96 protein-coding genes and 1 pseudogene (2 of these 97 running past the window's edge) are annotated in these 115,343 nt (G+C 62.1%); 54 read left to right on the forward strand and 43 right to left on the reverse strand.

Annotation, left to right across the window (positions count from 1 at the left end; translation table 11 throughout):
* Both mgtA and B9Z01_RS19735 read right to left on the reverse strand, forming a co-directional pair.
* On the reverse strand, positions 1-614 hold the beginning of the coding sequence (mgtA, locus tag B9Z01_RS19730; RefSeq protein ID WP_085486067.1) for a magnesium-translocating P-type ATPase. Its footprint begins 2,140 nt before the window's first position; the window shows 614 of its 2,754 coding nt (coding positions 1-614); it begins with the start codon at positions 612-614; its stop codon lies off the left edge, out of view.
* A gap of 1,111 nt (positions 615-1,725) precedes the next feature.
* A complete protein-coding gene (locus B9Z01_RS19735; protein ID WP_085486069.1) occupies positions 1,726-2,547 on the reverse strand; it encodes an AraC family transcriptional regulator in 822 nt (273 codons plus the stop codon).
* A gap of 608 nt (positions 2,548-3,155) precedes the next feature.
* Between B9Z01_RS19735 and B9Z01_RS19740 the strand changes: the two genes are divergently transcribed.
* Together B9Z01_RS19740 and katG are read left to right on the forward strand one after the other, a co-directional pair.
* Complete coding sequence (locus B9Z01_RS19740) at positions 3,156-5,405, forward strand: TonB-dependent siderophore receptor (protein ID WP_085486071.1); 2,250 nt, start codon at positions 3,156-3,158, stop codon at positions 5,403-5,405.
* 202 nt (positions 5,406-5,607) lie between these two features.
* A complete protein-coding gene (gene katG, locus B9Z01_RS19745) occupies positions 5,608-7,773 on the forward strand; it encodes a catalase/peroxidase HPI (protein ID WP_085486073.1) in 2,166 nt (721 codons plus the stop codon).
* A 162-nt stretch (positions 7,774-7,935) separates the two neighbouring features.
* Here katG and B9Z01_RS19750 read toward each other — a convergent pair whose 3' ends face one another.
* The gene (locus B9Z01_RS19750) at positions 7,936-8,838 is read right to left on the reverse strand and encodes a LysR family transcriptional regulator (protein WP_085486075.1); all 903 of its coding nucleotides are present in this window, start codon (positions 8,836-8,838) and stop codon (positions 7,936-7,938) included.
* 229 nt (positions 8,839-9,067) lie between these two features.
* Here B9Z01_RS19750 and B9Z01_RS19755 point away from each other — a divergent pair, with 229 nt between their 5' ends.
* From B9Z01_RS19755 to B9Z01_RS19785, 7 genes are all read left to right on the forward strand, one after another.
* Entirely contained in the window at positions 9,068-10,006 is a 939-nt protein-coding gene (locus tag B9Z01_RS19755; protein ID WP_167387524.1) for an ABC transporter substrate-binding protein, read from the forward strand.
* Positions 10,007-10,136: 130 nt separating this feature from the next.
* Positions 10,137-11,039, forward strand: coding sequence for an amino acid ABC transporter permease (locus B9Z01_RS19760; RefSeq protein WP_143809009.1), 903 nt, complete (start codon positions 10,137-10,139; stop codon positions 11,037-11,039).
* Positions 11,040-11,080: 41 nt separating this feature from the next.
* Positions 11,081-11,875: an amino acid ABC transporter ATP-binding protein gene (locus tag B9Z01_RS19765; protein WP_085486520.1), complete on the forward strand. Its 795-nt coding sequence runs from the start codon at positions 11,081-11,083 to the stop codon at positions 11,873-11,875.
* Positions 11,872-13,020 carry a pyridoxal phosphate-dependent aminotransferase gene (locus tag B9Z01_RS19770; RefSeq protein WP_167387525.1) on the forward strand — a complete coding sequence of 383 codons (1,149 nt, stop codon included), beginning with the start codon at positions 11,872-11,874 and terminating at the stop codon, positions 13,018-13,020. The genes B9Z01_RS19765 and B9Z01_RS19770 overlap by 4 nt, the downstream gene beginning before the upstream one ends.
* Positions 13,021-13,171: 151 nt before the next feature.
* Complete coding sequence (locus B9Z01_RS19775) at positions 13,172-13,849, forward strand: RraA family protein (protein WP_085486083.1); 678 nt, start codon at positions 13,172-13,174, stop codon at positions 13,847-13,849.
* 211 nt (positions 13,850-14,060) lie between these two features.
* The gene (locus tag B9Z01_RS19780; RefSeq protein WP_085486085.1) at positions 14,061-15,425 is read left to right on the forward strand and encodes an MFS transporter; all 1,365 of its coding nucleotides are present in this window, start codon (positions 14,061-14,063) and stop codon (positions 15,423-15,425) included.
* A 5-nt stretch (positions 15,426-15,430) separates the two neighbouring features.
* A complete protein-coding gene (locus B9Z01_RS19785) occupies positions 15,431-15,847 on the forward strand; it encodes an SRPBCC family protein (RefSeq protein WP_085486087.1) in 417 nt (138 codons plus the stop codon).
* 96 nt (positions 15,848-15,943) lie between these two features.
* Here the strand turns inward: B9Z01_RS19785 and abaF are convergent, their stop codons facing one another.
* Both abaF and B9Z01_RS19795 read right to left on the reverse strand, forming a co-directional pair.
* Entirely contained in the window at positions 15,944-17,308 is a 1,365-nt protein-coding gene (gene abaF / locus B9Z01_RS19790) for a fosfomycin efflux MFS transporter AbaF (protein WP_275937511.1), read from the reverse strand.
* Between the two features lie 398 nt (positions 17,309-17,706).
* The gene (locus B9Z01_RS19795; RefSeq protein WP_085486089.1) at positions 17,707-18,729 is read right to left on the reverse strand and encodes an Ldh family oxidoreductase; all 1,023 of its coding nucleotides are present in this window, start codon (positions 18,727-18,729) and stop codon (positions 17,707-17,709) included.
* Positions 18,730-19,175: 446 nt separating this feature from the next.
* Here B9Z01_RS19795 and B9Z01_RS19800 point away from each other — a divergent pair, with 446 nt between their 5' ends.
* From B9Z01_RS19800 to B9Z01_RS19810, 3 genes are all read left to right on the forward strand, one after another.
* Complete coding sequence (locus B9Z01_RS19800; RefSeq protein WP_085486091.1) at positions 19,176-20,120, forward strand: dihydrodipicolinate synthase family protein; 945 nt, start codon at positions 19,176-19,178, stop codon at positions 20,118-20,120.
* A gap of 413 nt (positions 20,121-20,533) precedes the next feature.
* Complete coding sequence (locus B9Z01_RS19805) at positions 20,534-22,117, forward strand: aldehyde dehydrogenase (NADP(+)) (protein ID WP_085486093.1); 1,584 nt, start codon at positions 20,534-20,536, stop codon at positions 22,115-22,117.
* Between the two features lie 290 nt (positions 22,118-22,407).
* On the forward strand, positions 22,408-23,091 hold the full coding sequence (locus B9Z01_RS19810) for a GntR family transcriptional regulator (protein WP_085486095.1): 684 nt from the start codon (positions 22,408-22,410) through the stop codon (positions 23,089-23,091).
* A gap of 60 nt (positions 23,092-23,151) precedes the next feature.
* Here B9Z01_RS19810 and B9Z01_RS19815 read toward each other — a convergent pair whose 3' ends face one another.
* Together B9Z01_RS19815 and B9Z01_RS19820 are read right to left on the reverse strand one after the other, a co-directional pair.
* Positions 23,152-23,577: a DUF3830 family protein gene (locus B9Z01_RS19815; RefSeq protein ID WP_085486097.1), complete on the reverse strand. Its 426-nt coding sequence runs from the start codon at positions 23,575-23,577 to the stop codon at positions 23,152-23,154.
* Between the two features lie 208 nt (positions 23,578-23,785).
* Positions 23,786-24,748, reverse strand: coding sequence for a helix-turn-helix transcriptional regulator (locus B9Z01_RS19820; RefSeq protein ID WP_244196101.1), 963 nt, complete (start codon positions 24,746-24,748; stop codon positions 23,786-23,788).
* Between B9Z01_RS19820 and B9Z01_RS36315 the strand changes: the two genes are divergently transcribed.
* Both B9Z01_RS36315 and B9Z01_RS19825 read left to right on the forward strand, forming a co-directional pair.
* Positions 24,662-24,841: a hypothetical protein gene (locus B9Z01_RS36315; RefSeq protein ID WP_244196105.1), complete on the forward strand. Its 180-nt coding sequence runs from the start codon at positions 24,662-24,664 to the stop codon at positions 24,839-24,841. The two genes, B9Z01_RS19820 and B9Z01_RS36315, sit on opposite strands and share 87 nt — an antisense overlap.
* 435 nt (positions 24,842-25,276) lie before the next feature.
* Positions 25,277-27,172 (forward strand): glycoside hydrolase family 3 protein, encoded by a 1,896-nt coding sequence (locus B9Z01_RS19825; protein ID WP_244196086.1) that lies wholly within the window; start codon positions 25,277-25,279, stop codon positions 27,170-27,172.
* A gap of 82 nt (positions 27,173-27,254) precedes the next feature.
* Here B9Z01_RS19825 and exaC read toward each other — a convergent pair whose 3' ends face one another.
* The 10 genes from exaC to B9Z01_RS19875 form a co-directional block, all read right to left on the reverse strand.
* Positions 27,255-28,781: an acetaldehyde dehydrogenase ExaC gene (exaC, locus tag B9Z01_RS19830; RefSeq protein WP_085486104.1), complete on the reverse strand. Its 1,527-nt coding sequence runs from the start codon at positions 28,779-28,781 to the stop codon at positions 27,255-27,257.
* Complete coding sequence (locus B9Z01_RS19835; protein WP_085486106.1) at positions 28,778-29,590, reverse strand: lipoate--protein ligase family protein; 813 nt, start codon at positions 29,588-29,590, stop codon at positions 28,778-28,780. The genes exaC and B9Z01_RS19835 overlap by 4 nt, the downstream gene beginning before the upstream one ends.
* Before the next feature lie 48 nt (positions 29,591-29,638).
* On the reverse strand, positions 29,639-30,424 hold the full coding sequence (locus B9Z01_RS19840; protein ID WP_085486108.1) for an SDR family NAD(P)-dependent oxidoreductase: 786 nt from the start codon (positions 30,422-30,424) through the stop codon (positions 29,639-29,641).
* Between the two features lie 106 nt (positions 30,425-30,530).
* Complete coding sequence (locus tag B9Z01_RS19845; protein WP_085486110.1) at positions 30,531-31,598, reverse strand: 2,3-butanediol dehydrogenase; 1,068 nt, start codon at positions 31,596-31,598, stop codon at positions 30,531-30,533.
* Between the two features lie 163 nt (positions 31,599-31,761).
* Positions 31,762-32,874 carry an acetoin dehydrogenase dihydrolipoyllysine-residue acetyltransferase subunit gene (locus B9Z01_RS19850; protein ID WP_085486112.1) on the reverse strand — a complete coding sequence of 371 codons (1,113 nt, stop codon included), beginning with the start codon at positions 32,872-32,874 and terminating at the stop codon, positions 31,762-31,764.
* Positions 32,874-33,890 (reverse strand): alpha-ketoacid dehydrogenase subunit beta, encoded by a 1,017-nt coding sequence (locus tag B9Z01_RS19855; RefSeq protein ID WP_085486114.1) that lies wholly within the window; start codon positions 33,888-33,890, stop codon positions 32,874-32,876. Before B9Z01_RS19855 ends, B9Z01_RS19850 begins: the two co-directional genes overlap by 1 nt.
* Before the next feature lie 48 nt (positions 33,891-33,938).
* A complete protein-coding gene (locus B9Z01_RS19860) occupies positions 33,939-34,940 on the reverse strand; it encodes a thiamine pyrophosphate-dependent dehydrogenase E1 component subunit alpha (protein WP_085486116.1) in 1,002 nt (333 codons plus the stop codon).
* Between the two features lie 14 nt (positions 34,941-34,954).
* Complete coding sequence (locus B9Z01_RS19865; RefSeq protein WP_085486118.1) at positions 34,955-36,058, reverse strand: ATP-NAD kinase family protein; 1,104 nt, start codon at positions 36,056-36,058, stop codon at positions 34,955-34,957.
* Between the two features lie 247 nt (positions 36,059-36,305).
* Positions 36,306-38,300 (reverse strand): sigma-54-dependent Fis family transcriptional regulator, encoded by a 1,995-nt coding sequence (locus B9Z01_RS19870; protein WP_085486120.1) that lies wholly within the window; start codon positions 38,298-38,300, stop codon positions 36,306-36,308.
* 417 nt (positions 38,301-38,717) lie between these two features.
* Positions 38,718-39,908, reverse strand: a complete 1,191-nt coding sequence (locus tag B9Z01_RS19875) for an alpha-hydroxy acid oxidase (protein WP_085486122.1) — start codon at positions 39,906-39,908, stop codon at positions 38,718-38,720.
* Positions 39,909-39,993: 85 nt separating this feature from the next.
* Here B9Z01_RS19875 and B9Z01_RS19880 point away from each other — a divergent pair, with 85 nt between their 5' ends.
* The gene (locus B9Z01_RS19880; protein WP_085486124.1) at positions 39,994-40,809 is read left to right on the forward strand and encodes an IclR family transcriptional regulator; all 816 of its coding nucleotides are present in this window, start codon (positions 39,994-39,996) and stop codon (positions 40,807-40,809) included.
* A 15-nt stretch (positions 40,810-40,824) separates the two neighbouring features.
* Here B9Z01_RS19880 and dapA (B9Z01_RS19885) read toward each other — a convergent pair whose 3' ends face one another.
* The 6 genes from dapA (B9Z01_RS19885) to B9Z01_RS19910 form a co-directional block, all read right to left on the reverse strand.
* On the reverse strand, positions 40,825-41,730 hold the full coding sequence (gene dapA / locus B9Z01_RS19885) for a 4-hydroxy-tetrahydrodipicolinate synthase (RefSeq protein WP_085486126.1): 906 nt from the start codon (positions 41,728-41,730) through the stop codon (positions 40,825-40,827).
* 24 nt (positions 41,731-41,754) lie between these two features.
* Complete coding sequence (locus B9Z01_RS19890; RefSeq protein WP_085486524.1) at positions 41,755-43,464, reverse strand: ABC transporter permease subunit; 1,710 nt, start codon at positions 43,462-43,464, stop codon at positions 41,755-41,757.
* A 93-nt stretch (positions 43,465-43,557) separates the two neighbouring features.
* Entirely contained in the window at positions 43,558-44,655 is a 1,098-nt protein-coding gene (locus B9Z01_RS19895; protein WP_085486128.1) for an ABC transporter ATP-binding protein, read from the reverse strand.
* 32 nt (positions 44,656-44,687) lie between these two features.
* Entirely contained in the window at positions 44,688-45,788 is a 1,101-nt protein-coding gene (locus tag B9Z01_RS19900; protein ID WP_085486130.1) for an ABC transporter substrate-binding protein, read from the reverse strand.
* 93 nt (positions 45,789-45,881) lie between these two features.
* Positions 45,882-47,309 carry an FAD-binding oxidoreductase gene (locus B9Z01_RS19905; RefSeq protein WP_085486132.1) on the reverse strand — a complete coding sequence of 476 codons (1,428 nt, stop codon included), beginning with the start codon at positions 47,307-47,309 and terminating at the stop codon, positions 45,882-45,884.
* A 538-nt stretch (positions 47,310-47,847) separates the two neighbouring features.
* Entirely contained in the window at positions 47,848-50,172 is a 2,325-nt protein-coding gene (locus B9Z01_RS19910; protein WP_085486134.1) for a beta-glucosidase family protein, read from the reverse strand.
* A 395-nt stretch (positions 50,173-50,567) separates the two neighbouring features.
* Between B9Z01_RS19910 and B9Z01_RS19915 the strand changes: the two genes are divergently transcribed.
* On the forward strand, positions 50,568-51,614 hold the full coding sequence (locus B9Z01_RS19915) for an AraC family transcriptional regulator ligand-binding domain-containing protein (protein WP_167387527.1): 1,047 nt from the start codon (positions 50,568-50,570) through the stop codon (positions 51,612-51,614).
* A gap of 59 nt (positions 51,615-51,673) precedes the next feature.
* Here the strand turns inward: B9Z01_RS19915 and B9Z01_RS19920 are convergent, their stop codons facing one another.
* Positions 51,674-52,582, reverse strand: coding sequence for a LysR family transcriptional regulator (locus B9Z01_RS19920; protein ID WP_167387528.1), 909 nt, complete (start codon positions 52,580-52,582; stop codon positions 51,674-51,676).
* Positions 52,583-52,681: 99 nt separating this feature from the next.
* Here B9Z01_RS19920 and B9Z01_RS19925 point away from each other — a divergent pair, with 99 nt between their 5' ends.
* The 6 genes from B9Z01_RS19925 to B9Z01_RS19950 all read left to right on the forward strand — a co-directional run bounded on the left by B9Z01_RS19925 (position 52,682) and on the right by B9Z01_RS19950 (position 59,269).
* Positions 52,682-53,461 (forward strand): aldolase/citrate lyase family protein, encoded by a 780-nt coding sequence (locus tag B9Z01_RS19925; protein WP_085486140.1) that lies wholly within the window; start codon positions 52,682-52,684, stop codon positions 53,459-53,461.
* A gap of 36 nt (positions 53,462-53,497) precedes the next feature.
* On the forward strand, positions 53,498-54,376 hold the full coding sequence (locus B9Z01_RS19930; protein WP_167387529.1) for an amidohydrolase family protein: 879 nt from the start codon (positions 53,498-53,500) through the stop codon (positions 54,374-54,376).
* A gap of 22 nt (positions 54,377-54,398) precedes the next feature.
* On the forward strand, positions 54,399-55,532 hold the full coding sequence (locus tag B9Z01_RS19935) for a DUF5624 domain-containing protein (protein WP_085486144.1): 1,134 nt from the start codon (positions 54,399-54,401) through the stop codon (positions 55,530-55,532).
* Positions 55,533-55,617: 85 nt separating this feature from the next.
* Positions 55,618-56,925 (forward strand): MFS transporter, encoded by a 1,308-nt coding sequence (locus B9Z01_RS19940; RefSeq protein ID WP_085486146.1) that lies wholly within the window; start codon positions 55,618-55,620, stop codon positions 56,923-56,925.
* 1 nt (position 56,926) lies between these two features.
* A complete protein-coding gene (locus tag B9Z01_RS19945; protein WP_085486148.1) occupies positions 56,927-58,018 on the forward strand; it encodes a hypothetical protein in 1,092 nt (363 codons plus the stop codon).
* A 147-nt stretch (positions 58,019-58,165) separates the two neighbouring features.
* The gene (locus B9Z01_RS19950; protein WP_167387530.1) at positions 58,166-59,269 is read left to right on the forward strand and encodes a porin; all 1,104 of its coding nucleotides are present in this window, start codon (positions 58,166-58,168) and stop codon (positions 59,267-59,269) included.
* Positions 59,270-59,399: 130 nt separating this feature from the next.
* On the opposite strand, the gene B9Z01_RS19955 is transcribed toward B9Z01_RS19950, so the two are convergent.
* The gene (locus B9Z01_RS19955; RefSeq protein WP_085486152.1) at positions 59,400-60,887 is read right to left on the reverse strand and encodes a carbohydrate porin; all 1,488 of its coding nucleotides are present in this window, start codon (positions 60,885-60,887) and stop codon (positions 59,400-59,402) included.
* On the opposite strand from B9Z01_RS19955, the gene B9Z01_RS19960 reads away from it, so the two are divergent.
* On the forward strand, positions 60,871-61,092 hold the full coding sequence (locus tag B9Z01_RS19960) for a hypothetical protein (protein WP_143809000.1): 222 nt from the start codon (positions 60,871-60,873) through the stop codon (positions 61,090-61,092). The genes B9Z01_RS19955 and B9Z01_RS19960 overlap by 17 nt on opposite strands.
* A gap of 732 nt (positions 61,093-61,824) precedes the next feature.
* On the opposite strand, the gene B9Z01_RS19965 is transcribed toward B9Z01_RS19960, so the two are convergent.
* Complete coding sequence (locus B9Z01_RS19965; protein ID WP_085486157.1) at positions 61,825-62,031, reverse strand: hypothetical protein; 207 nt, start codon at positions 62,029-62,031, stop codon at positions 61,825-61,827.
* Between the two features lie 274 nt (positions 62,032-62,305).
* Between B9Z01_RS19965 and B9Z01_RS35630 the strand changes: the two genes are divergently transcribed.
* The 4 genes from B9Z01_RS35630 to B9Z01_RS19980 all read left to right on the forward strand — a co-directional run bounded on the left by B9Z01_RS35630 (position 62,306) and on the right by B9Z01_RS19980 (position 65,774).
* Positions 62,306-62,458: a hypothetical protein gene (locus tag B9Z01_RS35630; protein WP_167387531.1), complete on the forward strand. Its 153-nt coding sequence runs from the start codon at positions 62,306-62,308 to the stop codon at positions 62,456-62,458.
* Positions 62,459-62,614: 156 nt separating this feature from the next.
* Positions 62,615-64,261: an NRAMP family divalent metal transporter gene (locus B9Z01_RS19970; RefSeq protein ID WP_085486159.1), complete on the forward strand. Its 1,647-nt coding sequence runs from the start codon at positions 62,615-62,617 to the stop codon at positions 64,259-64,261.
* A 140-nt stretch (positions 64,262-64,401) separates the two neighbouring features.
* Positions 64,402-64,620 carry a hypothetical protein gene (locus B9Z01_RS19975; protein ID WP_085486161.1) on the forward strand — a complete coding sequence of 73 codons (219 nt, stop codon included), beginning with the start codon at positions 64,402-64,404 and terminating at the stop codon, positions 64,618-64,620.
* Between the two features lie 122 nt (positions 64,621-64,742).
* Positions 64,743-65,774, forward strand: coding sequence for a MerR family transcriptional regulator (locus B9Z01_RS19980; RefSeq protein WP_085486163.1), 1,032 nt, complete (start codon positions 64,743-64,745; stop codon positions 65,772-65,774).
* Between the two features lie 63 nt (positions 65,775-65,837).
* Here the strand turns inward: B9Z01_RS19980 and B9Z01_RS19985 are convergent, their stop codons facing one another.
* From B9Z01_RS19985 to dapA (B9Z01_RS20015), 7 genes are all read right to left on the reverse strand, one after another.
* Positions 65,838-66,659, reverse strand: coding sequence for an IclR family transcriptional regulator (locus tag B9Z01_RS19985; RefSeq protein WP_085486165.1), 822 nt, complete (start codon positions 66,657-66,659; stop codon positions 65,838-65,840).
* Positions 66,660-66,751: 92 nt separating this feature from the next.
* Positions 66,752-67,501, reverse strand: a complete 750-nt coding sequence (locus tag B9Z01_RS19990) for an amino acid ABC transporter ATP-binding protein (protein WP_085486167.1) — start codon at positions 67,499-67,501, stop codon at positions 66,752-66,754.
* Positions 67,498-68,196, reverse strand: coding sequence for an amino acid ABC transporter permease (locus tag B9Z01_RS19995; RefSeq protein WP_085486169.1), 699 nt, complete (start codon positions 68,194-68,196; stop codon positions 67,498-67,500). Before B9Z01_RS19995 ends, B9Z01_RS19990 begins: the two co-directional genes overlap by 4 nt.
* Before the next feature lie 2 nt (positions 68,197-68,198).
* Positions 68,199-68,894, reverse strand: coding sequence for an amino acid ABC transporter permease (locus B9Z01_RS20000; RefSeq protein WP_085486171.1), 696 nt, complete (start codon positions 68,892-68,894; stop codon positions 68,199-68,201).
* Positions 68,895-68,937: 43 nt separating this feature from the next.
* Positions 68,938-69,777: an ABC transporter substrate-binding protein gene (locus B9Z01_RS20005; protein WP_085486173.1), complete on the reverse strand. Its 840-nt coding sequence runs from the start codon at positions 69,775-69,777 to the stop codon at positions 68,938-68,940.
* A gap of 163 nt (positions 69,778-69,940) precedes the next feature.
* A complete protein-coding gene (locus tag B9Z01_RS20010) occupies positions 69,941-71,161 on the reverse strand; it encodes a pyridoxal phosphate-dependent aminotransferase (RefSeq protein ID WP_085486175.1) in 1,221 nt (406 codons plus the stop codon).
* 48 nt (positions 71,162-71,209) lie between these two features.
* Complete coding sequence (gene dapA, locus B9Z01_RS20015) at positions 71,210-72,112, reverse strand: 4-hydroxy-tetrahydrodipicolinate synthase (RefSeq protein ID WP_085486177.1); 903 nt, start codon at positions 72,110-72,112, stop codon at positions 71,210-71,212.
* Between the two features lie 477 nt (positions 72,113-72,589).
* Between dapA (B9Z01_RS20015) and B9Z01_RS20020 the strand changes: the two genes are divergently transcribed.
* Together B9Z01_RS20020 and B9Z01_RS20025 are read left to right on the forward strand one after the other, a co-directional pair.
* Positions 72,590-74,152 carry a DHA2 family efflux MFS transporter permease subunit gene (locus B9Z01_RS20020; protein ID WP_085486526.1) on the forward strand — a complete coding sequence of 521 codons (1,563 nt, stop codon included), beginning with the start codon at positions 72,590-72,592 and terminating at the stop codon, positions 74,150-74,152.
* Between the two features lie 101 nt (positions 74,153-74,253).
* Complete coding sequence (locus B9Z01_RS20025; protein ID WP_085486179.1) at positions 74,254-74,691, forward strand: MarR family winged helix-turn-helix transcriptional regulator; 438 nt, start codon at positions 74,254-74,256, stop codon at positions 74,689-74,691.
* Between the two features lie 56 nt (positions 74,692-74,747).
* Here B9Z01_RS20025 and B9Z01_RS20030 read toward each other — a convergent pair whose 3' ends face one another.
* Complete coding sequence (locus B9Z01_RS20030) at positions 74,748-75,524, reverse strand: hypothetical protein (RefSeq protein WP_085486181.1); 777 nt, start codon at positions 75,522-75,524, stop codon at positions 74,748-74,750.
* 244 nt (positions 75,525-75,768) lie between these two features.
* Here B9Z01_RS20030 and gcvA point away from each other — a divergent pair, with 244 nt between their 5' ends.
* Entirely contained in the window at positions 75,769-76,677 is a 909-nt protein-coding gene (gene gcvA / locus B9Z01_RS20035) for a transcriptional regulator GcvA (RefSeq protein ID WP_085486183.1), read from the forward strand.
* 168 nt (positions 76,678-76,845) lie between these two features.
* On the opposite strand, the gene B9Z01_RS20040 is transcribed toward gcvA, so the two are convergent.
* The gene (locus tag B9Z01_RS20040; RefSeq protein ID WP_085486185.1) at positions 76,846-77,988 is read right to left on the reverse strand and encodes a porin; all 1,143 of its coding nucleotides are present in this window, start codon (positions 77,986-77,988) and stop codon (positions 76,846-76,848) included.
* A gap of 608 nt (positions 77,989-78,596) precedes the next feature.
* On the opposite strand from B9Z01_RS20040, the gene B9Z01_RS20045 reads away from it, so the two are divergent.
* From B9Z01_RS20045 to B9Z01_RS20080, 8 genes are all read left to right on the forward strand, one after another.
* Positions 78,597-79,637 carry a LacI family DNA-binding transcriptional regulator gene (locus tag B9Z01_RS20045; protein ID WP_085486187.1) on the forward strand — a complete coding sequence of 347 codons (1,041 nt, stop codon included), beginning with the start codon at positions 78,597-78,599 and terminating at the stop codon, positions 79,635-79,637.
* Positions 79,638-79,842: 205 nt separating this feature from the next.
* Positions 79,843-81,888 carry a carbohydrate-binding protein gene (locus tag B9Z01_RS36320; RefSeq protein WP_244196087.1) on the forward strand — a complete coding sequence of 682 codons (2,046 nt, stop codon included), beginning with the start codon at positions 79,843-79,845 and terminating at the stop codon, positions 81,886-81,888.
* A gap of 14 nt (positions 81,889-81,902) precedes the next feature.
* Entirely contained in the window at positions 81,903-83,054 is a 1,152-nt protein-coding gene (locus B9Z01_RS20055; RefSeq protein ID WP_085486189.1) for an ABC transporter ATP-binding protein, read from the forward strand.
* 21 nt (positions 83,055-83,075) lie between these two features.
* Positions 83,076-84,317 carry an ABC transporter substrate-binding protein gene (locus B9Z01_RS20060; protein ID WP_085486191.1) on the forward strand — a complete coding sequence of 414 codons (1,242 nt, stop codon included), beginning with the start codon at positions 83,076-83,078 and terminating at the stop codon, positions 84,315-84,317.
* A 53-nt stretch (positions 84,318-84,370) separates the two neighbouring features.
* Positions 84,371-85,288, forward strand: coding sequence for a carbohydrate ABC transporter permease (locus B9Z01_RS20065; RefSeq protein ID WP_085486530.1), 918 nt, complete (start codon positions 84,371-84,373; stop codon positions 85,286-85,288).
* The gene (locus B9Z01_RS20070; protein ID WP_085486193.1) at positions 85,288-86,139 is read left to right on the forward strand and encodes a carbohydrate ABC transporter permease; all 852 of its coding nucleotides are present in this window, start codon (positions 85,288-85,290) and stop codon (positions 86,137-86,139) included. The genes B9Z01_RS20065 and B9Z01_RS20070 overlap by 1 nt, the downstream gene beginning before the upstream one ends.
* A 7-nt stretch (positions 86,140-86,146) precedes the next feature.
* Positions 86,147-88,306: an alpha-galactosidase gene (locus B9Z01_RS20075; protein WP_085486195.1), complete on the forward strand. Its 2,160-nt coding sequence runs from the start codon at positions 86,147-86,149 to the stop codon at positions 88,304-88,306.
* A 262-nt stretch (positions 88,307-88,568) separates the two neighbouring features.
* The gene (locus B9Z01_RS20080; RefSeq protein ID WP_085486197.1) at positions 88,569-90,242 is read left to right on the forward strand and encodes an alkaline phosphatase family protein; all 1,674 of its coding nucleotides are present in this window, start codon (positions 88,569-88,571) and stop codon (positions 90,240-90,242) included.
* 129 nt (positions 90,243-90,371) lie between these two features.
* Here the strand turns inward: B9Z01_RS20080 and B9Z01_RS20085 are convergent, their stop codons facing one another.
* The gene (locus tag B9Z01_RS20085; protein ID WP_085486199.1) at positions 90,372-93,038 is read right to left on the reverse strand and encodes a glycosyl hydrolase family 28 protein; all 2,667 of its coding nucleotides are present in this window, start codon (positions 93,036-93,038) and stop codon (positions 90,372-90,374) included.
* 733 nt (positions 93,039-93,771) lie between these two features.
* Between B9Z01_RS20085 and B9Z01_RS20090 the strand changes: the two genes are divergently transcribed.
* Entirely contained in the window at positions 93,772-94,383 is a 612-nt protein-coding gene (locus B9Z01_RS20090; RefSeq protein WP_420814701.1) for a LysE family translocator, read from the forward strand.
* Positions 94,384-94,395: 12 nt separating this feature from the next.
* Here B9Z01_RS20090 and B9Z01_RS20095 read toward each other — a convergent pair whose 3' ends face one another.
* Entirely contained in the window at positions 94,396-94,809 is a 414-nt protein-coding gene (locus tag B9Z01_RS20095; protein WP_085486204.1) for a PPC domain-containing DNA-binding protein, read from the reverse strand.
* 121 nt (positions 94,810-94,930) lie between these two features.
* Between B9Z01_RS20095 and B9Z01_RS20100 the strand changes: the two genes are divergently transcribed.
* From B9Z01_RS20100 to B9Z01_RS20125, 6 genes are all read left to right on the forward strand, one after another.
* Positions 94,931-96,214 carry a radical SAM protein gene (locus tag B9Z01_RS20100; RefSeq protein WP_143809001.1) on the forward strand — a complete coding sequence of 428 codons (1,284 nt, stop codon included), beginning with the start codon at positions 94,931-94,933 and terminating at the stop codon, positions 96,212-96,214.
* Entirely contained in the window at positions 96,211-96,738 is a 528-nt protein-coding gene (locus B9Z01_RS20105) for a phosphoribosyltransferase (RefSeq protein ID WP_085486208.1), read from the forward strand. Before B9Z01_RS20100 ends, B9Z01_RS20105 begins: the two co-directional genes overlap by 4 nt.
* Positions 96,738-97,931, forward strand: coding sequence for a glycosyltransferase family 2 protein (locus B9Z01_RS20110; protein ID WP_085486210.1), 1,194 nt, complete (start codon positions 96,738-96,740; stop codon positions 97,929-97,931). The genes B9Z01_RS20105 and B9Z01_RS20110 overlap by 1 nt, the downstream gene beginning before the upstream one ends.
* 98 nt (positions 97,932-98,029) lie before the next feature.
* Positions 98,030-99,067 (forward strand): UDP-glucuronic acid decarboxylase family protein, encoded by a 1,038-nt coding sequence (locus B9Z01_RS20115; protein WP_085486212.1) that lies wholly within the window; start codon positions 98,030-98,032, stop codon positions 99,065-99,067.
* Between the two features lie 196 nt (positions 99,068-99,263).
* Positions 99,264-99,695 (forward strand): VOC family protein, encoded by a 432-nt coding sequence (locus B9Z01_RS20120; protein WP_085486214.1) that lies wholly within the window; start codon positions 99,264-99,266, stop codon positions 99,693-99,695.
* A 164-nt stretch (positions 99,696-99,859) separates the two neighbouring features.
* Positions 99,860-101,272, forward strand: coding sequence for a DUF2252 domain-containing protein (locus B9Z01_RS20125; RefSeq protein ID WP_085486216.1), 1,413 nt, complete (start codon positions 99,860-99,862; stop codon positions 101,270-101,272).
* Between the two features lie 198 nt (positions 101,273-101,470).
* Here B9Z01_RS20125 and B9Z01_RS20130 read toward each other — a convergent pair whose 3' ends face one another.
* Entirely contained in the window at positions 101,471-102,253 is a 783-nt protein-coding gene (locus B9Z01_RS20130; protein ID WP_085486218.1) for an ABC transporter substrate-binding protein, read from the reverse strand.
* A gap of 757 nt (positions 102,254-103,010) precedes the next feature.
* Positions 103,011-103,433: pseudogene (locus B9Z01_RS36325) on the reverse strand (DUF6402 family protein); the annotation flags it as partial.
* 404 nt (positions 103,434-103,837) lie between these two features.
* Here B9Z01_RS36325 and B9Z01_RS20145 point away from each other — a divergent pair.
* From B9Z01_RS20145 to B9Z01_RS20175, 7 genes are all read left to right on the forward strand, one after another.
* On the forward strand, positions 103,838-104,341 hold the full coding sequence (locus tag B9Z01_RS20145; protein WP_244196088.1) for a Na+/H+ antiporter subunit E: 504 nt from the start codon (positions 103,838-103,840) through the stop codon (positions 104,339-104,341).
* A complete protein-coding gene (locus B9Z01_RS20150) occupies positions 104,334-104,594 on the forward strand; it encodes an MrpF/PhaF family protein (protein WP_085486227.1) in 261 nt (86 codons plus the stop codon). The genes B9Z01_RS20145 and B9Z01_RS20150 overlap by 8 nt, the downstream gene beginning before the upstream one ends.
* 3 nt (positions 104,595-104,597) lie before the next feature.
* The gene (locus B9Z01_RS20155) at positions 104,598-104,840 is read left to right on the forward strand and encodes a hydrogenase subunit MbhD domain-containing protein (RefSeq protein ID WP_085486229.1); all 243 of its coding nucleotides are present in this window, start codon (positions 104,598-104,600) and stop codon (positions 104,838-104,840) included.
* A 3-nt stretch (positions 104,841-104,843) separates the two neighbouring features.
* Positions 104,844-105,188, forward strand: a complete 345-nt coding sequence (mnhG, locus tag B9Z01_RS20160) for a monovalent cation/H(+) antiporter subunit G (RefSeq protein WP_085486230.1) — start codon at positions 104,844-104,846, stop codon at positions 105,186-105,188.
* On the forward strand, positions 105,185-105,886 hold the full coding sequence (locus B9Z01_RS20165; protein WP_085486232.1) for a Na(+)/H(+) antiporter subunit B: 702 nt from the start codon (positions 105,185-105,187) through the stop codon (positions 105,884-105,886). The genes mnhG and B9Z01_RS20165 overlap by 4 nt, the downstream gene beginning before the upstream one ends.
* Before the next feature lie 64 nt (positions 105,887-105,950).
* On the forward strand, positions 105,951-106,325 hold the full coding sequence (locus tag B9Z01_RS20170; RefSeq protein ID WP_085486234.1) for a sodium:proton antiporter: 375 nt from the start codon (positions 105,951-105,953) through the stop codon (positions 106,323-106,325).
* Entirely contained in the window at positions 106,319-109,414 is a 3,096-nt protein-coding gene (locus B9Z01_RS20175; protein WP_085486236.1) for a complex I subunit 5 family protein, read from the forward strand. Before B9Z01_RS20170 ends, B9Z01_RS20175 begins: the two co-directional genes overlap by 7 nt.
* Positions 109,415-109,462: 48 nt before the next feature.
* Here the strand turns inward: B9Z01_RS20175 and B9Z01_RS20180 are convergent, their stop codons facing one another.
* Positions 109,463-110,149: a Vgb family protein gene (locus tag B9Z01_RS20180; protein WP_085486238.1), complete on the reverse strand. Its 687-nt coding sequence runs from the start codon at positions 110,147-110,149 to the stop codon at positions 109,463-109,465.
* Between the two features lie 14 nt (positions 110,150-110,163).
* A complete protein-coding gene (locus B9Z01_RS20185) occupies positions 110,164-111,450 on the reverse strand; it encodes a helix-turn-helix domain-containing protein (protein ID WP_085486240.1) in 1,287 nt (428 codons plus the stop codon).
* A gap of 214 nt (positions 111,451-111,664) precedes the next feature.
* On the opposite strand from B9Z01_RS20185, the gene B9Z01_RS20190 reads away from it, so the two are divergent.
* Positions 111,665-112,429 (forward strand): DUF899 domain-containing protein, encoded by a 765-nt coding sequence (locus B9Z01_RS20190; protein ID WP_085486242.1) that lies wholly within the window; start codon positions 111,665-111,667, stop codon positions 112,427-112,429.
* On the forward strand, positions 112,426-113,265 hold the full coding sequence (locus B9Z01_RS20195) for a DUF2182 domain-containing protein (RefSeq protein WP_085486244.1): 840 nt from the start codon (positions 112,426-112,428) through the stop codon (positions 113,263-113,265). Before B9Z01_RS20190 ends, B9Z01_RS20195 begins: the two co-directional genes overlap by 4 nt.
* Before the next feature lie 36 nt (positions 113,266-113,301).
* Here B9Z01_RS20195 and B9Z01_RS20200 read toward each other — a convergent pair whose 3' ends face one another.
* Positions 113,302-114,498: a fumarylacetoacetate hydrolase family protein gene (locus tag B9Z01_RS20200; protein WP_085486246.1), complete on the reverse strand. Its 1,197-nt coding sequence runs from the start codon at positions 114,496-114,498 to the stop codon at positions 113,302-113,304.
* Between the two features lie 99 nt (positions 114,499-114,597).
* On the reverse strand, positions 114,598-115,343 hold the 3' portion of the coding sequence (locus tag B9Z01_RS20205) for an IlvD/Edd family dehydratase (RefSeq protein ID WP_085486248.1). Its footprint extends 1,039 nt past the window's final position; the window shows 746 of its 1,785 coding nt (coding positions 1,040-1,785); the start codon falls outside the window, past its right edge; it ends in the stop codon at positions 114,598-114,600.

Consider the following 115,343-nt stretch of genomic DNA (forward strand, 5'->3'; position numbering starts at 1 on the left):
TCGCGCGACTGGATCAGACGGATGTCCGCGGGGATCATGTCGCCCGCCTGCAGATTGACGATGTCGCCGACGACCAGATCGCGCATCGCGATTTCCTGCTTCTCCGGGTGGGCGAATTCGGTTGCCCGGCGGAGCACGGTCGCCGTCGTGCGGACCATGGACTTGAGCCGCTCTGCGGCCTTGTTTGAACGGTATTCCTGAAAGAAGCGCAGCAGGCTGCTGACGGTCACCATCGCGAGCAGGATGCTGAGTCCAGTCCAGCTGCGATCGTCCGGTGCAGCAAAGTACACGTCCGTGAAGAAGGTGATGACGGACAGACCGAGCAGCACCAGCACGAACGGGTTATTGAAGGCCAGCAGCAGTTGTACCAGCGCGTGTGGTGCCCTGTCATGGACGACCTCGTTGGGGCCAGCCCGATGCAGCCGCTCCAGCGCGTCCGCGCCGAGAAGACCGTCGAGCGAACTGTTCGTCTGCGTTAGCGTGGCGGCGACGGACTCGTTGGCTTCGCTCACAACATGCGCGAGGGACATCTGTTCGCGGCTGCCGGCGCCGGACACAAAGCCTTTCTGCTTCTTCCTGGAGGTATGCTGACTTTTTGTGGATTCGTGTTGCATTGACTGTTCCTGCTGCTATGCGCGCGGCGAACGGCCCGCGGCTTTTAAAGATCGGAGAGGTGTCGTTCTGCGAGGTCCAAGGCGGTCAGCAACAGCACGCGTTGCCGCGATACGGCGAACGCGTGCTGTCGACGCCAGGATCAGAAGGGACGTACTGCTGGCCGAAGCAGGGCCTTGACTGCCGCCCACCACCGGCGTGGCGGTTTGGCGGGAGTTTGCGGCGCGAGTGCCGGCGATGCTTCGTGATAGTGGTGCGACTCGCGGATCCGTGGCAGTTGTGATACGAGAAGGGCGAAATACATGTGGTTTCTCCGTTCGGGCCGAAGCCCGACTGATTGTTGAGGTCGCCGGGACGCCTGCGCGGCAACGCTCAAACAGTCAGCAAAGTGACGGCGAACGCGTACGGGCATCCATCAGGCAAAAAAACTTGAGCGGCGTAAAGGCCATCTGTCACTGTCGGGCATGACTTCTCCTTTCCGATGCGTTGTGCACGGGCGTGTCAGTTCATGCGCCCGCAGTGATAAACCTGCGGGCGCAAGCGAGCATGGTCCCGAGTCGGGCTCAGGGAACTGGCCGTACGGACGGACGCAATCCGGCCCGCCGAAACGGCGCTGAAATGGAGTGCACGGGAGTGGTACTGAAAACTACTGCGACGCGCACCGTCTGCCTGCGGGCAGAACGGTGGCTCAATGAAGCTAGCGGATGTTCTGCCGGTCAGGCAATCAAACTGTTCGAGGATTGACTACTACAACTGTCCAAGGCACTAGCCCCTTTTGTGAAGACGGGCGGATTTTAATCGGGCGCTGAGGACAACGTCAACCCGAAACTTGGCTGTACGGAATAAGTGCGTGCGTCGAAGACTCGAGGCGTCCGGAGATGGACTGCTAGGCAAGGGTTCGGGGTAAAGACGGCATCGCGACATGCAAAAAAATCCGACTAGTCCTGGTATTCGTGACGAGCAGGGAAACCACAAGTTCAGGAATGACTGCGAGCCGGAGCACCCGGAAATGCCGGAAGTATCCGGATCATTTTTACGACCTCGCAATATAAGTTGTACTTCGCATATCGATCTCGCTCGCCCTTCGATTCGTACCCCGGCAGAGCCGACTGATTACAGGTTATCGCGCTGCCTTAGGTAGCGCTGCGGACTGGCTCCAAGCGTCTTTCTGAACATCGAGGTGAATGCGCTCGGACTTTGATAACCGAGTTCGACAGCGACCGTCGCAACCGGCACTCCCTGGGCAAGCCGGGCGACAGCCTCCACCAGCCTCAACTGCTGCCGCCACTGACCAAAACTCAGGCCCGTCTCGTCACGGAAGAGCCGCGCCAATGTCCGCGTGCTGGCGCCGACGCGCGCACCCCAAACGTCGATCGTGTCGTTGTTCTCCGGGCATAGCAGCAACTGCTCGCACACCGCGCGCAACCGCCGGTCCTCCGGAAGCGGAAGCGTGCCGGTCAACGCGGGCAGCGCGCGCTGCAGCTCGAGCAGAAACAGAGGAAGCGCAAGCCCGGCGCGCCGCGTATCGCTGTCTCCGCTGCTCACGGCCAGCGCAACCAGCAAGGCGTCCAGCAACTGTCCCACCTGCACCACCCTGCATTGCGTCCAGGTCCTGAACTCCGGCGCAGCGGCCGCATCGACGTACGCGGTACGTGCGGTCACATCGCCGATTGCGTGAAGCTCGTGGAGCATGCCAGGCGGCATCCAGATCGCCTGGAACGGTGCGAGGGTCCATATGCCGTTCGGCGTGAGGGCCCGGGCCACACCGCGCGTCACGTAGATGAGCTGCGCTTCCTCGTGGGCATGCCACGGATCCCGGAAACCGCCCTCGACATCCCACATGCGCGCAACGACCGGGTTTTCCGCATCCGTGCGGATCGGCAGGAAGCGTTGCCGCCAGACAGGTTCCAGATTTTCAAATTTTTCCGATTTCATCGAGATTCGGCAACAAAATGGCTCGTTTGCAATAGAAGTTGTCATTACGGCGGGCGTGGGTCACATGTAAGCTTTTCACTGTTCATCCGGGCAGGAAGTCCGGAGTTAAATACGTAATAATTCTCATTCTCGCACACACCGATGCATGCCCTTTCCCCTCCGGTTGGCCGCCAATCGACACGCGCTGCCGCCATTCGCCATCCTGGTCAGGTCCGAGCCACGTTCGGGCCACGTCCTTTTTCCGGACTGGTTTCCGGGTCACGGGGAAAACGGGGCTACGCGCACGTAAGCCGGCGAGTCAACGGCATATGACGGGCGCGACCAGAAACCGGCTCGCATAGCCGGGTAGCGCCGCACGATAAATCCCCCCTGTAAACACACTCCGCCACGCGACTGCCAGGTCGGCGCCGCGCGCCCCCGGCATGCCCGCGAAACGGTGGAGTCGTTCAGAAGCGGCAGCGACCGTGAGAGACGGCCGTGGCGACGCAAGCTGCCGGGGCTGAGCGGGAATAAGCCGAAAACAAGGGAAAGCAATGGCCGCCTGGCCCGACCTTTCCGACCAAGGCCCACCCCGTGGGCGGCCACACACTATTGGAGAACAACAAAAGATGGAACGGGCAACCAGCACCCGCTTGCGCGCGATCTCGGCCGCCGTGGGCATGACGTTTTACGCGGCGGCAGGCCACGCCTGGGCGCAGACGAATCTGTCACAGGGCGCGACCCAGTCGCCGCCGTCATCAGGCAGCGATGCCGGCGGCGACACGCGCAACGGAGCAGACCAGCCGGCCGCAGGCGGCCAAACGCTACCCGCGATTTCGATTTCCGGCAATGCCGAGCGGAATGCAACCGTGGGTCTGGTCGCGCACCGCAGCGTCACCGGCACGAAGACAGACACACCCATCAACGAGATCCCGCAGACGATCAACGTCGTCACCGCCGAGCAGATCGAAATGACGCGCGCGACCGACATCAATCAGGCGCTGCGCTACGTGCCAGGCTTCTCCACCTATAGTTCGGACAATCGTTCCGATTGGTATTCCGCGCTTCGCGGATTCACACCGACGCTATTCGTCGACGGGCTTTCGGTGCCCAACACCATCAACCTCGCGAGCTGGCGCGTCGACCCCTACATGATCGACAGCCTGAGCGTGCTGCGCGGGCCGACTTCCGTCCTTTACGGGCAAGGGGATCCCGGCGCCATCGTCGACGTGCAGAGCAAGCTCGCCAACGGCGAGCGTATCCGCGAGATGGAGATGCAGATCGGCAATTTCGCGCGCAAGCAGATCGCCTTCGATATCGGCGACAAGATCGACAAGGACGGTACGCTCTCGTACCGCGTGGTCGGCGTCGCCCGCGACGGTAACGTTCAGCTCGGGCCGAACGCCGATCAACGGGTCGCGCTTTCGCCTTCCATCAAATGGCAGCCGAGTGCCGCGACGTCGTTCACGCTATACGCAACCTACCTGCAGGACTGGAGCGATACCGCCAGCAATTTTCTGCCCGCGAGCGGCACGGTCCTGCCCAATCCGAATGGTGTGATCTCGAACACGCTCTACGTTGGCGATCCGGATTTCGACCGCTATGGCAAACGCCAGGCATCGATCGGCTACCAGTTCGAGCACACGTTCGACAGTGTGTGGACGGTCCGGCAGAGTGCGCGCTTCATGCATCTTTCTACCGATGACTGGTCGGTATACGGCGGAGGTCTCGACGATGCCGACCCGACGATGGCATCGCTCACGCGCTACGCGGGCATCTTCCAGTTCAACTACAACCGCTTCGACGTCGACAACCAGGCGCAGGCAAAATTCCGCACAGGCGAGCTCGACCATACCGTGCTGGCCGGCTTCGAGTACAACCGCCAGACCACGACCGACAGCGAGCGCCTCGCCCTCGCACCGGATCTGAACCTGTTCAATCCGGTCTACACTCCCGTGACCGAAGCGATCTTCTCTTCGCCCAACGCGTATCCGCGCACCGACATCAAGAGTTCCATGGACGCCTTCGGCGTCTATCTCCAGGATCAGATCAAATGGCGCCGCTGGGTGTTCACTCTCGGCGGCCGCCAGGACTGGTCGATCACGACACAGAACGATCTGATGGGCGGCACGCGGCAGACCCAGGCCGATCACGCGTTCAGCGGACGCGTCGGTCTGACGTTTCTCGGGGATTACGGCCTGTCGCCGTACATCAGCTACTCGACGTCGTTCAATCCGCTGCTCGGCGTGAACATGGCGGACGGTGCAATTCCCGCACCCACGCGCGGACGACAGGTCGAACTGGGCCTGCGATGGCAGCCGCCCGGCAAGAACCTGATGCTGAACGCCGCGCTCTATCAGATCAACCAGACCAATGTCGCGACACCGAACCTCGCGGATCCCACGCTCAGCACCTACGTGCAGACCGGCGAGGTGCGCTCGCGGGGATTCGAATTCAGCGCCGTCGGCAAATTGACGAACAATCTGTCGATCATTGCGGCATACGTCTATCAGGACGTGAAGAACGTCGAGGCCAATGACGAAACGCTCAACAAGTGGCCCGTCGATATCCCGAGGCCCCGGCAGATGGCCTCGCTGTGGGCCGACTGGACATGGCGCACCGGCGTGCTCGCGGGACTCGGCTTTGGCGCGGGCGTACGCTATCAAAGCTCGGTCGCGGGCGCCGCGGACAATTCAATCACCGTGCCCAGCTATACACTCTACGACGCGGCGGTACATTACGATCTGCGCGACTGGCGCTTCGCGATCAACGCAACGAATATCTTCGATCGCCGCTACGTAGGCGGTTGCCAGTCGTCAGCGGTGTGCATCTACGGCAATCCGCGCACGGTCATCGCCTCGGCACGATATAACTGGTGAGGAGCAGCCCGCGCGAATAGATGCGCAATGGGTAACGGCCGGTAACGGCCTCTTTGCATTGTGCGTGGGCGATGCGCTCGAACTCGAAGTCGCACACGCCGTCAAGCTGATGCCGACTATCGGTCCCATTGACGTACTCAATTGAGACTTGTCATCAGTAACGGATATAGTCTGTCACTCCCTACACGCGAATGGAGGAAGCATGAGCACGCCAGATAAACCCACCACCGATGCTGCCCAATGTCCGTTCCACGCCAAGCCGGTCGCCGGCAGCGGTACCGTAAACCGCGACTGGTGGCCCAACGAGTTGCGCGTCGACCTGCTGAACCAGCATTCCAACCGCTCCAATCCTCTGGGCGAAAGCTTCAACTATCGCGAGGAATTCAAGAAGCTCGACTACAGCGCGTTGAAGGCCGACATGAAAGCCCTGCTGACCGACTCGCAGGAGTGGTGGCCGGCCGACTGGGGCAGCTATGCCGGCCTGTTCATCCGCATGGCCTGGCATAGCGCGGGCACCTATCGTATGGTGGACGGCCGCGGCGGTGCCGGTCGCGGCCAGCAGCGCTTCGCGCCGCTCAATTCGTGGCCGGACAACGTCAGCCTCGACAAAGCGCGCCGCCTGCTGTGGCCGATCAAGCAGAAGTACGGCCAGAAGATCTCATGGGCCGACCTGATCGTGCTGGCCGGCAACGTGGCGCTGGAGAATTCGGGCTTTCGCACCTTCGGCTTCGGCGCCGGCCGCGAGGACGTGTGGGAGCCGGATCAGGACGTGAACTGGGGCGACGAAAAGAAGTGGCTCTCCCACCGCAATCCGGAAACGCTGGCGAAAAACCCGCTGGCTGCCACCGAGATGGGCCTGATCTATGTGAACCCCGAAGGCCCGAACGCCAGCGGTGACCCGCTGTCGGCTGCACCGGCCATCCGCGCCACATTTGGCAACATGGCAATGGACGACGAGGAAATCGTCGCGTTGATCGCCGGCGGTCACACGCTCGGCAAAACCCACGGCGCCGGCCCGGCCACGAATGTGGGTGCCGACCCGGAAACCGCGCCGCTCGAAGCACAGGGGCTCGGCTGGAGCAGCAGCTACGGCAAGGGTGCGGGCGCCGATGCAATCACATCCGGCATCGAAGTGGTCTGGACGCAGACGCCGACACAGTGGAGCAACCACTTCTTCGAGAACCTGTTCAAGTACGAATGGGTGCAGACTCGCAGCCCGGCGGGCGCCATCCAGTTCGAAGCCAAGGACGCGCCGGAAATCATCCCCGACCCGTTCGACCCGTCGAAAAAACGCAAGCCGACGATGCTGGTCACCGACCTCACGCTGCGTTTCGACCCGGGGTTCGAGAAGATTTCGCGCCGTTTCCTCGCGGATCCACAAGCCTTCAGCGAAGCGTTCGCGCGTGCCTGGTTCAAGCTGACGCACCGCGACATGGGGCCGAAGTCGCGCTACCTCGGCCCGGAAGTACCGAAGGAAGACCTGCTCTGGCAAGATCCGCTGCCGGCGCCGACTCACAATCCGAGCGCCGCGGACATTTCCGGCCTGAAGGCGAAGATCGCCGAGTCCGGCCTGTCGGTCGGCGAACTGGTCTCGGTGGCGTGGGCGTCGGCCTCGACGTTCCGCGGGGGCGACAAGCGCGGCGGAGCCAACGGGGCACGGCTCGCACTCGCTCCGCAGAAGGACTGGGAAGTCAACAAGATCGCCGCTGGCGTGCTGCCGAAGCTGCAGGCCATCCAGCAAGCGTCTGGCAAGGCGTCGCTGGCCGACGTGATCGTTCTGGCGGGCGTGGTCGGTATCGAGCAGGCCGCTGCTGCGGCGGGCATCAAGGTCGACGTGCCGTTTGCACCGGGCCGGGTCGATGCCCGCCAGGACCAGACCGATGTCGAAGTGATCGACCTGCTCGAACCGCTTGCCGACGGATTCCGCAACTATCGCGACGAGCAGGGCGGCGCCACGACTGAGACACGGTTGATCGACAAGGCCCAGCAACTCACGCTGACGCCGCCGGAGCTGACCGTGCTGATCGGCGGTCTGCGCGTGCTGGGAGCCAACTTCGACCGCAGCCGCCACGGCGTGCTGACCGACCGGGTCGGCGTACTCAGCAACGACTTCTTCGTCAATCTGCTGGACATGCGCACCGAGTGGAAGCCCACCGATGCGACGGCCGAGTTGTTCGAGGGACGTGACCGCAAGAGCGGCGACGTGAAATACACCGGCACCCGCGTCGACCTGGTGTTCGGTTCCAACGCAGTACTGCGCGCTCTGGCCGAAGTCTATGCCAGCAGCGATGCCAGGCAGCGGTTCGTCGAGGACTTCGTCGCAGCATGGACGAAGGTGATGAACCTCGACCGCTTCGACCTGGCCTGATGGCGGGCTGAGTCCTTCCCCGGCGAGCGGCTCGCGCTGCTCGCCGGGGTTTCCTCTGTGGACTCTGTGGAGACGGAGTCGCACGCCCGGTCGTTGCGAACCAGGCGGCAATTTCCCGCCCTGAAGCAACGACGTCATCTTTTGCCGCTTTTCAATCTCCGTTCACACCTGCAGCACCAGCCGGGAAAAATCGCAGCATGTCTGGCACAGCCTCGCCACCTCGCCGAGGAAATCCACGTGCTGGGTAGGCAGATACATTGCGGCGTATTGGATCTTCGGCAATGTCGGCGTTGTTTTGGCCGTTCGCAGCGCGCCGTGGGCTATCAGGTGCGACAGGCATTCCTTGGGTAGAAAACTGACGCCCAACCCCGACACGGTCAGGCCGATCTGCGCCACCAGGTTGCTGCACACGACGGTTCTGGGCGTATCGATGCCATGAGCGCGGAACCATTGGCCATAGGCGATGCCCATGCCGGAATCCTTACCTTGAACGATGAGAGTCTGTTGCGCGATCTCGGCCAAGGGAAAAGCGCGTTTGGCCGGCATGACACCATCGGCGTACATCCACGCATTTCCGACCGTACCCACCGGCATGACGGAAAAGCGCGGATCGTTGAACACATCGGGCACGATGATCAAATCTATCGTGTGATCGGCGAGCCGCTCGTACAGCATGCGGCCCAATCCCACTTCCGGCTCGATCTCCAGCTGCGGAAAACGCTTGCGCAAACGGTCCACCAGGATAGGCAGCCACGTTAGCGCCGTCAGTTCGGTCACGCCGAGCCGCAGCCTGCGGAACATCGCGTCTTTTGCCCCCAGTTGCACCAGCAGGCCATCGCGCATGTTCAGCAGTTGCCGCGCTGACTGAAGGATCTCTTCGCCTTTGGGCGTCAAAACGGCGGAGCGGTGGCTGCGATCGAAGATCACGAGATCGAAGCGGCTTTCGAGTTCCTGGATGCGCTTCGAAATGGCCGATTGCGTCGTGCTGAGCCGCAAAGCGGCTGCATCGAAACTGCCAAGCTCCGCGATCCAATAGAGTGCCTCGACTTGTTTTAGCGTAATCACCGTTCACCCCCCTATGCTTTACCCGCTCGATCCGACCCAACTCGATGGCAACTCAATACATGAAAAAAAGGAATGCTATCAGAATTAAAAAATTCGCTTTTTTAGATGAATTAATACCGATACGCTTGCATGAGATATACGCCAATACGCCGACGGACAGGCACTCTCCAAAGGGAAAACCCTGAGTAATGACCTGGATGTTTCGATGTTTTTTTGAAGCGACCTCCTCTTGACTGAACAGGTAACCATGCTTAAGAAAAATGGATTCAAGGCAATTTCCGCGATCTCGCTCGCTTGTGCCGCTTTTCTGGGTTTGATCGGCTCGGCGCATGCCGAAAATAACGCCGACGGATTCGTGATCAATTCGAAAATCTCGAAGGCGGCGCTCAACCCGGCGGCGGTGGCTGCGCTGCCGAGCGACATCAAGGAAAAAGGGGTTCTGACCATAGGCGGCGAAACCACCCTGCCTCCTTACCTTTATCGCGAGGATGGCGGCATCACCGGCATCGAAGCGGATTTCATGCAGGCGCTGGGCCAGGCGCTCGGCGTGCGTATCAAGGTCATCAATACCGATTTCGGGTCCATGGTGATAGGCCTTACCTCCGGCCGCCTGGACGTGGCGATGTCCGACTTCTCCGACACGCCCGAGCGCGAAAAGCAAGTGACCTTTGTCGACTACACGAAGACCGGCCAGCAGTTGATCGTGGCCAAGGGCAATCCCAGGAACATCCATTCCGTGGCGGATCTCTGCGGCACCACCGCGGGCGGACCTGTCGGCAGCCTCTCGCTCGCCATTGCCCAGCGGCAGTCTGATTCGTGCACCAAGGCCGGCAAACCGGCAGTGACCGTTCAGGGCTATCCGTCGGCCAGCGCTTCGGACCTCGCCCTGCGGACCGGACGCATCGACGCGATGGGTATCGACTACGCAATCGCGGCCAATATCGTCAAGGCTTCGGCCGGCAAGGCCGAACTGACCGGCGATCTTTTCGAATCCGGATTCCATGGCGCGGCTGTCGGCACCAAAAACGCGCAGCTCGCCAAGGCCTTGCAACTCGCGTTCGAGGGCATTTCAAAGCAAGGGATCGATAAGCAGATTCTCGATTTCTACGGCGTGCCTCAAATGCGAATCGACAACCCGGTGATCAATGCCATGCAAGGCAAAAATTAAGACCCGGTATTTGAATCATCGCTACGGTGTGGGCGCATCCGCACCGTAGCGCCAGGCAACGCTAAAAAAGAGCAGTCCGATGAAAGCAATGGCGGTGGCGCCAGACACTCTGGACGCGAGGGACCCTTCCGTGGAAAAGAATGACGAGCGCACTCATCAACTGCGCATTGTTCGTAGCAAGCATCCGGTCCAGATAGCGATTGGCGCCGTGGTCCTGATATTTCTGCTCTCGTTCATATTCCGCATCGCGGACAACGAGAACATGCAATGGCCGGTGATAGGCCATTACCTCTTTGATTCGCACGTGCTGTCCGGCGTACGCGTGACGCTGGTGGTAACCATCGTATGCCAGATTCTGGCGATCATCATAGGTACCTTGATCGCGATCATGAGGCTGTCCAAAAGCCGCATATTCGTGACCATCGCGAACGGATATCTCTGGTTTTTCCGCGGCACGCCGCTCCTCGTGCAGTTGATCTTCTGGTACAACCTCGCCGCACTGTTTCCGGTCCTGTTCCTGGGCGTGCCCTTTACAAACCTGGGCGTCATGCTCAAGACCAACGCGGTGATCTCAGGCTTCACCGCCGCCGTTGTCGGCTTCTCTCTGCACGACGGCGCCTATATGGCCGAGATCGTTCGCGCGGGCATCATGTCGGTCGATGCCGGCCAGCGGGAAGCGGCCATCACGACCGGCATGACCGAAAGCCAGGCCATGCGCCGAATCATCCTCCCGCAGGCTATGCGGGTCATCGTGCCGCCCACGGGCAACCAGGCCATCAATCTTCTGAAGGCGACCGCGCTGGTGGCCTTCATTTCCGGTGGCGACCTGCTGAGCAATGTCCAGGATATCTACGCCGTCAATTACGCGGTCATGCCGCTGCTCGTGGTGGCCACCATCTGGTATCTCGTGCTCGTTACCGTCGCGACACTAGGCCAGCACTATCTCGAACGCACCGTAGGCAAGGGATATACCCGAAACAACGGTAAAAAAGGCAGCACGGCAAAGATCAACGTGAATATGGACGTCGCCTAGGCATTCATATGTCGAGCGATATATAGAAAAGGTTAACGACAATGGCCGTATCTGAAGCTCCGGTTGTAGAGATAGTCAACGTCAAGAAGCGATTCGGCGACAAGGTTGTGCTCAACGGCATCGACCTCCACGTCATGAAGGGCGAGGTAGTCGCCATTCTCGGCCCGTCGGGGTCCGGAAAATCCACGCTGCTACGTTGCGTCAACCACCTGGAAGAGGTGACGAGCGGTTCCATCAAAGTGTGCGGCAACTACATCGGCTACGAACGCCACGGCGACACACTCAGGGAAATCTTCGGCAAGCGCCTTGCCAGGCAGCGGCAGAAAGTGGGGATGGTGTTTCAGCACTTTAATCTCTACCCCCACAAAACCGCGCTGGGAAACGTCATCGAAGGTCCGCTGCACGTTCTCAAAACGCCCAGGGAGCAAGCCATCACTCGCGGGCGCGAATTGCTCCGGCGGGTCGGGTTGGCCGAGCGCATGGATGCCTATCCCTCGGAATTGTCCGGTGGCCAGAAGCAGCGTGTCGCGATAGCCCGAACGCTGGCGATGGATCCGGAAGTCATCCTGTTCGACGAGCCCACTTCCGCGCTGGATCCCGAGCTGGTGAATGAAGTGCTCAACGTGATGAAAGAGGTCGCCTCCCTCGGCATATCCATGCTCGTCGTCACGCACGAAGTCGGCTTTGCCCGTGAAGTGTGCAACCGCGTGGTATTCATGGCCGATGGCAGCATCGTGGAAGAAGGCCCCGCGCATCAGGTCATAGACAACCCCAGGGAACAGAGAACCCGGGAATTCCTCGGCGTGGTGCCGAGGAAAATGGAGAAAGTAAATTGAATCAACCCCTACCCTCGATTTCGTCCGACGCCGTATTGCGCGTCAGGAGCCAGTCCCTGCGGAGCAAGAACCTGATCCCGGGCGTCACTGACAAAGTTTCGCTCGCCATCGGCGAGCCGGACTTCGATACGCCACAAGTGGTCATCGATGCCCAGATACAGGCGATCAGTTCGGGTTACACGCATTATTCTCCGCAGGAAGGCCGCTCCGAGCTCGTGAACGCGATCTTGCAATCGGCGGTTGGCGTTGCTGGCAAGGCTTTTTCGTCCGAGAACATATTGGTCACCCACGGCGGCTCGGCGGGCCTCACTGCCACCATTCTGGGCCTGCTCAATCCTGGCGATGTGGTGCTGCTGGAAGACCCGACCTACTCCCTCTATCTGGACGCGATCAATCTGGTCGGCGCCAGCGTAAAGCGGTTTTCCAGGGATGCGGATGGGAAGCTCGATTTCGACATGATCGACAAAGATGCCAAGGGCGCGAAGCTGATCGTCCTGTGCCACCCGTCGAATCCGACCGGGGCCGTCATCAGCCCAACCGAATGGGCGTCGTTCGCGGATATCGTCAAACGCAACGGCCTCTTCATTCTGTGCGACGAGGCCTACGAAGGACTCACCTACGACAACGGTTTCGTCTCGGCGCTTGACATAGCCGGTCTGGGCGACAACCTCATTGTCTGCCGCACGTTTTCGAAAAAATACGCCATGACCGGATGGCGGCTTGGCTACCTCATCGGTGAGCCGCGCCTCGTTGCATCCGCCTCCACGGCCCACCGCACGTTCAATGGCGCCATCAACTCGGCCAATCAGCTCGCCGGTGCGACCGCGCTGCTGAAGGCAGGCGAAGACGCGGAGAAGATGCGACGCGTCTTCCAGAAGCGGCGTGATCTCATGGAATCGTGCTTGCGCAAGATTCCTACCATCCAGTTCAGACGCCCCGACGGAGCTTTTTATTTCTGGCTGCAGTATCTCAGCAAGCTGGGGACGTCGTTGGAAGTCGCCGCCAAGGCCGCGGAAGCCGGTGTGATGGTCAGGCGCGGCGAGGAGTTCGGCAGCAGCGGCAAGCACGCGCTGAGGCTGTCGTATGCCACCGACGAGCGCTCGATCGAAGAAGGTGTAGCGCGATTGGGACGTGTCCTTTCCTGATTCCTGCCTCCTGCCTCTGAAACAACATCTGGGTTACGACCCATATCGATTGCCGTAACAGCCTGCCAGCAACCCGTAGGCATGCTGGAGGAAGACAGGGCGATTCATTTCACGGCCCGAGTTGTGCCGATCCTTTCAAGGAGTACTAAATATGCAAATCGGATTCAGAATTCTCGACCGCAAACGCGCGGTCAGCGCGGAAGTAGCCAAACGCTTTGCCAACGTGCCCGTGGCCTGCGTCAGCGATGTGATGTCGCGCATGACCGCCGGCGGCCCGACCTTGCGTCCCATGCATGCCGGTGGCGTGCTCTCCGGCCCCGCGTTCACGGTCAAGACTCGTCCCGGCGACAACCTCATGGTGCACAAGGCGCTGACGCTGGCCCAGCCGGGTGACGTCATCGTGGTGGATGCCGGCGGCGATCTGACCAATGCGATCATCGGCGAGCTGATGCTGTCCTACGCGATGAAGCGCGGCTTTGCCGGCATGGTCATCAACGGCGCCATCCGCGATTCGGACTGGATCAGCAAGCACGATATGCCGGTCTATGCCGCCGGCGTGACCCACCGAGGCCCCTACAAGGACGGCCCCGGAGAGATCAACGTGACCGTGGCTTTCGGCGGCATGGTCGTCGAGCCCGGCGATCTGATCGTGGGCGATGCGGACGGCTTCGTATGCGTGCCCTACGACGATGTCGAGACGGTCTACGCCATGGCTGCGAAGAAGAGCGCAGGCGAAGCCAGAATTCTGGAGAACACCCTGTCGGGCAAGTTCGACGACAAATCGTGGATCGACGAGTCCCTGCGCCGGTTGGGCTGCGAAGGCTTGTAACGCCAGAGACTCGTGTTCTGACGAGGTGGTCGCCGTCGCGCAGGACGATGTCGGGCGCGCGTCGTGCAAAAGAGCCGCGCGCGCGACGAAAGGGAGAACGCGTTCCGCGAGAAGATCCATAACGGCGCGACCACCGTGGAATTTCTGGAGCTACGGGAGACGCTTCGCAGATTCAAGCTCGACCAATAAGACCAACGCGGAGTGAAACAACATGAGAAAAGGCACCACAGTGGCCGCACCGGACGCCCTCCCCGCGTTGGCGCGACCGACACGTTATCGCTGGGTAGTTGCCACCCTCTTTTTCCTGATTTACACGGTCGCCGCGGCGGATCGCGCGAACCTCGGTATCGCCCTGCCGTTTCTGCGCAAGGAATTCGCCATGAGCAACGCCGAAGCCGGCGCACTCGTCAGCGTGTTCCTCATCGCGTACGCGATCGCACAAATACCCTCGGCCTGGATCATCTCGCGCTTCGGCGTGCGCCGAGCGCTGCCCATTTCGATGATCCTCACCTCCATCGCGACCGGACTAACGGGCCTAGTGGGCTCGCTGTTTGCGCTAAAGCTCTGCCGCTTCGCGCTGGGTATCGCAGAGGGTCCGCTTCCGCTTGGAATCGCCGCGACGATCAATAGCTGGTTTCCCGCGAAGGAAAAAGGCACCGCCGCCGGTCTTTTCCTGTCATCGGTCAAATTTGGTCCCGTCATCACGCCAATTCTCGGTGCGGCGATCATTTCGATCTGGGGTTGGCAGCAGATCTTCATCTTTTTCGCAGTGCCTGGCATTCTCTTTTCGATCGTGTGGTATCTAATGGTAGCGGACAAACCGTCCGATAGCCGCGCGGTCAATCAGGCAGAGCTCGACTTCATCGGCGCAGCCAGTTCGCAGGCCGGCTCGCCGGCGCGCGTCGAACGTACCCGCGCGATGCCATGGCTCGACAAACTGACGCGCGTACGCAGTGAGAAGCCGCTGGAGTCGACGGCTGCAGTCGCAACGTCGTGGAATATCTATGGCTGCGCGCTTGGCTATTGCTGTCAGCTAGGCATTTCGAGCGTGCTGCTCGCGTGGATTCCGACCTATCTGCTCACCGTCAAGAAGTTCAGCATTGCCGGAATGGGGCTCGTCGCGGCTGCGCCATGGGTCGGTGCGGTTGTCGGCAATATTCTTGGCGGCCTGCTGTCCGACCGCGCGCTCGGCAAGCGGCGCAAGCCCGGCATGATGTTTTCCGCCGTCGCCACCGCGGTCATGATGGTTGTGCTGATCCAGTCTCCGGCCTCGCCAGTTTGGTACGGCATCCTGATTTTCATGACGGGTGTTGCGCTGAGCGTCGGCTTCTCTGCTTACATGGTCTATCCGACGTCGTTTGTATCAAAGGAGAAATATCCGCTCGCGAACGCGATCGTCAACATGGGCGGACAACTCGGTGGCGCGGCCACACCGTTCATCGCGGGCCTGTTGCTCGATCATTTCGGATGGGATTATGTGTTCGGGTTCATGTCCGCGATTTCCGCGCTCACCTTTCTTATTCTCATGACGATTAGTGAACCGCTCGAGGTCGAGTCAGTGCGGCCAGGAGGGTAGACACAATGGATCAAACGTCTTCACGGCTCGACTCGATGACGCTCAGCGTCACGGTCAATCGGAACTGGCGGCAGCTTTACGATGAATTCTGGCGACCCGAGGAATTCCCGCGCTGGGCGTCCGGCTTGAGTGATGCATCGCTCACGAACGTTGACGGGAAATGGCGAGCGAAAGGCCCGGAAGGGCCGATCGAAATCATCTTCAGCGGCCATAACGCCTACGGGATCATGGACCACCGGGTCCGATTGAACGACGACCGGACAGTCTACATACCGCTGAGAGTGATCGAGAATGGCGATGGTGCCGAGGTGCTACTGACGCTGTTCAGACAGCCCGGCATGAGCGACGTCAGATTCGCTGGAGACGCGGATTGGGTCCGGCGGGATCTTGAACGCCTCAGAGAACTTGCCGAACAACCATAGCGTCCAGTGAATCGCAGTGAGCCGCTTCAGTTGAAGAGCGGCTCTCACGAGCCGCTCTGAACGTGCTTCCAGACCGGCATCGCGCAACGATTGAGGTCAGAGCCCGGTTCGCTGACTTGCCTCGGCATCCACCGCGCGCAGCGACTTTCCTCGTGTCTCCTTGGCCAGGCCAACGCAGACAATCGAGATCACGGCAGCAGCCACCAGGTACAGCGCGATCGGCGTCGACGAATGATAACGTTCCAGCAAAGCAAGACTGATCAGCGGTGCCAGGGAGCCGGCCATCAAGGGCGCAACCTGGTAGCAAAGCGACAGCGCGGTATAACGGACGTTAGTCGGAAACATTTCCGTCATGAGCGCTGAATACGGCGAATAGGTCATCGATTCGATCGCCAACCCCAAAACGATCGCGCCCATGATGATCCAGTCATTACCCGTGTCCATCATGGGAAAGCCTACAAATCCCCAGGTAGCGGTCAGGACTGCACCCGTGAGGTAGACAGGTTTGCGGCCGACCACATCCGACATGTATCCCATGAAGGGAATGATGAAGAAGTGGATTGCATTGGCAGCGAACATCAGCTTCAGAATGCGTGTCGTATCGGCGCCAACCACGAGCTTGAGGTAAGTCAGCGAAAACGTGACCACGACGTAATACAGGATGTTTTCGGCAAAGCGCGCACCGATGCCAATCAACACTTCCCGCCAGTGGTACTTCAACACATGAAGCACACCTAACTGCTTGACCTGTTCTTTTTCGCGGCGAGCCTGCGACTCCTTGAAGATCGGCGCATCATCCACTTTGCGGCGAATCCAGAAGCCGATGATCACCACCACAGCCGAGAACCAGAACGCAACGCGCCATCCCCAGGACAGGAACTCCTGCTCGGAAAGCGAGCTCGACAGTACCAGCAGGATGACCGTCGCAACCAGATTCCCTGCCGGAACGCCAGCCTGCGGCCAACTTGCCCAATAGCCGCGACGATTGTCCGGACTGTGTTCACTCACCAGCAAGACGGCACCGCCCCACTCACCACCGAATGCGAAACCTTGAATCAGGCGAAGCGAGACCAGAAGAATCGGAGCCCAATAGCCGATAGCTTCGAACGTCGGCAGACAGCCCATCAGGAATGTCGTAATGCCGACGACAACCAGGCTGACTTGCAGCAGATACTTGCGGCCGAACTTGTCCCCGAAATAACCGAAGACGAGCCCGCCAATAGGACGGGCTGCAAACCCGACAGCGTAAAGCGCAAATGCTGCCAGCAGACCGTCAATCGGATTTCCCGTCTTCTTGAAGAAGTGCGTGCCGAAAACGAGCGCGGACGCTGTGCCATAAAGGAAAAACTCGTACCACTCGGCCACTGATCCCACCATGGCGGCAGCGACTACACGCCGCAAATCACTCCGCGACGCGCTTGCATCAGCGCGCGCCCCGCTTCTTTCGATCGTTCTTCCCAACTGATCAGCCACGGTCACCTCTCCCGATTAGCGCGCAACCCTACGTCACGCCTACATTTGTAACATTGTATAAAACATAAAGTATGCGTATATCATGGTTAACCCTCTTGGGATCAGGTCGACGCAAGAGCGGGATGAGGGCCAGTTGGAGGGTCAGTTGAAGAGGCAGTCAGCGCGCAGTAGACGGCCTGGTTTGCGCAAGCCAATCAACCGTGCGGTAATTGCCGCGGTGACCGCTTCATAGACAAGCCAGCTTTTCGACCAATCAGCCCAACCAGGCAGTCAGGCAAGAATCACGGCCAGCAGACAAACTCACCCAACGCTCCCCGGAAAAGCGATGTCGTCGAACCCGAGGCTGGGCCTGCCGAGTCCGCACCGTTGGCCTTTACCTTGAGCACTCAAAGCTTTCGGATGTCCTCATAGAGTGCTCGATCTATACGCACTCCTTCACGGATTGCCTTTGCTCTCGCCTCGAATCTGCGCTGCGATGGCAGCCTGGCTCCCTGATCGACGATGGCGTTAAAGAGAGACTCGGCGCGCTCATGGTTGGCCGTTGCGCCGTCTTTCGAACCCACAAACCCCTGCGGACTGAACGCGACTAGAAGTTCGCCATGGAATGGGGTGATTGCGGCGCCTGCGTCGACCTGCTGAGATTCGAAGCTCATAAGATCGCCGAGCAACGGACCCGCGAGCAGTTCGATCATCGTGGAAAGCGCGGAGCCTTTGTAGGAACCGAAAGTCAGCATGGCCCCCTCGAGTGCGCGGCCAGGGTCGTCGGTCGGCATTCCGTCTTGATCGACAGCCCAACCGAACGGGATCTTTTCCTTCTTGCGTTTAGCCAGTTCGATGTCCCCTCGCGCAACCATGCTTGTCGCGAAGTCAAACACGAACGGGAATTTACCTGGCCGAGGCCAGCCAAATGCAAAAGGATTGGTGCCGAGCAGAGGCTTGTTTCCTCCAGCAGGAGCCACATACGAATGGCTGGGTGTCATTGCCATGGCGGCGACACCCAGCTCAGCCAGTTGCTCCACCTCCTGCCAGAGCGCAGAAAAATGGAAGCAGTTGTTAATAGCCAACGCCGCGATGCCAACCTCTTTAGCCTTGCGCACGAGGTGCTCGGCTCCAACGTCAAACGCGACCTGCGAGAAGCCACCGTGAGCATCCACCCGTGTTAGGGCGGCAGACATATCGAAAACTTCGGGGTTCGCATTGCCGTTGATCTTGCCTGTACGCAACCCCTTCACGCAGACGAGTAGACGGTACAAGCCGTGCGAATGACATTCGTCACGCTGCCCAGATACGACGGACCTGGCGACAGCCGCCGCGTGCCGCTCGTCCAATCCATTCCGTAGCAGAGCGCCGAAGGAAAGTTCGTACGCGTCGTCAAGGGACAGCACGACGAACGGAGAAGAGATAGACATTGTGTGCCCTCAATGGTGAAACGAGGTTGGAAACGGCGTCGCGCTCCGGTCGAGAAAGTCGTACCCGGAGTGGATACTTCGATGGGCGCCAGATCCGCCGGGAACTCAAATTATATACAATATCCATATAGATTCAATCTGACAGAATCTTTACAGGACACGCGCGAATCCTGAAAAATGCAGCGTTCTAGCGATAACATCAGGCTATCAGCCTTATATATCGCGCCATCCTGAGTTTCGAACAAGCAAGGATCGACGTCCAGGTGTTATCCATCATGTGGATGGTATTGTATAAAATATTTAGTAGCGATAGTATCCAACCTGTGGCTTCGCGTGGGATACACCTGGCTTCCGGTCAAGGTTCACTCTGACGCCAGCCGAGACGGCTCGTTTGTCTCGCGCCGCAGTTCTTTTGATCACCCAACGAACACTTGAAGGAATCCGCAATGAGCGACAACATCTTCACCGGCACCATCCCTGCCCTTATGACGCCCTGCAAGGCCGACCGCACCCCTGACTACGACGCGCTCGTATCCAAGGGCCGAGAGCTGGTCGAAATCGGAATGAGCGCCGTCGTGTACTGCGGCTCGATGGGTGACTGGCCGCTCCTCACTGAAGCTCAGCGCCAGGAAGGTGTTGCCCGTCTGGTTGCTGCCGGCGTTCCGACCATCGTGGGCACTGGCGCAGTCAACTCGAAAGAAGCCGTTTCACACGCCGCTCACGCTGCCCGCGTAGGCGCTCAAGGCTTGATGGTCATCCCGCGCGTTCTTTCCCGTGGATCGTCGCCCGCTGCGCAGAAAGCACACTTCGCGGCCATCCTTGAAGCTGCGCCCGCACTGCCGGCCGTTATCTACAACAGCCCCTACTACGGATTTGCCACGCGTGCGGACCTGTTCTTTGAACTGCGCCGTCAGTACCCGAACCTGATCGGCTTCAAGGAGTTCGGCGGTGCAGCTGATATGCGCTATGCAGCCGAGCACATCACGTCGCAAGACGAAAGCGTCACGCTGATGGCAGGCGTCGACACCCATGTGTTTCACGGCTTCGTCAATTGCGGCGCCACGGGCGCCATTACCGGCATCGGTAATGCGCTTCCCCGTGAAGTGCTGCACCTGGTCGCGCTGTGCAACAAAGCTCGCAAGGGCGATGTGACCGCGCGCCGTCAAGCGCGGGAACTGGAGGCGGCGCTCGGCGTGCTTTCGTCGTTCGATGAAGGTACCGATCTCGTGCTCTACTACAAGCATCTGATGGTGCTGAACGGCGACAAGGAATACACGCTCCACTTCAACGAGACCGACGCTCTGAGCGATTCCCAACGCCGGTACGCCGAAGAGCAGTACAACATGTTCCGTACGTGGTACGGCAATTGGTCGAAGGAAAATAACGCTTAACGCTCGCGCGGTCTGATTCGAGCTTCACCGACGCGGCCGGCCTCCAGCTGGCCGCGTCGTTCGCGTCATAGGCGCGCCTGCGTTTGCGGGCGCCTGTGTTCGTTTTATCCGCGCTTCATGTCGAGGCGTCACCCGCGCGTTTGCTTCCTGTTTGTCTCCTGCCTGTCTCCTGCCTGTCTCCTGCCTGTCTTCTGTTTGTCTCCTATCAACCGGCCAGGAGCAGCCACGCTCGCAGGGCCTATCGTCCCGCCCGGGAGCTTTCTTCAGGCTCATACGTGACATTGAAGCGTGAAGCGCAAACACGAGCAAGCCCCTCCTCTCCTGTAGAACGTCATTCATCGGCACGCATCCGTGACGTGGCGCTCAGCGTTCGACTCGAACGCTTCAACAACTTATCGCAAGGAACAGTCACCATGCAAATTACTGGCAATCTGCTTATCGGTCAGCAATCTGTGTTCGGATCCAACGGCGAGATCAAGGCTGTCAATGCAGCGACGGGCGCAACCATCGAACCGGTTTTCGGCGGCGCGACGCTCGCCGATCTCGACCGCGCATGCGCACTCGCCTGGACCGCGTTCGACATCTATCGAGAAACCTCGCCGGAAGTGCGCGCGACGTTCCTCGAAACGATCGCGCAGAACATCCTCGATATCGGCGACGACCTGATCGAGCGCTGCATGATCGAAAGCGGCTTGCCGCGCGCGCGCCTGGAAGGCGAGCGCGGCCGCACGGTCGGTCAGTTGCGCATGTTCGCGGACGTCGTGCGCAATGGCGATTTCATCGGTGCGCGCATCGACCCGGCGCAGCCCGAGCGCAAGCCGCTGCCGCGCGTCGATCTGCGTCTGCGTCACATCGGTGTGGGTCCGGTCGCGGTGTTCGGCGCGAGCAACTTCCCGCTGGCGTTCTCGGTCGCGGGCGGCGACACGGCATCGGCGCTGGCCGCCGGCTGCCCGGTGATCGCCAAGGCTCACTCGGCGCATCCGGGCACGGCGGAACTCGTCGGCCGCGCGGTGCAGAAGGCTGTGAAGGATTGCGGCATGCCGGAAGGCACGTTCTCGCTGCTGTTCGACAGCGGCCGCGACGTCGGCCAGGGACTGGTCAAGGACGAGCGCATCAAGGCAGCGGGCTTCACGGGCTCTCGCGGCGGCGGCACGGCGCTGATGAAGCTCGCCGCGGCACGCAAGGAACCGATCCCCGTCTACGCGGAAATGAGCAGCATCAACCCGGTGTTGTTGTTCCCGGCTGCACTGGAGAACCGCGCGGAAGGCATCGCGAAGGCGTTCGTGCAGTCGCTCGTGCTGGGCGCCGGCCAGTTCTGCACCAACCCCGGTCTCGTGCTGGCCGTCAACGGTCCGGATCTCGACAGGTTCATCGAAGCGGCATCCGCAGCGCTCAAGGACACCGCCGCTCAGACCATGCTCACCCCGGGCATCCATAAGGCGTATGAAGGCGCGGTTGAAAGGGCTGCCTCTCATGCGGACGTCACGACCGCCGCGCGCGGCCTCGAGGCGAAGGGCGACAATCAGGGCGAGTCGGCGCTGTTCGTCACCACCGCCGAGGCGTTTCGCGAGAGCCACGATCTGCAGGAGGAAATCTTCGGTGCATCGTCGCTGATCGTGCGCTGCCCGAGCCTCGACGCGATGCTCGAACTCATCGAATCGCTGGAAGGCCAGTTGACCGCGGCGCTGCACATCGACGAAGCGGACTACGCTGACGTCAGGCGGTTTCTCCCCGCACTCGAGCGCCGCACCGGCCGGCTGCTGGTGAACGGCTTCGGCACGGGCGTAGAAGTCGGTCACGCAATGGTTCACGGCGGTCCGTTCCCGTCGACAGCGGATGGACGCTCAACCTCGGTCGGCAGCCTTGCGATCAACCGCTTCCTGCGCCCGGTGAGTTATCAGGATCTGCCCGACGCGCTGTTGCCCGCTGCGCTGCAGATGGAAAATCCGCTGGGTCTCAATCGCCGCATTGACGGCAAACTGGAATGCGTTCGCTGATGCCGTTCCCGGTCGGGCAGTATTGACCATCTTTAGCCGTGACGCCTGCATCCCGCACTTCATCCACCGATGCTCGTGCCACGGCTTTTCTTCCTTTGGCGGAAGCGGTATTAACGTAACTCGCGCAGGGCTTTGTCGTCGGAATGGAAAGCGATGGCGAAATGACTGCCGCCCACCCGGTTTCCGTTAGCGTCGCACTCAGAGAAAAGGCATTCACCCGCCAGCCTCCGTGGCATAATTTATACAATTGTCGGCCTTTCGCCTGAACGAGACACCTTGGAAGTTTTGCCATGATTTCAACCGTTACCAGCTCACGGCTACCCGCCACCACGGTCGCAGAGCAGGCAGCCGACGCTCTGCGTCGCAAGATCATCGCGGGCGAGTTGCCTGAGGGGTATCAGCTCAGGCAGGACGCGCTCGCCGCCGAGTTTGGCGTCAGTCGTATTCCGGTGCGCGAAGCGCTGGTGCAACTGGAGGGGGAAGGTCTCGTGCGTATCGTGCCTCATAAGGGCGCGGTGGTATCCGGGCTTTCGATTCTCGAGATCAACGAGCTTTTCATGCTGCGCGGGTTGCTCGAACCTGTACTTCTGAAGAAATCGGCGCCGAAATTGACTCAAGCCGATTTCGCGGAACTCGACGCGATCCTCGCCGAGTATCACGAAGAGTTGCATGCCCAGAACCCTTCGCGATGGGGTGAATTGAACACGCGCCTGCACGACGTGCTGATGTCCAAGGCAGAACAGCCGCGTACTTCGGCAATCGTCATCGGCCTTTTGCAGCAGACGGACCGCTACACGCGCTTGCAACTGTCACTGAGCGCCGAGAGTTGCCGCCGCGCCGAAGAAGAACACAGTGAGCTAGTCCGGCTTTGCAAAGCCGGAGACTTTCGAGGCGCGGCCTCCCTCCTGAAGCGTCACATCGATCACGCTTGCAGCGAGCTCGAACAATTCATTCTGTCCCGCAGACGCCTCTGACGAGGGCTGCCGTTACTTTCACAAGTAACCTGCGGTGTATCGCTCCGGCACGAACAGGCTTCAGATCTTCTCGAAGGTGATGTCCTGCGCACCTTCCCATAGCACCTTGACGCCTAGCTCGCGAAGCTTTTCCTTGCCCTCGACGATCGTCAGGAAGTGATTGCCCGCGAGTTGCCCCATCTTGCTCGCGAACAGGCACGACCCGTAAGCCATGATAATTTCAGTTTCACTGTAGCCGCCCGGATAGAACAGGATGTCGCCGACCGAAGGATGGCTCGTGTGATTTTCGAAGCCAACCGCGACGCCATCGTTTTCGAGCTTGAATTCACCCAGCGGCACCCAGCAGCCTTCGCCGCTCCAGCGCACGTGAATGATTTTTTGCGTATACGGCAACAGCTTCAGGAATGCCGCGACGGTTTGCGGTGCATCCGGATTCGTTTCGGCAATGAAAGTCAGGCCGCAGGAAGTGATGCGAAGTCGTGTCATTTCGGTGTTCTGTCGATCAAGGGTGACAGGAAGCAGGCCAGCGAAGCCCATGCGTGAACATGGGGTGAGGCATGTTCAACGCTGGTCGGCCGGCATACGGAACCTGTGGGTTGCGCACATTCTGTCGACGACCACGACGCATCGACAGTGACAATTATTTTGTATTCGATCAGGCCAGTTTCAGAACCGAATCCAAGCCGAAGCATCCTTATCTGGCGTCCTGGGAGCGTTGGCGAAACGTCGAGGGCGTCGATCCATGCCGTCCTCGAAAGAACCGCGTAAAAGCGCTTTGAGACGAAAAACCCAGTTGTTCGCTAATCTCAGCGAGACTGATGCGAGTCTCGCTGAGCAGCCGGCAAGCTTCCTTGAGCTTGACGCGCGTCTCGAGTTCGGTGAAGTGCAAACCCTCTGACTGCAACTGCCGCCGCAATGTCCACCGTGAAGTACTCAGCCGCTCGCAAATCTGCGCAAGCAGCGACGAAGACGTATGCAGATCGTCGCATGGGCTCGAGATGATTTCACTGATTAAATTTTCAATGCTGTTAGAAAGCCGATGGCCCCGTTTAATGCGCAGTAGTTCCTGTTCAGCCTGTTCGCGCAGAAACGGCGCCAACGCAGCGTTGTACTGGATGAACGGCGCATCCAGCAACGCCGAGGCGAACTGCAGCCTGTTCGCCTCGGCGTTGTAACGCACCCGCTCGCCAAAAAACGCGCTCGGATCTTGTGAATCGGGCAGCGTCGGTCCCATCACGGAGACACGAAACACCGTGCGTCGCGCGACGTCATAAGCCCGGATGAGATTCGCCATCACCTGAAAATTGGCGAGTGCCTGAAAGCCATTGTTCGGCGCGAATTCCGCGATGTATTCGAATTGCGCGAAGTCCGGCGTTTCCTTGAAAAATAGAAAATCGAATTCGCCGATTAGCGGGCGGAACATCTGAAATGACTCTAGCGCCTCACGCAATGTGCGCGCATTGAGGCAAAGGTTACCTAACACGGGGAAATCGGGGAACAACATGTGCGACCCATCCGGCACTGGCCGGCACGTGCCCCCTACATACGCGATTAACTCTACGACGCGCTTATGCCGCTCACCATCGATCCGGCCGTTTTTGTCGGCCAGATCCCGCGCGCTGACGCCCGTACGCGCCGTGAATACTTGCGGCGACAGACCGGCACGCTCGGCGCCTTCCATGGCAAAAAGAGTAACGCGATTCGAAACGGTACGACCATGGCTGGAACAGCGGGCCGGCATCCTGAATGACATGGGCTTGAAGAGAACGATCGTCCCGTGATGATGCGTAGACGCTGTCGCTCACGTCACCAGGACTTACCATGACTTGCTTCATGGTCCGTAGAGCGCGGCAACGCGTGGTTCATCTTCCGCAAAGGTACGCCGCATAAGCGCGCTACTGTCTTCGATCCGCAGCCTTGCATCGTCTTACACGCCGCGCTCCATTGGGATCAAAACTGCACCCAGCGGTAAAACGTCGTTTGAAATGAGTCGGTAAAGTGGCGCACGGCTATTTGTAATATTTTCCGGCCGCCCTTAAAGAATCCCCGATCTCAGGAGACATGGATGCAAATCTTCACAAGGTCAGCTATTCGCAGATCGGCATTGACGGCATCGGGCACCGCACTCGCGCTAGGCTTGTCCGCCTGCGGCAACAGCGAACCGCCTGCCACGCCTGTCGCGCAAATGGACTTCGGCCATACGACGTTGAACCAGATTACTAAAGACGGCCTGAAGTTCAAGGATATGGACAAGAACGGTCAACTCGATCCGTACGAAGACTGGCGATTGAGTGCCGATGTCCGCGCGCGAGATCTGGTCAATCGCCTTACGCTGGCTGAAAAAGCAGGCCTGATGATGCACGGCACCGCGCCGGTATTGAACGACACGACAGGTTCAGGCACGGGCTCCTCATACGATCTGGCTACGCTTCAGACGCAAATCAATCAGCAGAATATCAGTACCTATATCACTCGCATGAGTGCCGATGCGAACACCATGGCCGCCCAGTACAACCAGATTCAGGCGCTGGCGGAGCAATCCCGGCTTGGCATCCCGGTATCGATCAGCTCGGACCCGCGCAATCATTTCCAGTACGTGCTGGGTGCAAGCGCGGGTGGCAGTGGTTTCTCCCAGTGGCCTGAAACGCTCGGCTTTGCCGCCATCGGCGACGCAACGCTAACGCGAAAATTCGGAGATATTGCGCGCCAGGAGTATCGTGCGGTCGGCATTACCGAAGCGCTTTCGCCGCAAGCCGATGTCGCGACCGAGCCGCGCTGGCCCCGCATCAACGGCACCTTCGGCGAAGACGCCGATCTCACCCGTACGCAAGTTCAGGCCTATATCGAAGGCTTTCAGGGCGGCAGCAACGGCATTCAGGCGAATAGCGTCATCGCCGTCGTCAAGCATTGGGCCGGATATGGTGCACAGAAGTCGGGGTTCGACAGCCATAACTACTACGGTCGCTATGCGACCTATCCGGGCAACAACTTTGCCTATCACCTGAAGCCGTTCGAGGGTGCATTTGCAGCCAACGTCGGCTCCGTGATGCCGACTTATTCCGAACCTGACGCAATAGTGACCGTCGACGGCATCACACTGGAGCCCGTCGGCGCGGGGTACGACAAGGCTTTGTTGACCGACCTGCTGCGCGGGAAATATGGCTTCAAGGGTGTGATCGTGTCGGACTGGCTGGTAGCCGATGACTGTGACGCGAATTGCCTGAACGGCGTGTCGTCAGGCTCACCTTCGTTCGTCGGGCTTGGAATGCCGTGGGGAATGGAAGGTGCCACCCGTGTGCAGCGTTTCGTGAGAGCGGTCAATGCCGGCATCGACCAGTTTGGCGGAGACGACGATCCGAGTGACCTCATCGAGGCCGTCAATCAGGGGCAGTTGTCCGAAGCGCGTTTGGCGGATTCGGCCTATCGAGTCCTTCTGCAAAAATTCCAGCAAGGATTATTCGATCATCCCTATGTCGATGCGAGCGCGGCGAGCACGATCGTCGGGAACGCCGACTTCCAGGCTCAGGCGCTCGACGCGCAGCGCCGCTCGATGGTTCTGCTGCAAAACAACGACAAGCTACTGCCGATGACGGCGTCCGGCAAGAAAGTCTGGCTGTACGGCATCGATCCGGCGGTGGCGCAGCAATATGGCTATCAGGTCGTCGATACGCCGCAAGCCGCGGACGTTGCGATTCTGCGCGTGAGCACGCCGTATGAAATACTGCATCCGAACTATATGTTCGGCTCGATGCAGCATGAAGGCAGTCTCGCGTTCGTGGACGGCAGTGCGGACTATGAGGCGATAAAACAGGCCGCGCTCGCACCCAGGTCGATCGTCTCCATTTACATGGATCGGCCCGCGATTTTGACCAACGTTCAGGACAAGGCCACCGCTATCCTCGCTAATTTTGGCGTGACTGATGCGGCTCTGTTCGACGTGCTGACCGGGAAGGGTCAACCGCAAGGGAAGCTGCCATTCGAGTTGCCGTCGTCGATGGCGGAAGTCACCGCGCAGCTGGAAGACGTGCCGCACGACACGGCGCACCCGTTGTATCCCTTCGGATATGGCCTGACGTATTGACGCTCGTCGATTCCGGAAGGCGCCGGAGCGCCGCTTTCACCGCGGCGCTCCGGCTCTTCTCTCATTGCTGGAAATTGCGCGCTCAGAAGAACCCGAGTGCTTCCGCCTGATAGCTGACGAGCAGACACTTCGTCTGCTGATAGTTCGACAGCGCCACCTTGTGCGTCTCGCGGCCGATGCCCGACTGCTTGTAGCCGCCGAACGTCGCGTGCGCCGGATACAGGTGATAGCAGTTGGTCCACACGCGTCCCGCCTCGACCTCGCGGCCCATCCGGTACGCGCGCGTGCCGTTGCGCGTCCACACGCCCGCGCCGAGCCCGTAGAACGTGTCGTTCGCGAGTTCGATCGCGTCCTGCTCGTCCTTGAACGTCATCACCGACGCGACCGGTCCGAAAATCTCCTCCTGGAACACGCGCATCCGGTTGTTGCCGAACAGCATCGTCGGCTTCACGTAGAAGCCCGAGCCGAGCTCCGCGGCCGGCGCGGTACGCTCGCCGCCCGTCAGGCACTGCGCGCCCTCGCCGCGGCCGATGTCGATGTACGACAGAATCTTGTCGAGCTGCTGCTGCGAGGCCTGCGCGCCGATCATCGTCTGCATGTCGAGCGGATGGCCTGCCTTGATGCGCTCGACGCGCGCAATCGCCTTCTCGATGAAGCGCTCGTAGATCGATTCCTGGATCAGCACGCGCGACGGGCACGTGCACACTTCGCCCTGGTTCAGCGCGAACATCGCGAGCCCTTCGAGCGCCTTGTCGAGGAACGCGTCGTCCTGGTCGAGGACGTCGGCGAAGAAGATGTTGGGACTCTTGCCGCCTAGTTCGACCGTCGACGGGATCAGGCTGTCGGCGGCCGCGCGCAGAATGTGCTTGCCGACCGGCGTCGAACCGGTGAACGCGATCTTCGCGATCCGCTTGCTGGTGGCGAGCGCTTCGCCCGCTTCCTTGCCGAAGCCATTCACGATGTTGACCACGCCTGGAGGGAACAGGTCGCCGATCAACTCCATCAGCACGAGCACTGACGCGGGCGTCTGCTCGGCGGGTTTCATCACGACGCAGCAGCCGGCCGCGAGCGCCGGCGCAAGCTTCCATGCGGCCATCAGCAGCGGGAAGTTCCACGGGATGATCTGGCCGACGACGCCGAGCGGTTCGTGAAAATGATACGCAACGGTGTTGTCGTCGATTTCCGAGATCCCGCCTTCCTGCGCGCGGATGCAGCCCGCGAAATAGCGGAAGTGGTCGATCGCGAGCGGCAGGTCGGCGGCCATCGTCTCACGCAGCGGCTTGCCGTTGTCGATCGTCTCGGCAACAGCGAGCTGCTTCAGGTTCTTTTCCATGCGCTCGGCCGCGGCGAGCAGCAGGTTCGAGCGCTCGGTCACGGACGTCTTGCCCCATTTGCGCCGCGCGGCGTGCGCAGCATCGAGTGCCAATTCGACGTCGGCGCCGCTCGAGCGCGGCACGCGGCAAAACGGCTGACCGTTGATCGGCGATACGTTCTCGAAATAGTCGCCGTTGACTGGGGGCACCCATTTGCCCCCGATGTAGTTGTCGTATTGCCGGCGGTACGGGTATTCGATATCGAGGCCGAGTTGCTTCAAATCAAAGAGATTCATTCGATGTCTCCGGTTCGTGATGCTGGCTGGGGATATTTCGCTGCGGGGGTGAAACAGTTGTCATCGACAGGTGGCGGCGTAGCCAGCACGCTCACGCGCAGTGCCGACATGACCGAGTCGATGAGTCCATCGGGCGGCGCCACACCCGTTCGGGAAAGCGCCTGCTGCACGCTGACCACACGCGCGGCGTCGTAGTGCCTTCCGCTCTCGATGGCATCCTCGAAAGCATTGGCGCGCTGGTTGATCTCCTGCGGATCGGCACTGACCAGCAATACCGCGTGAGCCAACACGGCATGCAGTGGTGCCTGCGGCCCATGCGCGGCCGACCGGACGCTACGCCAGTATTGCGCGGTGCCGGCGATCTTGCGGGCGTCGTCCGGCGGCCCCCACGCGAGGTTGAAACGCCCGTCGCAAAACGAGCCGTCTACCGCCTGCCAATGCGTCTGAAGCCCCAACGTGCTCAGCGCGTCACGCAGGATGTCGCACAGATGCCGATAGATCGACTCCGACAGCGCGCCCATGGTGCCCCGCACCGGATAGGCGAGGCTCAGGTTGAGAATGCCCGGTCCCTGCGGCACGAGCCCGCCGCCGGACATGCGCAGAAAAACCGGGCAGCCGTGCCGCGCGAACTCGGCGCGAGCAGGTTCGAAGCCAGCGAAGCGCCGGTAACTGCGCGGCACCACGAGCGACAGCGGACCCTCCCACAGATGCGCGACGCACCGGCCCGTCTCGGCGAGCGACAGCAGCGCCGTCTCCGCCGCGAGGGGATCGGCGGCACCGGCTTCGAAGTCGACGATGTCGAATGGCATAGGCACGTGAATGGGCTGAAAGCGAGGACCGGAGCGATGCTTCGCAGCCTAGTGGAAGGTAAAGCCGCCGTCCACGTTGACCGACTGGCCGGTAACGTTGTCCATCGTCGCGAAGAACAATGCCATTCGCCCCATATCCTGCGGCGTCTGCGCGCGCCCCTGCGGAATCAGCGTGAGCTGGTGGCGAGCCCACGAATCCTCCACCGATTCGCCGTCGTTCTTCCATTCGTCGGCCAGCCTGTCCCACATGTAGGTGCGCACGATGCCGGGGCAGATCGCGTTGACGGTGATGCCCTCCTGCGCCACCTCCTTGGCCAGTGCGTTGGTGAATCCCACCACCGCGAACTTGGAAGCGCTGTAGTGCGCGAGGTTGGGAAAGCCTTCCTTGCCCGCGATGGATGCCACGTTGATGATGCGCCCCGACTGCCGTGCGCGCATCGGCCCCAGCGCTGCCTTGCAGCCGAGGAAGGTGCCTTTGGCGTTGACGCCCATCACGAAGTCCCAGTCTTTCTCGGTGAGATTCGCGACCGGGTGGATGCTGATCACGCCCGCGCAGTTGACCAGAATGTCGAGCCCGCCCAGCTCGGCCACGGCCTGGTCGACCATCGCCTGCACCTGCGCGGCGTCGGTCACGTCCACGCGGCGCACCAGCGCTTTGCGGCCCAGACCTCGTACGGCCTCCTGCGTGGCGCGCATGTCGTCCTCCAGCAGGTCGGCGATGAGGATGTCGGCGCCGGCCTCGGCCAGCGCCATGACGATGCCGCGGCCGATGCCGCGCGCGCCACCGGTCACGACGGCCGATTTGCCAGCCAGAGGAAGAGAAGCCTGCTGCATGAGAGTCTCCTTGGTGTTGGTGTCCTAGCTTCGCCTCATCCGGCTACGGCCCAACGGCCGCAGACCCGGACAGGCAGATAGGCTCCTCCTGCAGAGGAGCCCATGCTCACTTCATTCTGGGCTGAACGATGATTTTCACGGCTGATTCATTGTTGTGGATCAAGGTGTCGAATCCTTGCGAAATCAGGTCATCCAATTGAATGCGCTGGGTGATGAACGGCTCCAGATTGATCTTGCCGTCCTCTACCAGCTTGATGGTTTCCTGATGGTCGTTGCAATACGCGATCGTCCCGCGCACGTCCAGCTCCTTCATGACCACGCTGTGTATGTTGATGGTCGCCGGATGACTCCAGATGGACACGATCACCACCACGCCGCTTGATGTGGTCGCGGCCACCAAAGTGTCCAGGACCTTGTTCACGCTGGAGCATTCGAACGCCACGTCCACACCCTTACCGCCGGTGATCTTCAGCACTTGCGCGACCACATCCACTTCGGTCGGATCCAGGATGTAATCGGCGACGCCGGATTCGCGGGCTTTTTCCTTGCGCGCGGCGCTCAGCTCCGTGACGATAACGCTCAGGCCCTTGGCTTTCAGAATCGCTGACAGCAACAGGCCAATAGGGCCCGCTCCACCGACCAAGGCCACATCGCCAGCCTTGGCGCCGCTGCGGGTGAAGGCATGGTGGCCCACCGACAGGGGCTCGATCAGGGCAGCCTGATCGAGCGGAATGGCTTTGGAGATCGGATGCACCCAACGGCGTTTGACGGCGATCTTTTCGGACAAGCCGCCGCCACGGCCACCCAGGCCGATGAAATTCATGTTCGTGGACAAGTGATACTTATCGCCCGGCCCCGTGGGCACGTCGTCGGCCACGATGTAGGGCTCCACCACCACATGCTGGCCGACTTCGATATCGTTCACGCCTTCACCCACCGCATACACCACGCCGGAAAATTCATGGCCCATGGTGACGGGAGCAGACTCCTTCGAGATCGGATGCGGATGGCCACAAGGCGGGATGAAAATCGGCCCCTCCATGAATTCATGCAAATCCGTGCCGCAGATACCGCACCAGGCCACGTCAATGCCGACGGTGCCCGGCTCCACGACAGGCTCGGGTATGTCTTCGATGCGGATATCTCCGCGATCATAAAAACGTGCTGCTTTCACGATTCAAATCCCTTAATTGGTTTATTTCGAATGAGGTAATCCAGGCCACTCGCCGCTTGCTGCGCCATGGCGTCGAAGCGTCCTGGAGATCGGCAGACTTACCTTGAGATGTGGCGCTCAGCACAGTATTCAGAACGTCATCGCCAACGCAGACCCGCTTGCTTCACGGGTTCAGATGCCGGCGCAGCAGTGCATTCACCTCGTTGGCCTTTTCCATCTGCGGCATGTGGCCCGCGCCGTCGAGCACTTCCACCTTCGCACCGGCGGGCGCGGCCTCGGCATGGCTGCTCGGAATGACCCGATCCTGGCTGCCCCAGATCACCAGCACCGGCTTGCCGAAGCTGCCCAGCGCCTTGCCGGGCTGTTCGCTCTGCTTGCCGCCGCCGAACAGTTGGGTGCCTAGCGCGCCGAGCGCTTCGCTCACGCCGTCCAGGCGCTTGTACTTGAGCAGATCGTCCAGCAGTTGGCGGCTCACCAGCGAGGTGTCGGCGAACAGCAGCTCAGCCACGGGTTTGAGTTCCCGGCGCGAATCGGTACGCACGAAACCGTCGGTATAGTCGGCGTTGACCTCATCGCCGAAGCCGGCGCTGTCGATCAGCGCCAGCGAGGCCACCTTCTGTGGCGCGTCCACTGCGAGCTGCGCGGCTACGCCGCCGCCCATCGAGTGGCCGACCAGGTGCGCCGACGCCACGCCAATGACATCCATGAACTTGCCGACGAAAGCCGCCTGCTCCTTGAGCGTGGTGCCAGCCAGCTTGATCGCGGACTGCCCGTGCGCCGGCAGGTCGAGCGCGATCACCGGATGTTTCTCGGCCACCGCGTCGAGATTGAACAGCCAGTTGTTCAGGTCGCCGCCGAAGCCGTGAATGAACAGCACGGGCACGCCCTGCTCCGGTCCACGCCGCGCGTAACGCACGCGGATGCCGTCGACCTCGGCGTAGTCGAACGCGGGGCCTGCGTCCTCGTCCTCGTCGGTGACGGCCGGCACTTCGAACGCGGCGATGTACGCATCGACCTCGGCATCGCTCACGTCCGTCTCCGCCAGCACGCCGAGCAGCGCCTTGACGGGCAGCGTCTCGCCGCTCTGCGCGACGATGCGGCGCAGCAGTCCGGCATCCGGGGCTTCCACCGCGTTGGAGATCTTGTCCGTATCCACGTCGAGCAGCGACTGCCCGACTTCGATGCGTTCGCCCTCCTTCACCAGCCAGTCCTGCACGGTGCCTTCGCGCATCTCCAGCCCCCACTTGGGCATCACGATCGAGATGATGTTAGCCATCAGTGTTTCCCTCCTGCCATCGTGCGGCGTGCCGCGTCCGCGATCTGCGCGGCGCTCGGGATGTAGAGATCTTCGAGCGTCGGCGAGAACGGCACCGGCGTATGCGGCGGGCAGACCATCTCGATGCCGGCCTTGAGCGCGCCGAACGCGTGCTGCGCGACCTGAGCCGAGATGTCGGTGGCGATATTGCAGCGCGGGCTGGCCTCGTCCACCACGACCAGGCGGCCGGTGTTCTCGACCGTTTCGAGCACGGTGTCGATATCGAGCGGCGACAGCGTGCGCAGATCGACGACCTCGGCCTCGATGCCCTCCTTGGCGAGCGTCGCGGCGGCATCCAGTGCCCGATGAACCATCAGGCCGTAAGTGACGATCGATACGTGTTTGCCATCGCGCACGATGTTGGCCTCGCCGAACGGGATCGTGTACGAGTTCTCCGGCACCTCGCCTTCGAGGCCGTACAGGTTCTTGTGCTCGCAGAAGATCACCGGATCGTTGTCGCGGATCGCCTGGATCAGCAGCCCCTTGGTGTCATAAGGCGTGGACGGGCACACCACCTTGAGGCCGGGAATGTGGGTGAACAACGGCGTCAGCATCTGGCTGTGCTGGGCGGCGGCCCGGAAGCCGGCGCCGACCATCGCGCGAATCACCACCGGCGTTTCGGCCTTGCCGCCGAACATGTAGCGGAACTTCGCGGCCTGGTTGTAGATCTGGTCGAAGCACACCCCCATGAAGTCGATGAACATCAGCTCGGCGATCGGCCGCATGCCGCACGCGGCTGCACCGATTGCCGCGCCCACGTAAGCGGACTCGGACAGCGGCGTGTCGAGCAGGCGGTCGCCGTGCTTGGCGTACAAACCCTTCGTCACGCCGAGCACGCCGCCCCACGCGTCTTTCTCGCCATCCGCTCCGGCGCCGCCGACGATGTCCTCGCCCAACATGATGACGCTCGGGTCGCGACTCATTTCCTGGTCGATCGCTTCATTGATCGCCAGCTTCATGCTCAATTTACGGGCCATGGTCAAGTCTCCTGATTCGATGATTGGATCGGTCGTCTCACGCTGTTTTCAATAGCTGACGTAGACGTCCGTGAGCAGGTCTTCGGGTCCCGGCAGCGGGGCCGCTTTGGCTTCCACGACCGCGCGCTCGATCAGCGCCGCGACCTCGCGATCGATCGCATCGAGCTCGTCGCGCGAAAGCACGTCGGCTTGCGTCACCACCTGCGCGAATTTCCTGAGGCAGTCCTTATTGTTGCGAATGTCGTCGAGCTCGCCGGGCGCGCGGTAAGTCTGCGCATCGCCTTCGAAATGGCCGTAGAAGCGCACCATCTTGCATTCGAGCAACGACGGGCCGCCGCCCTCGCGCGCGCGCCGGATGACCTCGCCCGCAGCTTCGTGCACGGCGAAGAAATCGGTGCCGTCCACCGTCACGCCGGGGATGCCGAAGCCGGCTGCGCGGTCGACGTAGCTATCCACGGCGGTGCCGTATTCACGCGCGGTCGATTCGGCATAGCCGTTGTTCTCGATCACGAAGATCACCGGCAGATTCCAGACCGCCGCGAGATTCAGGCTTTCGAGAAAGGTGCCCTGGTTCGACGCGCCGTCGCCGCTGAACGTGATGCCGATCTCGCCCTTGCCGCGAAATTTAGCCGCCAGCGCCGCGCCGCAGATCAGCGGTGCACCCGCGCCGAGAATGCCGTTCGCGCCCATCATCCCCTTGGAGAGATCCGCGATATGCATCGAGCCGCCCTTGCCGTTGCACGAACCGCCCTTGCGGCCGTAGATCTCCTTCATCATCGCGACCGGATCCACGCCCTTGGCAATGCAATGGCCGTGTCCACGGTGCGTGCTCGCAATGCGGTCGCCGTCGCCGAGGTGATGCAGGATGCCGACCCCGGCCGCTTCCTCGCCGGCATAAAGGTGGACGAAGCCGGGAATGTCGCCGCGGCCGAAGTCGACGTGCAGCCGCTCTTCGAAATCGCGAATCGTGCGCATCTTGCGATAGACCGAGAGCAGCGTCTCCTTGTCGAGCGGCAGCCGACCCTGCCCTGCTGCGGTGTCTCTTTCCATGTCAGTCTCCTATTTCAGGTTTGGGTGGTGGTAGAGGTGCAAAACCCGGGAACGGGCAGGCGCGTGCCTGCGCCGCTGCGCATCAGTTGCGCGTCTGCCGCATAGCGCATGCAGGCGGCGACGTCGATGCTGAGAAAAGCGTTCTCGTACAAGGTGACGAATACTTCGTCGTGCTGACCAAAGGCCAGCTCGCGCTCGCCGTCGAGCGCGACGATGCCGGTGTGCTGTTGCACGCGCCGCGGCACGGCATGTTCGAGGCGCTGCCAGCAGGCGATCGGCACCGGACGCATCAGTCCGGGCGCGATCGGCGCTGTCAACTCGAACGCACAATGGCCAGGGCTGCCCAGTTCGATGGCAAGGCCGCCGGGCTCGAACCGGTCGACCGGTTCGAGCAGGCCGGCAATCGCGGACAGGCCGATCGCCTGCGGGCTCGCGTACGACACGTAGACCGCCGCCAGCGTGTCGGTCTTCCAGACGGCGCGCGCGCCGATGTATTGCTCGCGGGAGATCACGGCGTCGACCAGCGCGATGTCGCGCCGCACCGCGCCGTTCGGCTCGCGGATCGTCACGTCGAGGCGCTTGTTGCTCGCGAGCGCGTGCGACGCCGGGATGCGTCCGCTAGCGAACAGGCCGGTCGCGAGTCCGGTGATGGTGGGCTCGCGCATTTCGGGAAAGGCGTTGTTGGTGCCGGTGGAGATCCCAACGATCGGCACCTCGCCGCACTCGCGGACCACCGCGCGATGCGTCCCGTCGCCGCCGAGCACGACGATCGCGGCCACACCGGCCTCGCGCATCATATGGGCGGCGCGCAGCGTGTCGTCCACGCTGCCAGTGACCGGCATGTCCAGGTAATCGACCGCCGCGAGCGCGGCGTCGGGCCCCTGGGCGCGCGACAGATGCCGGTGCAGCATGACCCGCAGTCCTTCCCGGTCCGGCATCATCAGCACGCGGTCCACGCCGCCGGCGGTCAGCGCGGCCAGCAGCCGCAGGACGATGTTCACGCGATCCGCCAGTTGCAGGCTGTTCGCGTTGGCGATCACCCGGCGGATATCGCGTGCCGAAATGGGGTTGGCGATGATGCCGACCAACGGCGGACGAACCGGGAAAGGTTCGCGCATGCCTGTCTCCTATGTATTCGTTCTGACAGGCGAAGCTATTGCAACGGCTATGCCAGTGCCGTATCGCACGAAACCGGCGCAAAACTTAGGGGATTACCCGCGCAATACGGGCATGAAAAGCAGATCGGGGACGTGTCACTGTGACAGATGTCACAGCGGCAGTTGCATCAGGGTGGACACGCGTATCGCACCGGACGCGACGGCTGCACGTTCAGTCGAACATTCGGCCGCACATTCGGTCGCGCATTCAGCGCCGGATGTCGTCCGCACCCGTGTCGCAGCGGTTGGGCGACTGAATGCCATAGCGCGCCATGCGGCGGTACAGCGTCATGCGGCTGATGCCGATCTGGCGCGCGACGGCGCTCAGGTTCCAGCCCGAGGCGCGCAGGTACTGCATGAGCAGCATGCCCTCGGGCGGCAGCGCGTGCCGGTCCATTGCATCGGTCGAATGCACTTCGGACGCCACGCGCTCTGTTACAACCGCCACGGCTGCCTCGCCGATGCCTTCCGGCAGGTCGTCCGCTTCGATGCGGCCATGGCTGCAAACCGCGCGCGCATATTCGAGTGCATTGCGCAGTTCGCGCAGATTGCCCGGCCAGCGATGGTGATGCAGCCGCTCACGTGCCGCCTCCGAGATCGTGAAGCCGGGCGCGCCCTCCGGCACGGCGAGTAGCTTCTGCACCAGCCAGTCCAGATCGCTGCGCTCGCGCAGCGGCGGCAGCACGAAGCGCGCGCCGTTGAGACGGTAATACAGGTCCTCGCGAAACCGCCCGCTGCTGATCAACTGATCGAGCCGCTGGTGGGTGGCCGAAATCACCCGCACATCGACGGGCACCGGACGCGAAGCGCCGATTGCCTGCACCTCGCCCTCGGCCAGCACCCGCAGCAAACGCGACTGCAACTCGCGCGGCATGTCGCCGATCTCGTCGAGGAACAGCGTGCCGCCGTTGGCCTCCTGAATCAGGCCGCGCTTGGGCCTGGACCCGGCACCCGAAAAGCTGTTGGGCAGATGCCCGAACAACTCGCTTTCGATCAGCGTTTCGGGAATCGCCGCGCAATTGACCGCGATGAACGGACCGTGGCGGCGCGAGCTGGCTTGATGCAGCGCCTTGGCGAAGAATTCCTTGCCACTTCCGGTCTCGCCGTTGATGAGCAGATTGATTGGCGAATCGATCAGCTTGGCGGCGCGCTGCAATTGCTGCTGCAATGCCGCATCTCCACCACATAGCGCCGCCAGCTCGGTCGGCAGAGCAGGCGGCGCGCTGTCCGGCATCCCATGCTGCAAACGCAGCACCGGCGGCATGACGCTCAGGTAGAGCCGCTTTCCGCTGTGGCTCAGCCGCACGACGCGCTGCTCGCTGGGTCGCGAATAGACGAAGTGGCCCAGATCTTCCGGGCGTGCATCGAACAACGCGTCGAACCGCATGCCGAGCAACGACAGCCCCGTCGCATCGACACCCGGCTCGGCTATCAGCATTTGCTGGGCGCGGTGGTTATGGCCGGAGATTCGGCCATCGGCGTCGAGCGCGATCAGGTACTCCGGATTGACGTCGAGGAACTCGGGCGCCGGGCTGAGCTTGAGCATCCAGTCCTGCCTGTGCTGGCGCAGAAAATAAGCGTCCTCGATCTGATGGGCGTACATGCGCACCAGTTGCAGCGCAAGCATCTGACTGTACTTGGCCTGCGGTGAACTCAGCGCGGAGATATCGAGAATCGCGTTGAGCTGGCCATACGAATCGAACAGCGGCGCCGCGGTGCAGGTCAGCGGAATATGTGTCGCATCGAAATGATCGGCCTGATGCACGGTCAAGGCCTGGCCGGTCGCCAGCGCGGTACCGACAGCGCAAGTTCCGGCGCCGTTCTCGCTCCATTCGGCGCCCGGATAGAGGCCCGCGCGGCGCAGAGCGGCATCCGCACTGGTATTGCCCAGGTAGTCGACCGTGACGCCGTCGGCATCCGTCAACAGCACCACGTAGCCCATCCCCGCCACCTGGCCGTACAGGGTTTCGAGGCCGTGGCGGGCAATCCGCGTGAAATCGTCGATGCGTTGCTGGTGTTCGCGCAAGCGCATCTGCGGCAGGATGCGCGCTTCCTGCATGCGGGACGGATCGAGACCGTACTGGTGCACGCAACGCCGCCACGAGCTCTGGATGATCGCATCGTGCGCGTGTGCGACTGCCGACGACTCGCCGGTGGTCGTCAGGACTACTGTCTCGATGTGCTCGCGTTGCCGCTGGTCCATCGCTGTCTCCTGTGTACTAAGCGCCTCATGCCAAGTGCGACGGTACTGACCGGCATGCAACTTCGGCTCAGCTGTCAGGCGGTGCCTTTGGGAACGTCTTCCAGCACAACACTATTGTGGGCTGTCAGGGAGTCGGCATCATCGTTTTTGAAAATGCTGTACCGGGCGCGGACTTAATAATGTATCTGACGGCCACCGGATTGTACAAACCTGGCTCGCAAGACCTTGCGCTTTCTTTGCAGTTCCTTTGCGGTTCCTTTGGGTTTCGGAAGCTGCGGGTGGCGTACACGTGTACACGTAGCATCCGGTGTTGATGCGACTGTTGCGCTGCCTGATCTTTTGCAGCGCAACATCCGCGTGCGGCGCGGCTGGAGCGGGAGAAGTTCTGGAGAGAGGCTGACGCGACCGATCAGAAGATCAGGCGAGTCTCACCGGGGTTTCCGCCAGGGTTTCCGCCTGTCTTGCCGATCGCAAAGGCAGCGATTCGACGCTGACCGGCGTCAAGCCTTCGATATTCCGGCAGCCCATCAGACGCATCGTGGTACTCATTTCTGCTTTCAGGATGCGAAGGACGTCGTCCACACCGGACTTTCCGCATGCCGCGACGCCGTACAGCGGCGCCCGGCCAAGCAGCGTCGCCGATGCGCCCAGCGCGATCGCCTTTACGACGTCCGCTCCCCGCCGTATGCCGCCATCCACGAAAATCCGCAGATCGCCGCCGACAGCCTTCGCTACCCCCGGCAGTACGTCCATCGATGTCGGCGCGCTTTCCAGCTGCCGCCCGCCGTGATTCGACAACACGATGCCGTCCGCCCCCGCATCGCGCGCAAGCAGCGCATCTTCCACGGTCAGAATGCCTTTCACGAGCACCTTGCCCCGCCAATGGCGACGTATCCAGCCGATATCGGACCAGCCGAGCGTCAGATCCATCTGCCGGCTCAGTATCGCCGCGTGGCGCATCAGGTTCGCGGCCTCCCCGACGCTCCTCGCGATATTCACCAGCTGCGGGGATCCATGCGCGAGCATCTGCCACGACCAGCGTGGGTGGGCAATGCAATCCGCGATCAGGCGCGCGGATGGACGCAGCGGCAACTGGAATCCGTTGCGTACGTCGTGATCGCGGATGCCGTGCACGGGCGTATCGACGGTCAGCACGAGCGTCGAGAAACCCGCGGCACCTGCGCGCCGCATCATGTCTTCCGCGATGCGCCTGTCCTGTTGCACGTATAGCTGCAGCCATAGCTCGCCGTCCGGCACGGCGGCGCGAACGGACTCCAGCAACGACGTGGATGCGGTGGACAACACGAATGGCAATCCGGCATCCGCAGCCGCGCGCGCGAGCATCTCGTCGGCTTTCGGCCAGAACAGGCCATTGAGCCCGGTCGGACCAACCACCATCGGCGCTGCAATTTCCCTGTCCCACAGCGACGTCGACGTCGAGCAGTACGAAACATCCGTCAATACCCGTGGGCGAAGCAGCCATTGCGCGTAGGCGTCGCAATTGCGCCGCAGCGCCCCGCCGCCCTCACTGCCGCCTTCCAGGTAGTCGAACGCAAGACGCGATAGCCGCCGCTTTGCGGCCGCCCGATAGTCATCGACACAAGCCAACTTCCGATTCGCCAAATGGCCCCCCAATCATGACGATTGCAATACAATTACATCGATCGAAAAACGATATCCCCGCTCAGACTCCATGCGAAAATCCGACTCCAAAGCAGACGACAAAGCGGTTGCACGTTCGTCGCTCTTCATCGGTTCGACCGAAAAAACCTTTCGCGTGCTGCATGCGTTCGACGGCCCCAACCGGCACATGACGCTCGTCGACATCGCGCGAGCAGCGGCGCTCGATCGCAGTGCGACACAGCGCGTCGTTCACACGCTCGAAGCACTCGGCTATCTGTCTCGCGTGCCGGATACGCGCAGCTACGGCCTCACGTCGAAAATGCTCCAGTTTTCGTACAACTACATCCGGGCGAACGAACTGATCGATAAGGCGTCCCCCTACCTGCTCGAGATCAGCCGCCATCTTGGCGAAACCACCAACCTGCTCGAGCTCGACGGGCACGAGATCGTGTTCGTCGCCCGCTTTCCGGGCCGTCACCTCGTCAATGTCGACATCGTGGTCGGCGCACGCCTGCCGGCCATGTTCACGGCATCGGGCATTGCGATCCTCTCGCGGCTGCCCGAACAGCAAGTCAAGCAGATCCTCGCGCAGACCCGGCTCGAACCCATGACCCACTACACCGAAATCAAGCCGGAAAAGCTGCTCGAACGTATCCGCCTCGCGGCTCGCCGCGGCTACGCCGTGATCGAAAACGAAACCGTGCTCGGCGACATTTCCGTCGCGGCGCCCATCACCGACCACGGCGGAACCGCCGTCGCGGCGATCAACATCGCCGTTCCCACGACGCGCTGGTCGGTCGAGAGCGCCGAAGGCGAACTGGCCAAGCATGTCCAGGTTGCCGCAACCTCGATTTCGAAAGCGCGGCTCCCCATGTACCGGCGCTGACTCTCTGGCGTTGCCTCAGGCGTTGCGCTCGAATACGGCGAGCTGCTTCTCCAGCTCGCCGCGCAAGCGCCGCGCGAGCGCGGGATCGGGCTTGACGAGCGGCGCCAGCATGTCCGGCGCATCAACGCCGATCAGATCCATCACCGATTTCATCGGACCGGGGTTGGTCTCCGCGAATGCGAGATTCATGAGCGGAATCAGCGTCCGATGCAGCGCGAGCGCCTCCTGCGTGCGGCCTTCCGACGCAAGCTGATGAATCCTGCGCCACGCGCTCGGCAGAAGCGTTGCCGTGACGACGATACCGCCCTTGGCGCCCGATGCCACATGAAGCGGGAACAGCGTATCCTCTCCGCTCAGCACTGCGAACGAATCGTCCACACCGGCGACGGTGCGCAGAAAATGCCACATATCCGTATTGCAAGCCTTCATGCCGATGATGCGCTCGTGACGCGACAGCTCGTGCAGGACTTCGGGGGCAATCGAGATCCGGGTCCGGTAAGGAATCTCGTAGATCAGGATCGGCAGCGGCGATTCGTCCGCGTAGCGCAGGTAATAGTCGCGAATTCCCTGCTGCGTCGGATTCGTGTAATACGGCGTGAGAACGAGAAGACCATCGGCGCCGGCCGCCGCGAAGTCGCGGCCGGCCTGCATCGCATCGTGGTATCCCGGGTCCAGCACACCCGCGATCACGGGAATATCGCCGTCCGCTTCCCGCACCGTGATCTCGGCCATGCGGACACGCTCCGCTCGTGACAGCGCGCCGTATTCGCCCGTGCCGCCAAGCGGCACCACGCCGTCGATGCCCTGCTTCAGCAGATACCGAAGCAGGTTGCGGGCCGCATCGGCATTGATCGTGTCGTCGGGATTCACGGGCGTGGGAATGGCGGGCAGGATGCCGCGCAAATGTTGCGAAGTAATCATGCGGGATTTCTCAGGTCAATCGGTTCAGGAGGCGAGGCTGCGCCGACGCAGACGGTCGGCGACAGCGATCAGGATGGAAACGAATACGAAGAGGCAGGTCGACACCGACGCGATCACCGGCGAGATCTGCATCGTCACTTCGTCCCAGAACTGCTTCGGGAGCGTCGTGCTGAGCCCGCCGGACGTGAACAGCGCAATCGTCAGTTCGTCGAACGATGTCGCGAACGCGAACAGGAACGACGACATCAGTCCGGCGCCGAGAATCGGGAACGTCACCCGGCGCAGCGTCGTGAACGGCCTCGCCCCCATGCTCTGGGCTGCGAGATCGAGGCGAACGTCGTAATTGCGCAGCACGGCCATCATCGTAATCACGACATACGGGACAGCCACCACCGTATGGGCGATCACGAGGCCGATGGACGAACCGACAAGGCCGATCTTCGCGAAGAAATAAAACACGCCAACGGCGAGAATCATGCGCGGCACGACGATAGGCGCGAGCACGAAAGCGAGGAAGGCCGCATTCCATTTGAGTCCGCCGCGCACGAGCAGGAAGGCCGCCGGCGTGCCGATTGCCATCGACAGCACACCCGTGCCGATCCCGACCCCGAACGAGCGCACGATCGCCTGCATCCAGAGCGGCGAATCCGCTACCTGCTGATACCACTGCAGCGAAAAGCCATGCGGCGGCCACGCGAGCCCCGACGTCGAATCGAACGACAGCGGAATCATCAGAAACGCGGGCGCACTCAGGAACAGCAACATGAGCCACACGACAGCGCGCAGCGTGCGCGGACTGCCGCCCGTCTTGCGGCGGATCTTCGGCAGCAGCCGCAGCACCCCGTCGGTCGCCTGACCCAGAGCGGAGAGCACGATGTCGCCCAGCTTGCGGCTCCAGCCGCGGCCGGATCGCGACGAGCCCGCGGGCGCGCTGCCGCCCGCCATCGTCGACAGTCCGACCATGCGGTCATAGACGACGAACACGGCCAGCACGACGACCAGCAGCAGCACCGAGATCGCACCGGCGAAGCCCCAATTGAGCGCCTGCATGACCTGGTCGATGATGAGCTGCGTAATCATCGTCTCGCGCCGGCCGCCGAGCAGCGTTGGCGTGATGAAGAAGCCGATCGCGGTGACGAACACCATCAGCCCGGCGGATGCGACGCCCGGCAGCGACAATGGGAAATAGATCTTCCAGAACACCGTGCCGGGCCGCGCGCCGAGTGTGGAAGCGGCGGTCGGCAGGCGGCGGTCGATGTTTTCCATCACGGAGAGCATCGTGAGGATCGCGAGCGGCATGAGCGCGTGAACCATGCCGACGATCACGGCGGGCAGGTTGTAGAGCAGACTCAGCGGGGAATCGATGATGCCGAGATGCGTCAACGCCCAGTTGATTACACCGTTGCGGCCAAGCAGCACGACCCATGCGAAGGTGCGCACGAGAAAGCTCGTCCAGAACGACAGCAGCACCCAGTACAGGACTTTGGCCTTGCGATCGCGCGTGAGCGTCGAGATGAACAAGGCCACGGGATAAGCGCTCAGTACCGAAAAGAAGGTGGTCAGAAGCGATATCTTCAGGGTGACCCACAGCACGTCCAGGTAGACCGACGAGGCGAAGAGCCGCCGGTATTCGGCCAGCGTGAAGCCGTCTTTGCCATGAATGCTCAGCAGGAGCAACTGGCCGACCGGATAGATCAGGAATACGGCGAACAGGACCACGATCGGCGCAACCATTGCGGCGATCGTCCATGCGCGGCGATTGTGGCGGCGGCCACTCGCCGGCACGCGTTGCGGGCCTGGCGCGGCCAGTACGGACTCGTTCATCGCTTACCCCGCAATCGCCACCGCGTCCGCCGCCGACCAGCGCAGCCGCAATGTCTGGCCGATCTCGTAACGCTCGCCGAGACGGTTCGTTGGAAAGGCAGCGACGAATTCCTCCACGCCCTGTGCCTGCGACTGCAGATACAGCTTCGTCATGCCGCCGGTGACCATGATGTCGGTCAGCTTCGCGCGCATCGTCTCTCCGCTATCCGGCATGTCGTGGCCGTCGGGCTCGACGCGCACGTTTTGCGGACGAATCATCACCTTGACGTGAGCGCCCGGCCGCACGTCCATGTCATAGGCCATCGCATGGCCGCGATCCGCGCCGCCGACGCCCACGCGCACCTGCTCGCCATCGCGATGCGTCACGGTCGCGTCGAGCAGGTTCGATTCGCCGAGGAAATCCGCGACGAACACGTTGACCGGCCGGAAGTACAGATCGGCCGGCGTGCCGAGCTGCGTGATCGAACCGGCGTTCATCAGGCAGATGCGATCGGACATCGTCATCGCTTCTTCCTGATCGTGCGTCACGTAGATGATCGTCGTGCCGAGATCGCGGTGAATACGCTTGATCTCGAGCTGCATGTGATCGCGCAGCTTCTTGTCGAGCGCGCCGAGCGGTTCGTCCATGAGAATGATCGACGGGCGATAGACCATGCAGCGCGCGAGCGCGACACGCTGCTGCTGACCGCCCGACAACTCGCGCGGGTAGCGCCCCGCGAGGTGCGGCAGATGCACCATCTCCAGCGCGTCGGCAACCTTCCTGCGCGCCGTCGCTGCATCGACCTTGCGCATTTGCAGCGGAAAGGCGACGTTCTCCGCGACCGTCATGTGCGGAAACAGCGCGTAGTTCTGAAACACCATCCCGATGTCGCGCTCGTACGGCGCGCCCCAGGTCACGTCGGTCCCGTTGATGCGGATCGTCCCGCCGTCCGGTTGCGCCAGCCCGGCGATCAGGCTGAGCAGCGTGGTTTTACCTGATCCGCTCGGGCCGAGCAGCGTGAGGAATTCTCCCTGCGCGACTTCGAGGTTCGTCGGGGCGAGCGCAACGAAATCGCCGTAGCGCTTGCAAAGCCCTTCGACATGCAGATTACTGGCTGACATTGATATCACGTCCTTGAAAATCGATGACCAGGTCAGGAGAGAATCCAGCTGTTGAATCGCTCCAACGCAACGCTTTGATTCTGTAGCCAGTAGTGCGCGTCGATGTGCAGGCCGCTCTTGATGTTCTCCGGATACGTCGGGCAGTTCTTCGCGACGGCCGGCTTCACGAAATTGAATGCCTCGGGTTGCGTGAGGCCCGCGGGGAAATAGTCGACGAGCTGCGCCTGACGCTTGGGATCGCTTGCGAACTTGATGAACTCGCGGCATGCATTCGCGTTCGGCGTCCCCTTCAGGATCGACCAGTTATCACAGCCCCAGATATTCTGGTTCCAGCAGATCGCCACCGGAGCGCCATTCGCCATCGCCGATTGCGCGCGCGAAGCCCACGTGGCGACCATCGCCACTTCGCCCGAACCGAGCATCTGCTCGACCTGTGCGCCGGTCGTCCACCAGACGTCCACGTGTTTTGCGACTTTGTTGAGGCTGTCGAAAGCGCGATCCAGATTGCACGGATAGACCTGCGCCGTAGGCACGCCCGAGGCCATCAGCGCCTGCTCGATCGTGTCGAACGGATACTTGCGCATCGCGCGGCGGCCGGGAAAGTCCTTGGCGTTCCAGAGGTCTGCCCACGAGCCCGGCGCCTTGCGGCCCTTGAACGCGTCGGTGCGGTACGCGAGCACCGTCGAGTACACGTTGGTGCCGACGCCGAACGGCGACATGTATTGGCCCGGAATCTTCGCGATCGTCGGATCCGCCTCGAGACCGTGGCGCTCGAGATATTCCTTGCCGCCCGACGTCAGCATCAGGATCGCGGGCTGGCTGATCTTCGCCATGTCCCACGTGTAGCTGCCCGCCTCCACCATGCTCTTGATCTGTGCGGTCGGTTCCGCATTCGCCTGCACGCCGATCACCTCGATGCCCGTTGCCTTCGTGAACGGCCCGTAGTACACGGCACCGTATGCCTTCGTATAGATTCCGCCGTCGTCACGAATGACGATTCGCTTGTTGGCCGCGCGCGAGGGCGTCCAGACGAACGGAAACGCGGTGGCCGCTGCCCCAACGGCGGCCACCTTCAGGACGCTGCGGCGCGACGGATTCTGAACAGACTGAGTCGAGGAGTGCTTGGGTTTCATCGTGAGCTCCAGGTTTTCCGAATGACGTATGAAATGCGCCGGATTTCCACTTGTACGGGATCGGTTGGGCGCGTGGTGGAATGAACGGCGCGGTCAGGGAACGAGGCGCCCGGGATTCATCAGATTCCTCGGATCCAACGCCTGCTTGATGGCACGCATCATCGCCAGCTCGACCGGGGACTTGTAATGCGACATCTCCGGCAGGCCGGTTTGCCCGATTCCGTGCTCGGCGCTGAACGTGCCGCCCAGCCGGTACGCGACGTCGTTCACACTGCGACGCAGCGCCGACGCCGTCGAGGCCGCATCGGACAAACCGTGCCAGGCGTCGAACGTGAACATCGGAATGAAATGCACATTGCCGTCGCCCATATGGCCGACGATGACGATGTCGATATCCGGAACGATTTCGCGTACGGCTTGCGTCGCGCCTTCGATGAACGCGGGCACGGCGGACACCGGGACCGCGCAGTCGGTCGTCAGGCCGACACCGGCGCCTTTGTTCGCTTCGGTGACGCTGTGCCTGACTTCCCACAGTGCGGCACGTTGCGTATCGTTGGCCGCGACGATCACGTCGAGAACGAGCCCCGCGCCGACGGCCTCTTCGAGCGTCTGCTGAAGACACTCGTCCATTTCTGCGCCATCGCGCGTATCCGACAATTCGACCAGCACATGCCAGTCGTGGCGCTGCGCCAAGGGATTGCGGCGAAGCGGAACGCGCTCGACCACGAGCTGAAGCTGACGCTCGTTCATCAGTTCGTACGCCGAAATTTGTGCTCCGCAATTTTCCTGGAATAACCCGAGCACGCGCAGCGCTGCCTGCGGATCGACGGGCGCAAACCATGCAAGCGAGTGATGCGTCGGCAACGCATGCAGCTTGAGCGTCGCCGCCGTGATGATGCCGAGCGTGCCCTCGGCGCCCACGAACAGCTGCTTCAGATCGATCCCGGTGTTGTCCTTTCGCAGGCCCCGCAGACCATTCCAGATGCGGCCATCGGCGAGCACGACTTCGAGCCCGAGCACGTTCTCGCGCGTATTGCCATAGCGCAGCACGCTGGTGCCCCCCGCGTTCGTGGAGAGCGTGCCGCCTATCTGGCACGACCCTTCGGCGCCCAGGCTAACCGGATACAGGCATTGCACCTCGGCCGCCGCATCCTGCACGGCCTTCAGGACGCACCCCGCTTCCACTTCGATCGAACGGTTGACGGCATCCACATGACGGATACGCCGCATGCGGGCGAGACTCACGATGACGGGCGCGGGCCCATTAGCGTCCGGCACCGCGCCTGCGCACAGACTCGTATTGCCGCCTTGCGGCAGCAGCGGAACGCCGGCTTGCGCGCAATGGCGAACGACGAGCGCAACCTGCTCGACGTTGGCCGGTTGCACGACGCACAGCGCCCGCCCTTTGTATCGCCCGCGAAAGTCCTCGACGAAGCCAGCCATATCCGGATCGTCCACCAACACCGCATGGTTGCCGAGCGCCGATCGCAGGGAGGCGATCAATGCGGAGTCGTCGATCATCTGTGGTCTCCAATGTAGGGGGTACACCGTTGTCAGCGGTCGCTACGGGGCATGGAGCCAAGAATAGAGAGACAAAAATCGCAATGGAATTTAAACAATCGCTATGCAATTACTTCGTGCGCAACTCTTGTTTAATCTTTATTAATCAATATGTTAGATAGAACGATTTTGCTCTGGCCTGTCTGCCGAGCAATCAAATGCGCCCGCAACAGGGTTGCGCTCGCTTAGGCGACGTGCCCGCTCCCGGGCACGGCAATGTAGTGACGAACAGGATCCCGGCCAATCGCTTCTCGCCGTGAGCCGGCACGGTTACGTTATTGCCTCGCGAAACCCTCACGCTGCCGGTCGGAGTCAAATGCGCTGAGCGATAGCGTCAGCGGAGACTTCATATGGGTTTTGTCGCGATAAGGCAGTTCTGGCGGGTTCGACCGATATTAGTAGGATTACTTATTTAATCGGCGAATGGATACGCGACATCAAAGAGAGGTTATGGCTGTGGAGAGTCTGGGCATCTCACGATGCCCAGACCGTATGTCGCTCAGTGCATATCTCCAACGGAAACACGCTCAGACAAGGCATTTGTGTCACGCGACGACGATTCCGCCCAGATCTCGTAGCTTCCGCCGTGCACCTGCCACGAATGCGTTGTGACATTCCATGTAGCGAGGCGCCGCGCGGGGATGACGACATTCACCTGCTGCGACTGTCCGGGATTCAAGCCGACTTTCGCCCATCCCACCAGACGCTTCGGCGGCTCGCCCAGGCCGGGTGGCAGCGTGGCATACACTTGGGCAACCTCGGCCCCGGCACGCGAACCGGTGTTGGTGACGGTGAAGGTGGCGATCACGTTGCCTCCATGATCGGTACGTGTCCTGAGCCCCGAGTACGAGAAACTCGTATAGGAAAGACCGTAGCCGAAGGGGAACAGTGGATCGATGTTCTTCGCGTCGTACCAGCGGTATCCCATCAGGAGTCCCTCGCTATAGACGACATTGAGATTATTGGCGTCGATCGTCGGCTGCGGCAGATCGGCTTCCTGCCGGGGGAAGGTGATCGGAAGCTTGCCAGAAGGGTTCACATCGCCGAACAGGATGTCGGCGATACCCTGCCCTCCTTGCACACCCGGATACCATGCTTCCAGTACGCCGTGAACGCTATCGAGCCACGGCATCGTGACGGGACTTCCGTTCTCTAGCACGACGATAGTGCGCTTCGCCCTGGCTGCCACTGCGTTGATCAGCGCATTCTGATCGTAGCTCTGGTTGCTCGGGTCAGCCTTGCTGTCCGGCAGCGACAGGCTCGCCAGATCCGAGCCTTCGCTCTCCCACTGCGTGGCGAACACGATCGCCACATCTGCGTTGGCGGCTGCGCTCGCCGCAGCCGCGGCATTCGTGCCATCGAGGAACGTCACCGTGGCCTGCGGCGCCTTAGCCTTGATGGCGTTGAACGGTGAAGACTTGTACCAGGTGGCGCACGTTGAAAGCAGCGGGTTCCCTGACTGGCATCCCGACACCGCATTGCCGTCAGCCGCGGGCACGCCTCCGGATCCGCCTCCGGATATCACGCCGACGTCGGCATGGCCGCCGATTACGACGACCGAGTGCAGACTGCCAGCCGCGAGCGGAAGAACCGGCTGATTGCTGCCGTCTGGCGAGGCATTCTTTAGCAGGACCATCGACTCGTGCGCCACAGTCAAGGCGTCGCGGTTGCCTGCCGTCTGGTCGACCGAGCCGCCGGGGGTCGGCGGGTTATCCATGACGCCAAGGGCGATCATGGTGCGAAGCCTACGGAAGACCATGTCATTGAGACGGGAAACCGGAACGCTACCCGACTGGACCGCGCTCTTGAGCGCGCTGCCGAAATAGGAAGTGATGCCATAGGATGCTCCGGCCGCCCCGAGATCCCCGGGCTGCTCTTCGTCCAGACCCGCCATTGCCGACGCGACGGTACTATGGTTGGCCGTCCAGTCCGATTGCACTTTTCCTTTGAATCCCCACTCATTCTTGAGGATGGTCGTCAGGAGCTCCGGGTTCTGGCAGGCGTACACGCCATTGATCAGGTTGTACGAACACATCACATTGCCGGGACGCCCCTCACGCACGGCAATCTCGAATGCCAGCAACTCCGTTTCCCGCATCGTTCTTTCATCGACCACCGAATTGCTCGTCATCCGGTTCGTTTCCTGGTCGTTGAACGCGTAGTGCTTGACCGTTGCGATCACGTTCTGCGACTGCGTCCCCATGGTTCGCGCGGCGCTCATCGTGCCGGCCAGGACGGGATCTTCGCCCATGTACTCGAACGTTCGGCCATCACGCGGTTCACGTGCAAGATTGATCCCTCCGCCGAGTCCTTCCGCGTAGCCAAGAACGCGAAGCTCACGTGCAATACGCGCCCCGTAGATCCCGGCGAGCTGCACGTTCCAGCTCGCGGCGAGCGCAACCGGGGCAGGAAGAGCCGTGGCATGAGCGTTCTGGACATTCACGCCGCCGGCCGAATCCGCGGTGGCCAACGCAGGAATGCCCAGGCGACTGACGCCGGGGATGTAGCCGGCGCCCTGCACCCACGAAGGAAAGGGGCCGCCTAAACCGACGGTGGGCATACCCGTTCCGTGTACCAACTGGATCTTTTCGTCCAGCGTCAGTTGGGCTACCAGCGCTGCCGCGCGCATATCGGCCAGGTCGCCTTTCTTTTTCCAGTTGGCGTCCGGCTGCGCCTGACTCGAAGAATGAGAAAGGAGGTTCGACACAACCGAAAATGGGCTATCGCCCCATGTGAGATTGGTAGCAGCTTGATCCGCGTACGCCGCCGAGCCGGCACATAGCGCGCCGACTACAGCGACGGCTATTTTCTTAGGATGCCTCATGATTGTTCTCCTGTTTGCCAATTGCGTAAGCTACGGTCCGCACGGTCGCAGAGCCGTAATCAGACTACATTTTTCTTATAATCTTTTATTGAATTGGCCTACCTCGCGGGATGACGATAGCATCACAGGAAACGCGTGCGCTTATCCTGGCGTCGCAGAATTTAACCTCGTGTCGCGACATCAGGGTAAGCCTTACCCGCGTAACATTTGGTCCTTTCTTTTTGCTTTCGCGAGCTTACGCAATCGTCGCGAAGACGCTTGCCACCCATGCATCGGACAATGGGGATTCGATAGCCGAACACATCAGGCCATTTGAAGGTTTGAACAAGGATGCTAAAGTCGCCAGATAACTGCGGTTAGCCGAGGCGGCATCTCTCCGTTCCATGGTGTCTCTTATGACGATCAACCAGAAGACCGTTTCGAACGTCCTTGCTCAACTTTCGCTTAAATCCGCAGTTGAAAATGGCATGTCGCCGCATGATTTCACGCGCCTCACCGGAATAACGGAGGCCGAGCTCGCACATCCGGACGGTCGCATACCCGCTCACAAACACATTGCGATGCTCAATCTGCTGGAGCCTGGCTATCAGACTTCAGAACGGCTCGAATCATTTTCCGATTATTCCTTTCGGGCGCCCATCAGTACGTTATTGGCAATCGTCACGAATTGCCCGACTTTGACGAAGGCCTTCGACCAGTTCTTGCGCTACCGGATCCTGATCGGAAATGTCGATACCGTGAAGGTCAAGCGCGCTGGCCAGATCTTCGAATTCGAATACGTTCTGGATGGCGCAGGCAGAAGTTCATCGAGCGCCTTTTATAATTTTCTCCTGCTCATCCAGCTGGCCGAACAATACAACGACGATAAGCCGTATCCCGCTCATATTGAGCTAACCGGAAATCCTTTTTCGGCCACATCCCAGTTATCGCAGCTTTGCGGCTCGACCGTGCAATTCGGGCAAAGTCGGAACAGAATGCTTTTGAAATCCAGCTCAGCGGACCTACCGCATCGCAGATATAACGAATTTACCGACAGAATAATTTGCGGACAAGCCGATGCCGATATCATCCGCTTTCTTGTCGGCCATTCCTTTTCTTCGAGAATCGAAGATTTCGTGACGAAGATGATACGGGAGTCGCACTCCGGCCACCCATTTTCCACACCCCTGGAGGAAGTCTGCGAGCGCCTCGGCATTTCCCGCTCGACACTGCACCGGCGCTTACAGGGTGAAGGGACAAACTTCCAGACCATCCTCGCACGCGCCCGGCTCGCGGAGGCAAAACGACTGCTGCCGTTCGCTGATTTTTCGGTTGCCGCGGTCAGCGACCATTTGGGATTTTCATCGCCCTCGGCATTCTCGCGCTTCTTTCTCGAGAACAGCGGCAAGTCCCCGCTGCGCTACAAGCTCGAAAATGGTTCTGTTGCGATAAGGCAGTCTTGATAGGCTGCGTTGCCGCGACAGAACCCGAAATTGCATTTGGACAGTGATTAAATCGCGCATCACGTCACGATGCCGAGACCGCGCGCCGTCTCGCGCGCCAGCTCCACGAATTGCGTGACGCGCGCATTCGCGTCGCCATACCGGTGCGCGATGTACAGCACGGTTGTCGTATCGCGATCCGCCAGTTCGCGGAACGTCACGCCCGGCACAGCGATGCTGCGCAGCGGAGCCGGCACGAGCGCGATGCCGAGTCCCGTTGCCGTCAAGCCGATCAGCGTCGACGCCTGCTGCGCCTCCTGAACGACGCGAGGTTCGAAGCCACGTTTCGCACAGAGCGCGAGTATCTGTTCATAGATCGCGATGCCCGCGGTTTTCGGATAGCCGATAAACGACTCGTCGCGCAGGTCCGCGATGCGGATCGTCCGGCGCGTCGCAAAACGATGCCGCTCGTGCATCGCGAGCAGTAGCGGTTCGGTCGTGAGCGGCTCGAGGACGAGTCGCGAAGGCGCCGGACCCTCCGGCAATCGCAGCAGCCCCACGTCGAGCTCGCGCTGCTCCAGCGCGACGATCTGCCGGTTCGACGGCAGCTCTGACAGCACGATGTTGACGCTCGGGCGCAGCGTGCGGTACGCGTGAATCAGGCGCGGAAACACCGGCGACAGCGACGACGCATTCGTGAATCCGACCCGCAGACGCCCCACATCGCCGCTAATGGTCTCCCACACGCTTTCCTTCGCATGCTCGACGCGCGCGAGGATCGCGCGCGCATCTTCCAGCAGCGCAAAGCCTGCCTCGGTCAGCGCGACGCTGCGTTGCGTGCGGTGAAAGAGCCGCCCGCCAAGTTCGTCCTCGAGCGCCTGGATCGCGAGGCTGAGCGGAGCCTGCGTGATACCCAGCCGTTCCGCGCTGCGGCGGAAGTGCAGTTCCTCGGCCAGCACGACGAAGTACTCCAGATGGCGAAAATTCATTGATTTGTTTTGTGAATCAATAATGTTGAAGACAAGCATAGATCAAAACGCGGGAGATGACGATACTGTGCCCATCGAAGCAGTCAACATGGAGACGACATGACCGGGGACGAACTCCTCACGAGCCTGCGGCGCGGCGAGCGGATACTTGCGCTCGGCATCCGCGCGTCGCGCACCGCGGAAGTGGTGCGCTGGGCCAAGGCGGCCGGCTATCACACGATCTGGATTGATATGGAACACAGCACGCTGCCCGTCGACGTCGTGTCGCAGATGTGCCTGTGTGCACGCGACATCGGACTCATGCCGTGGGTGCGGGTGCCGGAACGCGAATACGGCGTGATCAACCGCGTGCTCGATGGCGGCGCGCTCGGCATCGTGATCGCGCGGGTGGAAAGTGCGGAGCAAGCTCAGGCGGCGGCGACCGCCACGCGCTTTGCGCCGCACGGCCAGCGTTCGCAAATATCCACGCTCCCGGTGGTCGACTATGCGCGCTTGCCGGCACGCGAATTCAATGAGCGGGTCAACGCCGCCACGGCGCTCAAGGTGTTGATCGAGAGCCGGGCCGGCGTGGCAGCCGCCGACGCGATCGCCGCCGTCGACGGCGTCGACGTGGTCGCGCTGGGCTGCAACGATCTGTCGGCAGACATGGGCTATCCGGGCGAGCCGACACATCCGGCCGTAGTCGCCGCGTGTCGCGAGGTGATCGCAGCGACGGTGCGGCATCGCAAGGTGGCTATCGTCGGCGGCATGCCGGAAGGCGAAGCGCTCGACAGCCTGCGGCGCGAGGGGGCCACGCGTTTCGTGTTCGCCGGCATCGACTCGGACCTGTTCCTCGCATCGCTGCGCGAGCGTGCCGAAGCCGCGCGCCGCGCGCCCTGAACGCCCTTTCACCGAACTCTCACAACTCGAACGATCATGGCAGAAACCCCGCTGGTCTCCACCCCGATGCGCGATCTCGCGACGCTGTCGCGCCCGGTCTTTGCAATGCCGGACAAGGCATGCGACGTGCACATGCATGTGTTCGGTCCCGCCGAGCGCTATCCGTGTGTCGCGCATCCGCACTACACGCTGCCCGACGGCAAGCTGTCGCACTACCTGAAGATGATGCAGGTGCTCGGCCTGCAGCGTTTCGTCATCGTGCAGCCGAGCTACTACGGCACGGACAACCGCTGCCTGATCGATGCCCTCCACGCGGCCGGCCCGATCGCGCGCGGCGTCGTGATGATGGAAGAAGGCACCGACGCGAAAACGCTCGATGCGTGGCACGGTGCGGGCGTGCGCGCCGTGCGGCTCGATCTGTTCGCGCGCTCCGGACTGCCGACCGCCGAGATCGAGGCGTATATCACACGCATGGCCGAATTGTGCGAGCGCCTCGGCTGGCATCTGCAGTTCTACGCACCCGGCTGGGTCGTGCGCAACCTGATTCCGTTCCTCGCCGACGTGCGCACGGAGTTCGTCATCGATCACATGGGCTACATGCTCGAGGAAGACGGCCTCACAGCGGAGGATTTCGAGCGGCTGCTGGGTCTGCTGAAGGACGGCCAGTGCTGGCTCAAGCTGAGCGCGCCCTATCGGATCGCGAAGCATCGCGGTTACGAAGCGGTCGAACCGATGGCTCGGGCGATCGTTTCGGCCGCGCCGGACAAGGTCATCTGGGGCTCCGACTGGCCGCATATTCCCGACTCGACGCGCGATACCGGTGAGCTGCTGAACCTGCTCGACCGGTGGACCGACGATGCGCGCGTGAAGCAGGCGATCCTGTCCGACAATCCGGCACGCCTGTTCGACTTCTGACGCGCAGCGAGGATCGTAGACCATGGCCTATCAACCCAATCCGTCGTTCGCGGGACTGTTCCGCGCCTTCACATCGGACCCGCAAAGCATCGGCGCCGGACTCACCTCGCAGATGGATCGGCTGGGCGAAAACGATCCGCTGCTGGTGTCGACCGGATCGGACATCGTGCTGTTCCCGCGCGTGGGCGCCGCGCCGCGTTTCGAGAGCTTCCGCAAGTCGACGCGCGGCTTCATCGAGCTGACGGCCGTCTCGCATCTGCCGCTCGCGCTCGCCTACCTCGCCCGGATGCGCGAACTCGATCCGCACGACATGCGCTGGCGCGACGGCGCGACGCAACTGAAGCAGCATGCGCAGCGTACCCGCGAGGCCAATTCCACAGCCTTGTGGCAGGACGTCATCGCGGTCGAAAGTTTCGCGGGCCACGAGGAGAAGATCGCCCGGCTTGTCGACTATACGTGCGCGACATCGATCGACTGGCTCACCCGCTCGCTCGACGATCCGCAACTGCTGACGTTCGACGCGCTCAACGACGGCTATTTCGCGGCGGACGGCAACCGTCTGCCGGTGCCGATGAACGACGTGATGTTCGCGACGTTCGGCCTCGCGTTTCTCGACATCGTGTACCGGATCGGCAATTGGCTGCGGGCGCTACCGATCGACTGGCGCCGCGCGATGGTGCTCGTCAGCGGGCGCTCCGGCCGGCCGACGGCTGGCGCGACCTGGTCGTCGAACAACATGTGCTATCTGGTGTGGCGCGCGTCCGGCCGCGCGCTGCCACCTGAGCGGGTCTACGTCGCGCCGCACGCGCCGTCGTTCGAGATCGACGCGCTGCCCGACGCGGCCGGGCTCGCTGAACTGGAGCGCACGTACCGCCACCTGTGGCTCAACACGCGGGCGAGCGTCGAGGTGGCCCGCGCGCTCTTTCCGCAGCAACCGGCTTACCGTTTCGACCCGACGCTTGTGGACGGCATGCCGCCGATCGCCAGCGTCGACGACCGTGCCGCGACGGCGGCGCGGCTTCGGCGAATCATGGAAGACCCGAGCCAGCTTCTGTCGAACTGCGTGGCCGACTACATCGTCGACCAGTTGCACGAGAACGGCAATCGTCCGAACGCGGTCGAGATCCCCGGATTCACGAACGTGGACTATCCGTAACGCGATCTGCCGCGCCCCACTCGACCGATCGGCAAGGGCGGCCAGATCGGCGTTGAATACAAGCCCAACAACAGGAGACAACACAATGATTCAATCCGGCTTGCGCGCGCCTGAATCGCCCGCGCGCACCGCGGCGCTCCGGATCACGCTGGTGTGCTTCGCCGTGTCGATGATCGACGGCTTCGATACGCTGATGCTGTCATTCGTCGCGCCGCTGCTCGTCAAATCGCTGCATATCGATCACGCGTCGCTCGGCCGCGTATTCGGCGCCGGTTTTCTCGGCACGGTGCTCGGGTCGATCCTGATCGGCCCTGCCGCCGACCGCTTCGGCCGCCGTCCGATGCTGCTGCTGTCGCTCGCGCTAACCGGCGTGCTGACGCTCGCGTGCGCAACCGCGACGAGCGCGCCGATGCTCGCCACGCTGCGCTTCATCGGCGGCCTCGGGATGGGCGGCGCGATTCCCGTGGTGGCCGCCATCACCGCGCAGAACAGCCCGACTCGCAGCCGCGCGTCGCTGGTCATCCTGATGTTCATCGGCTTTCCGCTCGGCGCGGTGGTGGGCGGCGCGATCACCGCCGCGCTGATGATGAAGTTCGGCTGGCCGTTCGTGTTCCTGATGGGCGGCGCAGGCGCGCTGGCCGCGATGGTGCCCGTGTGGTTCGTGATCCCCGCCGGCGCCACGCCGCGCGACGCGCGCCTCGCCTCCGCCCAGCGCCGGCCGCGCTCGCTGAACCCGTTCGGGCACACGCTCGCCGACGGCCGCGCGCCCGCCGCGATCGCGCTGTGGTGCGGCGTGCTCGCGACGATGATCCTGTCGGGCTTTCTCGTGAACTTCATGCCGACCATCCTGAACCTGAACGGCATCGCGCCCGACCGCGCGGCAATGGGCGCGGTGCTGATCAACGTCGGCGCGATTCTCGGCGCGCTCGCACTGTCCGCGATCGTCGGGCGCTTCGGTCCCTTCAGGCCGGTCGTCGCGGTGTTCGTCGCGGGCGCCGGCCTGACGATCGCGCTCGGACAGTTGATCGGCGTCGGTAACGGCGTGTTCGCGATGCTGTTCTGCATCGGCGCCTGCCTCGTCGGCGGTCAGCTCACGTTTCCCGCGATCGCGAGCCGGCTCTTTCCGGACGACGTACGCGCCGGCGGCGTGGGCTGGACGATGGCGATCGGCCGCGCGGGCTCGATCATCGGGCCGTTGGTCGGCGGGATGCTGCTCGCGGCGCACCTGCCGCTCGAGCGCATCTTCCAGATGGTCGGCCTGCTGGCCCTGTGCGGCGCGCTCGGCGTCGCGCTCGCCTATCGATGGCAGCCGGGCGACGCGACACGACGCCCGTCCGTTGGCGGCGGCGAGCTGTCCATCGCCGATTCCGAACTGAGCAACGGGAAACACTGACATGAGCCTCGATTTCCTTACCCCCGTGCAGTCGCTCGCAACGAGCGGCGCGCGCGCGGCGGCTATCTTCACGATCGACGGCACGACCTACCTCGGAATTCCGCAGTTGGCCGTCGACATCGCAGACCAGCCGCCGCACATGAACGCCGGAGACAGCGACGTCGACGCGCTGCTGTACCGCTGGGACGGCGCCCGTTTCGTCGCGCACGACACGCTGCCGCTGCCGGGCGGCGAGGATCTCGAATACTTCGAGATCGGCCCGCGCCGTTTCCTCGCGGCCGCGGGTGTCCGTTCGGGCAAGGGTCCGTACGATCTGAACGTCGACGCGACCGTGCATGAATGGTCCGACGGCGCATGGCACCCGTTCCAGACGATTCCAGCGTTTGCCGCGAAGCAGTTTCGCGCGTTCGAGGTCGGCTCACGGCGCTTTCTCGGGCTTGCACAGGGCGTGAAGATCGAAGGCGCCGTGGCGCACCATCCCCGGCACTCGTGCCTGCTCGAATGGACGGGCAGCCGCTTCGACGCGTTCCAGACCTTCGACGGCCAATGGGGCTACGACTGGATTCCCGCGCAATTCGGCGGCGAGCACTACCTCGCGTATGCCGATCATCTCGACGGCGCGACGATCCTGCGCTGGAACGGCGAACGCTTCGCGACGTTCCAGACCCTCCCCGGCCATGGCGCGCGCACGTTCCGGTTCTTCGAGGACAACGGCGCGTTGTGGATGGTCTACGCGAACATTCACGATCACACGACGCTATACCGCCTGAGCGGTGGCGCGTTTGTGCCGGTTCAGCGGCTCGGCGAAGCGGGTGGCCGCGAACTCTGTCTGATCGATGGCGCCGACGGACGCTATCTCGTACGCATCTGCTTCATCACCGGCACGCCCCACGCGCCCATCGTCGCCCAGCGGTCGCAGGTCTACGCGTGGCGCGGCGAACGGTTCGAGCTGCTCGGCGAATTTGCGACTTCGGGCGCGACGTCGGCGAGCACGTTCGTTGAGGACGGAGCGCGTTATCTCGTGGTCAGCAACGCATTGAGCGAAGACATCCGCTTTCGCGTCGATTCGACCGTGTACCGGTTCGAACGATGACGTGCATCGCCTGACCGCATGACCGCCTCTCCGGCTGCGAGGCGGGCGGCGCACAGCTTCACCCAGCAGGAACCCTGTCCGATCCCTCGAGCAAGCAGGGAGGGCCCGGGCTTGCCCGAAAAAATAACGATGATGGAGACAAACTCAATGAAAAAATCGCTTCTCTGCGCCGCGATGCTGGCGGCCGCCAGTTCCGTCGCCCATGCGCAAAGTAGTGTGACGCTTTACGGCATCATCGATGCTGGCGTTTCGTATCTGAGCAACGTCGGCGGACACAGCCAGTTCATGGCGAGTGACGGCTCGATCCAGTCCAATCGCTGGGGTTTTCTCGGCAAGGAGGATCTCGGCGGCGGACTGAGCGCCATTTTCGTTCTCGAAAACGGCTTCAATCTCAACTCGGGCTCGCTGTTCCAGTCCGACGTGATCTTCAACCGGCAGGCATGGGTCGGCCTCGCGTCGACGCGCTACGGCCGCGTGACACTCGGCAAGCAATACGACTTCTTCTGGGACAACCTCACGCAGTTCGCGATGGGGCAGTATGCCGGCCAGTATTCGTGGCATCCGGGCGACTTCGACCACCTCGCGGGCACGCTGCATATCAACAACGCTGCCCGCTATGTTTCCCCCACAATCGCCGGTGTGACGGTCGGCGGACTCTACGCGTTTCCGTCGCAGGCGACGTCGGGCGGCACCGGTCGCATCATCGCGTTCGGTCTGCGGTACGACAACGGCCCGCTGAAAATCGGCGCTGCCTATACGGACATCCACGATATGGGCGTCAACGGCCCTGTTCAGGCTGGCACGACGTTCTTTCCGAATCTGCCGCCAACGCCGCAGCTCGCGAATGGCGTCACCAACTTCGGCGCTGGCGCGAGCTATCAGATCGGCCGCAGTCTCACGCGCCTGCTGTTCACCAGCACGCATTTCCGCATTCGCAACGACAATGGGTCGCTCAACACTTATGAGGCGAACGAAGTGTTCTCGCTGACGCCTGCGACTACGCTGATGGCCGGCTACTGGTACAGCAAGCTGGGTAGCCAGCATTGGCAGAACGTCACAGCGTTGGCCGACTATGCGCTGTCCAAACGCACCGACGTTTATGCGACCGCGACCTATCTGCGTGCATCGGGCGGTGCGGCGCCGGTGTTTCTCGGAATCGGCGGCAGCAATGCGTTCGTCGACGGAGTTTATGTGGGTGGCGGCGGCGCGTCGTCGGTCGCGGTTCGCATCGGCATGCGGCAGAAATTCTGAACCCGGCCTGAATCTCTTGCACGGCAATCCATCGTTGCTGCAATACCGCTCCTGGTCGCATGGCGTCGCTTGCCTCGCGGCCACATCAAGCTCAGCGTACTGGAGCGGTTCCCCCGATCGACGCAGCCAATCAGAACACGATGTTGGTGCGCACGCCCACCACCACCGTATTACCGATCCGTTGCGACGGATTCTCCGGATCCGGAATCCCGCCCGACGGATTGAACGTGTATTGGAAATCCGCCTGCAACTGCCACCATGGCGTGACCTGATATTGATAGGTCGCCTCGACAACCGTCTCGGCGCCGCGCACAGGGTAGCCCGGTGTCGTGAACGCCGCCGTGTCGCTATCGAAGCCGCTCGCGTGCGAACCGATCTTCAGGTAGCCGACCGCCAGTCCAACCACGTCGTTGTCGCGCCCCTTGAACGGCGCTTTCAGCGTCACACCGGCATTCATGCCGAGGTCGACCAGATTCCGGTCGCCTGGCGCACCCATGAGTCTGGCGAAGACCGCAACCGCCTGCGGACTGTCCGCCGACGGACGCCAGACCGTCTGATCGGCAACCGCATAGAAACTGTAGTTGCCCTTATAACTGCGCGGGACACCCGTGCTGGCCGGATTCGCGAGCGACAGACCGGTGTTGTCGAAGCGCGGGTCGTCGAAACGCCCGGTGTTGTACCAGAAGCCCAGTTTGTACACGCCTGGCAGGCCGGCCGGTTGAGGGTCCGACGCATTGGCGGGCGGCTGGTTGATCGCGTACTGCACTTCGCCGATAAACAATGCGCCATTGCCCAGATTGAAATTGGTGCCGTGAGCATTCAGTTTCTGCGGATCGCCTACGCCATTGCCCGCGGGATTGCCATCGAAGACCCCCGCGAGCACGGTCCATGAATCGGACGGTTTGGCGCGCACGCGCACGCCCAGCGATGACAGCGGATAGGCTGGCCCCCCGGCCAGCATATCGACGGACGGCAGCCCCGGCCAGCCGAACGTCGCGTTCATGAACGGCGTGGCGTACTGGCTGATCATGAACTCCTGGTCGAGGCTCTGCTGACCGACCTTCACGTCCATCTTTCCGCCCAGAAGCGACTGCTGGTACCAGAGCTCCCATAGCCGGGTGGTGCTATCGGCTTCGATGCCGGAAGCGGTTTGCAGCGTTTGCAGGTCACGCTGCGTCAGACTGGTTCCGTGAATCTGCAGACCCGAGACGTTGAACGTACCGCCCGGCAACCCGATGGCTTTATCCGTATCGACGACGAGCCCAAACTGGGTCAGGCCGCTATAGGCGCCGCCGCGCTTCGTGCCGCCAGACAGGTTGTTCAGATATTCACTGGTTTCCTGCAGATTGAAGGTCACGCCGTAGTTTCCGAGCCATGGCCGCAGTCCGCCCATATCGCCGAACAGGTTGGAGCGATCCCAGAACCCGGTGGGGGCCGGCGGCGTCTGGTCCGCCTTTGCCGCTGGGGTTTGCGGTTCGGCCTGGGTCGGCGTGGCGGCGGGCGCGGCCTCGCCGGTTGCCTGCGCGAACGCGCAGGGCGCAATAGCGAGCGACAGCAGGAACGACAGGCTGACCGGTGCACCGGACAGCAGCAGTCTGGTCTTGAGTTTTTTCTTCATGGCATCGGGGCAAGGTTATCTTGCGAAACAGCGGATAGGTCTATGGATGAAATACGCCGAGCATGTCGGGCTTGTGAACCCGCTTCGAGGTCAGGAAAACCACCAGCTCAGCCGTAGCGAATTTCTCAACTCGCTACCGGCGGAAGAGACGGACAACATCGCGGCAAGTGCAATCGCGGCGGCTGTCATCGCGAGAATCGCGTAGCCGGTTGGCGTCAACGGACTGCCGGCATGGCCCGTGCGGAGCGCGGCGCGTGCGCAGATTCGCGAAACAACGCTCTGCACCTGCGCGCGACATGCGCCGCTCCTGAAAGACGCAGCGAAAGATGCGACAAATGATTTGACGAACATAGGCCCACTCCCGTCCAGCCCGGCGAATCCGGGCGACGTCAAAGCGCGACTGCATCCCGCAAGCGGACTTGCGACAGGCGGTCGAACAGAGCAAGCGTGCTGCTGACAAACTGGCAGGAAACCAGTCAGTGATGAAGCGCGCTAACCCGACTCATGCGAGCTAGCGGCGAAGGAAAAGACCTGCGGGCGCTATCTCGCGGTGATGTTGCCGGCACGGACCGGCATCGGACTTCCACTACTAGAGCATGCGTCCACGAGGGACTCCTTTAACTGAGACGGGCGGATTGTATTCGGCGTGCGTATAAAACCGCAAGTAAAAAAATCATAAAGTCCATCGCACTCCGAATCTATTCAGAAAGCGCGACTATGAACGACAACGATTCGCAGCCACTGGGCGAATCGGGACCAACCGGGACAAATCAGAGCGAATCGATTATTTCAAAATGCTTTCCAAAACCCTTCTGAAAGACGAGTCTTTCTGACTGAATCCTGTCCGCCCGAGCCATGCGCCACGGCGACGAAACGCGCGTCCAGCTTTCTATCTGCTCTGCTTAAGAATCATGTTGACTTCGGATTCATGCACCCCCTAGAATTTAAAAATCTTCACGAATGGGGCTGACGCCTTGGACACCTGCAGTAGTCGATCCTTGAACAAATTCGCTGCCTGACCGGCAGGACGTCCGCGCTCCCTTTCCCAGCCGCCGTCTTGCCAGCAGGCAGACGGTGCGCGCAGCAGTATCTCTCCGTGCACCTTGATTAGCGCCATATGGCCGCCGCGATTGAGCGCGTCCATAGGGTTTCGCATCGCGTGCTGCAAAGCTCGCGGCAGCGTTCGCGCGCGTTTCGTTGATTCAACGAACGCGGGCAAACGCGTGAATAAACACGTGCGTATCAAACGCCAACAAGGAGCTCTCATGCCAGACAGTGACAGTTATCCCTTATGCCGCTCACCTCTACTTTTGACTGAGGAAAGCGAGTAGACCTTCGCCACCGTGCGCCCGACGCGCATGGCCTCCGGTCTGCTGGCTTTCCGCTCAATGCGTTAAGTCCAACGCCGGAGAAACATCATGAAATTCAGCATGCTCCTGCCGCAGTTCCCGCACGCTCAGGAATCGCGCGTCCATTCCGACGCCCTACTCGAGCTGCAAGCCCGCGAGTCATATCGCGGGTCACATCATCTTGCCGCGCTCTGGCAGCGCCTCAAGACGCTCGTTTCCTGACTCGCTGCGATCTATCCGTCATACGTCAGGCGGCCGCGTCGAGGACATGACCGATGCCCTCGATTCAAACCCTCGATTCTAACCCTTACGTATGCCGGTGGTGCGCCTGGTTCCATCGCTAGTCCCATCAATAAACACAACCGTGGAAGAAGACCCATGTCTACTCCAACCAACGTTTCATCCACGCGCAGCGCCGTGCTCGACTCGGCGCATGTCGGCGACATCAAGGGCGCACTCGGCACGATTGCTCATCATGACATCGCGCCTCGCACCAGTTGGTGGGCGCGCTTGCGCACGCTGCTCGCCATCCTCGGTCCCGGCCTCATCGTGATGGTCGGCGATAACGACGCGGGCGCTTTCGGCACCTACACGCAGGCGGGCCAGAACTACGGCACCACCCTGCTGTGGACCATGCTGCTGCTCGTGCCCGTGCTCTTCGTCAATCAGGAGATGGTGTTGCGGCTCGGCGCGGTAACAGGCGTCGGCCACGCGCGTCTCATCTTCGAGCGCTTCGGCAAATTCTGGGGCGCGTTCAGCGTCGTCGATCTGTTCATCCTCAACGCGCTGACCATCGTGACCGAGTTCATCGGCATCACGTTCGTGCTCGACTTTTTCGGTGTCTCGAAGATCGCGGGCGTGTGCATCGCCGCGGCGCTCACGATGGCCGCCGTCAGCACCGGCGACTTCCGGCGCTTCGAACGCTTCGCGGTCGTGCTTTGCGTGTTGAGCCTGTTGCTCGTGCCGGTGCTCGTGTCGATTCACCCGCCGGTCAGCCAGATGGCGCGCGACTTTTTCATTCCGAACTGGCCTCTCCACTCCAGGCTCTCCGACGTGATGCTGCTCGTGATCGGCATCGTCGGCACGACGGTTGCGCCGTGGCAGTTGTTCTTCCAGCAGAGCTATGTGGTCGACAAGCGCATCACGCCGCGCTTCATGAACTACGAAAAGGCCGACCTGTGGATCGGTATCGTGTTCGTGCTGATCGGCGCGGTCGCGATGATTTCCTTCAGCGCGGCGCTCTTTGACGGACGGCCCGAGTTCGGCAATTTCACGGATGCGGGCGGCATTATCGCGGGCCTGGAGAAATATGCGGGACGTACCTCTGCGGTGCTCTTTGCGATCGCGCTGCTCGATGCCTGCATCATCGGTGCGGCGGCCGTGTCGCTGTCCACGGCTTACGCGATCGGCGACGTGTTCAAGATCCGCCACTCGCTGCATCGTAGCGTGTCGGACGCGAAGGGTTTCTACCTCGTGTACTTCGCGATCATCGCGGCAGCCGCGGCGCTCGTGCTGATTCCGGGCAGCCCGCTCGGTCTGCTGACCGAAGCCGTGCAGACGCTGGCCGGCGTGCTGCTGCCGAGCGCGACCGTGTTTCTGCTGCTGCTTTGCAACGACCGCGCCGTGCTCGGTCCGTGGGTCAACTCGAAGAGGCTGAACCTGTTTACCGGTGCCGTCATCTGGGTGCTCGTGATGCTGTCGATCATTCTGACCGCGTCGGTGATCTATCCGGACATGAGCGGCGAAACGATTGTCCGCATGCTCGTGGGCGGGACGCTGCTCGCCGTCGTCGGTTATGCCGCGACCATCGGCATGCGCAAACTGCGTGGCGAGCCGGCAGCCGAACCGACGCCGGCCTATTCGAAAGACGCGCGCAAGACGTGGCGCATGCCCGCGCTCGACGAGCTGCCGCCGCCGAATCTGACGCTCGCCAAGCGCGTGTGGATGAGCGTGCTGCGTGGTTATCTGCTGCTCGCGGTGGTGCTGGTGATCGTGAAGGTCGTGCAGATGACGTTGCTTGGATAGCACTCAACGCCTGCCATCGGGCAGGCGGGTTCGGGAATTGCGAAGGATAGTCGCGGGTGTGCCGTCGCCGATTGACGGACACCGTGACACCTCGACCGGCTTCGTGATGTCATCCCGGCCGTCAGCAGGAGGATTCGACGATGAAGAAGCACATTCTCGCGGCGTTCCTCGTTGTAACCCTGGTACTACTCATCGTTGCACTCGTGACCTTTAACTGGATCTGTCAGTTGTCTGCCACAGGTACGGTGCGTGTCGTCGCTGACGGATTGCCGGACGGTGGCGGACCGCCGAACGGGGCGGCGCCCCATTGCCTGATCTATGGGAAATACTGTCTTGGCGACGCGCTGCGCAGCCATTAGCAGGACGACGGGCTCGCCATCGACGGAAGACGTGCCTCAGAGACGTTCTAGAATCTCGTTGACCCAGCCCTTGGGGTCACCTTTATGCTGACTGCCGCTGGTCAACGACAAAGAGGTGACTGATGAGTTCTTCCGCCCGCTGTTTGAATGTGTCTGAAGCAGCCAGACGGCTCGGAGTATCGATCAAGGCCCTGCGGCTATATGAGCAGCAAGGGTTGGTCACTCCCGGCCGAACCGCAGCAGGATACCGGGCATATGCGTCCGGCGACATGGCTCGTGCTGCCGAGGTAGTAGCTCTGCGCGCGCTCGGTCTCAGTCTTGCACAGGTCGCCCGGGTGTTGGAGGGCGACCCTCGCGGCTTGGGCGCCGCATTAGCTGCGCACGAAATTACGCTGGACAATCAAATTCACGAGCTTGTCCGTAAGCTCGATAAAGTCCGAAGTGTCCGGTCCGATCTTGCGCGAGGCCAGACGCTTCCCGACGGAGAGCTGACGCGGCTGCTCGATCGGACGGCCATGAGCGTGGCATTCGAGCTTCCGTGGCCTTGGGGAGGTGAATGGTTCGAGCTTCGCGACATCCGCCCCTTGAATTACATCATCGGTTCTCTGGGCAGCGGGAAGACCCGACTGGCCCGTCGTCTGGCAGAGACGCTACCCGGCGCGGCGTTCCTTGGTTTGAATCGGTTAGAGAACGAAGGCGCGGCAGCAGTTGAATCGATGAACACCGATCCGGAACTGAGGTCGCGCGTCAATCAGGCCTTGACGTGGCTCGCCGACGAGGGCGCCGCGGAATCCGCAGCGCTGATCGCGTTGCTCGTTAGCCTGGAAACCGAAGGCCCAGGCGTTCTGGTCATCGATATGATCGAACAGGATCTGGAACAGTCCGCGCAGGAGGCGTTGATCGTCCATCTTCGCCACCGCGCAAAGACCGGGGGACGCGCCCTCTTCCTGCTGACGCGCTCATCAGCGATCCTGGACCTCGCCTCGGTCGGACCTGATGAGGCCATTATCCTTTGCCCGGCAAATCACAGCCCGCCTATCCGGGTAGCGCCTTACCCCGGTGCGCCAGGTTATGAGGCCGTCGCCACGTGCCTGGCATCACCCGAGGTACGGGCCAGGGTCGCGCGTCGCCCTGAGAATGAATGGTCACTGTAGAGGAAGTGCGCCGGACGAAGGACGTATTCATCAACGCGGCCGTTCAGGTTGCGCAGCACTGCGTCAGACAGCAGCAAGACGAGCTGAAATTTCCTTCGCGGTACCAATCATGAGCTGCCGGCACTCTTTCAGGACCACTTCCGGACTGGTCGCCTCACTCGAATAGGATGCGCCGATCGCCGCAACCTCACCGGTCAGAGGATCCTGGATCGCGCACGCGATTGTGATATCGCTGGCGAAGTCCTCTTCGACACCGAGCACATACCCGTCCTTGCGGCCTTGCCTGACACGCTCGAGAATCTGCTCGGGCTGCCAGATCGTATTCGGCAAGATCGGCTTCAGATCGGACCGATCGAGTATCCGGCGTACCGCATCGTCCTGCAGGGCCGACATCATCGCAATGCCGGTAGCGGTGCAGTACGCCGGTAACCGCAGGCCGCCGCTCAGGTCATTGGACAACATTTCCGGGCTGACATAACGGACCACGAACACGGTATCCACGTCGTCGAGCATCGTCAGGTTGATCGATGCATCGGTTTTGCGGCGCAGGAACTTCAGATATGGCCGCGCACAATCGACGATCCGGTGGGATTCCAGATAGGACTGGCCTATATCGAGGCAACGCATCGATAACCTGTATTCGCCGTCGGGTCCGATCTTGTCCAGGTACCCTAGTTTCCAGAGCGTATGCGCAGCGCGCTGCGTGGCGCTCTTTTCGAGTCCCACCTCGCGCGCGATCTGCGAGAAGCCCATCATCGGCTTCGCTTTGCCGAAAGCCTCGAGCACGAGAAACGCCTTCTTCACACTACCGACGAACAGGTTATCTACTTCCTCGTCCGCGTCATTACTGCGCGTAGTCTTCTTTTCACGTTGCCTGGCAGCCATGGTCGATGTCGTTGAAAAAAGTAAGCGGTCGCAAGCTTTCATGGGCTTGCGGCAGGGCGTGCATCATACCGCAGGGCTCTGCCGCCGATGCTTCAGGCGGCGCTGGCGTTCGCCCATGGCGAACGAATATCGGCCAGAAAGCGTTGCGCGCGCGGATGCTCGGGCTTCTGGAAGAATCGCTCCGGTTTCGCCCGCTCCAGTACTACGCCGTGATCCATGAAAATAACCCGATCTGCGACTTCGCGCGCAAAGCCCATTTCATGGGTCACGCAAACCATGGTCATTCCGTCGCGTGCGAGGTTCTTCATCACCTGCAGCACCTCGTTCACCATCTCGGGGTCGAGGGCGGAGGTGGGCTCGTCGAACAGCATCAGCGGCGGTTTTCCCGCCAACGCACGCGCAATCGCGACGCGTTGCTGCTGACCGCCCGACAGGTTGGACGGATAGGCATTAGCCTTCGCCGCGAGTCCGACGCGGTCCAGCAGCGACATAGCCAGCTCGCGCGCTTCACCTTTGGGCAGCTTCCCTAGCTTGGTCGGTGCAAGCATGCAATTCTCCAGGGCCGTCAGATGCGGAAACAGATTGAACTGCTGAAAGACGAATCCTATACCCCGTCGCAACTGATTCACATCGAGATCGCGCGCATGAACGTCCTGCCCATTGACGACGATACGTCCTTTCTGAATTGGCTCGAGACGGTTTACGGTTCGGATCAGGGTCGACTTCCCCGATCCCGACGGGCCGCAGATCACCACGACCTCGGCTTTGTTGACCGACTCATTGACGTCAACAAGCGCGTGATGAGGCCCATACCATTTGTTGACACCTTCGAAAGTAATCATGATTTCAATCTCAATGATGAACGCGAGCCAAGATGTCTTTCCAGAAGGTAGGCGAAACGCGAAAGGCCGAAACAGAGCACAAAATAGGTAAAGACGAGGATGCCGTAGACACCGAAGGCGTGGCTCAGCTCTTCGGTGCCGATCTGTCCGGTTACGAAGGATATTTCCGGCAGCGAGATGATGTAACCGAACGACGTCTCCTTGATCGTGGAGACGAGCTGATTCACCACTGAAGGCAACATGTTGCGCATCGCCTGCGGCAGGATGACAAACCGCATCGAATGGGCATACGGAAATCCGAGTGATCGCGCCGCCTCCATCTGTCCTCGCGGTAGCGCCTGAATTCCAGCGCGGAAGATCTCCGCAAGATAGGCGCCATCAAAAATGATGAGCGACACGAGCATCGTTGCGAACTGCCCTGTATCGTGCCCGGTGAGCGTAGGCAGCAGGAAGTACGCCCAGAAGATCACCATCAGCAGTGGCGTGCCCCGTAGTATTGCCAGCAGGAAGGCAACCGGTCGACGCAGGAATTTGTACGGACTGACTACGCACAGACCAAACAGTATTCCTACAGGAAGTGCCAGCACCAGGGCGCTCAGCGCCAGAAGCAGAGTCAGGCTCAGCCCGCCCAATGGTCCCTTTGGGTACTGACCAATCAGAAAGAAGACGGCGTAGTTGTGGATCAGGTCCCACATGGCTATATGCTCCGGACGGGATAGCGCTGTTGATACAGGTGGGACAACGCAGCAATCAGCATTGACACCGTGAGGTAGGCCAAAGTTGTAATCGCGAACACGTCAAAAGAGCGAAACGTGGCCGAACTGATCTGCTGCGCCCTGTACATCATTTCAGCAACACCGACGGCCATCGCGGTACTTGAGTTTTGCCAGAGATTGAGTACCTGGTTAATCAGCGGTGGCACGGTGTAGCGCAATGATTGCGGCAGTACGACGAGCCATAACGTCTGGAAAAAACCAAAGCCCAACGCACGGCCGGCTTCATGCTGCGTGGCATGAACCGCGCGAAGACCGCTGCGGATGTCTTCGGCCATGTAAGCGGCCGAATAGAGCACGAGCGCAATGACAGCGCTCAGCACCTCATAGTCATGGCTGTAAAGCCAGGCCGTAATGGGCCGGGGAAGAAACTGTGGCACGCCGAAATACCAGAACAGCAGGTGCGCAAGCAGGGGCACGTTGCGGGTAACTTCGATATACGAAAGACTTAGCCACTGAACGAATCTGACCGGCACGAGCCGCATTACCGCGAGAACCAGTGCGAGCGGCAATGCGAACGCGAGTCCCAGAAGCGATAGCTCGATCGAAAGCAGAAACCCGCTGAGAAGCGCCCCGGAATACGGTCCTGAGAGCAGCATCGAGAGATCAAATTTTGGCATCTTTCAACTGCCCGGTCTGTACCGGGCAGCGCTCCACGGAGGGTTAGATCTGGTCGGAATCGATCTTGAACGACCGGGGCGGGAAGTTCATGCCCGAACCCGCTCCAAACCACCTGTCATAAATCTTCTGAGCCTCCCCACTCTTTTCCATTGCGGACAGAACTTCGTTCACTTTGGCCTTGAATACCGGCTCATCTTTGCGCACACCGAGAGCATCCTTGTCTTCAGAGAGGTTCTCCGGAAGGATGACGTAGTCCTTTGCCGCGGGACCGAGCTTCACGAGCGCGCCCGCGAGTGTCGTTTCATCGTCGATGTACGCTACGCCTTTGCCCTGTTGAAGAGCGAGAATGCCCTCAGGGTTCGTGTCGAATTCGATCAGGGTCGCCTTTGGCAGAATCTTCGGGATGTTGATCGCTTCAGTGGATCCCTTTGTGGTAATCACCTTCTTGCCGTCCAGCTGTGCCAGGTGCGTGATACCGCTGTCCTTTCGAACGAGAGCCTTCTCGCCCAGCACGAACGTCGAGAGCGTGAAGTCGATCTGGGATTCGCGGTCTTTGGTGTGCGTCAACGACGCAGTCAGAATGTCGACACGTTTTTGCTGAAGCTCAGGAATACGCGCCGCCGTCGCTAACTGCTTGAGCACCGGCTTTACGCCCAGTGCCTTCGCGATGGCGTTGCAGAAATCCACGTCGTAGCCGACGATCTCCCGGTCCGCCGGGTTCTTCATAAAGCTGAATGGGCGGTCGGTGCCCAGCACGCCACAGACCAGTTCTCCTTTCGCCTTGATGTCGGCCAGTTGATCGGCCATGGCGGATACGGACGCGAGTGCGACCGCGCCGGTGAGAATCGCTCGCGAGAAGAGTCGCTTACTGCTCGTTTTCATCGTAGGTCTCCATATCAATGTCTCCAAATCCAATCGTCCGGATTACACTGCGATGCATATTGCCGCACGCCGGACTGCTGTCGGCTGAATGTAGTCGGGCACCTCCATGGCAAATGTTCCGGAACCACGAATGGGCATGCTCGAAAGGAGCGCACCTAACTGCCTAAAGCTCCGACAGCGATTCGAGCAGAGCGCCGAGGCCGTTTTCAATCGTGCGGTCATCGGTTGCGAACGAGATTCGCACCGTGCCTTCCGCACCGAAATCCGACCCGGGAACGACCACGACGCGGTGCTGCTCCAGCAGCCAGGCCGCGAATGCCACGTCGGGCTGTGCGTCGTGCCGGAATCTGTCGCTGCGCGCCAGCAACGCGCCAATGTCGAGCAGCGCGTAGAACGCACCGTCCGGCCGCGCGACCTCGACGTGTGGATGACGCTCGACCAGCGACATCACCAGATCGCGGCGCTTGCGATACACGTCGACCATGTGGCTGACCGAATCGGTCGGCCCATTGAGCGCGGCGACGGCCGCTGCCTGGCTGATCGACGACGCTGACAGCGTGGTCTGCGCCTGCAGATCAGCCATCGCGGCGATCAGGTTCGCGGGCCCGGCACCGTAGCCCAGCCGCCATCCCGTCATCGCAAACGCTTTCGACAACCCGCTCGAAATCAGGATGCGACCCGCGAGTTCCGGACAAACCCGTGCAAGCGATACCGGGCGCTCCGGCGTGTAGTGCAGACTCTCGTAGACCTCGTCGCTGAGGATCAGCAATTCCGGATGCTCGATCAGCACCGCCCCCAGCGCGCGCAGCTCCGCTTCGCTATAGACGGCGCCGGTCGGATTCGACGGCGTGTTCAGGATGATCCAACGCGTGCGCGGACCGATCGCCGCACGCAATTCGTCCGGCGTCATCTTGTAGCCGTTCTCGCGACGCGTCGGTGCGAACGCGGGGATGCCGCCCGCCGCGTACACCATGCCCGGGTATGCGGCCCAGTACGGTGTCGGCAACAGTACTTCGTCGCCCGGTTCCAGGGTCACGGCCAACGCGTTCGAGATGATCTGCTTCGAACCCGTTGCGACCATCACCTCCTCGTCCCGGAATGACAGACCGTTCTCGCGTTCGAATTTGCCTCGCACCGCCTCGCGCACCGCGAGCGAGCCGCGCACCGGCGTGTAGTGTGTGTCGCCATCGAGCATCGCGCGATGGGCCGCTTCGATAACGTGCGCGGGCGTGTCAAAGTCGGGCTCGCCAGCGGTGAACGAATGCACGTGGATACCGTCGGCCTGCAGGTCGACGACCCGCGCCATCAGCTGATAGATACTGGATGTCTTGATGTTCGCCATGCGCGACGCGATGCGCGGCGCGCGCGTGTTCGTTACTGACATAAGCTCCTCGGTCTATATGGATCTGTCACTGCGCAAGGCGAGCGCCGGTCACGCGCTCGGGCTGCCGCAGTTTGCAAGTGCGCGGCCAAGCCACTCGGCAGTGGCTTCTTTTGCGTCCTTGAGAGGCAATCGAACCTTGCCGGATGCGATGCGGCCGCTCAGTTGCATCGCTACCTTCAGCCCAACCGGATTCATTTCGGAATAGACAGCCGAAATCAGGTCCGCATAGTTGTGATGCATCTTCAGCGCGGCAGCCAGATCGCCCTGCTCGACCAACGTCTGCATCCGGACCCACGGCTGCGGATCGAGGTTCGCGATCGCAAGCACGCCGCCACGCGCGCCGAGTGCGATCTGCGCCGGGAAAAACGGCTCCTCGCCAGACAACAGCGCGAATTCGCTCCCGACGATCTGCGCAACGCGCATCAGCTTCTGGAAATTCGAGCCGCTGTACTTCATGCCGATGATCGAGCCGGCCCGTGCCATATCGGCGATCGTGTCGGCTTTGAGTTCGACGTTCGTGCGCCGCGGAATCTCATACAGCACCAGAGGCAGTCCAATCGCGCGACGGTACTCGGCGAAGTATTCGGCGATGCCGTCGTCTTCGGCGATCGTGTAGAACGGCGTGACGACCATTAGCGCGTCGGCGCCTGCATCGCGTGCGGCGAGACCGGCCGCGAGCGCGTCCGCGTAGCCGGTTGCCAGCACGCCGGCGATCACCGGCACGCGGCCGCGCGCCGCCGCACAGGTCAGCCGCACAACTTCGCGCCGCTCCGCCGCCGACAGCGCCGGATATTCGCCGGTGCCGCCAAGCGGCGCGAGGCCGGTCGCCCCACGCTCGATCAGGTAATCGACATGACGTTGCAGCGACTGGCCGTCGAGGGCACCCGTCGCGTCGAACGGTGTGGTGGTCGCGACGATGACGCCGCGCAGTGAGCTACCTGCCAAAGTCATGATTTTTCCTTAATTGTATTTCAATTAACATGAATTGAAATACAGTCTATGAAAATCAATATTTATCTACAACCGAGTGTTTCCACCTATTGGGCGAGACCAGTAGGTCGGCAACGGCGCGCTGCCCGTTCAGTGGTTCAGCCAACGCCGAGATCACAGGCAGCGGTGTGAGGATGAAGTTGTCACATGAACTCGCGTCCAAAATCAGCAGCGTTCGGGAAGGTTGGTTTGGTCTCAGCGATGCATGCGCGGGCGACGAGGAAATCACCGGAGTCCTCGTTTTTTCACTTGCATTAATCTGCTTAGTCAAATACATTCATATCAGAAAAAGCCATGTCAGCGATTCGCGTGGATGCGGGCAAAGCTCGCAGACCGCGTGGATCGCGATTTTTTTCAGCCATTTATCTGATTTGTCAGGTAATTGGAATTTGCGCCGTTGCGGCCGGTCCGCCAGTCTCTCCACCCGAAGGACACATGATGAGCACGTCTGCCAGTTCAGGCGCCCCGGCGCCCCTCACGGGCGCCAGTTTCGTACTCGGCACGATCGCTGTGGCACTTGCCACGTTCATGAACGTTCTCGATTCGTCAATTGCCAACGTCGCGATTCCGACCATCTCCGGCAATCTCGGCGTATCCATCGATGAGGGAACGTGGGTCATTACGCTGTTTTCAGCAGCCAACGCAGTGTCGATTCCTTTGACCGGCTGGCTGACCCAGCGCATCGGACAGGTCAAGCTGTTCGTCTGGGCCATCCTGCTGTTCGTCCTGTCCTCCGCGGCATGCGGGATGGCGCCCACCTTGCCCGTACTCCTGACGGCGCGAGTGATCCAGGGCGCAGTGGCCGGACCGCTGGTCCCGCTGTCGCAGGCGCTGCTACTTGCCTCGTTCCCGAGAGAAAAGAGCTCGAGCGCCTTGTCGCTATGGGGGATGACAGCGACCGTCGGACCGATTGCCGGCCCGGCCCTCGGCGGTTGGATTACAGACAACTACAACTGGTCGTGGATTTTCTACATCAACGTACCGGTTGGTTTGTTCGCCGCCGCCGTGGTCTGGGTGCTCTATCGCAACCGTGAAACGCCGGCCCGCAAACTGCCGATCGACAAGGTCGGACTGATCGCGCTCATACTGTGGGTCGGCGCACTGCAGGTCATGCTGGACAAGGGCAAGGACCTCGACTGGTTCAATTCGGCGACCATCTGGACCTTGACCATTGTGGCCGTGGTCAGCTTCCTGTTCTTTCTGATCTGGGAGCTCACCGATGCGCATCCAATCGTCGATCTGAGATTATTCGCACAACGTAATTTTCTTGGCGGAACGGTAGCCATTTCTATCGCGTTCGCGGTGTTTTTTGCAAACCTCGTGATTTTGCCGCAATGGATACAGGGTTCGCTCAACTATCCGGTTGTCAACGCCGGTCTCGTCACCGCACCACTCGGAATCTTCGCTGTGATTCTCGCGCCGGTGCTCGGCAGGATCATGCCGAAATCAGACATGCGCGTGCTCGTCACGTTTGCTTTCCTGGGGTTTGCCGGCGTGTTCTTCATGCGCTCGCGCTATACGACGGGCGTCGATGCCTGGTCGCTCGTTCTTCCCACGTTACTTCAAGGCATCCCCACGGCGTTCTTCATGACGCCGCTCACGTCGATCATCCTTTCGGGCCTTCCGCCAGAGAAAATTCCGGCCGCCGCGGGCCTGTCCAATTTCGCGCGCGTATTCTCCGGTGCTGTGGGCACATCGCTCGCGAGCACGGGCTGGAACAACCGCACGATCCTGCACCACGCACGGCTGGCCGAACAGACCAGCGTGAACAATCCCCTCTTCACCGGCGCAATCGCGAACGTGCAAGGCACGTTCGACGTCAGCACGCCGAAGGCCCTGGGAATCCTTGAAGCGTCGTTGAACTCGCAGGCAATCATGCTGGGGCTGAACGACATTTTCTGGTTATCGGCCGTCATCTTTATTCTGATTATTCCCGTCGTCTGGCTGACCCGGCCTGGCAAGGGTGCCGCTGCGGGAGCCGCGAGCGCTGGCGGCCATTGAGCCCGCACACGCTGCCGCATGAGCCGGCGGCGAAGCGCCTTTACAAATTCTGACGTTACAACTATTGTCTGGATCAACAATGTAACGACACAGACAGCGGAATGGAACACTACACGCCGAAGAACTTCCTTCTCACCGACAGCGTAGGGTTTGCGCTCACCAAGGCGCGCAACCTGGTTGCGTCGGAGATGGACGTGGCATTGAAGGATCTCGACATTACCAGCCCGCAAATGGGGATCCTGCTTTCGATCCGGCTGGGCAATGCGACGACGCCTTTCGAGTTGTCGAAGTTGCTCGGAATCGACACGGGCCTGATGACGCGTCTGCTCGACAAGCTGGAAGACAAGGGACTCGTCGAGCGCTCGCGCAGTGTGGACGATCGCCGAGTGGTGAACTTGACGCTAACGAAGGAAGGACAGGCGATCGCAGCACAGATTCCGCAGATTGCGCCCAAGGTCCTCAACGCACGACTGCGAAAATTTACCAAAGCCGAGTTCGAGGAACTGCGCCGACTGCTGAACAAGTTCATCGGCGAGTAAGTGGTCGAGATTCAGGGAGCCACTCACGTCATCACAGCGTGCCTATCATCCCAGGTTCACTTTGCGGGCAAGGCGGCCGGAAGGCGCATCCGGTACAAAGAGACAGCCTGTATGGTGAGCGTACAGAGAATCGCGCCGCCGTAAGCGGCAGGCTCGTTCAGCCGCGGCAACGTCAAGCTGAGTACATAGAAAAACGCGGCAAAGCCCGGAAGAGCCGTCGCCATGCCGCGCATCAATTGTTGTGCCGCTTCATGGCCGACCATGCGATGAGCGAAAACTGCAAGAATGATGACCATGAAGGGGAACGACGCGAGCACACCGCTCGCTTCCGGCCCAACGTAAGGCGCAATTAGCGTGATGCCGATCACGAGGCTAGCCATCAACGCCATGCGCAAGGGCAAGTCCCACCAAGGTGGATTGAGCTTGCCGGTTCTGCCACTGGTGTTGGGAATGTGGTTGAGCACGAGCGCGGCGGCCAGAATGGCGATGAGAAAGAGCCCCGTCTGCGACAGCGCGCTCCATTGCAACAAGCCTGCGACGATGGAAAACGTCGCGGAGGCACCCGCCAGGGCCACTAACCATCCGCGCGGCGCCAGTCTGCAATAGGCCAGGCAGAAGGCTGCCTGCGCAACGGTTGCGACAAGCGACCCTGCTGTAGCTTGCGTCGCGAACACAGGTCCATGCTCCAGTGCCAGAAACACCGAGATGGGCCCCGACGAGATCGGCAACCCCACCACAAAACCGCCGATCGCTTCGCCCCAGCGGCGAGCGGCAATCGTTGCAGCCAACAGCAACAGCGGCGTACAAACAAGTTTGAAAACAAGAATATCCATGATTGGCGAACAACACGGAGAACGGCAACCTTGAAGGACGTGGGAGACGTCGCCGCTTCGAATACGTAGCGCGTGCGTGGCTCCAACAACAGGAATTCCATCGCAGAGTCCATTGAAGTGCCGCCCCACGTATCCCGGCCAAAGGCACTCTGCGCCTGCCCGCAGATATTGACGGCTGCCACCCTGGCTGACAAACCATTTGTCGTCATATAATGCGTGAGTATTATTCACGCATATCCCGACCGTGTTCGACCGGCTCCCTCCTCTGCAAACGCTGCGCGCCTTCGAAGCAACGGGGCGGCTGTTGAGCATGACGCTGGCCGCCGAAGAGCTCCACGTCACCCACGGCGCAGTGAGCCGGCACATCAAGACGCTCGAGAACCATCTTGGCGTCGCGCTGTTCCAGCGCCTGACCCGACGCATCGTCCTGACCGAAGCGGGCGCCGATTTCCTGCTAGCTGTTACCCGCGTGCTGAGAGAACTGACGAAGGAATCCGAACGCCTTCGGGCGCGCGACAGCGTTACGCGCCTGAAGATCAACGCGAGCGTGTCCTTTGCGAACAAGTGGCTCGCACCTCGGCTGCATCGGCTGAAGGCCCTCCACCCGGAACTCGACGTCCACCTCGACGTGACCGACACGTATGTCGATCTGAACGATGGCGAGGTGGATGTAGCCATACGGTTCGGGAGTGGCCGCTATCCACGTGTCCTGGCCGAGCGGATCCTGGAAGAGACCGTGACTCCGGTCTGTAGTCCTGAGTATCGAGAGAAAAAGGGCGGATTGCCCTCCGTGGCGAGTCTTGCCGGTTGTACCTTGCTTCATGAGGACCGCATGCTAGCCAACTGGGAGCAATGGTTTGCGCTAGCCGGAGTAGACGGCGCTCATAGCGCTCGCGGCCCGGCCTACAGTCACGGCAGCATGGCCATCGAGGCGGCCATTCGCGGCGAAGGTGTGGCACTGGGGCGCAGCGTGATCGTAGCGGACGACATTGTTGCAGGACGTCTGGTTGCTCCATTCCCGCAGTTCCGACTCAAGGTCGAGCGCGGCCATGATCTCGTCTATCGCATCGGAAGCAAGGACGATCCCAAGGTTCGCGCGTTGCGCGACTGGCTCGCTGACGAAATCCGGTTGTTTTTGGCGAATGAAGCTTGAGCAACACTCAAGATCTATCCAGGGATTTACTGGGATTTACCAGAAAGCGCTTGCCGGGCAGCTCAACCAACAGCATCGACTGCCGCTCGCAATTTCTTAGGTACTCCAGATCATCCCGTTTTCTCCGTCGATGCACGCAAAGAGGCGCACGCCCGCCCGCCCCTGCGCTCAGAACATATGGCGCAAGCCCACCATCATGCCGAGTTGCGTCGTGGTGGCCGCTGCGCTCAGGCCTCCAAAGCCCTGTAGTTGCGCTCCGATCATGCCGCCGCGATACAGCGAGTAATCGGCTTCCGCATAAACGCTCGTCGCACGCGAAAGGCCGTAGTCGGCCAGCAGTTGGAATTGCGTGGCGTTGCCGTCGCCGCTTTGCGTCTTGCCGCTTTGCAGCGTGCGCCACACATTCGCCGAAAGATGAGTGTAATTCCCCACCAGTTGCGTGACGCCGCCAAAGAACATCTCACGCGCAGAGAACGTATTGAACTTGAGTGCCGTGAGTAGGGCCGGCGTGAACGGGCCGTTCGGGAAATTTCCCATGAAGCCGGGATCCTGCCGGTTCACCACCCATCCAAAGTTGACGGTCGTGTCGACGAACGTGTAGGCGCCGCCGGCAGTCCACGTCTTGAAGTGCGCCGAGCTATTGAGCGCATCGCGCGCATCCAGATAGCCGGCGCCAAGGCGCAACGGCCATTGCGGAATGTATGCAATCGACGCGCCGATCTGGCTGCCCGCGCCGAATGCCCCCGCCTGACCGCCAAACGCGTACGAAAGCTCGAGCGCAACGTCCTGCCAGCGCGCAATATACTTCGCCATGTTGCTGGTCCAGACACCCTGAGCCATTCCCACTTCCGGGCGGAACTGATAGACCGTCGGTAGCCACGACGCGCTCACGTAGGTCTTCACAACGGCGTCCGCGAGCGGGTTGGTCTGACGACCCAGTGTGAGCCGGCCGAACGTGGAAGACTGCAAGCCGATATAGGCCGTGTTGAAGAGCGGATAACCGGGATCGCTCACGCCGGAGTTCGTAAAGAACCGGTTTTCCAGCTGGAAAACGACGCGATTGCCGCCGCCGAGATCTTCCGCACCGAGCATTCCCCAATTGCTTTCACTCAGGCCGCCATTGACGAGTTGAACCCTGCTGTCGCCGGCGGCATTGGCGTGCGTCGTGTAGCGCACAGCCGTATCGATCAATCCGTACAGCGTCACAGAAGACTGCGCGCACGCCGCCGAGCCAAAGCCGGCCATTGCCACGGCGCCAGCCAATCGCGCCGCCGCGCCGAGCTTGAACTGCACTGCATTGACTGATCGCATCGGGTCTCCTGTTGTCGTTATCGGATTGTCATGCACAACCGGTTAAAGCGGCGTGAATAGTATTTTGCACTGCGGTTCATTCAGGTGCTTGCACTGTCGACAATAATTGGCTATGCGTCGAGCCCGGTTCGTTGCGCAGGAAACGATAAGCATCAGGCGGCCGTTTCGCGTTGACGCGATTCACGACCGTGATCGTATTGAACCTCACACCGTGCCTGCACAACAGGCCGATTCCGCATATGACGTTGTCGAAGGTGCAATGCCCCTTTCGATCCACGCGAAGCGCATCGGACAATTCACGCGGGCCGTCGATGCTGATTTCGACCAGAAAATCGTGTGCTTTCAGAAAAACGCATCACGCATCGTCCAGCCGGTGTCGTTTCCATTGTGTCGGCAATGGCGTGTATGCATCCTCTCCGACCGCTGTTCAGTCTCGGGAATTCCCCTAGCAGATCGCGCTTGATTTTCCGCATTCACCTGATCTAATCTACTAACACGTGTTACGAAATTTAAAATTCAAATTTTCTTCGTAAAAACAGCCATATTGCGCTTTTTTTTCGAATGCACACTAACACGTGTTAGTGTGCTCAACGGAATTCCGCCAACCGATGAAACGTGCCACCAGTCACCAGGTCGCCAAACTCGCGAACGTGTCGCGCACCACCGTGTCGTTCGTGCTCAACGACGTGCCGGACATGGGCATCAGCCCAGAGACGCGAAGCCGCGTGCTCGAAGCCGCGCGCCAGCTCGGCTACGTACCGAACGCGCTCGCCCGTTCGCTTGTGAGCGGCGCCACGCGAACGGTCGGTCTGCTTATGCCGCAGGACGACCAGGTGCATGCGAACGTCGACGCTTACATCCCTCGCTTTCTGTCGGGCGTCACGCTGACCTGCCAGTCGCGCGGCTACAAGGTGCTGTTCGAGCCGCTCAACCGTGCCGAGCCGGCGGGCACGTTCGTCGGTCTCGTCGACAGTGGACGCATCGACGGGCTGATCGCGCTCAATCCGCGCAAGGAGGATCTCTCCTATCTGAACGATGCGGCGGCGAACGGCTTTCCGCTCGTCGTGTTCGGCCCGAGTTTCACCGGCTACGACAGCATCCGCAGCCTCAACGCGGACAACCGCGACGCCGCGCGCCGCGCCACCGAACATCTGCTCGCGCTCGGCCATCGCCGCATCGCTCACATCGGTTTTGCCGCCGACGACACGCCGATCGTACGAGAACGTCTGTCCGGCTTTCGCGACGCGATGCAGGCCGCCAGCGTCGACGTCGATCCCGCGTGGATCGGCTACGGCAACTACAGCGCCGGGAGCGGCGAGGAAGCAATGCGCGCGATCCTCGCGCGCCGGCCCGGCATCACCGCCCTCTTCGCGGGCAACGACACAGTAGCGTTCGGCGCGATGGCCGCGCTGCGCGATGTCGGTCTGCGCATTCCGGACGACGTCGCGATCGTCGGCTACGACGACATTCCGCTCGCAGCCTACGCCGCCCCGCCGCTGACAACGATGCGCACCGAGCCGTTCGACGAAGGCAGTCACGCAGCCGCGATGCTGCTGCGAATCATTGCCGGTGAACAGCCGGAAAGGGGACACACGCAGGCCGAGGTGCCGCTCGTCGTGCGGCGCTCGTGCGGCGCCCGCACCGGCTGACATCCGCTGCAAAGACCCCGCAAGAAACCCCGCTGTACGACGTGAAATACGCGATGGCACGGATAGCCAGCACCGCCGTCGCCCCATTCGATCAGAACGACGCTCCCTGGAGAAGACAATGCGCCCGAACTATCGCCCGCATGCCGAATTGCCGCCACGCCCACTTCACCTGCTTCGCTCATTCCGCCCGCTTTGCCGCCCCAGAATGCTGACCGTGCTCGCCGTCGCGGTGAGCGCTTCGCTCGCCGGCCTGCCCCACGCGCGCGCCGCGGCGACGCCGGTGTTGCAGTTCAACGATCCGGGCTTCGAGCAGGCCGGCCCCAACCTCACATGCTCATCGTGGTGGACGGTCAGCTCAGGCGCCGGATGCGCGTCGAACAATCCGCACTACGGCACGCATGCGGCCTTCCTGAATCAGGGCGACGGCTACTCGGTGTCGCAGTCGGTCCAGTCGCCGGTTGCGGGTCTGTTCGACTTTTCCGCGTGGATCGCCGCGTCGCCCGGCGGCAACGGCGGCACGTTTTCGATCCGCAGCGGCAACGGCCCGGTGCAAACGATCACGCTGCCGGCGAATCTGACAACGAGTACGTACATCAAGTACACATTGCCGCGCATCGCGATCGCCGCCAACGACACGGTGACGATCACGTTCGCATCGTCGAGTGGACGCGGCTGGGTCAACATCGACGACGTCGAGGTCGTGCAATCCGCGCCGAATGATCCGCAAGTGTCGTCGTCGAACCCGACCGTCGTCGCGATGTTCAACTGGGCGAAGGTAAAAGCGAATTCGTGGGTGCGGCAGGGCGGCACGAGCGGCGTCGTGAACATGGACGAGAACAATCACAGCGGCACCGGCACCGGCGTCTACACGCCGAGCTACTGGGCGGGCTACCCGTTCCGCTCGTACTACTACTCGCGCGACTTCGCGCACCAGTTCCTCGGTGCGCACATGCTCGGCCTCGATCTGCAGAACAAGACGATGCTCGCCGCGTTCGCCGCATCGGCAACGCAGAGTCGCGGCTATTTCCCGCTGTGGGCGATCAACTTCGACGGCTCGACGGGTACGACAGACTATAAGAGCGATACGAACTTCGTCCGCGAACTGCCCGCGCCGTTCGATCTGTCGCAGCGCATGAACGACGGCTATCGCTGGACCGGCGATGCGGACTACGCCAATTCGCCTGTAATGACAGGCTTCATCGCCAATACGGTCAATGCGTTCGTGAACGCGCACACCGGCCTCATTCCCGACGGTAAAGCGAACGGCCGCCAGATAACGCTCGCGCAGGAGAGCAGCGACAACATCTTCCAGGGTGTGGCGAGCTACAACGAGAGCGCCGGTGACGACCCCGTCGAAGCCGCCGATGCGGTATCAACGCAATATCAGGCCTATCTCGCGATGTCCGCGCTGTCCGCCGCACGGCGCGATCCGTTCGCGGCGCGCACGTACGCGCAGAAAGCCGCCGATCTCTTCACGTACTACAACAACACGTGGAGCGTCGATCCGTCGGACCCGTCGAAGGTGATCCGCAGCTACAACCTCGCGTCGACCGGATCGTCCGCATGGGGTGCCGAGATGAGCTGGTTCGCGCCGATGAAGGGCATCATGGCAGCCGGCGCGCGCCGCGACAGCTACATGTCGTGGCTCAACGCGACTGCGCTCACGCAAACGCCGTCAAATCTCGAAGCGGTCACCTATCTGCCCGATGCGTTCTTCACGGTGCACGATGGCGCGACCGCATGGACGTGGATGCAGTACGTCTACAACCGCATCAACGATGTGCACTCGGGCGGCTTCGTCAACGGCGACTATCCAGAGACGTCGTTCACGCTAGTGAGCCAGGTGATCCAGGGGCTGCTCGGCGTGCAACCCGACGCCGCGCGCCGCGAGATCGACACCGTGTCGCGGCTGCCGCAGGACATCGGCTGGTTGAAGGTCACGAGCATTCCCGTCGGCGACGGCACCATCGCGTTGCGGCAGGACGGCCAGACCCGCAGCACGCTGACGAACACCAGCAGCGCACGCAGCGGCCCTTACTTCTGGCACGCAGGCTTCCCCGGCAGCTATCGCTGTCTGACCGTGCGCGGCCAGCGCCGCGAAGGCCGCATCGCGCTGCCCGAAGGCAGTCAGGGGCCATCGTTCACGTACGCGGACATCCTCGTGCCGCCAGGCGAAACCGTGGTTGTCGAGGCGCCGTCGACTTGCCGCGCGAGTGCCGCTGCATCGGGCACGAAAGCGTCCGCGCAATAACCGGAGCGGCGCACATGGCAAGCATTGCACTCAAGGGCGTCGGCAAGTCGTATGGCCGCCACGCGGCGGTCGTGCGCGGCGTCGATCTGCAGATCGCGCCCGGCGAGTTCTGCGTGTTCGTCGGCGCGTCGGGCTGCGGCAAGTCGACGCTGCTGCGGATGATCGCCGGACTGGAGGAGCTAGCCGAAGGCGATCTGTTCATCGGCGAGCGCCGGATGAACGACGTGCCGGCCGCGCAGCGCGGCGTCGCGATGGTGTTTCAGAGCTACGCGCTGTTTCCGCACATGACCGTCTACGAAAATCTGTCGTTCGGTTTGACGCTCGCGAAAATCGACAAGCGCACGATTCGGGAGAAGGTCACGGCTACAGCGAAGGTGTTGCAGCTCGAAGCGCTGCTCGATCGTTTGCCGAAGGCGCTGTCGGGTGGTCAGCGACAGCGCGTGGCGATCGGCCGTGCGCTCGTGCGCGAGCCGGGCGTATTCCTGTTCGACGAACCGCTGTCGAATCTCGATGCGGCGCTGCGGCTGCAGACGCGCCATGAAATCGCACGGATCCATCGCGGTATCGAAGGCGCGTCGAGCATCTACGTGACGCATGACCAGGTCGAGGCGATGACGCTCGCCGATCGCATCGTGCTGCTCAACGCAGGTGCCGCAGTCGGGCACGAAGGCAGCATCGCGCAATGCGGTCCGCCGCTCGAGCTGTATCACCGGCCGCGCAATCGCTTCGTCGCGGGCTTCATCGGTTCGCCGAGGATGAACTTCATTCCGGCGCGGCTCGTGTCGGCCACCGAACAGCTCGCGCAGGTCCGGCTCGACACCGGCGAGACGCTGGCCGCACGCGTCGATGCGCGGCGGGTGCAGCCGGGCGAAGCCCTCACGCTCGGCATCCGCCCCGAAGACGCGGGAACGAACACAAACGGACAGCACCTCACTCGCGAAGTGCAGTGGCAGGAGCGGCTCGGCGAAAGCACCTACGTCTATCTCGACAGCGGCGATGCGCTCGCGCCGTGGGTCGTCAAGCTGCCCGGCAGCGCCAGCGCGCGCGCCGGCGAACGATTGCCGGTCTCGATCCCGGCCGCGGCCTTGCACGTCTTCGACGCGCGCGGCGATGCGCTCGTGCGCGTTACCGACGATCTGCCCGTGCCACTCGCCCTGCACAACTAAACCCCGCCAATAGGAGACACCATGAAAATCGTCCAATACGCGCGGCAAGGCGCAGTCTCGCTGCTGCTCACCGCTGCGCTGTCGTGCGCGCAGGCCGGTACGCTGGTCATCAATTCGAACGCGGCCGACACGGCGGTGAAAAACGCTTTCGACGCGGCCGTCGCCGGTTTCAAGGCCGAGAATCCCGATGTCGACGTGAAGGTCAACACGTTCGATACCGAAGGCTACAAGACGTCTATCCGCAACTTCCTGTCAGCGGAACCGCCCGACGTCGTCACGTGGTACGCGGGGCACCGGATGGCCCCGTTCGTCGATGCCGGACTCTTCGAAGACGTGACCGACCTTTGGACGAAGAACGGCCTCGACCAGTCGCTGAAAAGCGCCGCATCGGCGATGACGCTGAACGGCAAGAAATGGGGCATCCCCTACTCGTATTACGCGTGGGGCATTTACTACCGCAAGGATCTGTTCGCGAAACTCGGCATCCAGCCGCCCACCACGTGGAAAGAACTGCTCGACGCGAGCGCGAAGCTGAAGGCAAACGGCATCACGCCGTTTGCGATCGGCACGAAGCAGCCCTGGACGACTGCCAGTTGGTTCGACTACCTCGACATGCGTATGAACGGATACGCTTTCCACATGGATCTGACGAGCGGCAAGGTGCCCTATACCGACAAGCGCGTCGAGGCGGTGTTCGATCGCTGGGACGAGTTGACGCGGCCCGGCTACTTTCTCGCCAATCATGCGTCGTACACGTGGGAGGAAGCGGTACCGGCACTCGTCAAAGGCGAAGCGGCGATGTACCTGATGGGCAACTTCGCCGTCGCACCGATGAAGCAGGCGGGGCTCGGCGAAAGCCAGCTCGGCTTCATGCCGTTCCCCCAGATCGCACCGAACGTGCCGCGCGCGGAAGAAGCGCCGATCGAAACCCTGCACATCCCCTCGAAGGCCAGGAACAAGGCGGATGCGCGGCGCTTCCTCACGTACATGTCGCGGCCTGATGTGCAGGCGCGCTTCGGTGCGATGACCGAAGAGCTGCCGGTGAACCGCAACGCGCCGCCGCCCACCGATCCCTATCTGCGTGCCGGCGCCGCCATGCTCGCCGACGCGGCCGGGCTGTCGCAGTTCTACGACCGCGATGCGCCCGCTGAAATGGCGAAGGCGGGCATGGATGGTTTCCAACACTACATGCTGCAGCCCGATTCGCGCGAAGAAGTGCTGAAGCATCTCGAACAGGTCCGCCAGAGGGTCTATAAACAATGACGCATCAATCGCGAACCGGCAGTTATGCGCCGCTGCCGTCTTCTCAACCCGCCATGAACGGACGCGATCAGGCTGGACCGCTCGCGTCGTTCTGGCAGCGCCGTCAGCGTGCGCTCGCACCGTGGCTCTTTCTCGCACCGGCGCTGATCGCGTTCACTGTGTACGTGCTCGTGCCGATCGTCCAGTCGCTCGCATTGAGCCTGTACGACTGGGACGGCCTCGGCAAGGAGAGCTTCATCGGTATCGCGAACTACGTCGAGCTGTATCACGATCCTGATTTCTGGGCGGCGTTGCGCAACAACCTGATCTGGCTCGGGGGCTTCGTGCTCGCGATTCCCGCGGGCCTCTTCATGGCGCTGTTCCTGAACCAGCAGGTGTTCGGCATCCGTCTCGTGAAGTCGCTGTTCTTCTTTCCGTTCGTCATCTCGCAGGCGGTGATCGGGCTCGTGTTCAGCTGGTTCTACGATCCGACCAACGGCCTGCTGTTTCACGTGCTGCATCTGTTCGGCCTGAACGGCATCGCGGTGCTCTCCGATGGCCGGTACGCGACCTGGGGCATCGTCATCGCGGGTCTCTATCCGCAGATCGCGTACTGCATGATCCTGTACCTCACTGGCCTGAACAACGTGCGCGCCGACCTGATCGAGGCGGCCCGGCTCGAAGGGGCGAAAGGCTGGTCGATGCTTACGCGGATCGTGCTGCCGCAGTTGCGTTCGGCCACCTTCATCGCGGTCGTCGTGACCGTGGTCGGCGCACTGCGCAGCTTCGACATGATCTCGATCATGACGCAGGGCGGCCCGTACGGTTCGTCGCGCGTACTCGCTTACTACATGTACGAGCAGGCGCTCAGCGAATACGGCTACAGAATGGGCTACGGCTCCGCCATCGCGACCGTGCTGTTCGCGATCATGCTGGTCTACATCGTCTTCGTGCTGGTGCGCATCTACCGGCAGGAAAAGGAGCGCGGCTGATGTTTCCTACTCCCATCGCCCAAACCACGCAGCCGGTGCAATGGCTGTATCGCGTTGCGTTGCCGGTGTCGCTCGTCGTGTGGCTGCTGCCGCTAATCGCGATCGTGCTCACGTCGCTGCGCGGCCCCGCCGACATCCTCGCCGGCAACTACTGGGGCATGCCCACGCAGTGGCACGTCGAGTCGAACTATGTCGCGATCTTCGAGGGCACACCGCTCGCGCGCTATCTGCTCAACAGCTTTCTGATCACGCTGCCGGCCGTGGCCGGCGCGGTCGCGCTCAGTTGCCTGTCCGGCTTCGCGCTCGGCGTGTACCGGTTCAGGATGAATCTGCCGGTGTTCTTCCTGTTCGTCGCGGGCAACTTCGTGCCGTTTCAGATCCTGATGGTGCCGGTACGCACGCTGAGCCTGCGTCTCGGTCTGTACGACTCGGTGCTCGGGCTCGTGCTGTTCCATACCGCGTTTCAGAGCGGCTTCTGCACGTTCTTCATGCGCAACTTCATCCTGGATCTGCCGCGCGAACTGATCGACGCCGCGCGCATGGACGGCGCTACCGAGTTCCAGATCTTCCGCCGCGTCGTGCTGCCGCTCGTCAAGCCGGCCATTGCGGCCGTCTCGATCCTGATCTTCACGTTCGTGTGGAACGACTATTTCTGGGCCACGGTACTAATCCAGGGCAATCACGCGATGCCGGTCACGGCCGGCCTGAGGGCGCTCAACGGCCAATGGGTCGCACAGTGGCATCTGGTCGCGGCGGGCTCGCTCGTCGCCGCACTGCCGCCGATCGTCATTTTCTTCATCAAGCAGCGGGACTTCATTACTGGCTTGACCATGGGCGCGACCAAGGGATAACAACTGCATGCAAGCAACACGTCTGATCCATCTGAGCAGCAACGCTATCAGCCTCGTGCTCGAACCGAACACCGCCGGTGCGCCCGTATGGCGCTACCTCGGCGCGCGAGCCGAGGATGCTGCAAGCAGTCTCGCCGACGCGTGGCCCGCAGCCGGCGCGCGGCCGCTGCCGCCCACCGTGCTGGAAAACGATCCACCGCTCACGCTGATGCCCACGCACGGCCTCGGATGGTTCAACCAGCCGGCGCTGGCCGGCAGTCGCACCGCCGAAGGCGGCGACCTCGACTGGGCGCACGACTTCCGCACCGACCACGTCGAATGGGATACGCACACGCTGCGGGTCGCGTTGAGCGACAGCGTCGCGGGTCTCGGCCTGACGATCAGCTACACGCTCGAACCCGACTCGGGTGTCTTGAGCACGTGGGCCGAACTCGAGAACCGCGGCGACACGCCGTTCCGGCTCGACTGGCTCGCCGCCGCGTGTGTGCCGCTCGCGCCGGGCATGGACAGCGTGCTCGGCTTCAGCGGCAAGTGGACGCTCGAATTCCAGGAGCACCGCGAAACGCTCGGCGTCGCCACCTGGCGACGCGACAACCGGCGTGGCCGCACGTCTCACGATTCGTTCCCCGGCGTAATCGCGGGCAGCACGCTCGGCGACGACGACGGCGTCGCGCTCGGCGCGCATCTCGGCTGGAGCGGTAATCACACGATCCTGATCGAACCGCTCGCGGATGGCCGTCGTCAGTTGCAGATCGGCGAATGGCTCGCGCCGGGAGAAGTCGTGCTCGCGAAGGGCGAACGCTACCGCACGCCCAGCGCATACCTCGCGTTCAGCGCGCGTGGGCTGAATGGACTGAGCCAGCACTTTCACCAGTTCGTCCGACAGCATGTGCTCACGTGGCCCGACGGCCGCATGGCGCCTCGCCCAGTGCATCTGAATACGTGGGAGGCCGTGTATTGCAGACACGATCTCGATGATCTGAAGTCGCTCGCGTCCAGCGCGGCCGGGGTCGGCGTCGAGCGTTTCGTGCTCGACGACGGCTGGTTCCACCGGCGCGACAGCGACCGTGCCGCACTCGGCGACTGGTGGCCCGACGCGCGCAAGTATCCTCGAGGACTCGCGCCGCTGATCGATCACGTGCGCAAGCTCGGCATGCAGTTCGGCCTGTGGGTCGAACCGGAGATGGTCAGCCCGGACAGCGACCTGTACCGTGCGCATCCCGACTGGACGATGCATCTGGAAGGCCGGCCGCTCGTCACGGGCCGCAATCAGTTGATGCTGGATCTCGCGAACCGCGACGTCGAGGACTATCTGTTCGATGCGCTCGGCACACTGTTGGGCGAGCAACCGATCGGGTACCTGAAGTGGGACATGAACCGCGATCTCGCGACGGCCGGGCATCACGGGCGCGCTGCATACCGCCGGCAGACCGAAGCATGCTACCGGCTGCTCGAACGGCTGCGCACCGCGTATCCGTCGGTCGAGATCGAGAGCTGCGCGTCGGGCGGCGGCCGCGCAGACTACGGAGTGCTCGCTCACATGCATCGCGTATGGACCAGCGACTGCAACGACGCGCTGACGCGCATCGGCATCCAGCGTGGCTTCCTACGCTTCTTTCCGCCCGAGGTAATGGGCGCGCACATCGGCCCCGCGGTGTCGCACACCACCGGCCGTAACCACGACATGGCGTTCCGCGCAGCGGTCGCGCTGCCTGGCCACCTCGGCCTCGAGATGGATGTACGCCTGCTCGATACCGAGGAGCGCGCAGCACTGCTTCGCTGGGTCGATCTCTACAAGACGTGGCGCGACGTCACGCATGGCGGCACACTGCGTCAAGGTGAGATCGGTGCGTCGCTCGCCTGGCTGCAGATCGCCGCCGCCGATCGTAGTGCCGCATTCGTCGCAATCTACCGACGCCAGGAAGACAGCCACCGCTACATCGCACCGATGCAGGTGAAGGGACTCGAACCGACGCGCCGCTATCGCGTGCAGATCCTGCACATGCCGACCGCGCCGCACTACGCGAAACCATCCGGTCTGCTTGCGACGTTCGCCGCGCAAGGCCTCGTGCTGTCCGGCGCGACGCTCGCCGACCTCGGCGTGCCGGTGCCGCCACTGCCACCTGAATCGGCGGTGGTGATCGGCTGTACGGAGGTAATGGACTGACTGTTGTAATCCCGCGCGGCGGTTCAGGGCGAGCAGCTTTCGAGATTGACGGCAATCGCATTACCTCTTTTTTGGAAACGCGAGATGTTGCATCATCACGCGATCATCCAATCCTTAACGAAACCTTAAGAACTACGCAGTCCGGAATAAAAATAAATCCAGAATAAAGATAAAAAATAGCCAGTCACAAGAATGACTTTATTTCGCTGCACATTCTCGTCCCGCACTACCAAATATTTCCTGGTAAACAAAAGGACGAGACATGAAGACGATCTGGAAATGGAAGCGTAAGCAAAATGCAATCTGCGCAGCCGTCGCGCTGCTCGCGGGACTGCACTCAGCCGTCGCCGCGGCCGATGAACACGACCACGACCGCGATCACGAGGGCGCGTCGGTCAAGCATGTGCTGCTGATCAGTTTCGATGGTCTGCACGAACAGGACGTCGCCCGTTGCATCGGCGCTAACACGTGCCCCAATCTTGCACTGCTCGCGAAATCCGGCACGACCTACGCGAACGCTCATACGCCGGGTCTGTCGGATTCGTTCCCCGGACTCGCGGCGCTCGTCACCGGCGGTTCGCCGAAATCCGCGGGCCTTTTCTACGACGTCTCCTACGACCGCACGCTCTATTCGCCGTCCGATAGCAATTGCACGGGCAAGACGGGCTGGAACGTCGTGTTCGATGAAACGACCGGCATCGATGGCGAGAACGGCGGTGCTCTCACGCATCTCGACGGTGGCGGCGCGTTCAATCCGCAGGCCATCCCGCACGCTTTGGTCAATGGTGTCTGCACCCCCGTCTATCCGCACAACTATCTGAAGACCAATACCGTCTTCGAAGTCATCAAGAGCAATGTGAAGAACGCGCGCACCGCGTGGGCGGACAAACACGCGTGGGGCTACGACTGGCTCAACGGACCGTCCGGTGCCGGCGTCGACGATCTTTCCCGCACGGAAATCAATTCGATCGATCCGGCGACCAACACCTACTACCTCGACACCTATACGCACACGGAAAAATTCGATAACTACCATGTGCAGTCGATGATCAATGAAATCGACGGCAAGGACTCGACGGGGCAATCGAGCGCCGCCGTCCCCACCGTGTTCGGCGCCAACTTCCAGACCTTGAGCGTCGCGCAGAAAGCCACGGTCGCAACGGGCGGCGGCTATCTCGACGCGAGCTTCACTCCGGGTCCGCAGGTCGCTGGTGCGATCGCCTATCTGGACGACGCGTTGGGACGCATCGTGTCCGAATTGAAACAACGCAACCTCTATTCGTCGACGGCGATCATCGTCACCGCGAAGCACGGTCAATCGCCGACCGACCATTCGAAGCTCGTGAAGAATGGCGATACGCTCTCCAAACTGCTTGAAGCGAACAACTATCTCGACCCGAACGGCAAGTTCGGGCAGAACAGTACGCAAAGCGGCAACCTCAACGACGGAACCGGGCTCGTCGGCACGGGCTTCGTGCAGACCGACGACGTCGGCCTGATCTGGCTGCGCGATCAAAGCCAGTTGCCGGCGGTCGTGACGACGCTGAAAGCCAATCTAAGCTGTAACGCTCCCGGCATTTGCGCCGACGGCCCGCAGGCTTACATTCTCTCTGGCCCGCAACTGAGCAACGGGTTCGGCGATCCGGCGCGCGGACGCACGCCGGACATCATCGTCCAGCCGAACCCGGGGGTCATTTACACGTCGAGCACGGCCAAGGACGAAGAGCACGGCGGCAACGCACCCGATGACAGCCATCTCGGCCTCGTGGTCTACGTGCCTCACGCGCATCACGCAGGGCAGGTCAGCAACGAGCGTGTGCTCACCACGCAGGTTGCGCCGACGATCCTGCGTCTGCTCGATGTCAAGCCGCAACTGCTGCATTCCGTCGCTGTCGAGGGAACGCGTGCGCTGCCGCAGTTCGATCGCGAGGACTGAGCGTCCGCGTAATCTTTGAATCGTCCAGCCGTCACCCGGAAAAAAGCCCCGCAGTCACCTCCTGCGGGGCTTTCTTTTCCGGACTCCCGGTTCGAAACCGCGAGTCCGGAGCTTTGACGGGAAGAGCGATTACTTCACGTTCGGGAACGCCGGCCAGGACGACGCCTGATCGCACAGCGACAGCTTCGGATTCTGTGCAACGATCGTCGCGGCAGGATTCGTGTCGTTCGCCGCGCCTGCGTCATCGCTGCCGTTGACGGTCAGGTTGAGCGTGTTCGTCGTAGCCGTGTACTTGCCAGCGCCACCCGACGTGTTGGTCAGGATGCCGCCCGTGCCGTGAGCGAACGACTGCCCGATCAGGCTGACATTCGCGCCGAGGTTCAGCGTGGCATTGGCCGCCTTCGATTGCGAAGAACCGTCGGTCGAGCCGATGTTCACCACACCCTTGCTCAGGTTCGAGATACCCAGCGCGACGTCGTTATCCGCCACCACGTTATTCATGTTCAGCTGAATGACGCTCTGCGTATTGGCGAAGCTCGTGTCGGCATGCAGGCCACGGAACGTCAGATTGCCGCCGCCCGCTTTACCCGCCGCCTTGTTGGCCGGGATGTTCATCATGCGGATATTGCTGAGGTTGATGTCGTGGAAGCTCGGGATCAACCAGCCAAGACCGGTGTACGAGATCGGATCGGCACTCGGGCCCGTGTAGTACATGTCGAACACGAGGAAGTCCTTCACCCCGCGCATGCATGCGCCGTCATAGTAGATGTTGCTGACGTCGCCGCCGCGCGCCTGACCGCTCTTGATGCGCAGGCCCACGATGCCCATATCCGTCGACGAGTTGGTGCCGTCGTAGATATTGTCGAAGTAGTTGTCGTAGAAGTGAATGTTTCGGACACCTGCATTCGTCGGGCTGCCGATCGACAGCCCATGACCGTTGTAGTTGTGGTTGTGCGCAACCGTAATGCCGTAGGTGCGGTTCGACGAAACGCCACGGTTACCGTCGATGCCCCACTGCATGTTAGCCGGCGTCGAGCCGTTCTGCGCACCGCGTGCCGCAGCCGGACGCGGATCCTGCAAACCACCCTTGAACGCGACGTTGTCGTCGGACGGGCTCAGGTAGTTGTACACGATCGCCACGTTCTTCACGTAGCCGTCGAAGTAGACCTGGCCGCTCGACGTCGTCTTGCTGCCCGTGCCGAGCGCCGCGTGCTCCGGTCCCGCCGCAACGCTCGGGTCGACACCGTCGGTGTTCTTCACGCCGGTCGAGCTGGCATCGATCGTCGCACCCGTGTAGAGATGCGAGTACGAACCGCTGACGCCGTCGAACGCGTCGTTGTTCATGCCGACGCTCGCCTGGTTCGCCGCATCCGGCAGCAACGGCGTGATGATCTTGATGCCCCACACGGTCAAGCCGTCCACGCCGTCGGCTTCGACGGTGAAGAAGGTGCTGTTGCGCAACGTGATCTGATACAGCGACAGGTTCTTCGACTGCTGCATCCACAGCATGCCGGGGTTGCCCTGGAAGCTGTACGGACCGCCGCCGATGTCTTTGTTGCCGTGGTACGAGATGTCCCACCAGCTCGCCGGCACCCAGCGCGCGCAGCCCGTGGTGCCGGCGTTACAGCCGCCGCCCGCGACCGTCATGCCACTCGGCACGCTGGTCGCCTGACGGTTCACCACATAGGTGACAGCCGGCGTGGTAAGCGTCGTCTTGCCCATCGCGGTCACCACGTCGCAAGCCGTGCCTTCAGGCGCGAGCGTACCGGCGCGGTAGGCAGCGATCGTGTTCGTGCAGCTGAACTTCGGCGTCGTGACGCCGGTGATGTTGTTGCCCGAATAGGTGAACGCCTCGGTGACGCCGGTTGCCCAGCGGATCGTCGGATACAGCGCCGACGAGCTGATGAGCGGCATGTAGCCACGCGCGTCGATCGAGCCCGTGCCCATGATCGACGCGTTGACCGTATGCGTGCCGCGAATCAGCGGATAGCAGTTCTGCATGCCGCTCACGCCCGCGAGCGTCGCCTGGCCCGCGTTGACGGTGCCGGCCGGGGCGGGAAGCCCGTCCGGATTGTTGATCGCGGCGCCGCAGGTGATCGCGTTCGGCCGGTCTTGCGCGGTCTTGTCGTAGACCACGACGTCGCGGCTCGCGAACAGCGTGACGCCGTCGTCGACCCAGAGCGTGACGCCGGACGGCAGAACGAGCGGGCCACTCAAAAACGCATTGCCCGAGCCGCCGCTGTTCCTGACCAGACGCACCGCGAACTTGGTGGCCTTGTAGGCCGGGTTCGACAGCGTTTCGCTCGAGGCGCCCGCGATGTTGACGAGCGGATTATTGGCCGCCTGTTGCGTTGCGGCTGCCTGCTGATCGGCCTGTGTGATCTTCGCGCCGACTTCGGCGTCCACGGCGGCGCCGCAGGCGTCGAGCGCGGCCTGGATGCGCGCCTGGTCCGGGTTGTTCAGCGCCGTCGTTGCGCCGCCATAGGTCGCCGGCGTCGGGTCCGCGCTGACCGGAAGCGAACCGTCGGCGTTCTTGACGAGCTTGTTGCTGGCTTCGAGAACCGAGCAGACCTGCGTATCCGACGGCAATGCCGGGGAATCAGGCAGGTTCGTGTCGGCGGCGTAGCGGCCCGGAGTCCAGGCCGGATTGGTCGGCGTGGTCGGGTTGGTGGCTGGGGGGGTGGTCGAGTTGGAGCTGGAGCTCGAGCCTGCAACGCCGTTTCCGTCGCCGCAACCGGCGACGGTCAGGACCAACAGGCCGAGCACGACTAGCTCTCGGGCCGAACGCATCTTCATCAGTTATCTCCTTGGGAGTGGATCCAGCTCGCGCTCTAGACACGCCTCGCGCTCCTCGCATCGACGCCAGGAAAGCAGCAGGTCGTGCAGAGCTATTAGTGTTCGTTATAAGACATCGTATGAGATACAACCGTAAAACCCCGGCTGCCAATCACCTCGTGGAAGACCTCGCGAACGTTGCGGCCCTTAGCCGATACGACGATCCAGTCCACGGCCCAACCCCTGAAGCCGCAGTGCAACAGGTGTTCCTTTCCGGTATGGGACCGCGTCTCTCGAATAGTTTTTCTACCGGGTCAGCCGCCCGACTGCCCGGCGGCGCCTCGTCCTGGCAAGCTCACTGTGCCAAAGTTGTCAGGCAATGATGTAATTCATCGTACAACATTTGCCGAATGATGCTTCAGTCAACGCCACTCTTTCAATTACAGTAAACCCCACCCTCCCGAGTCGGGTGACGCTCAGGGCGTGAAAAAAGGGAGGTGAAAGAGTGAATCCCGGCGTGCGCCGTCCAGCGGGATTGGCCGGCGTGGAAAGCCCTTGTTGTCAGTCAGGTCTGCGTGCAATCTGACAAGCTGCGAAACCTCGGCGAGGGTCACATAAGCCGTCGGCCGATCCATCGAAAGTAATGACCGGCTCGCGAGAGCCCCAGCCAATAGGGCTTCGCACGCTCGGGTATGATGAAAGCTCATCACCCTTTGGATCGAACCCGCATCGAGCCGGCCGTCGGGAGCCCATCTTGCAATTCGCCAATACCTTGCTCGCGCTCGCGGGTGTCCTGTTCCTGAGTGTCGCCAGCCCAGGGCCGAATTTTCTGATCGTCACCTCGACGGCGATTACGTCGCAACGCGCCGGCATCATGACCGGCCTCGGACTTGCCGCCGCTTCCGGCACCTGGGCATTGATCGCCATTGCGGGACTCAGCCTGATCGTTGCGCACGTGACGTGGATCGGCACCGCGCTTCGAGTCGCGGGCGCCCTTTATCTGCTGTGGCTCGGCATGAAAATGATCGTGACCGCGCGACGGCCGTTGCCGGTTTCAGCTTCGAGCGCGACCTCGGGTTGGAGCGCCGCGAAGAAAGGCTATTTCGTCAGCATGACGAACCCGAAATCCGTCGCGTTCTACGGCAGTATCTTCGCGCTGATGGTGCCCGCCCATGCGCCGATGTGGCTCGATCTCGCCGTCGTCGGACTGTCGATCGGCATCTCGTGCGCGTGGTACTGCGCGATGGCGCTGCTCGCCTCGCACCCCGCCGTGCGTCGAACGCTGGTTCGGCGCAAGGCCGTGCTCGATACTGCCGCGGGTCTGCTGCTAGTGGGGCTGGGCGGCCGCATGCTGGCGGGTCGTTGAGCGCGGTGCGCTTCAATCGGGCTTGACTTGCGTCCCGCCACGAATCACAAGCTCGACAAAACCGGTGCGCGGATCAGGCTCACGGGCGAAGCAATGATCCGGCAGCTGCACGAGCAACAACTCCACGGTCGTACGTACCGTGCAGCCGTGCGCCACATGACCGCCTGACACCTGGCCGCGCGCGTCCGCGATGGACATGTGCAGGTGAGCGCCATCGGGCGATACCGAACCGGCGAGCGTCAATATTTCAAGGTCACCGCGAATTTCCGTCGCCGCTTCGGCTCCCGCGAATCGCAACGCCGCGACGCTGAGGCTGCCGATGCCCTGCACGACGAAAGCCGCTTGCAGCCCGCTCTGATGCAGCGTGTCTTCGATAGCGGCGCGCACGTCGTCGCCGGGAGAGAGTCGTAGAGGATGAGCTTGCATGTGAGGACGTACTCCATAACTTGCCGCATGGCGCCGTGTAGCACGGCCAATTCCACTCGCCTACCTCACAAATCAGACAGGTTGTGGCGTTCAGGCATTCGTCTATCGTCCCTCTTACTTCGTGGACGGCGGGGAAAGGCAGGAAAAAACCGTTCGGCGAAGTCGGCGCACTGCGGGGGTGTCGCCTGAAGCATGGAAGTTGTTAGGTATTGCAATCTTAAATGCAGTGATCGGCTATTCGTCGTCAACTGGAGAAATAAGAGCAATGCGACCTTCCCTAAAAACAAAAATCGCGCTGATTTCGAACGGCATCGATTTTGACATCGATATGTTCTCAGCCAGCAGCCAGCGCTATTACGAAAACACCTACGGCTACTGCATCACCAACCGCAATGTCAAGCGCGAACATCGCATTCCACAGGTGCTGCGGCTCGGCGACAACCTCGTGGTATCGGTTCTGCGTCGCGAAGGCTCGCCCTGGCGGCTTCGCTTCGATGGAGAGCGGCTGGCGCTCTACTATCTCGACGAGTACCGTCAGGATGTCGAACTACCTGAAGCGTTGCCGTTTTTCGGAAAAACGCTCAAGGACGGCGCACGCACCGATGACGTCATCTCGGCGTACGGCGCGGTGACGCCGGGCTTCTTTCTCTATCCCGACTGCCACTATTTCGACAAGGGCAAGCCGTGCGGCTTCTGTTCGCTGCGCAAGGCGCGCCGCACGGTGGGGAAACCCCTCGTTACCGAATTCAGTCGCGAACGGGTGATGGAAACGACTCGCATCATCCAGAACTCCGGTTGGACGATCCCGATGATCACCAACACCTGCGGCACGCCGCCCGACGACGAAGGCACCCGCCGCGCGATTCTCGAACCGCTTCAGGCGATTCGCGATGCGCGCGAACCCGGAATCCGCATGCACGTTCTCGCCCATCCGCCCAACGATTTCCGCCTGATCGACGAATACAAGGCGGCGGGCGTCACGTCGATCGCATTCAACCTCGAAGTGTACGGACGTGAGGATTTCGCGCGCGTTTGCCCGGGGAAAGATCAGCACTACGGTTACGACCGCTGGTGGGACGCGTTGGACTACGCGAAAGAGGTCTTTGGAGAATACGAGGTCTATTGCGGTCTCGTATGGGGCGTAGAGCCGATTCAGAGCAGCATGGAAGGCATGGAGGCGATACTCTCGCGCGGCATCGGCCTCGCGACGAACGTATTCCATGCCGACCCAGGCTCCGTCATGGCAAAACATCCTCAGCCGTCCGAAGCCGATATCACCGCGCTGGCGGAATGGGAGGCGAAACTCTACAGGAAATACCCCAAGGCGCGCACGATCTACGACGTCAGCATGCGCAACACGATCGACTGGGAGATCCATAACCATTACATGGAGTCGGCGTCATGAGGCAGATCGATCACTATAGCTGGGAGATGGTCGATCGCCTGACGAGACGGCTCGCCGCGAGCATCAGGGAACCGTTCGACGCAATGGTATGCGTCCTGCGCGGCGGCGCGGTGCCGGGGGCGATACTCGCCAACGAACTCGGCATCGATCTGATGATGGGCATGAAGGTCGTCCAGAATGGCCAGGTCACCGGCGTCGGCAAGGTTGGGGTTGCCTACGAAGCGCAGAAGGCGGTCGTTCGGGTGCCGCTGAACGACGTAAGTCTCGCGGGTAAGCGGGTGCTTGTCGTCGACGACGTGCTTGATTCCGGTGAAACCGCGGCAGTGGTAGTCGATGAAGTGCGGCGGCGAGGTGCCGCGCTGGTCAAGCTCGCGACCCTGCAAATCAAGACGTATTCGAGCTTCAAGCCGGACTACTTCGTCGAGGAAGTCACCAACTGGATCTTCTATCCGTGGATGTCCGCGCGGGAGCTTGGCGAAATGGAGGATAGACTGCGGGCGCTCGAGCAGGTGAGCGAGGAGTGATGGTCTTTCTATTCTGGGTGCTGCTCGCAGCCATCTTCGTGACGGGGTTCTTCCAGATCTTCTATCTGGTGCATTCCGTTTGCCTCGCGGCGCCGCTGCCAAAGCCTGACGCTCCACGTGCGGCGGGACAGGAACGCGTGTCGATTCTGATTCCGCTATTCAACGCCGCATCGACAATAGAACATTGTCTGGAATCGATTCTGTCGAACGATCTTCAGCATCTCGCGCAGATCGTACTGGTTCTCGACCGCTGCACCGATGACAGCGAAGCGCTCGCGCGCAGCTTCGAGCGCCGGTTCGCCGCGCGGGAGGTTTCTCTAAACATCGTCTCGCTGCCAACACCGCAAGCCGGCAAGGTCGCGGCGATGCTGCACGGCGGCCAGTATCTGGCGTCCCAAACCGTCTTGCTGCTGGACGCCGACATCGTGCTCGCGCCGTCAGCCCTCGCGGAATTGATCGGGTTTCATGCGCGGTGCGCACAGCCGTACAGTTCCTGCCTCATCTACCCGTTTCAGGACCCGACCAGAAAGCAGACACTTTCGTCGCATATCGTCTGCAACAACCGTCTCTATCGGCAAAGTGTCCTGCAACTGGTCAAGAACCGGCATGCAGTCGCGAACTTCCCTGGCGGCCTGCAACTGGTGGACTTTGCGCGCTATCGCGCGTTGCTCGCGGATGGCTTTCTCGAAGATCTCAGCGCGACTTATCAGGTGCTCGGCACGGGCGGAAGCATTCCGATCCTGCCGCGTGTGCTCGCGTGGGAAATGGAAAGACAGACGATCCGCGGACTCTTTTTGCAGCGTCTGCGCTGGACCATCGGCGCGATCCAGCATCTGCCGGTACAGATTCGCACCGCGCGAAAGCAACCCACGCTGACGCAAAAGATTCTCGTGAATTCCTATCACACGATGTGGGAGTTTCAGCACTACGTGATCGCAGCGTCCACGCTGGCCGCGCCTTTTGCCGGCCATCTCTGGTATGTCTTTCTCGTTCCGCTCGTGCTGTACTCGCTACAGATCGCGCGTTCGGTCTATCTGACTCGCAACGAGTACAGGAATTCGCCCGCCGGCATCGCTCTTCATTGCCTCGTATTCCCGATGGTGATCTCTGCCGCCTTGATCGGCTCGCTAGTCATGCTGCTTAAAACACGGCGCTTTTTCTTCGGCACGTCATTGCTTTTCCGGCGCGACTGAACATCGGAGACTTGCGCGTCGCCCTGCGTCAGTCGGCCAGCGCAGCCGGCGCGGCCACCGTGCCTGAAACGTCCATAGCGTTATCGAGGAATCCGGGGATGAAAGCAAAAACTATTATCGTGACGGGTGGCGCTGGATTTCTCGGTTCGCATCTGTGTGAACGCCTCGTGCTGCGCGGCGATCACGTGCTGTGCGTCGACAACTTTTCGTCGGGCGATCGCCGCAACATTGCGCATCTTCTTTCTCACGCTAATTTCGAACTGCTACATCACGACGTGAGCGTGCCGCTCTCGCATGATGCGGACGAAATCTATAACCTCGCCTGCCCGGCTAGTCCCGTCTACTATCAGCGGGATCCCGTGCAGACGCTGCGCACGAGCGTCATCGGCGCGATGAATCTGCTCGAACTGGCGCGCCGCCGCGGCGCGAGGATTCTGCAGGCGTCGACGTCGGAAGTGTATGGCGACCCGCTGGCTCATCCGCAAGCCGAATCGTACTGGGGTAACGTGAACCCGGTGGGTTTGCGTAGTTGCTATGACGAAGGAAAGCGCTGTGCCGAAACGCTCTTTTCCGATTTCCGGCGCCAATACAAGCTCGCCACGAAGATCGTGCGTATCTTCAACGTATACGGCCCGCGCATGCGTGCCGACGACGGCCGCGTCGTCAGTAATTTCATCACGCAGGCACTGAGCGGCCGAAGCATTACGCTCTATGGAGACGGCTCGCAGACACGCAGCTTCTGTTATGTCGACGATCTGATCGACGGTTTGATCCGCACCATGGAAACCGGCGATGATTTCGGCGGACCTGTGAATCTCGGCACACGCGACGAAATTCCGATCCGCGAACTCGCGGCTGAAGTGCTTAGACAAACGGCCTCTTCGAGCGGACTCACCTATTTGCCGCTGCCCGCCGACGATCCGAGACAGCGGCAACCCGATCTCACGCTTGCGAAAGCACGGCTCGGCTGGACGCCAACCACCGCACTCGCGGACGGTCTCGCAAAAACCATTGCGTACTTTCTGTCGTTGCGTGAGCAGCACGACACATACCGCGAGCCCACGAGCTACCGCCAGCAGACGAACCTCTTCGGGTTGCCGACGTCAGACGCTACGCAGCCGCAAGCACAGACCTGATCCACACGGGTTTGCAACACGACGGATAGCGGAAAGCATTGCATCGCCACGCTCCGATCGCAGTCCGCCTCCTGCGCCACGCTGCTAGAATCAGCCAGCGATGGCCGCTGTCGCGTGCAAGCCATCCCGCCCCCTCATGAGCATGCAAGCCCCGCTTGTTTGCCGCTTCGTCGCACGCGTGTCTCAGGAAACCAGCATGGAAATCCAGCCCTATCTCCTCTTCAATGGCCGTTGTGAAGAAGCCATTGCCTTCTATCGCTCCGCGCTCGGCGCACAGGAATTGATGAAGCTGCGCGCGAAAGATGTGCCGCCGGATCCGGCGCATCCGGTACCGCCCGAACACGCCGACAAGATCATGCACGCAACGCTCGTCATCGGTAAAACGCACGTGCTGATGTCGGACGGCGATAGCCAAAGCGGCAACACCGTGCACGCGGGCTTCAGCCTGTCGGTCACGGTGGACGATCAGGCATCCGGCGAGAAGTATTTCAACGCGCTGTCGCAAGGCGGGCAGATCACCATGCCGTTCCAGCAGACTTTCTGGACGACCGGCTTCGGCATGCTGACCGACAAGTTCGGCGTTCCGTGGATGGTCAACGTTCGGCATGAGGAAGCCGCGCCGCAATAAAACCGGCGCTGCGCCGGACCCGCTGTGCGGCATCAGGGTCCGGACACTCAGGTGGGCCGCCCTCTATGGCAATAATGACGCAGACGCGCTAGAGTCTGAGCAGGCAAGGTTTTTCGTCGTGTGTAGAACGAATTGAATAACGCCGCATTTTCATGGGGCAAACCATGACGCCATTCGAATCGCTCTCAGAGCGCAGCGCAATCGGCCGCAACGCACGCAAGAACACGCCGCGCAGCGCCCATGCCGAGATCGGCAATGTCGATCGCGATCCAGTCCGCCTGCTGCGCGAAAGCAGCCGCGGCCGCGTCGACGGCCTCGTGCCGCTGCGCTACGGGCGCATGCTCGCTTCGCCGTTCACGTTCTATCGGGGCAGCGCGATCATCCAGGCGCACGATCTGTCCACGACCGCGAACAGCGGCTTTCACTTCCAGATATGCGGCGATTGCCACCTGATGAATTTCGGCGGCTTCGCGACGCCCGAGCGCGCGCTCGTGTTCGACATCAACGATTTCGACGAAACGGCGATCGGCCCGTGGGAGTGGGACCTCAAGCGCCTCACGGCCAGCCTCTATATTGCGGTCAGGCATCTCGGCCACGGCGACAGCCTCGCGGACGAAGTCGTCGCGCTTTGCGTGCAGAGCTATCAGCATTGGACCTCGCTCTACTCGGCAATGAGCCCGCTGGAACTGTGGTGCGAACTCATCACGTTTGCCCGCCTCGAAGAGCTTTCGCCGACCGAGGATGCGCGGCAACGCGTTCGCAGCAGCATCGCGAAAGCCTCGCGCCGCACGCACGAAACGATTCTGCCGAAGCTCGCGAGCCGCCGCGAAGGCATCTGGCAAATACGCGACGCGCCGCCGACCGTCTTCCACGTGCATGGCAAGAACACGCTCTTCACGCACAAGGACGACTGGCTCGGCCTCGGCGACTGGCGCACGTTGATCGAGCCGATCTACGAGCATTATCTGAAATCGCTCGGCAGCGTCCGCCGTACGCTGCTCGATCACTTCACGATCCAGGACATGGCGTTCAAGGTCGTCGGCGTGGGCAGTGTGGGCACGCGCTGCCTGATCCTGCTGATGGTCGACCAGCACGAGAAGCCGCTTTTCATTCAGTTCAAGGAGGCATCCCAGTCGGTCGTGACGCGATACTTCAAGGCGCCGGGGCCGAAACATCAGGGCCATCGCGTCGTCAGCGGACAGCAGCTCATGCAGGGCGCGAGCGATCCGTTCCTCGGCTGGACCACGGGACCGTTCGGGCGCGCCATTTACGGCCGCCAGCTACGCGACATGAAGATCTCGGCGACGCTCGAGCTGTTTGCGAAAGACACGTTCCGACAGTACGCGGGCATGTGCGGCTGGGTGCTCGCGCGGGCTCACGCGAAAGCGGGAGGACTCGCCACGGAAGTCGCCGGCTACCTCGGAAATGGCGATCAGATGGCGAACGCGCTGATCGGCTATTCGCGCGCCTACTCGGACCAGGTGGAGAAGGACTACGAGATATTCCGCCGCGCGTGCCGCAGCGGACGGCTCGAAGCGCGCACCGACGCGGACATGGCGGCCGATTTCGTCGCGTAGGCGCAAAAGCGCCGTATCAGGTCTTCGGCACGCTCTCATCCTCACCGACGACGCCGAATTCGACCGCGCTCTTGACGTAAGCATGACCTGCGGGGCCATGCTGGCGGCGTCAATTGCCGCGCGGTGCGGCGGCGGCAGGGGCGCGCAGATCGCGCCGCCTCGTTCGATCCGTTGAGCGATCGCGATCGCCGTGTTTCGTTACTGGCCGTACACGTCGAAATCGAAATACTTCTTCGCGATCCGGTCGTAAGTGCCATCCGCGCGCATGTCGGCAATCGCCTTGTCGATTTTTTCCTGCAGATCGGTGTCTTCCTTTCTCAGCCCAATTGCCGTTCCGCTGCCGAGCGTTTTCGCGTCGTAAAGCGGATTGCCGGCAAACGCAAAGTCCTTGCCACGCGGTGTGCGCAAGAAGCCGATTTCGGCTTGCACCGCGTTCTGCAACGACGCGTCGATGCGTCCGGCGAGCAGGTCCGAATACACGAGATCCTGATCCTGGTAAGGCACGATCACCGCGCCGGCCGGTTCCCAATACGTCTTCGCATACGTCTCCTGGATCGAGCCCTGCTCAACGCCAATGCGCTTGCCCTTCAGCGCTTCCGGCGTCGGCACGATCTGCGCGCCCTTCTTCGCGACGAGCCGCGTCGGAATGCGGAACACCTTCGACGAGAACGCGATCTGCGCCTGACGCGCGGGCGTCATCGACATGGTCGAGAGCACGCCGTCGAACTTGCGTCCCTTCAGGGCGGGAATCATGCCGTCGAACGAGTTCTCGATCCACACGCATTTAGCGTTCAGACGACGGCAGATTTCGTTGCCGAGGTCGATGTCGAAACCGACGAGCTTGCCATCGGCGGCTTTCGATTCGAACGGCGGATAGCTCGCGTCGACGCCGAACCGCACGGTCGACCAGTCCTTGGCGATTGCGCTGCCGGACGTTACAGCGAGCAGCGCAATCGTCAGGGTTGCAAGCGTGGTTTTCATTTTTGCTCCTTTTACTCTTCTGAAGAAATACGGGTACGCGGCGCGCGTTACTCCGTTGGCGCACCCCGGCGCACAGAACCCGGCATTCGACCGTGATCTGCGCGGCCGCGCAAATTCATTAAAAAAATCAATTCATGCGCGAGATGCATAGGACCGGAAAAGCCGGCAACCGGGTTGGATGAAGATGTTCGAATGATTGGGCCGCGCCTCTTGAACGTTGAAAGTCGTCCCTTGTGCACACCGATCCTGGCATTCCGACGAGTACGTTTTATCGCGACAAAAACCGGGCTCGCATCGGCACGCGTGTCCCCTCCCTCACAGCCAGTCCATCGGAAAGCGATGAGTTAGGCAAGGCAATGCCGCCGCAGACCTAACGGCGGTCAGGGTAGACTGGCGCGCAATCGGTCACGCCAGTTCGGTGGAATCCCGATTTCGCCCGAATCGCCGGCCCCCCTGAACAAGACGGCACTTTCGTCGGGCATGAATTGCGGAGCGCCTCCGTCCATCGAATCGAAATCGACTCGCGCGATGAGCGTCCCGCTGTGCGCGTCGTATAGTCTACCGACAAAGAGAACAAGGTTCCCGTTCACGTCTGTCACACACGACTCAGCACGGTATAGACCGCTTTGCGAGGTCACATTAATGCACTCTCGCGCCGCTGCGCGTTTTCGCGCGCTGGAAACATACTGAACTACGCCGAATGCAACGACGCATATCGCAACGAGGACCCCTACGCGCCGCGTCCGGACAAACACCGTCATTTCTTCACCCGGAACTTGATCGGGTCGATTTTCACAACCCGGCAATCGGAGAACAGAACCATATCGCCGCCCGCGTTGTGAGCGTCTTGCCAACGCCGGAAATCGCTATTGTGGACGGGCCAGAATGTACGCCCATACGAACCTTCAGGCTGAATGACGTAACTGCTCCAACTGCCCCAATTCGCGCGCTGCGCGACGAACCCCTCTGGAACCAGACAAATCCCGTCCCGGTTCCAATGTCCGAGGTATTGCGACCCGCCATCGCTGTCATCAAAGAACGAATACGGGTTCTTGACGTAGATTGCAACTTTCGTGACTTCGACATCGATGCCGCCAATGAACGTCGAACTGAAGCGCGCTTCAGCGATGGCCGCGTACATGCCGAAACCGCCTAACGCGCCCGCTGTGACACCTGGCTGTTGTCGCCATAATCGACATGACGAATGTCTCCCGTACGTTGCTGCCATTCGCCATTGCCCGGTGTATATACGGCCGGTTCCTGTACGCTCATGCGATATTTGCTCCGCTATAAAGGAGACTTTTTCTATCACGAAGTGACCACTATTTTTGTAAAAAACGATCAAGGCACCCTTGCCATAGAACATTTTCTGCAGCCAGCTATCCACCACGTGTCGGGTAACGTACTCTCCCCATTCACACCGTTTTCTTGTTGCTCAGGTAGCGCCCCGACACTCACGCAGCACCCACTGGTGAACTGCCCGCTCAACCCCGTCCCAGTTGCTTTGCCCTACGTTGTCACCTAAAATCCTCGGCAGCGCCCTTTTCAGGACCTGATGACGTGGCCTCGAACAACGGAAAACCGGTGTCATCGTTTTTTCCTCGGGGAATGCTCGGCCTCTGGGTCGTGCTGTTCGTCATCTGGATGATCACCAATGCGTCGCTCGCGATCGAGCCCGCCCTCGTTGGTCTTGCCATCACATTCGTCATTGCGCACGTCTTCGCATCTTCAAGCGAAGCATGGCGCCGTTTTCGCCTGACGCCATGCGCGCTCTATCACTTCCTCGCGTATAGCGCCACCTTCATCGTCGAACTCGCGCGCGCCAATCTCAACATGATGGCGTACGTGTACTCACCGCGTATCAACATCAAGCCTGGCATCGTCAAGGTGCGCACGCGTCTGAAATCGCCGCTCGGCCGGCTCGCGCTTGCCAATTCGATCGCGCTCACACCCGGTTCACTCGTGATGGATGTGCGGGACGACATCCTGTTCATTCACTGGCTCGACGTGAAAACGACTGATATCGACGAAGCCACCCAGATACTCGTCGCGCCTTTCGAAAAGCATCTGGAGAAGGTCTTTGGCTGAGATCATGCTCCAGATCGCGGCGGTGCTGATCTTCTTCGCGATCCTGTTCGGCGTGATCCGCCTCGTGCTTGGCAAGACACTGATCGACCGGGTCGTCGCCATCGACATGCTCACGGTCATCTCGATCTCGCTTATCGCGCTTTACGCACAGGCGTCGGGCCGTTTCGTCTATATCGACGTCGCCCTCGTCTACGGACTCCTGAGCTTTCTCGCCGTGCTCGCGATTGCGCGCTTTCTCGAAAGGGGGCTGTGAGCCATGCTCGAACTGCTCCTGCTGCTGATGTGCGCCAGCATTCTCGTGAGCGGCGTTCTCGCCGTCTGCCTGAAAAATCTCATGGCCGCGATGGTCAGCTCGGGACTTGCGAGCCTGTTCGCCGCGGTGGCCTTCCTTCTGCTCGCCGCGCCCGACGTCGCGATGGCGGAAGCCGCAATCGGCTCGGGACTCGCGACCTTCATCTTTCTCTATGCTATCCGTAAAACCGGCTATCAGAAGGGCTAGCGCATGTTCGAACTGATCGGCAGCGGGTTCATCCTCGTGGGCGCCGTCTTTCTGTTCTCCGCCGGTCTCGGACTGCTGCGCATGCCGGACGCGTATACGCGCATCCAGGCGGGCACCAAGGCATCGACGCTCGGCAACATGCTCGTGCTGATCGGCCTCGCGTTCTATCACCCGAACTGGACGTTCCGCCTGATCCTCGTCATCTACTTCGTGCTGGTGACCAACCCGGTGTCCTCGCATGCGTTATCGCGCGCTGCATGGCTGATCCGCACGCCGATGACCTCGTCCACGATGACCGACGCGCTCGCCGACGAAGACGGGCGCACCGCGGGGGAGGCTGAATCATGATGCGTCGCGTTGCCGCCGGGCTGACCGTGGCGCTGTTCGCGCTGGTGTTCTGGCATATCGTCGGCGGCTATACGGAATTGCAGGCGCTGCGTCCGCTTGCCGAGCACTATGTCATCCAGGGGCCGCTCGAACTCGGCGCGCCGAACATCGTGACCGGCATTCTGATTACCTATCGCGGCTTCGACACACTCGGCGAAGTCGCCGTGCTGTTCATGGTCGCGGCGAGCGTCGGCGTGCTGCTCAAAGAGGAAAGCAACGCCACGGCCGCCGCCACGGACGAAGCCGATCCCCCGCGCCGCCCTGCCGGCGAAATCGTGCGCACCGGCACCCAGGTCCTGCTGCCGATGATCCTCACCTTCGGCAGCTACGTGATCGTCAACGGGCATCTGTCGGCAGGCGGCGGCTTCCAGGGCGGCGCGATCGTCGCCTCCGGCGTCATGCTGATGCTGCTCGCGCGGCCAGGCGCGACGCTGAACGTCGCGCTGCTGAGCGTCGTCGAATCATTCGCGGGCGTGATCTACGTTCTGATCGGCATTCTGGGCCTCGTGCTCGCGGGCGGCTTTCTCGACGCGCGCTTTCTGCCGCGCGGCGAGTTCGGCGCGTTCTTCAGCGCGGGCGCCATTCCGCTGATTTCCGCGCTGCTCGGCGTCAAGGTCGGCGCGGAACTCAGCGTCATCATCGACCGGTTCAGAAGCTGAGCCGCTTTGCATGGGATCGGAGCAAGCGCTGAAGCGCTTACTCCGATCGACAGGAAAACAGCGTATGAACATGGGCCTCCCGGTTTCGACCATCCTGCTGATCACGGGCTTCTGTCTCTCCCTGATCGGCCTGTGGGGCATGCTGACCCACCGCAACATTCTGCGCATCATCATCGGCTTCGCGGTGGTCGACACAGGCCTGCATATCGTGATGGTTGCAACCGGCTACATCACGGGCGGCACGGCGCCGATCATCGACGCCGCGCTCAGCAAGGCGGGCGCCGCGCAGCACGCAATCGATCCGATTCCGTCCGCGCTCGTCGTCACCGCGATCGTGATCGGCCTCTCGGTCACGGCCATCATGCTTGCGTTTGCGATCCGTCTTTACGCCGCCAAAAAGACCCTTTCCATCGACGCCTTCACCGAGTCGAAATGGTAGCCACGCTCTTTCATCCACTCCATATTTTCATTCTCGGGCTCGGCGGCGGCTTCGTCATTCCGCTGCTCTACCGGCTCGGCAAGCCGTGGCTGACGCTCGGCTTCTTCATCGCGCTGTGCGGCATCGTGCTCGTCTCCGGCGTGTCGTTTTATGGCCTGCTCGAAGGCGGCCAAACCATCGAGGTGCTGACCGCGGGCGCGCTGCCGCCGGTGTCGATCAACCTGCGCTTCGGCCTGTGGGAAGGCTTCTTCACGTTCGGTGTCAACGTGGTCGCGCTGCTCGGTGCGCTTCATTTGTGGGACCGGCTGCGCGGCAATTACGCGGCGTTGCTGCTGTACCTGATTCTCGTGATGGGCATCGACGGCATGGTGATGACCCGCGACCTGTTCAACCTGTTCGTGTTTCTCGAGATCGTCTCGATCGCCACGTACGGGCTGTTCGGGCTCGACCGCACGCCGGCCGCGCTCGCGGCCGCGTTCAAGTACATCATGGCGACCGTGATCGCGTCGACGTTCTTTCTGCTCGGCGCGGTGCTGCTCTATTACGTGAGCGGCACGCTCAATATCGACGACCTGCTCGCCATGCGCGATCAGCTCGGCGGCCCCATCGGCACGACCGCGGTCCTGCTCGTGTTCGCGAGCCTCGTGATCGAACTGAAGCCATTCCCGGCGAACGGCTGGGGGCTCGACGTCTACGAAACCGCGCCGAGCGGTGTTGCCTCGATGGTGTCGGTCGGCGTGTCGGCCGGCGTGTTCTTCGCGCTGTTCAAGCTGCTGCCGCTCTTCGACGGCCAGCTCACTCTGCTCGCCGTCTCGGGCGGCGTGACCTTCCTGTTCTCGAATCTGCTCGCGCTCAAGCAGACGAAACCGCAGCGGGTGCTCGGCTATTCGTCGATCGGGCAAATGGCGCTGCTGATGCTCTCGCTCGCGCTGCTGCGGCAGGTTGGCGCGGATGCATCGATCCCCCTCGTCATCGGCGGCCTCTTCATCAACCATCTGTTAGCCAAGGCGGGCCTTTTCTGGCTGATCGGCGTTCTGCGGCGGCATGGCGACGGCGCGCGCGCGATCCTCTCGCGCAGTCCGCTGCTGATCGCCCTGCTCGGGCTTTTCATGGTCGCAATCGCGGGGTTGCCGCCCTTCCCCGGCTTCTGGGCGAAGTGGGAACTCGTCATGCAGCTCACCGCCGCCGGCAAGCCCTACTGGATCGTGCTGATCCTGACGGGATCGCTGCTCGAAGCGGGCTATATGTTCCATTGGTTCGTGCGCGCGCTGAGTCCCTCCGACGAAGAGGTGAAGCCCGGCCCCGACGCCGTCGCGCTGCTGCCGCTCTTCGGCGTGGCGATCCTGCTAATCGCCTCGGGTTACGTCGCCGCGACGTTCTCGGGCGTCGCCTCGGCATGGATGTTCTCGCCGCTCGTGGCGGGCGCGCTGTTCTATGCGGCCGATCGTCTGCCGGGGCGCGTCAAGGGCGTACTCGCGCTGATCGTCGTTGCGCTGATCGGCAGCCTGCTCGCCGAAGGCACGAGCGGCATCGCCGGACTGTTCGCGTGGCTGCTGCTTGCCGGCAGCCTCGTGATCGCCGCAGCGAGCCTCTATCGCGACGATGTGCGCGCGGGCTTCTATCCGATGCTCGTGGTTCTGCTGCTGTCGATTCCGGCGCTGCTGCGTTCGTCGACGACACTCGAATTCTTCTATAACTGGGAGATCGTGACGCTGTCGTCGTGCTTCCTGATCGCGAAATGCCGGAGCGCCGGGCCGCATGTGCTGACCTTCCTGTTGTTCTCGCTGCTGTCGGCGTTTTTCCTGCTCGCGGGTTTCGCCAACGTCGCCGCGATCGACGGCAGCATCGATCTGTCCACGCTGGTCCACTCGGGGCCGGAGGCCAACCGCGCCTTCGTGCTGCTCGCGATCGGCTTCCTCATCAAGGCCGGTGCGATCGGTGTGCACGTCTGGCTGCCGGGCGCCTACACCGAAGCGGAAGACGACGTGACCGCGATGCTTTCGGCCGTGGTCAGCAAGGTCGCGATGTTCGGTCTGCTGATCGGCACCTATCTGACGATACGCTCCGAGGTCGGCCTCGAACTCGCGCACGTCATGACGTGGATCGGCATGCTCACGACCCTCGCGGGCGCGCTCATGGCATTGCGGCAGAACGACTTCAAACGCCTGCTCGCGTTATCGAGCATGAGCCAGATCGGCTATATCGTCACCGCGATCGGCCTGATGAGCCATCTCGGCTGGGTCACGGCGCTGTATCTGGTCGCCAATCACATGCTCGTGAAGGGCATTCTGTTCCTTGCCCTTACAGGCGTGATCCTGCGCACCGGCACGCGCAATTTCGCCGACGTCGGCGGCCTCGCGCGCGAGATGCCGCTCACGTTCGCGATGGTCGTGATCGCGCTCGTGTCGATGTCCGGCCTGCCGCCGCTGATGGGCTTCGGCGGCAAATGGCTGCTGCTGAGCGCGATGACCGACAAGGGCTGGTACGGGCTCGCCGTGTGCGGGCTGATCGCCACGTGCGCCGGCTTTCTCTACATGACGCGCCTGCTCAACGGCATCTTCCTCAAACCGCGCCCGCCGCAACGCGCCGAAGTCCGCGAGGCGCCGGTCGCGCTGCTCGTGCCGCAGTTCCTGCTGGTGGTCGGCATCGTGATCCTCTCGTTCTTCCCGAAGCTGCTGATCGAGCCGGTTTCGGCCGCGATCGATCCGCAGTTCGCGGCAACGCTCGTGTGGGAAGGCATGTCGCTCGAAAGCATCTACGGGTTCTGGAACCCGACGCCGGTCGTGATCGTCGTGCTGGTCGTGGCCGCAATCGCATTCGGGCTCGGCGTGCTGTTCTATCGCAGCCGGCGCGGCAACGCGCGCAATGCACCCGACTTCTACCACTTCTACCGGCCGATACTGAGCCGCACGGTGCCGCCGTTCGCGCAGACGTTCTGGCGCGGCATATCGCACTTCGCCCTCGCCGCGGCGGCAAGGATACGGCGCGTCTATACCGGCAACGGGCAAACTTACGCGCTCTACGTGCTGCTTTATTTTCTCGTGATCTATTTCGCGAGCACGGGCCTGGTTGGGGCTGCGTCGCAATGAAGTTGCGAGAGGGCTGACCGTTCGACCCCCGCCGCCCTCATGTGACGATCACTCGCTCGTCGAGTCGACGGGCAGCTCCGATCCACTGCCGTGCCCGGCACCGCGTGCGGGCCGCTGCACGGCTCTGACCAGCCCGCTGCCTCCGCCGCCGCAGAAGAACAGGTCCGCGCCGTTGGATTCGAGCCCGGAGATGCCTGCCCCAGCCGGCATCTCGACGCTTTCGAGCACCTCGCCGGTGCGAGGATCGATATGCCTCAGCTCACTCGAATCGCCTTCCCAGGTGCCGTGCCATAGCTCGCCGTCGACCCAGGTAACGCCGGTCACGAAGCGATTCGATTCGATCGTGCGCAGGACCGCGCCGGTATCGGGATCGATCTGATAGATCTTCCGTTCGGGATACTGACCGACCCAGAGCGACCCTTCGGCCCACGTGAGACCGGAATCGCCGCCGCCACCGGGCGCGGGGATCGTCGCGAGGACGTGGCCGGTCTGCGCGTCGATCTTCTGGATACGGCCATGCGCGATCTGGAACAGATGCTCGCCGTCGAAGGCGGTGCCCGCGTCGGCGGCGACATCGATCGAGCGCAGCGTCTCACCGCTTGCCGGATCGAATGCGTCCAGCCGGTTGCCGGTCGCGATCCAAACCTGGCGGCCGTCGTACGTGACCCCGTGCACTTTGTCGACGCCCTTGAAGGGTCCATATTCGCGGATGATTCTGGCGGCTGATCGGTTCATGTTTGCCATCCTGATCATTTGGGTAACGGGGAGGGGAGTAACAAAGCCGTCGCGAATCCCGCGATGGGCGGCGTCATCCAGCGGCGTGCCCGGCCCTGGCCTACCGGCTGCACCTTGCCCGCGGCGGCAAGCGAATCAAGCGCACGCTGCACGGTGCGCTGGCTCGCGCCGAGCACCAGCGCGAGCGCCGAACTCGACCACGACTCGCCGTCGGAGAGAAACGCGAGCACCGCCGCATGCTCGCCCTCGACAGGCGGCGCAAGCACGATCACCTCGCGCGCGTGGCGCGGTTCGAGCGCAAAGCCGCGCTTCGTCGCGCTCACATCAGCCAGCGCTCCAAGCGCCGTGCGCAGCCGGCCGATTTCGACGCGCAACCGCGCACGATGCGATTCGTCGGCGCGTTTGGCACGGAAGGCGCGCGCGACGAGCGTGTCGCGCGACACGTCTTCGGGCCAGGCCTCGCCAAGCGCACGAACCAGCGCAAACAATACCGGCCGGCTCGCGAGCGGAACCGTCGTGCCGCGCTCGCAGACGGCGTAGCGGCAAGCGTCCACGAGGAGCGGGCCTGACGTTCCGTGGGAAGCCCGGTTGGACGCCTGGTTGGACGCCTCGTTTGATACCCGGCCTGAAGCCTGCACGGCCAGCAACTCTTCCACTTCGTCGAGCAGAACGAACCTTTCTTCGCCACGTGCGATGACACGCGCCGCCGGTTGTTCCAGCACAAACGACGCGCTCTCCACTTCCGCGATCAACGCCGGAATACCTGCGTGACGCGCCGCACGTTCGGCGTGTGCAAGCGCGGCACGCGCTGTCCCGCTCTTCAGGCGCCGCAGCGCAACGCCCGCGACGACCAGCTCGTGAGCGGCGCGCAGCGCAGGCGGAAACAGTCGGGGATCGAGCGCGGCCAGCCTTCGTTCAGCCTCGTCGACACGGCCGCTCAGCAGCAGACGCCGCGCCTCCAGATAGCGCGCATGCGCGGCATTGAGGCGATCGCCGTGCGCGTCGAGCGTGGCCGTAGCGGCATCGAGCGCCTTGGCCGGCCACGTGAGGTCGCGTGAGGCGAGCGCAATCTCCGCCTCGGCGACGACACACCTCGCGCGCGCCACGGCGTCCTTCGCGCCGAACGCGCGCGCGGCGCGGCGCACGAGCGCCTTCGCGCGCACGAAATCGTCGAGCTGGGCCATTGCGATGCCGCGCAACGCGAGCGCCGGAGCGTCGTCGCGCAACGCGATGTGGTCGAGCGCGCCGAGCGGATCGCCGGCCGCGAGCGCATGCGCGGCCGCCGCGATCAGCGAGTCCACGGGATGCGAGTCCGTTCGTTGCGCCGCGCTGGGGTGCGCGTCCCCGGGGTGCATGTCCCCGGGGTACACGTCCATCTATCCGTCGAATCCCGCCACACTTGTCACTCCCACCTGTCCGGTGCCCAGCACTAATCTAGCACGACCATCAACCCGTACCCGGCGTCGCATCGGCAACGATTCGAGCGGCGCGGAACGACTCACGGAGGAACCCGAAATGACGACGCATACGACCGGAACACGCGAAGAGTGGCTCGCCGCGCGACGCGCGCTGCTCGACGCGGAAAAAGCACTCACGCGACACAGCGACGAACTCGCACAGCAACGTCAGGCGTTGCCGTGGGTGCGCGTCGACAGGACGTACCGCTTCGATACCGACGAGGGCAGCGCATCGCTCGCCGATCTGTTCAGAGGGCGCTCACAGTTGCTCGTCTATCACTTCATGTTCGGCCCAGACTACACGGCGGGCTGCCCGTCGTGCTCGTCGATCGCGGACAGCTTCAACGGCTTCGCCGTGCATCTCGCGCACCACGACGTGATGCTGAGCGCCGTGTCTCGCGCCCCGCTCACGAAGCTGGAGGCCTACAAGCGGCGTATGGGATGGACGTTCCCGTGGGCGTCGTCGTCGGGTGGCAATTTCAACTTCGACTTCAACGTGTCGTTCACCGAGGAGCAGCAGCGCGACGGCGAGATCGAATACAACTATGCGCGCAACAGTCACGCGATGGACGCAACGCCCGCACCGGAGCCCGTCGCCCAGTTCGCGGCCACCTGCGGAACCGACGCGGCCACCTATTCGCGCGACCGCCCCGGCATGAGCGCGTTCGTGCTGGAGGACGGCGTCGTCTATCACACCTACTCCACCTACGCGCGCGGCGTCGATGCGCTATGGGGCATGTACCAGTGGCTTGACCGCGCACCGAAGGGACGCAACGAGACGGGCATCTGGTGGCGCCGCCACGACGAGTACGAGCGGTCATGAGTTCGCGCGCGCATACGGTCTGCGCCGGCGGGAAACGTGCGGCTTCGCGGCGCCCGCGAGGCGCCGGCCTCGCGTTCCCCGCCATCTGCGCGCTGCTGTTCGTCGCAAGCGTCGCGGCGACGCTTGCGGCAAGCGCATCGATGTCCTCGATGGGCGAGCTGCCGATGCCGGGCGGCTGGTCGATGTCGACGATGTGGACGCGGATGTGCGGACAGACGTGGCCGCGCGCCGCGGCATCGTTCGTTGGCACGTGGACGGTGATGACGGCGGCGATGATGTTGCCGTCGCTCGTGCCGATGCTGTCGCGCTATCGCGAGGCGGTCGGCATGGGAATGCGCGAGCGGCGACTGGCCCTGCTGACCTTGCTGGTGGGCGTCGGTTACTTCGTCGTATGGGCCGCGCTCGGCGTGGCCGTCTTTGCGCTCGGCGCCGCGCTCGCGACGGCCGAATTGCAGTGGCAGACGTTCGCACGCGCCGTTCCGGCAACAGCCGGTCTCGTCGTGCTGCTCGCCGGCGCACTCCAGTTCAGCAAGTGGAAGATGCACCACCTCATCTGCTGCCGGGCAACACCGGAGCTTGCCGCCGATGCCGGCACCGCGTGGCGATACGGCCTGTGCATCGGCATTCGCTGCGGCTGTTGCTGTGCCGGGCTCACGGCGATGCTGCTTGTCATCGGCATGATGGACTTGCGCATGATGGCGCTCGTGACAGCCGCCATCACGGGCGAGCGTGTAGCGCCGGACGGTGCGCGCTTCGCACAGGTGGTCGGAGTCTTTGCCATCGGCGGCGGATTGCTGCTGATCGCGCAAGCCGCGTCGGGTGCGTCGGGCGGATGACCCGCCCGGGCTACGCCGCCGCACCGCGCATCAATCTCACTCAGCAACAAGCAGGCCACGCGCCGCGAGGTTGCGGTACAACGCGCGCACGCCGAACGTCCACGGCTCGATCTCGGTGGAAAGGCGCACGGTGTTGGTCAGCGCGCCCAGTTGCGGCGTCGAGATCGTCACGAGATCGCCGAGGTGATGCGTGAAGCCTGCGCCGGGCGCGTCGCGGTCCTTGATCGGCGAGAACATCGTGCCGAGAAACAGCATGAAGCCATCCGGATACTGGTGATGCCGCCCGCACGTTTGCGCGACGAGGTCCGCCGGGTCGCGGCTGATCTCGCTCATGTGGCTTACACCGTCGAGCACGAAGCCGTCGTCCGCGCCTTCGACGCGCAGCGAGACACTCGCCGTGCGCACCGAGTCGAGCGAAAAGGTCTCGTCGAACAGGCGCACGAACGGGCCGATCGCACACGAGCCGTTGTTGTCCTTGCACTTGCCGAGCAGGAGCGCCGAGCGGCCTTCGATGTCGCGCAGGTTCACGTCGTTGCCGAGCGTCGCGCCGGCGATGCCGCGGCGGCTATTCACCGCGAGCACGATCTCCGGCTCCGGGTTGTTCCACACCGACGCGGCAAGCAGACCGACGTCCGCGCCGAAACCAACCGCCGACATCGGCTGCGACTTCGAAAATACTTCGGCATCCGGACCAATGCCGACTTCCATGTATTGCGACCACGCATCGCGCCGCTCGAGTTCCGCCTTCAGTTTCATCGCGGCTTCCGAGCCCGGCTTGATCTTCGACAGGTCGGCGCCGATCGTCGACGCGATGGTCTCGCGCACTTCCTTCGCCTTCGCCGGATCGCCACCCGCCTGCTCCTCGATCACGCGCTCGATCAGGCTGACCGCGAACGTAACGCCGCAGGCCTTGATCGCCTGCACGTCGCAGGGTGCGAGCAGACGCACGGCCGATGCTGCCGATGCCGCTGCGCCCGGCAGATTCGCTTCGATCAGTTGCGCGACCGGCCCCAGCGAAACACCCTGCGCAGTGCGCGCGATCTGCACGGCATCGTCGCGCTCGAACAGATCGGCCGTGGTCGGCACGGTCCCGGTGATGTCGAACACCTCGCCGCCACGCACGACGACGACGCACGGTCCTTCGTGCTGCCCGGTCTTGCGCCACACGCGTCCGACGAGAAGCGCCGCGTGGAGATCATCCGGAAGAAAACGGGATTGGGAAGTTGCGGACATGATGAAATTGGTTCGTTCAGAAAAGTTAGGAGACCTGCAAGGCCAAGCCCGCTGTCAGTACGACACTGAAAAGCGAAGCCCGGCCCGGCCATCTGCATATCAATGCGAATGCCGCGGATTGCCGCGCTCGGCGATCACCTTGAGGTAAAGCGTCGCCGGTTCGAGGCAGCCGCCGGTGGAAAGCTGGCCGACCGTCTTGCGGTACAGCTCCTGCCACGGCGTTTGTGCGGGCGGAATCTCGAAGTGCACGGTTTCGCGGCGCCGCGCGAGTTCTTCCTCGTCGACGAGCACGTTGACGCTGCGCGAATTCAGATCGACGCGGATGCGGTCGTTCGTGCGCAGCAGCGCGAGGCCGCCGCCCACCGCCGCTTCCGGCGACATGTTCAGAATCGACGGGCTCGCGGACGTGCCGCTCTGCCGGCCGTCGCCGAGGGTCGGCAGCGACGTGATGCCCTGGCGCACCAGCGCCGCCGGCGGCGCCATGTTCACGACCTCGGCGCTGCCCGGATAGCCGACCGTGCCCGTACCGCGAATCACGAGAATGCAGTGCTCGTCGATCTGGAGCGACGGGTCGTTGATGCGCGCGTGATAGTCCTCGGGACCGTCGAACACGATCGCGCGCGCTTCGAAGGCGTTTTCCGAGCCGGGTTCGCTCAGATAGGTCCGACGGAACGCGTCGCCGACCACCGACATCTTCATGATCGCGCTGTCGAAGAAATTGCCCGACAGCACCATGAAACCCGCGCCGTGCTTGAGCGGATCGTCGGTCGTCCTGATCACCTCGCGATCCGGCGCAGGCGCACCGACCGCGATTTCGCCGATCGTGCGGCCCGACACGGTCAGGC

Source organism: Paraburkholderia susongensis (assembly GCF_900177725.1).
Taxonomy (GTDB): Bacteria; Pseudomonadota; Gammaproteobacteria; order Burkholderiales; family Burkholderiaceae; genus Paraburkholderia; species Paraburkholderia susongensis.

Bases quoted from the DNA above. Each gene is read 5' to 3' on its own strand.
- B9Z01_RS20075 (WP_085486195.1), top strand. From the start codon at position 86,147: ATGCAAGCAACACGTCTGATCCATCTGAGCAGCAACGCTATCAGCCTC.
- B9Z01_RS19945 (WP_085486148.1), top strand. From the start codon at position 56,927: ATGAGCCTCGATTTCCTTACCCCCGTGCAGTCGCTCGCAACGAGCGGC.
- B9Z01_RS20170 (WP_085486234.1), top strand. From the start codon at position 105,951: ATGAACATGGGCCTCCCGGTTTCGACCATCCTGCTGATCACGGGCTTC.
- B9Z01_RS19950 (WP_167387530.1), top strand. From the start codon at position 58,166: ATGAAAAAATCGCTTCTCTGCGCCGCGATGCTGGCGGCCGCCAGTTCC.
- B9Z01_RS19940 (WP_085486146.1), top strand. From the start codon at position 55,618: ATGATTCAATCCGGCTTGCGCGCGCCTGAATCGCCCGCGCGCACCGCG.
- B9Z01_RS19995 (WP_085486169.1), bottom strand. From the start codon at position 68,196: ATGTGGGACCTGATCCACAACTACGCCGTCTTCTTTCTGATTGGTCAG.
- B9Z01_RS35630 (WP_167387531.1), top strand. From the start codon at position 62,306: ATGAAATTCAGCATGCTCCTGCCGCAGTTCCCGCACGCTCAGGAATCG.
- B9Z01_RS20010 (WP_085486175.1), bottom strand. From the start codon at position 71,161: ATGTCAGTAACGAACACGCGCGCGCCGCGCATCGCGTCGCGCATGGCG.
- dapA (WP_085486177.1), bottom strand. From the start codon at position 72,112: ATGACTTTGGCAGGTAGCTCACTGCGCGGCGTCATCGTCGCGACCACC.
- B9Z01_RS20070 (WP_085486193.1), top strand. From the start codon at position 85,288: ATGTTTCCTACTCCCATCGCCCAAACCACGCAGCCGGTGCAATGGCTG.
- B9Z01_RS19900 (WP_085486130.1), bottom strand. From the start codon at position 45,788: ATGAAACCCAAGCACTCCTCGACTCAGTCTGTTCAGAATCCGTCGCGC.
- B9Z01_RS19775 (WP_085486083.1), top strand. From the start codon at position 13,172: ATGCAAATCGGATTCAGAATTCTCGACCGCAAACGCGCGGTCAGCGCG.
- B9Z01_RS19825 (WP_244196086.1), top strand. From the start codon at position 25,277: ATGGACTTCGGCCATACGACGTTGAACCAGATTACTAAAGACGGCCTG.
- B9Z01_RS20020 (WP_085486526.1), top strand. From the start codon at position 72,590: ATGAGCACGTCTGCCAGTTCAGGCGCCCCGGCGCCCCTCACGGGCGCC.
- B9Z01_RS19990 (WP_085486167.1), bottom strand. From the start codon at position 67,501: ATGATTACTTTCGAAGGTGTCAACAAATGGTATGGGCCTCATCACGCG.
- B9Z01_RS19865 (WP_085486118.1), bottom strand. From the start codon at position 36,058: ATGCGCGAACCTTTCCCGGTTCGTCCGCCGTTGGTCGGCATCATCGCC.
- B9Z01_RS19815 (WP_085486097.1), bottom strand. From the start codon at position 23,577: ATGACACGACTTCGCATCACTTCCTGCGGCCTGACTTTCATTGCCGAA.
- B9Z01_RS19870 (WP_085486120.1), bottom strand. From the start codon at position 38,300: ATGGACCAGCGGCAACGCGAGCACATCGAGACAGTAGTCCTGACGACC.
- B9Z01_RS20025 (WP_085486179.1), top strand. From the start codon at position 74,254: ATGGAACACTACACGCCGAAGAACTTCCTTCTCACCGACAGCGTAGGG.
- B9Z01_RS19855 (WP_085486114.1), bottom strand. From the start codon at position 33,890: ATGGCCCGTAAATTGAGCATGAAGCTGGCGATCAATGAAGCGATCGAC.
- B9Z01_RS19805 (WP_085486093.1), top strand. From the start codon at position 20,534: ATGCAAATTACTGGCAATCTGCTTATCGGTCAGCAATCTGTGTTCGGA.
- B9Z01_RS19740 (WP_085486071.1), top strand. From the start codon at position 3,156: ATGGAACGGGCAACCAGCACCCGCTTGCGCGCGATCTCGGCCGCCGTG.
- B9Z01_RS20065 (WP_085486530.1), top strand. From the start codon at position 84,371: ATGAACGGACGCGATCAGGCTGGACCGCTCGCGTCGTTCTGGCAGCGC.
- B9Z01_RS19895 (WP_085486128.1), bottom strand. From the start codon at position 44,655: ATGTCAGCCAGTAATCTGCATGTCGAAGGGCTTTGCAAGCGCTACGGC.
- B9Z01_RS19785 (WP_085486087.1), top strand. From the start codon at position 15,431: ATGGATCAAACGTCTTCACGGCTCGACTCGATGACGCTCAGCGTCACG.
- B9Z01_RS19835 (WP_085486106.1), bottom strand. From the start codon at position 29,590: ATGCCATTCGACATCGTCGACTTCGAAGCCGGTGCCGCCGATCCCCTC.
- B9Z01_RS20200 (WP_085486246.1), bottom strand. From the start codon at position 114,498: ATGTCCGCAACTTCCCAATCCCGTTTTCTTCCGGATGATCTCCACGCG.
- B9Z01_RS19955 (WP_085486152.1), bottom strand. From the start codon at position 60,887: ATGAAGAAAAAACTCAAGACCAGACTGCTGCTGTCCGGTGCACCGGTC.
- B9Z01_RS19930 (WP_167387529.1), top strand. From the start codon at position 53,498: ATGGCAGAAACCCCGCTGGTCTCCACCCCGATGCGCGATCTCGCGACG.
- B9Z01_RS20175 (WP_085486236.1), top strand. From the start codon at position 106,319: ATGGTAGCCACGCTCTTTCATCCACTCCATATTTTCATTCTCGGGCTC.
- B9Z01_RS19980 (WP_085486163.1), top strand. From the start codon at position 64,743: ATGAGTTCTTCCGCCCGCTGTTTGAATGTGTCTGAAGCAGCCAGACGG.
- B9Z01_RS20060 (WP_085486191.1), top strand. From the start codon at position 83,076: ATGAAAATCGTCCAATACGCGCGGCAAGGCGCAGTCTCGCTGCTGCTC.
- B9Z01_RS20125 (WP_085486216.1), top strand. From the start codon at position 99,860: ATGACGCCATTCGAATCGCTCTCAGAGCGCAGCGCAATCGGCCGCAAC.
- B9Z01_RS19965 (WP_085486157.1), bottom strand. From the start codon at position 62,031: ATGGACGCGCTCAATCGCGGCGGCCATATGGCGCTAATCAAGGTGCAC.
- B9Z01_RS19915 (WP_167387527.1), top strand. From the start codon at position 50,568: ATGACGATCAACCAGAAGACCGTTTCGAACGTCCTTGCTCAACTTTCG.
- B9Z01_RS20000 (WP_085486171.1), bottom strand. From the start codon at position 68,894: ATGCCAAAATTTGATCTCTCGATGCTGCTCTCAGGACCGTATTCCGGG.
- B9Z01_RS19920 (WP_167387528.1), bottom strand. From the start codon at position 52,582: ATGAATTTTCGCCATCTGGAGTACTTCGTCGTGCTGGCCGAGGAACTG.
- B9Z01_RS19890 (WP_085486524.1), bottom strand. From the start codon at position 43,464: ATGGTTGCGCCGATCGTGGTCCTGTTCGCCGTATTCCTGATCTATCCG.
- exaC (WP_085486104.1), bottom strand. From the start codon at position 28,781: ATGAATCTCTTTGATTTGAAGCAACTCGGCCTCGATATCGAATACCCG.
- B9Z01_RS19935 (WP_085486144.1), top strand. From the start codon at position 54,399: ATGGCCTATCAACCCAATCCGTCGTTCGCGGGACTGTTCCGCGCCTTC.
- B9Z01_RS20120 (WP_085486214.1), top strand. From the start codon at position 99,264: ATGGAAATCCAGCCCTATCTCCTCTTCAATGGCCGTTGTGAAGAAGCC.
- B9Z01_RS19765 (WP_085486520.1), top strand. From the start codon at position 11,081: ATGGCCGTATCTGAAGCTCCGGTTGTAGAGATAGTCAACGTCAAGAAG.
- B9Z01_RS20190 (WP_085486242.1), top strand. From the start codon at position 111,665: ATGACGACGCATACGACCGGAACACGCGAAGAGTGGCTCGCCGCGCGA.
- B9Z01_RS20030 (WP_085486181.1), bottom strand. From the start codon at position 75,524: ATGGATATTCTTGTTTTCAAACTTGTTTGTACGCCGCTGTTGCTGTTG.
- B9Z01_RS20055 (WP_085486189.1), top strand. From the start codon at position 81,903: ATGGCAAGCATTGCACTCAAGGGCGTCGGCAAGTCGTATGGCCGCCAC.
- B9Z01_RS20105 (WP_085486208.1), top strand. From the start codon at position 96,211: ATGAGGCAGATCGATCACTATAGCTGGGAGATGGTCGATCGCCTGACG.
- B9Z01_RS20180 (WP_085486238.1), bottom strand. From the start codon at position 110,149: ATGAACCGATCAGCCGCCAGAATCATCCGCGAATATGGACCCTTCAAG.
- B9Z01_RS20080 (WP_085486197.1), top strand. From the start codon at position 88,569: ATGAAGACGATCTGGAAATGGAAGCGTAAGCAAAATGCAATCTGCGCA.
- B9Z01_RS19850 (WP_085486112.1), bottom strand. From the start codon at position 32,874: ATGGCTAACATCATCTCGATCGTGATGCCCAAGTGGGGGCTGGAGATG.
- B9Z01_RS20045 (WP_085486187.1), top strand. From the start codon at position 78,597: ATGAAACGTGCCACCAGTCACCAGGTCGCCAAACTCGCGAACGTGTCG.
- B9Z01_RS20115 (WP_085486212.1), top strand. From the start codon at position 98,030: ATGAAAGCAAAAACTATTATCGTGACGGGTGGCGCTGGATTTCTCGGT.
- B9Z01_RS20040 (WP_085486185.1), bottom strand. From the start codon at position 77,988: ATGCGATCAGTCAATGCAGTGCAGTTCAAGCTCGGCGCGGCGGCGCGA.
- B9Z01_RS20110 (WP_085486210.1), top strand. From the start codon at position 96,738: ATGGTCTTTCTATTCTGGGTGCTGCTCGCAGCCATCTTCGTGACGGGG.
- mnhG (WP_085486230.1), top strand. From the start codon at position 104,844: ATGTTCGAACTGATCGGCAGCGGGTTCATCCTCGTGGGCGCCGTCTTT.
- B9Z01_RS19840 (WP_085486108.1), bottom strand. From the start codon at position 30,424: ATGCAGCAGGCTTCTCTTCCTCTGGCTGGCAAATCGGCCGTCGTGACC.
- B9Z01_RS20195 (WP_085486244.1), top strand. From the start codon at position 112,426: ATGAGTTCGCGCGCGCATACGGTCTGCGCCGGCGGGAAACGTGCGGCT.
- B9Z01_RS19970 (WP_085486159.1), top strand. From the start codon at position 62,615: ATGTCTACTCCAACCAACGTTTCATCCACGCGCAGCGCCGTGCTCGAC.
- B9Z01_RS19985 (WP_085486165.1), bottom strand. From the start codon at position 66,659: ATGGCTGCCAGGCAACGTGAAAAGAAGACTACGCGCAGTAATGACGCG.
- B9Z01_RS20130 (WP_085486218.1), bottom strand. From the start codon at position 102,253: ATGAAAACCACGCTTGCAACCCTGACGATTGCGCTGCTCGCTGTAACG.
- B9Z01_RS19800 (WP_085486091.1), top strand. From the start codon at position 19,176: ATGAGCGACAACATCTTCACCGGCACCATCCCTGCCCTTATGACGCCC.
- B9Z01_RS19780 (WP_085486085.1), top strand. From the start codon at position 14,061: ATGAGAAAAGGCACCACAGTGGCCGCACCGGACGCCCTCCCCGCGTTG.
- B9Z01_RS20095 (WP_085486204.1), bottom strand. From the start codon at position 94,809: ATGCAAGCTCATCCTCTACGACTCTCTCCCGGCGACGACGTGCGCGCC.
- B9Z01_RS20005 (WP_085486173.1), bottom strand. From the start codon at position 69,777: ATGAAAACGAGCAGTAAGCGACTCTTCTCGCGAGCGATTCTCACCGGC.
- B9Z01_RS20085 (WP_085486199.1), bottom strand. From the start codon at position 93,038: ATGAAGATGCGTTCGGCCCGAGAGCTAGTCGTGCTCGGCCTGTTGGTC.
- B9Z01_RS19795 (WP_085486089.1), bottom strand. From the start codon at position 18,729: ATGTCTATCTCTTCTCCGTTCGTCGTGCTGTCCCTTGACGACGCGTAC.
- B9Z01_RS19735 (WP_085486069.1), bottom strand. From the start codon at position 2,547: ATGAAATCGGAAAAATTTGAAAATCTGGAACCTGTCTGGCGGCAACGC.
- B9Z01_RS20165 (WP_085486232.1), top strand. From the start codon at position 105,185: ATGATGCGTCGCGTTGCCGCCGGGCTGACCGTGGCGCTGTTCGCGCTG.
- B9Z01_RS20155 (WP_085486229.1), top strand. From the start codon at position 104,598: ATGCTCGAACTGCTCCTGCTGCTGATGTGCGCCAGCATTCTCGTGAGC.
- B9Z01_RS19860 (WP_085486116.1), bottom strand. From the start codon at position 34,940: ATGGAAAGAGACACCGCAGCAGGGCAGGGTCGGCTGCCGCTCGACAAG.
- B9Z01_RS19810 (WP_085486095.1), top strand. From the start codon at position 22,408: ATGATTTCAACCGTTACCAGCTCACGGCTACCCGCCACCACGGTCGCA.
- B9Z01_RS19975 (WP_085486161.1), top strand. From the start codon at position 64,402: ATGAAGAAGCACATTCTCGCGGCGTTCCTCGTTGTAACCCTGGTACTA.
- katG (WP_085486073.1), top strand. From the start codon at position 5,608: ATGAGCACGCCAGATAAACCCACCACCGATGCTGCCCAATGTCCGTTC.
- B9Z01_RS19905 (WP_085486132.1), bottom strand. From the start codon at position 47,309: ATGATCGACGACTCCGCATTGATCGCCTCCCTGCGATCGGCGCTCGGC.
- dapA (WP_085486126.1), bottom strand. From the start codon at position 41,730: ATGATTACTTCGCAACATTTGCGCGGCATCCTGCCCGCCATTCCCACG.
- B9Z01_RS19925 (WP_085486140.1), top strand. From the start codon at position 52,682: ATGACCGGGGACGAACTCCTCACGAGCCTGCGGCGCGGCGAGCGGATA.
- B9Z01_RS19910 (WP_085486134.1), bottom strand. From the start codon at position 50,172: ATGAGGCATCCTAAGAAAATAGCCGTCGCTGTAGTCGGCGCGCTATGT.
- B9Z01_RS19880 (WP_085486124.1), top strand. From the start codon at position 39,994: ATGCGAAAATCCGACTCCAAAGCAGACGACAAAGCGGTTGCACGTTCG.
- B9Z01_RS36320 (WP_244196087.1), top strand. From the start codon at position 79,843: ATGCTGACCGTGCTCGCCGTCGCGGTGAGCGCTTCGCTCGCCGGCCTG.
- B9Z01_RS36315 (WP_244196105.1), top strand. From the start codon at position 24,662: ATGCCGCTCACCATCGATCCGGCCGTTTTTGTCGGCCAGATCCCGCGC.